The organism is Mycobacterium sherrisii (genome assembly GCF_002102355.1).
Classification (GTDB): Bacteria; Actinomycetota; Actinomycetes; order Mycobacteriales; family Mycobacteriaceae; genus Mycobacterium; species Mycobacterium sherrisii.
This window is the reverse complement of record NZ_LQPT01000104.1, coordinates 1-114423: the sequence shown is the minus strand read 5'-3', so window position 1 is coordinate 114423 and position 114423 is coordinate 1. Positions and strand designations below refer to the sequence as shown.

Here is a 114423-nt window from a genome sequence, read left to right as displayed (position 1 = left end):
CGCCGGATTTAATCAAACGCTGTATGGTAACCTATCGAGACATTCGCTGTAGATCGGAGCGCCCGTAATGACCACCCCCGCGAAGGTCAGGGTCAAGTACCGCCGTATGCCGTATCTTGTGGTTTCCCAAGAGCATTCGGTGCGTAAGGACGTATACGGATCGATCGAGGACAACGTCGTCCGGCAGGCCCAACTGTTGCGTGGGGACGACGACTCCGACACGGTGATCATCGCGATGCATCCCATCGGGTCGCCGGCCTACTTACCGCTGTTCTCCGAACTGGCCCGCACGGGCCTGCACGTGATTGGGTGCGGAAATCGCTACACGACAGGCGATTCGGCTCTGCAGATGGAAAATGTGTTACTGGACCTAGGCGCATGTGTACGCGACGCCCGTGAGCGGTTGGGATACCGCAACGTCGTCCTTGCGGGTTGGAGCGGCGGTGGTTCACCGATGATGGGCTATCAAGCTGAGGCCGAGCAACCGACGATCACGCTGACAGCCGCCGGCGAGCCCACCCCGCTGAGCGAGACCGCGCTGCCGCCCGCCGACGCGGTCATGCTGCTGGCCGCACCGCGAAGCCGTCACCGGCTACTCACCGATTTCCTCGACGCATCGATCACCAACGAGCTTGAGCCCGAACGCGGTCGCGATGCCGACTTCGATCTGTACCGTCCCGACAACGCCAATCAGCCGCCGTACTCCGCAGAGTTCCTCAGCGCCTACCGAGCACGCCAGCGCGCGCGCAGCCGTAAGATCACCGAGTTCGCGCAGAACCGCCTTGCCGACCTTCGCGCCGCGGGGCGCCCCCACGACGAGCACGCCTTCGTCGTGTACGGCACTATGGCCGACCCGCGCTGGTTGGATCCCACTATCGAACCCAACGGGCGCACTCCGCGGTGGAGCTATCTCGGCGACCCCTCAGTCGCCAACACCAGCCCGGGCGCGTTGATGCGCTTCACCACGACGCGAAGCTGGCTATCGCAGTGGAGCTTGGATACCGCTCAGATCGACGCCGCCGATGCCGCCCCACGGGTCTCCAAACCCGTTCTCATCCTGGTGAACGGACGCGACGATGCCGTTCCGACCAGCCACCAACAGCAGGTATTCGACGCGATCGAACACGACGACAAGGAACTCATCGAGTTGCCCGACGCCAACCACTACTTCAGTGGACAAGGACAGAAGTCACATCTTGCGGTTGCCGCGGGCTTGGTCCACGACTGGCTGATCCGCCACGCCTTGATCAAGCCCTGATCGATACCCGCAAAGCCGCCCTGCGAGCGCGAGAGTGGCTATGTCCCTGCCGATTTCGATCGACGGCCACGCCACAGATCGATGAACCTGAGAGGACCGCGATGCGAGACGCGGTGATCGTCGAGGCGGTGCGCACGCCGATCGGCAAGCGCAACGGAGCACTTGCCGGGGTGCACCCCGCGGACCTGTCGGCCGTCGTACTCAATGCCCTCGTCGAACGCACCGGCATCGACCCGGCCCTGATCGACGACGTCGTATGGGGCTGCGTCAGCCAAATCGGTGAGCAGACCTTCGACATCGCCCGCACCGCGGTGCTCAGCGCAGGCTGGCCCGAATCCGTGCCCGGCACCACCGTGGACCGTCAATGCGGATCATCGCAGCAGGCATTACATTTCGCCGCCGCATCGATAATCGCCGGGCATTACGACATTGCCGTGGCCGGCGGCGTGGAATCGATGTCACGAGTGCCCATGGGATCGGCCAGCGGCAACGGACAATCCCCGTTCGGAGCCGGCTACAACGAACGATATGGTCCCGATGCACCCAGTCAGGGCTTGGGCGCCGAGGAAATCGCACGATCCTGGGGAATCAGCCGGCGCGACGCCGATGCCCTCGCCCTGCACTCACACGAAATGGCAGCCGCTGCAGCCGACAGCGGCCGCTTCGAAGCACAGATCGTCACCGTGCGCACGCCCGACGGCGCCGCGGTGGCGGCTGACGAAGGCATCCGTCGAGGCGGTACGCTGGACTCGTTGGCAGTGCTCAAACCAGCGTTTCGTCCCGACGGGATCGTGACCGCGGCCAACAGCTCTCAGGTCAGCGACGGCGCCGCTGCGCTGCTGATCACCACCAGTGAACGTGCCCAACGAATGGGCCTCACACCCCTGGCACGGTTGCACACCGCGGTCGTCGTCGGCTCCGACCCCGAAATCATGCTGACCGGCCCCATCCCCGCCACCCAGAAGGTGTTGGCCCGCAGCGGTATCGACCTCGACGACATCGGAGCCTTTGAGGTAAACGAGGCGTTTGCTACGGTTGCACTGGCCTGGCTTGCCGACATCGATGCCGACCCCAATCGGCTCAACCCGCTCGGCGGGGCGATCGCCTTGGGCCATCCGCTGGGAGGGTCAGGCGCCCGGATCATGACCACCCTCGTCCATCACATGCACGACAACGGGATTCGGTACGGTCTCCAAACGATGTGCGAGGGCGGCGGCCAAGCGAACGCGACCATCGTGGAACTAATTCCGTAATGCCGAGCAGCGGAACAGTGCTGATGGAACCGGAATTCGGCTGATGCGATGCCGGGGAAGCGTCGCCGTGGTCACTGGGGGAGCGTCTGGGCTGGGGCGGGCGACCGCGCAGCGACTGGTCGCCGATGGTGCGCTGGTTGTATTGCTGGACCTGCCTGGGCCCCCCGGCTTTTCGGTCGCCGCCGATCTCGGAGAACGTTGCACATACGTGGCGGCCGATGTTACCGCCGTTGATCAGGTCGACGCTGCCCTGGATGTCGCGACTGGTCTGGGCCCGCTACGCATCCTGGTCAACTGCGCGGGCGTCGGAGACCCCACCAAGGTCCTCGGCCGCACCGGGCCACACCCGCTCGAGGAATTCGAGCGCGTCGTGCGGATCAATCTGCTGGGTACCTTCAACGCCATCCGCCTCGCCGCCGTCCGCATGTCCTGCAACGAGCCGATCGACGGCGACCGGGGCGTGGTCGTCAACACGGCGTCGGTGGCCGCCTTCGACGGCCAGATCGGCCAAGCCGCCTATTCTGCATCCAAATCCGCCATCGTCGGCATGACGCTTCCCATCGCACGGGAATTGGCGGCCCATTACATCCGCGTAGTCACCATCGCACCCGGAATGTTCGAGACACCGCTGTTGCTGGGTTTGCCCCGGCCCGCGCAAGAGTCGTTAGCACAGCAGGTGCCCCACCCCTCGCGGATGGGACGGCCCGCCGAGTTCGCGTCGCTGGTCGCACACATCGTCGACAATCCCATGTTGAATGGCGAAACCATCCGCTTGGACGGCGCGATCCGGATGGCGCCACGCTGACCACTGTGCTCGACACCGCGGCGCCTCGGCTGCCAGTTCGGATGCCTATGTTCTGTTGCTCAGAATCTTTCGGATGTATCAGCAAGGCCAGAGCGGATCATTCGGGCAGCAAGTAGGCCGGGTTGTCGACATAGAACTTGCGCAAGATGTCCTCGCCGAGCGGAGCCAAGTTCTCGAAGAACCGGCGCTTGGACTCCTTGCCACCCTCCACGTGAGGAAAGTCCGTGGAGAACGAGTACACGTCCGAGAGCTGCGGATAGCGCTCGAAGTAGGACCGTACATCTTCGAAGGGAAACGGTCCGATCCGAACATTTCGGTTGATGTATTCCGACGGCTTCATGGTCAGGACACCGCTGAACCGCTTGTGAAACTGCTTTTCCCATAGGTCCAGTCGCTCGGCGAGCGGTCCGATCCACTGAGCGGTGATCTCCAACGACCCGAACCGTAGCCTGGGGTGGCGTTCGAACACACCACCCAAAACCAAGACGGTGATGAAATTCTCATGGGTGAAGTTCATCGTCGCGCCGAAGTAGGGCTCGACGGGGAACTCCAGCGAGGCGAAATCGGCTCGCTTGAACTGGGGCACCCGCGACGACCACGTCGATGACGCCAGGAAGGGAAATTCGGTTCCGATGTGCAATGTCACTGCGACGTCGGCGTCGGCCAGCATCTTCCACCACGGATCCAAACGCTCGTCGGCCGGCGACATTCCCGCGGGTGGCTCCCCGCCGGGAATCATCAGAGCCCGGGTGCCGCCGTCGATGAGCCGTTGCGTGTCGGCCATCATCTGCTCCAGCGATTCGGTCAGAATCAATCCGACGGGACGCACCCGGTTGCTGTCTACTTCACTGATGGTTCGCAAAACCCAGTCGTTGTGCCCGGCGATCACGTCGCGGCCCAGCTGGATACGGTCGACGTTCTCTGGGTTGTAACCGAACCATTTGTGCGCCATTGGGTTGCACGCCAGCATAACTCCGATCAATGCGAAGTTCGGATAGACCAGCTGGCGCGAAATCCCCATCGCGTCAAGGACGTCCACGCGTCGCGACATCTTGATCGCCGACGGGGCCGACGGTCCCTTGATGCTCCACACCGTGTTCGGATCGATCTCATCGTCGTCGGCGCCGAGATCGTCTCGGCGCATTGAGTTCTCACCTAGGTTATCCACCATCGCCGTGTTGGTCGCCAGCTCAGTGAACGTCACCGCCGCGTCCCCGAAAGCCTCCGGCCACATATGCAGCGGGATCATTTCGTGCGAGTCGATGTCGATTACGGGACCGATCTTGCTCATCAGGTCCGCACCCTGCTCTGTCGCTTGCGTCGTGGTCGATGCCGTCATGCGGCCCTCCTTGGTAACCGGGCGTGATCCTCTGGATATTACCTTACACTGTTAGATTAATGGCTGGTCAAGACCGCCGTGTGATGCCGTATCAATTCTTCGGACCCCTAGCGACCGAGACGCGACGCGATTCGTCGGGCGACGCCTCCGATAGTTGCCTAACCCGTCACCGCCGGCTGAGATTCTATGAAAGATGCTCTGGTAACGAGATTTCCGCGTTTGGTGACCGTGAAGCTTGCCGTTCGCCAATGGCTGCGTCGACGCCGGGCTCCCCTCCGCCCCGATACCCGAGCAAGCCAGGCCGTCCAATTCGAGCGTGGGTCGCACGATAACACAACGATGCTTGGCGCGTTGCCGCAGCCGGTCCATCGCGTCAAGTCGTTTACCTGATCGTTGAACTCAGATCGCCCGACATAGCGGCGAGTTGCGGTGCCCAGGTCGACCAGCCGTGATCGCCGGAGGCCGGAAAGTCGAAGTGGCCGTTGGTCCCCCCGACGCCGCGATACTGGGTATAGAACGTGCGGTTGGTGCCCTGGGCGATGTCGGGGTAACCGATCATCGCCGCAGGGTCTGATGCGGTAAGTGTGCCCGGGCTGAATACCCACAACCGAGTGCCATTGTCGACGAGCAGTTGTGCGTGCGCGTTAGGTGAGTGCCACTTCCACCGACCAAGCTGTGGAAGCCCCCACATGTTGCGAGTGTCGACGCCGCCGTACTTCTGTAGTCCCGCAGTGATCGCACCGTCGACGCCGGTCCGTTCCGGAGCAACGAAGCCCGACATCGACCCGGCGTAGCGGAAGCGGTCTGGGTGGAAGGCCGCCAAGGCCAAAGCGGCATAGCCGCCCTGCGCCGCGCCGACCACTGCATGGCCGCCCGGGGCGAGGCCCTTATTGATGGCCAGCCAGGTCGGCAACTCGGTGGACAAGAATGTGTCCCACTGACGGCCGTTGTCTTGCTCCCAGTCGGTGTACATGCTGTAGGCACCACCAGCGGGCACGGCGACCGAAATGCCCTTGCCTGCAAGCGCGTCCACCGCGTGTCCGACGGTCATCCAGTTGCTGACATCGGGCGCCGCATCGAATGCGTCTAGGAGGTAGACCGCGTGCGGCCCGCCGGCGATAAAGGCGACGGGGATGTCACGACCCATCGCTGCCGACGGCACCTGCAGATATTCGACGACCGCGGCCCTGGCATGCACTGCGGTCCACAAGCACAACCCCAGAAGGGCTACCAAAGCGGCGCGTAGCACGCAGATGCTCAGTCTCATGTTCTAGCCTTCACGATGGTTCGCAATCCACGCGGGCCCCTGGGATGGCGTGCATACCCGTCTTCAGTTCGGTACGTATGCGGGCGGCGGATACACGCCGCGTAGTAACCACGCGATTGCCGCCAGGCCGTATTCGAGTTCGTCGCTGGCGTCATAGTCTGGGCTAGGATCCATGGCGACCTCCTTTCATCATCCGGTATAGGTGAAATGCTCAGCAGAGCAATTGCTTTCGTTGAATAGCCGTTGCCGCTAATTGGGCTTACCGTAGACGGCGACGACGACGGTGCGGTTGAAACTGTTCTCCGACCAGACCCCCACCTGGGTATTGGCGCAGTTCTGCATGATGGCGAGCGAGGCCGGGTCGTAGTACCACTGGCGAATCAGCTCGAGGCTGCTGATTGCGACGGCGGGATTGATCGCAACCGTTTCCGCGACGGTGCCGGTGAAGCCGGCCTTCTTCGCGCGGTCTTCGACAGTGGATCCGTCCGAACCAATGTCGCCGTCGAGGGCGGGGTTGTTCAGGACATCGTCGGTGTGCCACTGGGCCGCTAGCCGCAGCTGCGGGTTCACCTTGACGTCGGCCGTGCATCCGGCCTGATGCCGAACGGTATAGATGTTGGCGTACACACTCGAATTCAGCCGCGCGTTGTCAGCCGACGCAGCCGGCACCGCCGTAATCGTTGCGGTCATGGACGCGACCACCGTCACCCCCGCTCGGGCAGATCGGCGAGCGCTCATCGAACGATGCGCTCCCACAAGGTGATTCATAGCGCCTCCCGCGGTATGTGGTCAACACCAATGCGACTGGGCGCGGCGGTCGGTCGGTAGTGCGCCGCCGAGTTTCGTAGTTGCCAGATTTGTGCGGGACACAACTCACCGACCGCTTGGGAGATCAGGTAGGAGGCCTGGAACTCATCGGAAGTGTTGAAATCGGTTTTCACGTCCTGCATCACGTCGGCGTAGGCGTTTCCGCCGCTAACCTTGTCGCAGATGCCACGTCCGTAGGCGATTGCCGCATCGGCGTTGGCGAAGTTGTAACCCGGCCTGACAGTCACGTTGAACAAGTAGGCCACCGCGTCGGCGCGGGCACGCGCGCCGCCCGGCCGCATCGCCACACCGAACAGCGCGGCAATTGCCAGCACTGTAAGGGCTAGGGACCGCGTTTGGCTCATCACATCTCCTTTGACTGCGGTCAGACCGGATCGAATCCCGAAATCAGCCATTTGTTGTTGATCTTGTCGAGGGTGACTCGCACGCTTGATGCGGTGTCCGAGGGTGATCCATTGCCGATCGTGGTGGTTTGGTCAACGAAGACGAGGACGACTGCGTGACTGGCGGTCGCGGAAACCAGTGCCGCCGCTGGCACCTTGGCGATTGCGGTGATCAATTTCTGTTGGGCACCGGGGATTACGACCTGCTCGGTCAGCGACGTGTAGGAATCGCGGAACGTGCCGGTTAGCCTCTCCCGGGCCGCGGTCAAATCGTTTTCCACGGTGTCGGGTCGGTATCCGAGCAGCGCGACGGTGCCATCCCTGGCGGATTGAACGGCGGCGATGCCGGCCAGCTGGGCCTCGCGTACCGACACAACTCGCCATCTGGCGTATGCCGCACCCGCCGCCAGCAACAGCACGATTGCGGGCAGCAGACCGAACACGACAAGCCGGGTCCGGGTCAAACGTCGCCTTGGCTCGGCGACGGCTCGCTCGGTGCGGGTCGCGGCGACGTCATCGGCCTGCACGGAAGCATCGGCCGCCGAGGGCTGCTCGGAGTCATCCGCCGCGAGGCAGTTGTCGTTCTTGGTATCGACGGTCATCTCGGCTGCTCTCATCGCAATCCTCATGGCACGAAGACGACGTCGGACACTTTGGCGCTGCCGCCGACCTGCTGGACGTGCAGCCGCATGCGCCATAGGCGTGGTTGTTGGTCGGGTGGCGCGCCGGGAGTTGTCGTCTTCACCGACACCGCCACCAATACCTGCGCCGTCTCGTCGGTCATCGACTCGACGCCGGCCTCAGTGACAGTTCCCTCCGACGATGCCTGGGTCTGTTTGACGAGGCCGACGAACGGCTGGGAGCGCTTCTGGAAGTCGTCGTGGAACACCCCCGTCGATGAATCCAAAATCCGTTGCACGTCGGCGTCGATTTCGGCGGCTTTGATGGTGGTCAGGTTGAGCGCGCCTTGTCGGGCCACGCTCAGGAACAAGGCACGCCGTTCGAGTTGATGGTCTGTCTTGACCGCCTGGGTAATCAGCCACGCCCCCAGCCCGCCCGTCGCCGCGATCATTACGACACCAACTGTCGCGGCCAACCGCATGACGTTGCGCGGCCGTTTTGCGGATCGGCCGTCCTCGAGGTCGTCGGCACTGACCGCGTCGTCGCTGGAGTCGCTGACCTGCTCGGCGTCACCGTCATCATCTCGACCCGAGGCTCGGTCGCGATCTCGATCACCGTCCTCGGCAAGGGCGGTGCCGGCGGCGGTCGTCGCGACATTCAGTTGCCGGTTGGCGGCATCAGCATTTTCTGCCATGTCCTGTCCTTCGGGGCCGTTCGAGCGAGGTCGGTCTGGGTGTAGGTATGTCCGTCGGGTCCGATGTAAGAACCCGTCTCCGGGTCGTAGAACGCCGCGGCGATCGGCGGCGGGGATGCAGGCGGCGCCGCGGCGGGCGTGGGCTGTGGCCCTGCGGCAGTAGGGGGTGCCAGCTGGGGCACGTCCTGGCCGGACAGTGTCGCGTTCGGATCGCCCTTCCAGTTGTTACCGTCGTTGAGGGGCACGTACTCCTCGTCGCTCTCACACATCTTGACCGTGGGCGCACGTTTGCCCGGTCGGGTCAAGCACGGATAGTTACGCGCGCCGCGGACGCCGGTGAACGGAGCATCCTGCGGAATCCGGCAGTACAGGTCCCCATCCGGGCGTGCGGGGGCGTCCTGGAGGCTGGGCGGCCGGATCTGGGTTGCCGGCAGGAAGCCTGTCGTGCAGGGCGGCGGCGCGTTCAGATTGAGATTGAAGTCCAGTAACGCGCCCTTGTACGGCGTATTGACGTCGTGCGTCATCACCGATCCGCCCTGCAGGCTGGCTACCCCCTGGGGCAACAGGACCAGAATCTGTTCGATCGCAGGCTGATAAGTGAGAGCGACGCCGCCGATGCTGACCAGGTTGGCCAGCAGCACGGGCAACGTCGGCCGGATCCGGTCGATGAGTTGGCGACTCTGTTCGGCCGCATCGGCGCCGTTTGGAAGGAATTGGGCCAACGCGTCGTCATGGGTCTTGAGCGAGCCGCTGATGCTCGCCAGATGGGCTGCCCACGCCCGGATCGCGTCCGGGGTCTGTGCCTGGGAGTCCAAGATCGGCCCGACGTGATCGATCGCGCCGAGGATCGAGTCCAAGTTGGCTCGCGAATCGATCGACAACGTCGTGGTTGCCTTGACCAGCCGTGAAATGTCGGGGCCCAAACCACCGACGGCGGTATAGCTTTCGTCGATCATCGTCTTCAGGTTGTCCCGCGGAATCGCTTGCAAGCCACGGTTGGCCGCGTCGAGGAGCCCGTTGATATCGGGCGGTACGGTGGTCCGGCTCTCGGGAATGACGTCGCCGTCTCGCAACGGGCGTGACGTGCCGTTGCGCGGCACGAGTGCGATGTACTGTTCACCGATCGCGGACTGGCTGTGCACTTGCGCCTCTAGGTCAGACGGGATCTTGATATCGGAGTTCAGCGACAGGATGGCGTGCACCTCGTCCCCGACGATCCGCACGTCCCGGATGCGGCCCACTTCAGTGCCGCGATAGGTGACGTTGCCGGCCTTGTAAAGGCCGCCGGCACGCGGAAGCTCAACGGTCACGGTGTACCGGTCGACACCGAATAACAGTGTGGGCAGCTTGATGTAGCCAAACACCATGATCGCGCCCGCCACCAGGGAGATCGCGGCGAATAGCGCCAGTTGGATCCTGATCCGCCGAGTGAGGTGCACGTCAGGGCCCCTGATCGACTTTGTACGGCGCGATCAGAGGGTTGCCGGCAGTGTAGGGGCTGGGCAGCTGACCGATCGTACGGCCCCATTGCATCTCGAGCTCGGTCAGATTGCCCTCGAACCGCGTCCCCGTGAACATCGCCGCGTCGATCCGACTCAGCGTTAGGTCGAAAATCCCGGTGAGGTTGACATAGTCGCCACGCACCCAGTTCTCAATGGTTTCCTTGGGGAACGGAAAGGTTGCCAGTTCACTCAGTGATCGGGTCAGCGCCGGGCCGGCGTCGGCCAGTGACTTGATGACCGGGGCGACGTCGTTAAATTCTTTGACGAGATCGGCTTTCGTCTTGGCTACGGAGTCGGCGGTCACCGCGCTGAACTTGCCGAACTGGTCGAAGGCGTCCGCGAGGTGGTCGCGGTCCTCGCTGAGCACCTTGAGCGCATCAGGGATGGTTTGCAGGGCCTTGTCAATCACGGGCCGCTGATCGGCGAATTGGCCCACCAGCTTGTTCAGGCTGTCGGTGGCGGCGATGATGACGGCCTTTTGGTCGTTGAGATGACCGATGAACTCGTCGATCTGCTCCAGAAAGCTGCGCAGATCCTGCTCACGTCCCCTGAAGGCAGTGCTGAACGCCGTAGTGATGTCTTGGACTTGGCCCAGTCCACCCCCGTTGAACAGCATCGATACCGCCGAGAGGGTCTGTTCGGTGGACGGATAGTCCGATCCGTTGCGCAACGGGATCAACGAGCCATCGTGGAGTTTGCCCTGTGGGGCAACAGTGGTCGGTCGCGCCAATTCGACGTGGAGCGTGCCTAACAAGCTGGTCTGACCCACCTTCGCGGTGGCATTGGCCGGCAGGTCGACGTCTCCGTTGAGCGTCATGGTGATCAACGCGTGCCACCCTCGGCGTTCGATCTTGCTGACGTTGCCGACCGTGACGTCTCCGACACGAACCCGGGAATTCTGTTGCAGGTTGGTGACTTCGGGCAATTCCGCCTGCACTCGATACGCACCGGGACCGTGTCCCTCGGTGCCGGGCAACGGCAGCGAATTCACGCCGCGCCAGCCGCACCCGGAGATTGCGGTGAGAAGCGCCAGCAACGCACTCCCGGCGGCGAAGCCGCGCCCGAGTCGCCCCATCATGATCCGCCTCCCCGGGGCACCATCAGCGCGGGCAGGCCGCCCGCTGGGTCAATTGAGGCGGCCCCGGGTTGCGCTGCTGGAGCCGATCCGGCTTCGGCGGCCAACGGGGCGCCTGGCAGGGCAGCAGGCTCGTGCGGCGGCGGGGCACCGGGTGGCGGCGGCATCTCGCCTTGCGGTGGCGCGGGCCGATAGTCGGGACGCATCCAATCCTCGCTGTAGGTAATTTCATTAGGTCGCGCCATCGGTCCGACGAAGGGGTTGATGCCGATGGGCGGAAAGTTCAGCTGTCGGTTCTTGATGATCGGCGCCAGGTACTGCACGCAGAGTTTGGCCGACTGTTCGGCGTTGAGTCGCGAGGCCGCCTGAATTGCACCGCACAAGAACGAGATTGGGTTGGAGAAGTTGTTCACGGCGAGGATGCCGGTGGCGGCCGCGTTCCCCGGCTCAAAGATGTTGACGAAGTTTTGGAAGGCGTTCGGCGCGACGTGCAACGTTTGTTTGACGTCGTCGAGGCTGTCGTAGACGGCCTTGGTGATCGAGGCGAGTTTGTCCGACGTCGTGCCCAGTGCGTCGCGATTGTCGGCAACAAACTTCTTCACATCGATTGCGGCGCTGTTGATGTCGTTGACCGCACGACCTACTTCGTCGGGGCTGTGCGACAGCGACGACGTGACCGCCGCCAGGTTGCGATTGAGCTGAGCCATCAGGTCGGTGCTCGATTGCAAGGCGGCCGCCAGGATCGACAGGTTCTTGATCGTGGCGAAGATGTCGGTGCTGTGGTCGCCGAGCACGGAGAACGCTTGCGACAGTTTGATGATCGTGTCGCGGATGTTGGCACCTTGGCCACGCAGGTTGGCCGCCGTGGTGTTGATGAACGCGCCGAGCGGGCTGACGCCACCGTGTTCGGTGGGTTGCAAGGTCTCAGTCAGTGTCTGGAGTTGCTTGCGGAAGTCGTCCCATTCCACGGGGACCGCCGTATGGTCCTTGGGAATTACCGCGTCGGCGCCCAGGACGGGTCCACCGGTGTAGGCCGGGGTGAGCTGGATGGCCCGCGATGTGACCAGTTGAGGCGAGATAATCACTGCCTTCACGTCGGCGGGGATCTTGTATTTCTCGTCGACCCAGAAGGTGATCTTCGCGCGGTCGGGTTCGGGTTCGATCGAGTCGATCTTGCCGACAGGCACACCGAGGACACGGATCTCGTCGCCACGGAAGATGCCGTTGCTGTTGTCGAAATACGCGACGATGTGGTGGCGGCCAATCATTGCGGTCGCCCGCACTGCCACGATGCCGCCACCGATCAGGCACAGCGCCAGCACCGTGGCGAGGCCGATCCGCGCGGTGCGGCTTCGCATCACTGTCCCCTGTCAGTTGGGGCTGGGCAGGGAGGGCACAGCGCCGGGACTGGTGGCGCGCTGGCCGGCGCGGGTAGCGCCGGCGGCCCGGGCGGCGGCCCGCCAGGAGGTGGCGCGGGAAGGGGTTCCCGGTACGGGTACCGCGGATCGCCCGGATTGCCGGTGATGGCGTCAGGCAGGAAGAGATGGGGGTCTCCGCCCTGACCGGTCCGGGGCATCGGCAACGGTAACGCCGGGGTGGCGGGCTGACCGATTTGCGGATCGAACCGCTGCGAGGGCAGCAGCACGTTCGGGTCTAACCCCAGGTCGGAAAATGCTGCGTCGACGAAAGGTTGGATGAACTGTCCGGGTAGCAGGTTGGCGAGGATGGCTTTGAAGTACGGGCCGGACGCTACCGACTCGCCGAGCGACATGGCGTAAGAGTTGAGCAGTTTGATGGACTTCTGGATCTTTTCCTTGTGATTGTCCAGAATGGTCAGCACGCCGTTGAGCTTCTCGAGTGACGGCCTGAGCGTCTCGCGGTTATCCGCGATCAGCCCCGATACCTGCTTCGACAGTGCAGAGATGTTGCCCGACAGGTGATCCAATGCCGCGCTCTGAGTCTGCAGCTGCGCCAACAACGCGTTGGTTTCGGTGATCAGTCTGACCACCTCGTCGCTGCGCTTCGCCAACACGCCGGTGGCTTTGCTGGCATTCTGCAGCAGACCGCGCAACTGCGCGTCGCGTTCGTCGATGGTCTGCGAGAAGCGGGCTGCCCCCTGCACCGCCTTTTGGAGATCCGGTGCGGTGTTCTGAAAGGTCTGCGCCAGCGTCGACAAGGAATCGTTCAGCTGGTTGGTGTTCAGCCCGCTGACGGTGGTAGCCAAGTCGCCTAGCGCGTCAGGCAACTGGTACGCCGATGTCGTGCGTTCGATCGGGATAGCCGCCGAGAGGTCTCCACCACCGCGCGGTGTGATCTCGAGGATCTTGGCTCCGAGCAGGCTTTTCGTTTTCACCGCCGCCTCGGCACGGTCCCCCAATGACACGTCCTTGTCGACCTTGAAGGTGATGCGGACTCGTGCGCCATCGAGGTCGATGCCGTCCACCGCACCGACCCGCAGTCCTGCGACCTGCACTGCGGCACCGGTTTTCAGACCGCCGGCTTCGGCGAAGTACGCCGAGTATTCTCGGTCGCTGTTGAAGAACGGCAGTTCCTTATACTGCAATGCCCCTGCGGTGATGGCGGCTGTTAGCCCGACGCCGATCATGCCGATGACGGCTGGGTTGCGTTCTGAGAATCGCTTCATTTGGGCGCGCACCGCCCGCTGTCTTGTCCGGCCAACTTGATGTACACCGGTTGACCACCCTTGCCATTGACTTTGATCAAGAGGTCGCAGATGTAGTAAGCGAAGTAGTCGCCGTACAGTCCCTGCCGCCCGACCCGCTGATAGGCATCGGGCAGTGTGTCTAGCAGATGGTCCATGTACTCGTGGTCGGCGACGACGATGCTGTTGGCTCGATCTGATTGATCGACAATGTTCTTCAGCGGGCCGCGGGATTGGCTGAGCAGATCGGCGACAGATCCGGACACCGCGTTGGTGTACGCCACTGAATTGCTGATATCAACTTTGCGCCCGGCGAGAACGTGGACGAGTTCAGACAGCGAGTCGACGGCCTTGGCGAATTGATCGCTTTGTCGGCCAAGCGATTCGAGTAGCGAATTCAGATTGCCGATGACTTGGCCGATGAGCGCGTCGCGGTTCGCGAGGGTGTTTGTCAAGGCGGCTGTCTGCGACAAGAATGAGCTGATCGTGGCGCCTTGGCCCTGAAACGCGTCGATCAGTTGTTTTGACAGGGCGTTGACCTGGTCGGGATCGAGTGCCCGAAACAGCGGGCGGAACCCACCGATGAGTGCGTCGAGGTCCAGCGCGGGTTGAGTGCGATCGACGGGGATGGTTTGACCTGGATTAAGGCGCTTAATGCCGCCTGCGCCCTCGAGCAGCGCCATGAAGCGGCCACCAATGGGGTTGTCGTAGCGGATCGCCGCGCGGGTGCCCTCGGTCAGCAGGACGGTGTCGTCCGCGGAGAATTCGACCACTGCCCGGTGCTCGCGGTTGAGTCGAATACCTTTCACCTTGCCAACCTCGACGCCGGCGATGCGCACGAAGTCACCCGCTTGCAAACCGCTGATGTTGGTGAATTCCGCCCGGTATGTCATTTCTTTTTGAAACCGGAACTGGGCGAACAGTGTCAACAAGGCGAAAGTGCCCAGCACACAGACCATCACAAACAGGCCCAGGCGCCAGATCACGCTCCCCAACTTGTCTCTCAACGCGTCGTTCCTCTGTCGATGGTGGTGATGGTCACGGTCCGGGCGGTGCTTCTACTGCAGGTGACGACGGGGCGTCCGGCCCGGGGTCGATCGGGGCCTGCGGGGCAGGACCGGGTGACACCTGCGGCAGCGGTTGGGATGGGGGCCCGGTCCCTGTTCCGTAAGGCGGTGGCGGGTTCAACACTCCGGGGACCGGCGGTGGGGGTGCGCCTGGCGGCGGTGGCGCCCATAACGGTGTCCCATCGGCTCCGAACAACGGCGCTCCGTAGGGGGGCGCACCAGGGTAGGGCACAGGTCCAATTGCGGGCGCGCTGTTGCCGCCCACCCGCGGCGGTTGGGGAACACCCCGGGTAGTGGGAAGCCAATTGATGTAGAAGGGGTGGCCTGTGCCGGGGTTGGGGCGGATGTCGAGACCGGTTCCCCATCCGGTGTTGGTCACCAGTTGCCGTACTGGGAACTGTTTCGCGGCATCGGGCAGCGATCCGCAACCTGGCTTTCCCCCCGGCCCACCCTTGGCCGCCACGATGGGCAGGTTTTGCGGGAATTTGTAAGGGTCTTTGCCGAACAACAATGCGGCGTCGGCGATTTCGGATCTTCCGTTGCCGCCGAAGGCGGTATAGCCGCCGTTGTCGAGGAAGTACTTCGAGCCCACGAGCAAGCAGGTGTATTCGGGGTTGTACTTCAGCAGCAGACTGGTCGTCGGGCTTAGCAGGTTGACCGTGTTCACGAGGTTGCCCTCGTTCGGGGCGATCACGTCAACTGCGTCTCGGGAGAATCCGATGACGTTGAGCAGCAACGCATCCAACGCTTTCGACTCATTGGTGATCGTGGTGCTTGTGGTGCTCGCGCCGTCCAATGTGGACATGATGTCCTTGGCCGCCGCGGCATAGGCGTCGCTGAACCCCTGCAGCGATCCGAAGTTGGCAGCGACGGTGTCCATACGCGGATTGACCGCCAGCAGAACCTGATTGGCGTCGGTGGTCGCCTGGCCAATTCGCCCGCCCTGGCCACGCACACCATCCGCGATGGCGCCGAGGACCGCGTTGAGCTTTGACGGGTCGATCTGATGTAGTACCCCGACCAGACTTTCGAATACGGTGTTCACCTCGGTACTTACGTTCCGCGACTGCAGGACCGCGCCGGCTACAAGATGTTTGGAACTGGGGTGACTGGGGGGGATCAGCTCCACGTATTTGGCGCCAAACGCAGTCGTGGCCCGAATCTCTGCCTCAACGTTGGCCGGGATGTGGCTGGCCTGATCGGGATCGATGTCCAGCTGCAGGCGTACCGGCTGTCGACCTCCTTCGATCCTCGACACGCGTCCTACTGCAACGCCGAGCATCTTGACCTTCGCGCCGGCCTCCATCACGAGCCCCGCCCGGCCGGAGGCGAGCGTGACGGGAACGAAACTGCGAAACGTTCCAGCGAACAACGCCGCGCTGAGCACAACAGAGCAAACGAGGACCGCGATTAGCACCAGCGTCCACCAGCCGGGGTGGAAGCGACGCGCTTTTTGCGAGGATTCCATCACGTTATCCCGACAGGTTGAAGTTGCCGGATTGGCCGTAGATGGCCAGGGAGACCAAGAGCACAGCCAGCGCCGAGGCCACTAGGGACGTACGCACAGCCCGCCCGACCGCCTCACCGACACCGGCGGGGCCGCCGGATGCCGTGAAGCCGTAATAGGTGTGGACCAGCATGATGACGATCGCCATCGTCACGGCCAACAAGAACGACCAGATGAGGTCGGTCGGGCTCAAGAAGGTGTTGAAGTAATGGTCGTAGACGCCGGTCGACTGACCGTAGACATAAGTGGTGCCAAATCGTGCCGCCAAGAAGGACATCAGCACGGCGACGCAGTAGAGCGGAATCACCACGATGATCCCGGAGATCACTCTCGTAGACGCCAGGTAGGCAACCGAACGTATGCCCATCACCTCCAAGGCATCGATTTCTTCATTGATGCGCATCGCGCCCAGCTGCGCTGTCGCGCCGGCGCCGATTGTCGCCGCCAGCCCGATCCCGGCGGTCAGTGGCGCGATCAGTCGCACGTTGAAGTAGGCCGATGCGAAGCCGGTGAGAGCTTCAGTCCCAACCTGGGAGAACTGGTTGTAGCCTTGGACCGCCACGAGTGCACCGGTCGTGAGCGTCAAGAAGCCGACAATGACGACGGTGCCGCCGATGACGGCCAAAGCGCCTGAACCCAAACCCATCTGGGCGATGAGACGGAGCAACTCGGTCTGGTAACGCCGAAATACATCACCGATGGAGATCAGCGTCTGCCCGTAGAACTGGGTCTGCTCGCCCAGCCGAACCCAGCCATCGGACCAACGGCGCAGCCTGCGGTGAACTCGCGCGAATTGTGCGCTAGCAACCCCTACGCTCATAGCGTGGCCTCTACCCCCACCGTGCTTGCCAGAATGTTGATCGCGAACAGCGCCACAAAGGTGAACACGACCGTCTCGTTCACCGCGTTGCCGACCCCGGCGGGTCCCCCACCGACCGAAATTCCCTTGTAGCAAGCGATCAACCCGGCCGCCAAGCCGAAGAGCCCAGCCTTGATCAGCGCAATCACGACGTCGGCTAGGTGAGTGATGATTGTCATCCCGCCCGCGAATGCACCCGGCGTCACGTGCTGGACGAACACAGAGAAGAAAAAGCCACCGATGATGCCCACCAGGATGACGACCGAGGACAGCAACACAGCAACGAATGTGGCGGCAAGAACCCGTGGCACTACCAATGCCTGGATTGGGTCGATGCCCATCACGCGCAACGCGTCCAACTCTTCTCGGATGGTGCGCGCACCCAAGTCCGCGCACATCGCCGTCGCACCGGCCCCCGCGATGACGAGCACGGTAACGATTGGGCCTAACTGCGTTACCGTGCCGTACGCAGCGCCGGTTCCGGAGTAGTCGGCGGCGCCGAACTCGATCAGCAGGATGTTGAAGGTAAATACCAACAACACCGTGAATGGCAGCGCCAACATCAGTGTGGGCAGCAGTGACACACGCGCGACGAACCAGGACTGCGTCAGGAACTCCCGCCAAGCGAACGGCTTCTGCGGTATCAGCACGAATGTGTCCAGAGCCATCGCGAAGAACCCACCGATTCCGCGGAACGGTCGGGCGACAACATGCGGAACAATCATTGCGTGCTTTCTTGTCGGACAAGCCTCAAGCTCCGGTGCGCAACCAGTTGCCAGCAACTGTGCAGGGTGCGTTTTGAAGCCTTAACCTAACTAGATTTGGTTTAACGTGGCCAATCTAACAGTTACAGGTTTGGATGCCAAGGTTTTGCCGAAACTCGATGCGACGGCTGGGCCTGAGCGCACCAAGAAGACGCGGCACTATGCGCGCGCAGCCATCATATTTCCATTTCAAAAGGCATTTTTTAGAACGATCATGGTCGATGTGCGCGTGTGCCGCACACTCACCACCGCGGCCAAGCCGTGGGCCCACGAGTGTTCTATTTCTTGCGGCGGTAGGCGCGCAGATGGCTTCTTGGACGCTCAATAACCTAACAGCCGGGCACGCAGCGTCGGCTTACCGATCGCACATTTCGTTGGTCCTGATCGTCACCGTCACCGTCTGCGTCTGCCGACCCCGGAGCCGCGCGCGCCGCGCCCCGTAGTCAATAGCAAGCTTCGTGACCGCCGCTCGCCTAAAAATGGTGTCGACAGGACTGATCTTTCTCGCCACGGTGCGCTCGTCTGTCAAGCTGGCACCACCACGGCGGCTCGTGGGGCTAACGCCACTCGGCCGGCGTAACGTCCGCCGCGATGATGGTGTGGGGCTAGCCCTATTCCCGGTGCGGACGCGCTGACCGAGCATGGTCAGATGGGCGCGACTGTCGTGATCATTGACGATGACGAGCGTTTCCGGGCACTGATCCGAAACCTGTTGAATCGTCGGGGATTCAGCGTCGTCGCGGCGACAGCGGACGGCACTTCCGGGGTGGCGGCCGTCGACCGGTACCACCCCGACTGCGCACTCATCGATGTCCACCTGCCAGATGCGGACGGCTACGAGCTCGCTGCCAGGCTGCGCCACCGCCACCCAGAGCTGGCGGTGCTCGTGGTCTCAACCGACACCGATGCTGCCGATGTACCCGGCGTGCGCTTCGTGGCCAAGGACCGCATAGCCGACGCTGACCTCGGTGCGCTGTTCACGGACCGATAACCGAATGGCAGGTGGGGGTTAGCTTTTCAGGTAGGCGAGGACCGCTAGCACTCGGCGGTGTTGAGTGGTGCCGGCGTGCTGGAGACCCAACTTGGCGAAGATGTTGGTGATGTGGCGCTCGACTGCGGCGACGGTGACGACGAGGTCCTCGGCGATCCCCGTGTTCGAGCGGCCCTGAGCCATCAGGGTCAGCACGTCGCGTTCCCGCGGGGTAAGCGACTCCAATTCAGTTCCGCGCCCGCGCCGACGCACCAGTCGTGTGATGACATCCGGGTCCAACACCGCTTCTCCCGCGGCGACCCTGCGCACCGCGTCGTTGACGACGTCCGTATCCGCGATCTTCTCTTTGAGGAGATAGCCGACGCCCTCGGGACGGTCACCTACCAGGCTCAGTGCGTAGTCGTCTTCGAGATATTGGGACAGCACGATCACGCCGATACCCGGGTAGGACTTACGGATGGCGACTGCTGCCTGCAGACCGTCCTCGGCGCGGTGAGGCGGCATCTCGATGTCGGCGATGACGACGTCGGGCCGAAGTGTGGCCACCTTCTCGAGCAGCTCGTCGGCGTCAGCCGCTGCTGCCACAACGCTCATGCCGCCGCGCTCGAGAATTCGGGTGACACCTTCGCGAATGATCGGATTATCGTCCGCGACAACGAGGTTGATCATGAGCCTGAGCTGATTCGACCGGTTCGACTATCGAGCGCATGGATGGCACCGCCCGGCTCCAACCGCCACGGAAGCACTACGTGGATCGTTGTGCCGCCGGCGCTAGGCGATTCGATCCGGAGGGTGCCGCCCAGGGCGCCGACACGGTCCGCCATGGCTACCAACCCGAAACCGGGGCTCCGGGTGGCGTTACCGACGCCGTCATCCGAGATGGTCAGGTGCAGTGACTCTGTGTCACCAGCAATATGGATCGACGCGGATGTCGCGCGAGCGTGTTTGACCACGTTAGTCAACGCTTCGGCGACGATGAAGTACGCGCTCACTTCGATTTGCGGTGCCGGTCGGTCGGCGATTTCGGCCGATACGCGGGTAACGACAGGGGTGCGTGCGGCGAGGGCCCGAATGGCTGGAACGAGCCCTCGGGTGGTCAGGATCGACGGGTGGATGCCCGCGGCGAGCTCGCGCAGATCGTTGATGGCCGCCTTCGCCTCCAGCACGGCCGTCTCCAACAGTTGCGCACCGACGTCTTCGGCGGGCGGTAAATACTCGCGCGTCAACTGAAGCTGAATGAGTAGATTGATCAATCGTTGCTGGGCGCCGTCATGCAGGTCTCGGGCGATCTGCTGACGCGCAACCGTGGTCGCCTCCAACATTCGGCGTTGGGCGGCAAGCGATTCCGCGGCGCGAATTTCCGCGGCGTCGCGGGCGCGGTTGGCTTCTTCGGCAGCATGTCGTTCCGTCAGGTCAGTGAAGGTGAAGACCGCACCTAATCGGCCGGCGATCTCGATAGGTGCGCACCGCCACGTCGTCGGGAACATCGACCCGTCGGCGCGGATGAACCATTCGTAGCAGCCGTGCGCCGGCTCTCCTTGGTGTGCGGCGGCCAACAGTGGACATTCGGTCGCCGGATAGGCCGTCCCGTCGGGACGGCTATGGTGCCACGTCTGGTGGCTGAGTCGACCCTGCATTTCGTGGGCGTCCTGGTATCCGAAGCCATGGGCCGCAGCGGGATTGGCGAACAGAACTCTGCCAGCGTCGTCGACCACGAATACCGGTTGAGGGGCGACAGCAAGGACGTGTTCGACCACCAGCGAGGATGGCTCACCGGAGCGCCAGGAGCAATTTTCGACAACCATGCCGGGATCCTTCTCTTAGGCGCGCCAGCCTACACTTCCCCGGCCAAACACGAGGGCGTGCGCCTCACTGCTCCGAGGTCAGTCGGTCGCCGCCGCGTCACTCGACGCATCCTGTATCGCGCACCGCCGCAGCCCGTTACAGAGTCCAAGGATATCGAGGTCCAAGGATATCGAGAGATGGCAGCTAGGTCGGGGTGGGATGCTGAAACGCCTGCCAGAGCCCGAAGGAGTCCTCGAGAAAGCTGTAGGAGTCGAGCTTGCCGTCACGGACGCTGCACACGGCGGCGAAGTCGCTGGTGAATTCGTTTCCGGTGTCGATGATTCGGTGACTGAAGTGCCCGATGACCACGACCTCGTGGCCGCTCTCGAAGATCCGGTGGATGCGGAAGCTGAGCGGCCGGAAATGCTTGGGGAACAGGGCGAGCCACTCTCGGACCTGCGCCTTGCCGCGGCGCGCGCCAGTGGTGGGGACGTCCGGTGCGCCTTGCACGTGCCAGCTGACGTCGTCGGTCAGGCACTGCAGCGTCTTGTCGACGTCGTGGCTGAAGAAGACGTCGAGATAGTGCTGGACGACCTGTCCGGCAGTGGGTCCCGACGGAGTGGTGGTCATACGGTTTCCTTATCGTCAGCGCAGCGTTGCGGGCTGGAAACGGTGATGTACTCCCCTGTCACCCAAGGGCTTTCGTCGCGGCGACGTAGACAGCGGCCGCGGTGATGTCGCTCGCGCACACCCAGTCGCCCCGACGGCGTTTCGGCGGTGACGGCCCGTTCTGAACCCGTCAGTGAGGAAGCCGCCGGCCTCGACGTCTTCGGTGTCGAAAACCGCCTCATGCGGGCGTCTTCTCGTCCCGTGCGTACCGCGCGGTCAGCGCACGCCGTGGTCGGCGTAGCGTCCACCGACCACGAGGTCGCTCAGCGGCTGCAGCTGGGCAAGCGCGTCCTCATCGAGGTCGATGTCCAGGGCGGCGACGTTCTGTTCGAGCCGATTGGCGTGCCGGGTGCCTGGGATCGGCACGACGGGAACCCCCAGTCGGGGGGCCTGGGCGTAGACCCAGGCCAGGGCGACCTGAGCGGGCAGCACACCGAGCCGCTCTGCCACGTGGCGCACGGTATCGGCGATCACCTGGTTTTGCTTGGCCGCATCACCGGTGAATCGGGGGTTGCGGGCGCGGAAGTCGGTGGGATCCAGCGCCGTGGCCTGGACCGCTCCAGTCAGAAAGCCCCGTCCCAAAGGTGAATACGGCACGAGGCCGACCCCGAGTTCGGCCATGACCGGGGTCACCTGCTCGACTTCGCGGGTCCACAGCGAGTATTCGCTTTGCACGGCGGCGATCGGATACACGGCGTGGGCGCGCTGCAGCAGCTCGGCGCTGACTTCGCTGAGGCCCAGGAATCGCACCTTACCTTCGGCGACCAGTTCACCCATGGCACCGACGGTGTCCTCGATCTCGGCGTTTTGCGGGGGCCGGTGCAGGTAGTACAAGTCGATGTGGTCGATTCCGAGGCGAAGCAGCGAGGACTCGCAGGACCGTTTCACATACGGCGGATCGCCGCGGTAGACCCGCCGGTCGTCACCGCTGCTGCGGTCGATCCCGAATTTGGTGGCGATTTGGACACTGTCGCGTCGACCGGCGACGCCGCGCCCCACCAACACCTCGTTGTGGCCGGAGCCGTATTGATCGGCGGTGTCAAACAGCGTTACGCCCAACTCGATGGCCCGATGGATGGTCGCGATGTTGGTGTCCCAGTCCGAGGCTCCGTAGTACTCGCTCATTCCCATGCAACCCAAGCCCTGCGCGGAGACGTCGAGTCCGCTGAGATCAGTTCGCTTCATGCCGGTTCCTCTCATGGAATGGGTTGAAGGGGAGAGCTTGAGGTCACCTGTGAACGGATGCGTGGGTTGCACGGTGATTCGAATCGGAGTTTCGCCGACGCATGCTCCTGGGCGACGGGGCCACGCAGCAGCCCGGTCCCACCAGTCGAGCCGCTTGCTGTGGATGGAATCCCCGTCGATCCACGGTGCAATCTTCTACCACCGCGCACGGCACCGGAATAGGGCTAACCCCACAACCACCAAGTGACATCGTCGGCCGGCACTCGGCGTTCCGCAACACCGCGTGGCGTGAATCCAGCCAGCCTGGATGACGAGCTACCGCCGCGGCCCTTACCGCGCCATGTTGGCGAAGCGCGACAGGTGCAGCTGGTGAGCGACGGTCACGGTCTTGGTCGGGCCATTGCGGTGCTTGGCCAAGATGAAGTCGGCCTCTCCCCCACGCGGGTCGTCGCGCTCGAAGGCGTCCGGCCGGTTCAACAGGATCACCATGTCCGCGTCCTGCTCCAGCGACCCCGACTCACGTAGATCGGACAGCATCGGCTTCTTGTCGGTCCGCTGTTCCGGACCGCGGTTCAGCTGGCTGATCGCCACCACCGGAACTTCGATCTCCTTGGCTAAAAGCTTGAGATGCCTTGAAAATTCGGACACCTCGACCTGCCGCGACTCGTGCTTTTTGCCCGAAGTCATCAGCTGCAGATAGTCGACCACGATCAACTTGAGATCGGCCTTCTGCTTGAGCCGGCGCGCCTTGGCGCGGATCTCCATCATGGTCAGGTTCGGTGAATCGTCGATGTACAGCGGCGCTTCGCTGATCTCGCTCATCCGCCGCGCCAGCCGAGTCCAGTCGTCGTCGGTCATGCGCCCCGACCGCATATCGGCCAGCTTGATCTTGGCCTCCGCCGACAGCAGCCGCATCACGATCTCGGACTTACTCATTTCCAGCGAGAAGATGACGCTGGCCATCCGGTGCTTGATTGAGCAGGACCGCATGAAATCCAGTCCGAGGGTCGAGTTGTGGGTCGGAATCATGGCGTTGCTCGCCAGATACAGGTGGCTGTCGTTGTCCACTTCGACGCACCGCACCGGCACGGTCGCGATCGGACGGACATCCACGATAAAGCGCGAGCCGGACCGCTCGGTGGTGTCGGTGGCCCGACGCTCCTTGTGCGCGAGAGCCTTTCGGTGCAATCCGAATACCGAGTCGTCGGTGCAGAAGGTCAGTGTGTGGACAATGCTCGACGACTGCGCGCGCCCGCGGCCGCGCGTGGTCGACGTTCGGCAGCGATAGCCAAGGCTGACGATCAGCTCAGCGACATCGCGGGCGAGCCGTTGGTCGGTGACGGCCAATTGGACGGCCCCGCCCCCCGTCACCGCTCCGTCGCTGTCGAGCAATCCGGCGAGCAGGGCGCGCCGCTGGGTTTGCGAGGCACGCAGATACTCAATCGGAACATGCTTGTTGTCAAGCACTCCGAGGGTGCGCAGCCGCGCCTGCAGCGTCCCCACGTCGACGCCTTCCGCCTCGATCCGCATCACGATTTCCGGGTCGGCCGTGGCGATTTGGGCTGCGGTGCTGGTGCCGCCGCCAAGCCAGGCGCCCAGAGTGTATGCGGGGACAGATAATTCGCGATCCGGAAGCTCCAGCGGGCGCGTGTTGACCACACTGTGGTGGCCCTTCGTGCCACGACGCAGACTTCCGGCGATCTCTGCCGTGGTCCGCACCGCCGCGAACGTGCGTGGGTGCTGAAAGCGGCGGTTGTCGAGCGCCCCTTGGGCGGCTTTCCGGGATGCGCGCGTTTCGGTCAACCACTGATGCGCTGCGTCGGCGACGATCACGGTCCCGTCGGAAAATTCCACTTCGTAGCACGGCCGCCCCAGCATCACCTCGGTGGCGGCCACCACCCGCGTGGGCTTGCCATCGGCGCCGAGCAACTCGTCACCGACCGCGACCTCGCCCATCGTCGTCCACCCGGTCGGGGTGGGCAACGGTGTATCCAACGCGAGCGCTTTGCCCACTCCAGGACGGGCCGCGACGATGATCATCTGCCCCGGATGCAAGCCGTTGGTGACCTCGTCGAGTTCGGTGAAACCGGTGGGCACACCCCGGGCGATCCCCCCGCTCGAGGCGATGGCGTCGATCTCGTCCATCGTCGGCTGCAGCAGGTCCTCCAGCGGAACGAAGTCCTCCGACGTGCGGCGCTCCGCGACGTCATAGATCTCGGCCTGCGCCCGGTCCACGATCTCGGCGACGTCGGCACCCTCGGCGCCGGCATAGCCGTACTGCACCACCCGGGTACCGGCCTCCACGAGGCGCCGCAGCAGCGCCTTCTCGGCCACGATCCCGGCATAGTAACCGGCGTTGGCGGCCGTCGGCACCGTCGAGATCAGCGTGTGCAGATACGGCGCGCCCCCGACCCGACGCAGCAGCCCGCGACGGTCCAATTCGGCGGCCACCGTGACCGCGTCGGCGGGTTCCCCCCGCCCGTACAGGTCCAGGATCGCGTCGTAGACGTTCTGGTGCGCCGGGCGGTAGAAGTCCCCGGGCCGCAACCTCTCCAAGACGTCGGCGATGGCGTCCTTGCTCAACAGCATCCCGCCCAGCACCGACTGCTCCGCGGCGAGATCTTGGGGCGGTTGACGGCTGAATTCCTCGTTGGGCGGTGAGGCGTCCATGCCGGGCGCCCGGTCATCCAAGACCGCCACGGGCTCGACCTCCCTCTGCAGCATGCATACGAACATACATTCGATAGACGACATTCGCAGCGTAGGTCAGGCCCTCGCACACCCCGAAGACAAGCACCCGTAAGCCTCGCGCCGGGAAGACCGTAAACGTTGCTGACCGGTGGGTGAAAGAGCCCTTGTTCATAAGGCTGTGCATCGCGTGTGCATATCCTTCGACACCCGTGTTGAGTGGGTTGTGGAGAACCTGTGGATCAAATCGCAGCGGTGCAACATCTCCGCAGATACGCGCAGTACACCACCGCACATTTGGTGTGGAGAACAATCTCCTCGGCGTGTCGTCGCAGGTTACTGCGCCGGGCGTGTTGGCTTTCAGCCAGATTTTCGCCACGTTACGGCGTGGTTAAGAAGCCTCGCCGACAACAGCGCCGAAAGAGTTCGCCAGCCCGGGGCCGGTTGAAGACATTTCGCGGGCGCCCGGGAAACAATTAACAGGCACGACAAATATCCGGCGGCCGCCGATTTACGGCAGCCGCCGGATGTCAGAAAAGGGCGCGGAGTTAGTTATCCGCGACGACGTTGAGGACGACCTCGACGTTGATTTCGGGGTGCAGGCGCACCTCGACCGGGTGGTTGCCCACAGCCTTGATGTGCGCCTTGGGCAACCGAATGATGCGCTTGTCGAGATTCGGGCCGCCCGCCTTCTTGATGGCCGCAGCGACATCGCCGGCGGTCACCGAACCGAACAGCTTCCCGGAATCGGCCGCCGTCTTCACCGGCAGCGAAACCGGGCCCAGCGCCTCGATCGCGGACTTGATCTCATTGGCGTGCCCCAGGTCGCGCACGGCCTTGCTCTCGCGGGCTCGACGAATGTCGTCGGCCTGCTTCTGAGCGCCGCGCGACGCGACGATCGCCAGGCCACGCGGCAGCAGGAAGTTACGGCCGTACCCGTCCTTGACCTCGACAGTCTCGCCGACGGTGCCGAGATGGTCGACGTCGGCCGTCAGAATCAGCTTCATCGTTTTCGTACTTTCGGTTTGGACGTCGGCGCTCAGCGGGCCGACGAAGTGAAGGGCAGCAGGGCCACCTCGCGGGCGTTCTTCACGGCAAGGGCGATGTCGCGCTGGTGCTGCACGCAGTTACCGGTGACCCGACGTGCCCGGATCTTGCCGCGCTCGCTGATGTAGGTGCGCAGCAGGGTGGTGTCCTTGTAATCGATCGTTTGAGCCTTTTTGGCGCAGAAGACGCATTTCCGCGTCTTGATCGGCTTTTCCGGAGCCGGGCGCCGTTTCGTGGACTTGGCCATGTGTTTCTTTCTTTCCGTTTGCTAATCGTCTTGTGTGATTTGCGGGTTCTGGGTCAGAACGGCGGTTCGTCGTCGCTGCCGGCGAACGAGCCCGACGCGGGGGCACTGCCCCACGGGTCGTCGGCCGGGGCGCCGCCGGACTGCGGGGGCGCCTGCCGGGAACCGCCGCCGCTGCCGAAACCGCCTCCGCCGCCGCCGCTGCGGCTCGCCTTGTTGACCTTGGCGGTGGCGTACCGAAGGGACGGCCCGATCTCGTCGACCTCGACCTCGACAACCGTGCGCTTCTCGCCCTCGCGGGTCTCGAACGAACGCTGCTTAAGCCGGCCGGTGACGATCACCCGGGATCCCCTGGTGAGGCTTTCCGCGACGTTCTCGGCCGCCTCACGCCAGATGTTGCATCGCAAGAACAATGCCTCGCCGTCTTTCCACTCTCCACTTTGGCGGTCGTACATCCGCGGGGTCGACGCCACGGTGAAATTCGCGACGGCGGCGCCCGACGGCGTGAACCGCAGTTCGGGGTCGGCGGTCAGGTTTCCAACAACGGTGATAGTGGTGTCACCAGCCACTGTGTCCTCCTGGTTCCGTCCTGGCTCTCGCCTGGAGACGGGAAACGGTCATAAGCATGTCCTCGCTGAGCCTACGCACAGGCGCCGACGACGGGGAGCGGCTCGCTACCAGATTTAGTGCTTGTCGGTGCGCATGACCTTGGTGCGCAACACCGACTCGTTGAGGCTGAGCTGGCGGTCGAGCTCGGACACGGTGGCCGGCTCCGCCTTGAGGTCGACGACCACGTAGATGCCTTCGGCGTGTTTGGCGATCTCGTAGGCCAACCGCCGCTTGCCCCAGATGTCTACCTTGTCGACGGTTCCGCCGTCTTTGCGCACGACGTTGAGGAACGTCTCCAGCGACGGAGCAACGGTGCGCTCGTCGAGTGTGGGGTCAAGAATGACCATGATTTCGTATGGACGCATGGAAACCTCACCACCTCCTCTGGTCTCAAGCGGCCACGGGCGTTCCGTGGCAGGAGGGTCGCCTGCGTCGGCAACCGGCCCAGGCTACAGCATCGTCGCTGAGCTGCGAAATCGCGCCTGTCGTGGGCTTCAGCGCCGGGCCAACCGGTCGTGCGCGTCGAGCAACCGGTCCACGCTGAGCTGTGGGCCGTGTGGGTCCTTGGCGTTGTCGTCCCAGCGTCGCACCATGACCGCCTCGGCCGCGCCGGGCTGAGCGCTGAAGCGGGCGGCCTCGGCCTTGCTCATGGGACCGCCCTGCCGTTGCAGCGAGGCGATCGAGGCGGGACTGAGGTGGTCGCGGTAGTCCTTGTCAGTGGCGACGAGGTACCGCTTGGCCGGCACGTGTTGGGCGATGACCCAGGCGGCACGCGCGCCGAAGTGCATGCGGGCGAACTCGGCGCCGGACAATTCGTGGGGCAGGTCCGGCCACTGCGCGGCGACCGGCTTCGCCCGGCCGATGTCGTGCAGCGTGGCCGCCAGCAACAGCTCGTCGTCCACCCCGAATTGTTGGGCCTGCCAACCGGTTTGCAGTGCGTGCGCCCGCTGGTCGACGACCTCGCCGCCGTATGGCAGACCGGCCAGGCCGTCGATCAGCGCGGCCAACGTTTCGCGGCTGAGGGTCACGGTGCCTCCTTACTGTGCTGGGCGTCGCGCAGCGTGCCGGCCAACTCTTCGGCCAGCTCGGCCGTCGCTGCCACTACTCCCGACCAGCGGCGGCTCAGGTCGTGGTCGATCTCGAACGGCCGGCCCTGCACGTCCAGTACGGCGCCACCCGCGGCGGGCAGCATCACCAGGGCGGCCGCCAGGTCCATGATGCGGTGGGTGTCGGAGCCGGCATCGGCGAACGCATCGGTGGAGCCCTCCGCGACCAGCGCCGCCTCGAGGCAGCTGGTCGACAGGATCCGCACCCGGGCCGCCCGTTTGGCCACGCGCCACCACGCGGCGTGGTCGTCACCATGCGGTCGCAGCAGGCTGACCGCCGCGCCGTCGAGCTCTCGGCGACCGCTGGTGCGGTACGGCACCGGCTCGCCCGCGACCGCATGCCAACACCTGCCGGTGTCGTACCAACACGTCAACGCCTCGGTCGCGCGGCCGTCGACGGCCACCACTCCGGCGAATGCCGACAACGGAACACCGGCCGCAGCGTTGGCGGTGCCGTCGACCGGGTCGACCACCAAGGTGAGGGCCGACCCGTTGTCGATCACGCCGATTTCCTCGCTGATCAGGTTGACCCGGTGCCGATTCACCACCTCCGCGACCGCGGTGTCGACAAGGATGTCCAGGCGCATCGTCGGGGTGCCGTCGGCGCCCATCTGGACTTTCTCGGCCAGGGCCGCGCGGTCGTAGCGGGCGCGGGCGGCACCGAAGGCCGCCGCGGCTGCCCGAGCCGCGTCGGCGAGCGCCGGGTGCGTGCCGGCCGGTAGCTGCGGCTCGGGCACCCGCCACTCGATGCGGGTCATCGACCGCTCACCAACACCGACCGCACCACCGGCCAGCGGCCGGCGGCCAGCAGCACCAGGTCCGCACGCAAGCCGGGCTGCAGCCGCCCGCGGTCGGTCAGCCCCGCGACCTCCGCCGGCCCGGACGTCACCAGCGCGATGGCCGCGGCCGGGCCGATGATGCCGTCGTTGACCAGCGTGAACGCCGCGGCTAGCAGGGTCGACGGCAGGTAGTCCGACGCCATCGCGGTCACCAGGCCACGGGCGACCAGCTCGCGCCCGGACGCGTTGCCGTTGTGCGACGTCCCGCGCAGCACATTCGGCGCGCCCATCACCACCGGCAGCCCACGGTCACGCGCCGCCCGCGCCGCCTCGGCCGTGGTCGGGAATTCGGCCACCGCGCCACCGCGGGTCACCAACTCGTCGACCTCGGCCGCCGAGGTCAGATCGTGCCCGAGCAACCGGATGCGGCCCGGCCGGGCCTGCTCGGTCAGCCACGCCATCGCCTCCTCGCGGATGCCGAGCCGGCCGCTGCGTTCGGCGATGAGGTTGTCGACGTGGCGGGCCGCTTGCTCGGCGCTCATGCCGCGCGAGCCCATCATGTAGCGCTCGTAATAGGCGCGTTCGGCGTACTGGCCCTGCCCGGGTGTGTGGTCTTCGTGTGAGACGAGCGGGATGCCTGCATGACCATCGAGCCGGTCTTGAAGGGCCGCAAGGCCTTCCGGGCTGCGGACATCGAGGCGGTACAGGATCCGGTGATCCACCAGGCCGTCCGGTCGGGCCTCGATGGTGTCGCAGAACAAGTTGGCGTCCTCGATGGTGCGCGGTGTGCCGCGGCCCATGCTCTGTTCGAACGCGGCGCCGTGGAACACCGTCGTCAGGCCGCTCGCCCGCAACTTGCCCTCGAAGGACAGCAGCGCGAACTCCATCGGCAGCTCCGCGCCCGGGCGCGGCAGCCGCTCCTTTTCCAGCCCGTCGCTGTGTGTGTCGACCAGACCCGGAATACACACCAGCCCTTGACCGTCCACGTCGGCGGACAGTCCCGGCGGATGCGCCTCGACGGCCGCGATGACGCCGTCGCGGATGGCCACCACCGCGTCGTCGATCACACCGTCGGGCAGCACGGCGCGGACGTGGCCGAGCACGTAGTCCGCCGGCGGGGCCGCCAGCGGCCAGTGCGCTACCGTGCGTTCGAAGATCTCGGTCGTCATGCCGCTCCCTCGAGGATTTCGGTGGGTGCACCGTCTTTGACGACGCGCCCGTCGCCCATCAGCACCACCCGAGATGCCAGACGCCGGATGGCGTCCAGATCGTGAAACACCGCAAGCACCGCGACATTTCGCGCCGTCAACGTCGCGATCAGTTCCAGCGCCGCTTCCCGGTTGGCCGGATCCAGTGCCGACACCGGCTCGTCGAGCAACAGCAGCCGCGGCGGGCGTACCGTTCCGGCCGCCAAGTTCACCCGCTGACGCTCCCCCCCGGAGAGCACCGAGCAGTCCACGTCCCACAACACCTCGTCGAGGTTGAGTCGTCGCAGGGCCTCGGCCGCCGCCTCGCGCGCCTCGGCGCGATCGATGCCGCGACGCCGGGCGGTGGCCGCCACGAAATCCAGTGGGCTGGTGCGCGGTGGGGCGTTCAGAAACTGTGACACATAACCGAATTCGCGTCCGCGCAGCCCGGCCATCGCCCGGTCCGACAAGTCGGTCAGCTCGATCTGCTCACCGGAGGCGGTATACAGCGTCACCGAGCCAGAGTCCGGTAGATAGGTGCGGTGGATGCAGCGCAGCAGCGAGGATTTGCCGGCCCCGCTCGGCCCGGCCAGCGCGACATGTTCGCCGGCCCGCACCGAGAGGTCGACGCCGTGCAGTGAATGCACGACCCGGCCGTCAATGGTGTGCAAGGTAAACGATTTACGCAACGCGCGCACGGTCAGCACCGGTAGCACGGGATCACCTCCTGGCCGCGGCGACCAGCCGCTGGGTGTAGGGCTGATGCGGGTCGCAGAACAACTGATCGGTCAGTCCGCGTTCGATCACCCGGCCCAACTGCATGACGACGGCGCGGTCGGTGAGCGCCTCGATCACCGAAAAGTCATGGCTGACAACGACGGCGGCGATATCGCGTTCCAGGAGCAGCCCGCGCAGCAGGTCGAGAACACCCGCGGCCACCGACGCGTCCAGGCCGGTGGTCGGCTCGTCCAGCAGCAGCACCGGCGGTTCGGTCGCCAGCGCCTTGGCGATCTGCACCCGTTGGCGCATGCCGCCGGAGAACGTTCCCACCGGATCGTCCATCCGCGCCAGTGGAACCTCCACGCGTTCAAGCAGTTCCGCGGCGCGATCCCGGATGTCGCGGTAGCTTCGCCAGCCGGCCGCGGTGAGCCGTTCGGCGATATTGCCGCCCGCGCTGATGCGCAGATCGAGGCCGTCGGCGGGGTTCTGGTACACCGCGGCCATCGTGTCGACACGCAGCCGGCGCCGCTGCGCGTCGGTCAGCGTGAACAGATCCGTGTTCCCGTCGTCGACGGTGGCGACATGCACCGCACCGGTTGTCGCCCGCTCGTCGCCGATGATGCACGACAGCACGGTGGACTTGCCCGAGCCGGATTCCCCGATCATGCCCAGTGCCTCACCGGGAGCCACATCGAACGACACATCCCACGCCGCGACGACCGCGCCCGTGGCCGGGCTGATCGCGGTCCCGTGGTCGGGCCCGGTACCGTCGACCGCGTAGATGCCGCCAGCCCCGTGCACCTTGCCAATCGAGTCCGCCCGAAGCATCCACTCGGACGAGATGGGCCGAGCCGCTTTGTGCGACAACGTTTTTGGTCGACGTGGCGTGGTTGTGATGCCGCCGGCCCGATTGTGCGGGTCGGGCAGCAGATGAAGCGGGGCGCGCGCGCGATGCGACGCGCGGTCGGCGTCACCGGCACGGACCCGCGCACACCATTCGGTGTCGCTGCACACGAAGCCGCCACCGGGCCCGGCCTCGACGAGAAAGACGTCGTCGCTGCCGCACAGCCGGCAGGCCGCGCCGGTAGCGTACTCCACCTCGAACGGCACGTCGTCGAATGTCAGTGGTGTCACGTCGGTGTGCGGCGGTACGGCGTAGATCCGTTTTTCCCGGCCGGCGCCGAACAGGTTGATGTGCTCGCACCGGTGCAGCCGCGGCACGTCCCAGCGCGGGATCGGGGTGGTCGCCATGACGTAGCGGCCGGCGACCAGCACCGGATACCCGGTGGTGCGGGTGATCATGCCGTTGCGGACGATGTCCTCATACAGGCCGACCCACATTGTCGCGTAATCGTTTTCGGCGTGCATCCGTGCGCATTCGGCGACGGATTTCTGCACCTTACGCAGCGGTTCGGGCACCGGCACCTGATAGACCAGCAGGTTGCCCTCCCCCAACGCCTCCTCCGGAACGCGGTGGCGGGTCTGCACCACCGTCGACTCGCGGGTGTCGGCGGACTCCGAACATCCCGTGCTGGCCGCGATCAACCGGCGCAGGTTCGAGGCGTTGACACCGCCGTCGTCACCCTGGTCGATCACCTTCACGGTGTCGTCGGCGCCGATCACCGACAGGGTCACCTGCAGGCCCCCCGAACCCCAGCCCCGGGCCACCGGCATTTCGCGCGACCCGAACGGCACCTGGTAGCCCGGCACACACACGGCGGTCAGTGCGGCGCGCCGGATTTCGCGCTTGCCGCTCTCGTCGAGAATTCCCGACGGCGCGTCGTCGTGGGTCAGTTCGGCGAGGAGCTCGCCCGTCGTGGTCATTCGCAATCCCTTCCAACGGGCTCGGGAATACGCGCACCGCGCACCGCACCCGCCGCTTGCAGCGCCTGCTTGCGTTCCACCATGGAGCGAAACGTCACGTAGTGCGGGAGCTTGAGGTGGTCCAGGAATCCGCCGGAGTCCAGGCCGTCGGTGGTGAGCAGCAACAGCTGTTCCAGCGGTCCGGACCGGCCGAACCGGCGATTGGCGATGTCGAGGTTCGCCATCGCGATCGCCTTGCGTTCGTTGTGCGCGAAGCACATTCCGTAACCGACGTCGAAGCGGCTGCGGTCCTCGTCGGCGCCATCGAGATCCTCGATGGCCTCGGCCTCGGTGACGCGGAACTCCCCGATGCGCACCGGCTCGCCGGTGTGCGGGTGCTTGACCTCCAGCGGCAGCCGCCCGTGCCGGACCTCGCCGAGGGTGACCTCGTGGATGTCGCCGTCCGGGCCGAGGATCGACCGATACCACAGGCTCACCAGGGCGCCGGTCTCCGCGCGTGCCATCGCGGCCAGCACCGCCGAACGCGGCGCCGGCGGCCGCGGCGGAACCCGGGTGATGTCAAAGGGTTCCGGGTCCTCGCCGGTGCGGTGGTCGACCACCAGTCCGGCCTCGCGCAGCAGGTCGAGGAATCGCCGCGGGCTGCGCTGCTCGGCGGTGCGTGGCCGCGTCGCCGGCTCGGGCGACGAATCCGTCGGCCCCGCGGGTGCGGTGCCCGACTTGTCCAACAGCCTGCGGGTGTAGTCGGTGGTCCGGCCCAGCAGCTGCGGTCCGTCCGGCTCACGGAACGCCGGCACGATCCGGCGCATGATCGTGATGCGGTCCGGGTCGATGGGTTCACTGACGGCCAGCCGCGGCAATGTGGAGCGATGCGCGCGCAACAGGTGCGCGGCCTCCAGCGGGTCGCCCTCGGCCTGACGCAGCGCGGCGGCGGCCGCGGTCTCGTCGTAAAGCCCCGCCTCCCCCATCACCCGGTCGACGGCCAGCCGGAATCGCGCCACGATCTGCTCGGTGCCCACCCATGGCGCCGGGGCGAAATCGCGTGCGCGGCAAACTAATTCCTCTGCGGCGAGGATGGCCTCCAGGCCACCGCGGGCGCCCGAATACCCCATCAGTTCTCCTCGGTGATCGTGGTGGTGCGCGGCAGACCGACCACGCGCCCGTCGTCGGTCACCAGCAGGATGTCGATGCCGGCCGGATACGCCGCGACCGCGTCGGCCCGGGCGGCGACGAATCCGTCGGGCAGGCCCCGGGGAGCGAGGCGGGCAGCGTCGCGAATACCCGGCCCCGACAGCGTCCACCGGCGCGGGCCGCCCTGCACATCGGGCACGCCGAGGGCCACCAGGGCGCCGTCCTCCGGCGCGTAAGCGGAGCCGCGGGCAAATCCACGCAGCTCCGCCACGTCGATCGGGCGCACCGCGCACACCAGGCGCGCCATCTCGGCGGGCCAGGTGGGTGCGGACGTGGCGGTGCCGACGGCTTCGGCCCACCGCTCACCCTCGCGCTCGAGCACGCACACGCCGGTGCTCAAGTCCGCCAGGGCGACAACCGGGACGACGGCGGGCGCCAGCATGCTCAGCGGTTCGCGGGGCAGCGGCATCGGAATGCCGGGGCGGGCCAGCGCCTCCAACATCGCCCGGAAGACCTGTTGGGACTGCGCGGCAGGCAGCGTCGTCACGGTCTGCGCGGTCACGCCAACTCCTCGAATTCGACGATGGTGGGGGCGAGTTCGGTCCACTCCCGCTCCTCGCGCTCGGCCTTGCGGGCGGCGACGGCGTGGCACAGCCGGTCGACCTCGGCGGCGTGGGCGCGGTGTGCCTGGACCTCGGCGTCCAGCACCGCGGCCGCCAGGACGGCCGCGCGGTCGTCACCCAGCCGCATCGCCCAGCCGCGGTGTCCGGCCAACTCGACCTCGGCGCGGCAGGCCAGCACGTCACCGAGCAGAAACCGTTCCTGCGCGACCGGCTCACGAACCTGCGCGGACACGACGCCGACCTCGGGGGCAACGAGGACGCGCACCTCGACCCCGTCGGCCAGGCACGCGTCGGCCAGCGCGCGCAATTCGTCGGCCTCGGCCAAGGCCAGCAACTCGCTGCGGCGGGCGCGGCCCAGCGGTTCAGTCATGCTGGTCCGCTTCCGCGGAGACGCCGGCGACGGCGCAGTCTTCGAGCTCGACCACCACGCGCACCGCGTCGGCCCGGGTCCAGGCGCTGCTGCCCAGCAGCACGTCACCGGTTTCGGCGTCCCGGCTGATGCTGTCGATACGCCACACCGGGTCGCTGGCCTCGATGCCGAGACTCTGCAGCACCTCCCGGGGCGGAATGTCCAGGCTGGCCCGACACCACGCCCGGACCGGGCGGACACCGCCGAGCTGGCGCAGCACCAGATTCACCGATTCGACGCTTTGCAGGGCGATGTCCAGGTTGGGCACGGCGTCAACGGGGACCAGCTCGCGGGTGACCGAGGCCAGCAGGTCGTCGATGTAAAAGTGCCGCACGATCAAGTACGTCGCGGCACCCACCGGCCAGCCCAGCTGCTCGGCATCCTCGGCGGCCAGCTCGATGCGTTCGACCCCCTTGGTCTGGGAGCGCGGCACGGCACCGCTGGCCAACACCGTGGCATGCCAGGACGGCGGCCGGGACCGCGAGATCACGTAGTCGATGCGCCGGTTGACGAAGGTGCCCGCCCCCTGGATGCGGCGTACCAGCAGCCTGCGCTCCAGTTCCTGCAGGGCCGAGCGCGCCGCGGCGCGACCGACATTGAAACGGCTGGCCAGCTCCGGCTCGCTGGCCACCCGGGTGCCCGGTTCGCACTGGGCCAGCTCGCTCGCCAACTGATCGGCGATGTCCAGATATCGCGCTGATGTCACGCCACCACGGTGCTGGGGCGGGTTGTCCGAACAACTTCGCGACGGCCAACGACGGCGCGACCGTAGGTGAACATCTGGAATAGTTGTCACCCGACCGCTCAACTCAATTCGTGGCGCAGCCACACCGCCAGCGCCTCCACCGCCAGTACGGTGACGAACACCATCAGCAAAATCGTTGTCACCAAGCCGAATTCAAGGATCTGGGCACCACTGAGCAGGTCGAAGCCGATACCACCCGCCCCGACGATGCCGAGCAGCGTCGCCGAGCGAACGTTGACGTCGAGCTGGTACAGCACATGGCCGATGAAGCTGGGCGCGGCCTGCGGCAGCGTTGCGGCGAAGAACACCTGCCACGGCCCGGCACCGGTGGCGCGGATCGCCTGCTCGGGACCGGGATCGACTTCCTCCAGCGAATCGGCGACCAGCTTGCCCAGCAATCCGACGGCGCCCACGCTCAGTGCCAGCGTGCCGGCAACCGCACCGAGCCCGGTGATTACCACGAACACCACGGCCAGGACCAACTCCGGGATGCCGCGGATCACCACCACAAAGATGCGAACCGCTTGGGCGACATGAGGACTCGGCGCGACGTTGCGGGCGGCCAGGCAACCGACGGGCAGCGCCAGCACGGCGCCGATCAAGGTGGCGCCCAGCGCGATTTTGACGGTCAGCCACAAGTCGGCACAGAGTTGACCGAACATGCCCGCGGTGCTCGGCGGCCAGAACAGTCCGGCGTTCTTCAGCATTCCGCGCAGCGAATCAAGGAAGTGGATGGGGTTTAGATCGGCGCCCCACGCCGACACCAGCACCACCAACACGGTCAACACGAAATACCCCGCGCGGCGCACCCGCGACGCCGTCCACGGCGGGTTGACCTGGTCACCGGTATGCAGCGGGGCGCTGGTCCCGGCGGGCCCGTCGGTGTGACGCAGCAACGCCCGCCGGATCGCTCCGGACAGCAGCTCGACCAGGATGCACAGCGCTAAAACCACTGCGGCCAAAGCCATTCCGCGGCGGTAGTCCAACTGCTTGAACGCCGTGGCGATCGCATAGCCCAGCCCGTTGACGCCGACGAAGCCGAGCAGCACCGAGATCCGTAGATTGATGTCGAGGCGATGCAGTGCGGTTGCCACGAACGCCGGCAACACCTGCGGCAGCACGCCGGAGGTCAGCGCCTGCCCCGGCTGCGCGCCGATCGCGCGCATCGCCGCCCGGGGGCCCTCATCGACGTGTTCGATCGCGTCACCGTAGAGCTTGGCGACCATGCCCACCGAGTGCACTCCCATGGCCAACACGCCGGTCATCGCGCCGAGGCCGAAAATCCGGAAGAACACGATGGCCAACACCACGTCGGGCACGGCTCGCACCATCACGATCACCGTGCGCGCCGCGAACCGGGACCGGGGGCCGGGGCTGGTGTTGGCTGCGGCGAGGATCGCCAGGGGGATACTGATGGCCACCGACAACACCGTCGCGCAAATCACGATCGCCAGCGTCTGCCCGCACAGTGTCAGCAACTCCGCGGCGGGCGGAAAGTCCAGCGGCAACATGCGCCCGGCGAAATCCAGCGCGTTGTTGGCGCCGTCGGTGAACGTCGCGATGTTGATCCGCAGGTCGGTGACGGCCCAGCAACCCGCCAGCACCAGCGCACCCACCACTAGCCAGGCCGCGGTACTGCCCACCCGCGGTGCCGCCAGCGTGCGCGGCTGCAACGCTCGCCGACGGGGGACGGTCGCGGTGGTCACGCAGGGGTGCCGGCGGCCAGCAGCGGTCCCGCCTCCACGCTGGCGTACAACGACATCGCGTCGTCGTGGTCGAGCCCCGCCATCGGTCGATCGAGTACCACCTGCCCGGCGCGCAGCCCGATCACCCGGTCGCCCCAACTCAGGGCCAGCCCGACCTGGTGCAGGCTGCACAGCACGGTCAGTCGCTGCTCGGTGCTGATCTCCCGGATCAACTGCATCACCTGGGCGGCGGACTCGGGGTCGAGCGATGCCACGGGCTCATCGGCGAGCAGAATCTCCGGGCGCTGCATGAGCGCCCGGGCCACCGCCACCCGCTGCTGCTGACCGCCGGAAAGGGTGTCAGCCCGTTGAAAGGCGCGCTCCCGCAAGCCAACCCGCTCCAGGTGCGCCAGTGCTTCGCGCCGCACCTCACGGGGGTAGCTGAACAGTCCCAGCCGTGGCCAGCGCAGTCGGCCCAGCGCGCCGGTGCACACGTTCTCCAGCACGCTGAGTCGGCCGACCAAGTGAAAGTTCTGGAATACGAACCCGATTCGGCGTCGCAGGCGGCGCAGCTCGGCGCTGGTGGCGGCGCCCACGTCCGTCCCCAGCACGGTGACCGTGCCGGAGGTCGGTGCTTGCAGGCCGTCGACGTGGTGCAACAGGGTGGATTTGCCGGAGCCGGACAGTCCGAGCAGGACCGCGATCTCACCGGGTGCCACGGAGAACGAAATGTCGTCCAACGCGCGGATCTGGGGTCCGAAAGTCTTGGTGACGCCCCGGAATTGGACGGCCACCGCACCGGTCACGACTGCCCCGCGCACTGCTTGGCGTGGGTGGTGCGGCACACGTTGCGCACCCCGTCGTAGAACGCGTTGTCCACCGTGGCATAACCCCAGCCGTTGATTTCGCCCAGGTGGGCACAGGCCGGGGTGCAGATGCCATTGGCATTCATGTAATCGATGTTGGCGTTTGGGAACGCCGCGATGATCTTGGCCTTCAGATCGGGCGCGAGGTCGTCGCTGATGCCGATCGGCGATCCGGGGATCAGATCCGACTTCCACACCACCGACAGCTGGCCCGGCTTCAGCTGGCCGCGCGCCGGCAGCGTCGTGTCGATCATGCTTTCCTGCGCGAAACCGGCGTCACACTGCCCGTTGAGGACCGACAGCGCCGACGCGTCATGACCGCCGGCGATCACCTGCGTGACGTCCTTGACCGGGTCGATGCCCGCGTTGATCAGGCCCGCCGACGGATACAGGTAGCCCGAGGTCGAGTTCTCGTCGACGAAGCAGATCTTTTTGCCCCGGAAGTCGGCCAGGCTGTTGATCCCCGACCCGGGCCGGGTGATGCCGTACGAGTGGTAGCCGGGCGGCGTACCCTTAGCGACCGTCTCGGCGGCGATCGGGGTGACCTTCACCCCGCTGTGTTGCGCGGTCACCAGTGAGAACGGGCCGTACTGGACGAAGTCGGCCTTGCCGGCACGCTGCGCCTCGATGGCCGACGAGTAGCTGGTGGCGCTCTGGAACCGGATCGGCTTGCCAGTTGCCCGCTGCAGCAACGTCAACAGCGGCTGGTAGGCCTGCTGCAGGCTCTGCGCATTCTCCGACGGAACCGCGGCGAATACCAGCTCGTCGGGGTTGCGGCCGCCGCCGGATCCGCTGCCTTGCCGGCCGGCGTTGGCGCTTTGGCCGCACGCGGTCAGCAACACCACCGTCAGCACCACCAGCGCGGCCAAGCCGAACGGGCGTCGGGGGCGAGTCAACATGCGGGATCTCCTTATTGAGCAAGCGAGCACGGCAGACGACCGAATAGTTCTGGGGGCCGGTGCAGTCGAGGGGACGAAACGGTTACCGGAGCGCGAATTTCGGTTGTGGAATAGCTCCATTCGACCGCACGAGTGCGCGGCCACGGCGCGGTTAGGGGCTAGCGGACCGATCAGTGCCGTTGCCGCCGGTATTGCGCGGCCCTGGCCTTGGTCGCCTCGTCGGCCTTGGCGAGTGCACCGGAGTCGAACGGCGGCTGCGGGTCGTATTCGATGAGCAGCTGCGCTGCCTGCGCGGCCACGCGGTCGAAGAGAAGTTCGGTCAGGCGCAAGGCCATGTCGATACCGCTGGACACCCCCGCCGCGGTGATGATCCGTTCGGGCAGATGCTCGACGACCCGGTCCGGCACATACTGCGCACCCAATTCGTTGAGCAAATCCGCCGCCCCCCAGTGCGTCGTCGCGGTGAGCCCGTCGAGCAAACCGGCGCCGGCCAGCAGCAGCGCGCCGGTACACACCGACGTGGTGAACGTGGTCGTCCGGTGCACCGCCTGCAGCCAGGCGCGGATCGGTTCGTCGTGAATCAGCGTGCGGGTCCCGATGCCGCCGGGCACCACCAGCACGTCGGGCGCGTCGGCCTCGTCGAAAGTGGCATCGCAGCACACGCCCAGCAGCCCGTTCTCGGTACGCACCTCACCGCGAGCGTGACCGACGAACTTCACGTCGATGGACGGGATGCGTTGCAACACTTCGTAAGGCCCGACGGCATCGAGTGCGGTGAAGCGAGGGAACAGCGGAATGGCGACCAGCATCATGCCTGCCGTTGACCGGTTGTCGGCTCGGGCTCGCGCCCGGCGTCGAGGGGAGTTTCGGTGACGGACGGCCGCCGCGGCCGGGCCGGGCGCAACCGGTGCGGCAGCCAGCGCGGCGGGGCGTCGGGAGCGCGGTCGAACGGACCGCCCGACGGATCGTCGACCCGGCCGCCCCAGCGCACCAGATCCTCGGCGGGCCGGTAGATCTGGCGAATCACCAAGGCGCACAGCGCCACGACCGCAATATCACGCAGCAACACCGTGGTGGTGAAGAACTGCTCCGGCAGCGAACGGTTCGGGTTGCCGTACAGAAAATACATCCGCGGCACCCAGACCACCGCGTCGATGGTCATCCACGCCAACAACACCCGCCGATGCGGCAGCGCCAGCACCGCCAGCGGCACCAGCCACAGCGAGAACTGCGGGCTCCACACCTTGTTGGTCAGCAAGAAGGCGGCCACGACCAGAAACAGCAGCGCGGCGACCCGCGGCCGTCGAGGCGCGGTGAGCCCGATGTAAGCGATTGCTGCACAACAGGTTAGGAACAACACCGCGACGACACCGTTGAGCACCGCGGGTGGCTCCCAGAATCCTAACTTCGGGTCGAACCCCCGCCAGCCGGTGAACGACTTCACCACGTTGTAGATGGAGTCCATGTCGTCGCCGCGGCGGGCGTTGAGCCGGAAAAACTCCGACCAGCCCCGCGGATACAGCAACAGCACAGGCAGATTCACCACGGCCCAGGTCAGCACGGTGGCCACCGCCGTGCGTGCCAGCGCGCGCACGCGCCCCGTGCGCAGAGCCAACACCAGCATCGGGCCCAAAAACAGCAGCGGGTACAGTTTGGCGGCCGCGCCCAGCCCGATCAGCACACCGGCCAGCACGGGCTTACGCCGGGCCCAGGCCAGCAGCCCGGCCATCGCGAAACCCGTTGCCAGCGCATCGAAATTGGTGAAGATCTGAAAGATCAGCAGCGGCGAGGCGGCCACCAGCGCCGCGTCCCAGATGCGCCGGCCGGACAACCCGGCCGTGGCCCACACCGTCGCCAGCCAGGCCAGCGCCAGCCCGACGGCCGCGACGTCGAAGAACACCACCACCTCGGCCACCACCGGCAGCGGCGCCAGCTTGCTCAGCGCCGTGTAGGTCTTGGCCAGGGTCATCGACACGTACTGGTAGACCCCGGTCAGGACCGGATATTCCATGTAGCGCACCGCGGGCTTGCCGTCGTAGCGGATCTGCGGCGCCCCGCTCGGATCGGTTTCGATCCAGCTGGATTTGTAGGGAAACTTGCCTTGATTCAACAACTCCGCGCTATACAGCGGCACCGTGTCCGAGTAGCACAACTCGTAGTACGCGCGCTGGTTGTCCCAGTTGGCGACCCGCTGGTCGCCCGGCCCGGTTCCGGTGCTCTGCAGGCAGGCCGCCTTCGTCGACCAGCCCAACCCCAGGAACACCAGCGCGATGATGAACATCACCCGCAGCGGGGTCATCAGCCGGGCCCGGCCGATCAACGCGTGCCGTCCCACCGGTCCGCCGATCACGTCGGCGAAAGCGGCCCCCAAAGTGTCTGTGCGGCTTGGGCAGTCGCGGTTGTCGGCGCTGCGCAGATCCTGCGCCAGCGGCCGCGGCGAAATGGTGGCGCTCTCCCGCTGAGCGCCGGTCACGGGGGCGGTTGCCCGAACGGCGGCGCGGGCGGCGCCGGCGGCTGTGGTCCGAACGGACCCGGGGGCGCACCGGGCGGCGGGGGCGGCGCCGCGGTGATCGTGGTCGGCGGCCCGACCGGGATCGTGATGCCCGGGGCGACCTCGATCGTGGGTTGGATGACGGTCTCGGCCGGCGGGGGCGGCGGCGGAGGCGGTGCGGGCACACCGGCGTAGCCGCCGATCTCGGTCGGTTTGGGGAAGCTCTCGTTGGGCGTGCCTTTCAGCGCGCCGTCCATGGTTGCCTTCCAGATGTCCGACGGCAGTCCCGAACCGTAAACCTCTGCGCCCGAAGCGGTTACCAGCGGAACGTTGTCTTGCACGGTTCCCACCCAGACCGCCGTGGACAGTGACGGGGTGTACCCGACCATCCAGGCGTCCTTGTTGGCCTGGGTGTCGCCCAGTTGCACCGTGCCGGTCTTGGCCGCCGACGGCCGGCCACCCGAGAGCGCATGGCCGCGCGAGTAGGCGGCGATCGGGGCCATGGCCGCGGTGGTGTTGTCGGCGACCGCCTTGTCTATGCGTTGCTCGACGCCCTTGTCGGAATCTCCGGCGTCGAAAAGCACCTGGCCATCGGCGTTGACGACCTTTTGCACCAGGTGCGGCGGGTGATACACGCCGGAGGCGGCCAGTGTGGCGTACGCCGAGGCCATGTCGATGGGCCGGGTTTGATACTGGCCCAACACGATTCCGTTGTTGGGCGGGCCGCCCTTGCCGTCCTCGGACAGTGTGTGCGCGACACCGGGGAAGCTTTTGGCCACGCCGGCCTGATGGGCGGCGTCGGCGACGGCCTGGGGTCCGTTCTTGAGTTTGAGCATCAGCCGGTAGTAGGCCGTGTTCAGCGACATCTTGAGCGCTTCGGCGATGTTGCAGGTGCCGCAGTTTTCCCCGTCGACGTTCGTGATCTTGATGCCGTCGACCGTCAGCGGCGAGCTGTCGACTTGGTATCCCAATCCGATGCCCTGCTGCAGCGCGGCCACCAACGCGAACACCTTGAACGACGACCCGGTCTGTAGCCCGGCTTGTGCGAAGTCGTAGCCGTTGGCGTCGGGTCCGCCGTAGTAGGCGCGGACGGCGCCGGTGCGCGGATCGATCGACACCACGGCCGAACGCATGTCGGGGTCTTGGCCGTCGAGGTATTTCGCGACCGCCTTCTCGGCGGCCTGCTGCGCCTTCGGATCGATCGTGGTGGTGACCTGCAGGCCTTGCGTGTTCAGGGTCTGCTCGTCGATGTTGAACAGCTCCATCAACTCTTTGGTGACCTGACGTTCGATCAGGCCGTTGGGGCCGGTGGTCTGGTTTTGCGCGCGGGCCAGGTCGGGCGGCACGGTCTGCGGAAATGTCTGCCCGGCACGGTCATTCGCCGACAGCGCCTTGGTTTCCACCATGCCGTCGAGGACCCAGTTCCACCGCGCCTCGGCGCCCTTGGGGTCGATTGCCGGGTCCAGCGAGGAGGGTCGGCGGATCAGCGCCGCCAACAGCGCGCCCTCGGAAACGGTCAACTGATCGACGGGTTTGTCGAAGTAGGCCTTCGCTGCGGCCGAGATCCCGTAGGCGCCGCGGCCGAAGTAAATGATGTTCAGATAGGCCTGCAGCACATCGTCTTTGGACCACTCCCCCGACATCTTCGTGGCGATCACCAGTTCCTTCGCCTTGCGCATCAGGCCGGCGAATCCATGCTGCGCCGAGCCGACCAACGCGTTCTTGACGTATTGCTGGGTGATCGTCGACCCGCCTTGCAGGTCGCCGTTGCCGAACAGGTTGTTCTCCACCGCCCGGGCGAAGCCGGTGAAGTCGAAGCCCGGGTTCGAGTAGAAGTTGCGGTCTTCGGCCGCGATCACCGCCTGCCGCACGTGCACAGGCACTTGGCTGATGTTGACGTCGATCCGATTGCCCTCGGGCGGAACGATTTTCGCGATCTCCGAGCCGTCGCTGGCAAGGATCGTCGATACCTGGTTGGTGCGGATGTTGCCCGGCTTGGGGATGTCGACGATGAAATACGCCATCGTGAAGGTGACGATCGGCAGCAGCACCAGCACCGCCCCGGTCAGGTAGGCGGCCCGGCGCACCCAGCGCCAGTTGATCTGCTCGACCCAGCTCCAGTCCAGCCCCGAGCCGGGGCCGTTGGGGCGATCCGGACCGCCCGCTCCGCCGGGGCGCCGAGGGGGTGGCGGTGGCGGCGGGACTTCCGGCGGGCGCGGCGGCGGGCCGCTGGAGCGCCGGGGTGGCGTCGCCGCCCGGCCGTCGAGTGCGGCTTTCACCTCGTCGAGGGCGTCGCGCGGACCAGGCTTCGCCGGCGGACCGGCCAGCGCCGCCCGCACCTCCGCGATCGGATCGGAGCGCCGCGGCGACCGGTCGTCGACGACCGGCGGCAGAATCGTCGTCATCCGGTCGTCGGGCGCGACCTTGCGACGGTGACCGGCGTCGCCGTGCCGACCCGGGCGATCGCCAGCGTCCGGACCGTCGGGAGTGCCGTTTTCGCCGATCCGCTCAGCCAGACCGTCGACCCCGCTCGGGTCATCGGGCGACTGATCGTGGCGCCCTTCGTTATTCAATGGCCGTGCGGGCGCCGTTGCGTGCCGTCCGAGAGGACCGGGTTCCCTTCGGGGAGGGTGCCGGACGCTCCGCGCCGAGCACGTACGACTTGACTAGGTGATTCCAGCTGCATGTCCGGCACACCTCGACGACGTGCACCGAGAACTCGTCGAACTTGCTCGCCAACATGACCAGTTCTTCGGCCGTGCGGGCCGAACCGGATACCGCGCCGAGGTGATCGCCGAACACCCAGGACACCAGCGTGAGCTGTTCCTTCCGGCAGATCGGGCACATGGTCTGGCTGGTTTTGCCGTGAAACTTGGCGGCGCGCAGCAAATACGGGTTGGCGTCACAAACCTCGGACACACCCGTGCGCCCGGAGTACACCTCGGCCAGCAGTGAGCGCCGCCGAAGCGCGTAGTCCACCACCTGTCGCTGCAATCGCACGTTGACCAGAGTACGTCGCCGTCGGCACCGGCGATACGCAACCAACACCGTCCGTGCCGCTGCGCCGCGCGAACACGCGGTGACTTCTACGATCATCCCCATGGCGAAATGGCTGGGCGCACCACTCGGCGGCGGTGTGACGACCGCGACCCGCCCCAAGGACACCGACCGGCAGGAGACGTGCACGCTGCTCGACAACGCCCTGGCCGACGGCGAGCTGTCCGGCGAGGAACATCGCGAGCGCGTGCGCAGGGCCACCAACGCGGTGACGCTCGGGGACCTCAAACAGCTCGTGTCCGATCTGCAGGGCAACCACACGCCGTCGCGGCTGCGCACGAGCAAAGTCGGGCCGCGGGTCGGCGGGCGGGGAATCGCGATCGCCGCGCTGGTGGTCTCGGTGCTCTTCGGCGTGGGGCTGGGTTGGGGCTTGTACGGGAACACCAGCTCGCCGCTGGACTTCACCAGCGATCCCGGCGCCAAACCCGACGGAGTCGCGCCCGTGATACTGACGCCGCCCAAGCAACTGCACTCGCTCGGCGGTCTCACCGGGCTGCTGGAACAGGCCCGCAAGAAATTCGGCGACACCAACGGCTATCGGCTGCTCGTCTACCCCACCTACGCCAGCTTCTACCGGCCCGACCCGAGCGACGACCGCCGGGTCCTGGACTACGACTACCGCGGCGGTTGGGACGACCCGACCACCTCCGCCAAGTCGGACGCCAAGGCCGTCCCGGCCGACCTGGGCAAGTTCGACGTCAAGGCGGCGGTCGGCATCCTGCGCGGGGCTCCCGAGACGCTGGGCATCAAGGCCTCCGACGTCAAATCCACCTACCTGATCGTCGAGCCGGCCAAGGATCCGACCGCGCCGGGAACGCTGACCCTGTCGGTCTACGTATCCAGCGCGACTTCGCCGGCGACGGCACGGTCAAGCGGGTGAATTACCCCTCTAACTGAGCCGTTCGGCTACACGGGCGTGGAGTGCACGGCGGTCGCACGCGGCTGACCAACTGCATGCCGACACCGGCTAGTGTTGTGACAAATATATCGACCCGATACGATGCTGCGAGGCGTCGGTCCGTCGTAACGAGTCGTGCAGAGGAGGTGATTCGGTGCTGGAACTCGCCATCCTCGGCCTGCTGATCGAATCGCCAATGCACGGCTACGAGTTGCGCAAGCGGCTGACCGGCCTTCTCGGCGCGTTCCGTGCGTTTTCTTACGGTTCGCTCTATCCGGCGCTGCGGCGCATGCAGGCGGATGGGTTGATTGCCGAGAACGCCGCGCCGGCCGGTACCCCGGTTCGGCGTGCCCGTCGGGTCTACGAGCTGACCGAGAAGGGTCGGCAGCGTTTCGGCGAGCTGGTGGCCGACACCGGTCCGCACAACTACACCGACGACGGTTTCGGGGTGCATCTGGCGTTCTTCAACCGGACTCCGGCGGAGGCGCGGATGCGGATTCTGGAGGGCCGCCGCCGGCAGGTCGAGGAGCGCCGGGAAGGTCTGCGTGAAGCCGTCGCGCGGGCCAGCAGCTCACTTGACCGCTACACACGTCAGCTTCATCAACTCGGGCTCGAGTCCAGCGAGCGCGAAGTGAAGTGGCTCAACGAGCTCATCGCCGCCGAACGGGCAGCACCCGGGCTCACCGAGCAGACATAAATCCCTCGCACCACCCAAGAAACCCCCAAGCCCAACAGACACAACCAGCAGACACCCAACAGACATAGGAATCAGGTAAGGAGAACGCCCTATGACTCAGCACAACGCTTCGCAGGCGTCGACGGAGGTACGGGTCGCCATTGTCGGCGTCGGTAACTGCGCGTCGTCGCTGGTCCAGGGCGTCCAGTACTACTACGACGCCGACGAGAACAGCACCGTGCCCGGTCTGATGCACGTGAAGTTCGGCCGCTATCACGTCCGCGACGTCAAGTTCGTCGCCGCGTTCGACGTGGACGCCAAGAAGGTCGGCTTCGACCTGTCCGAGGCCATCTTCGCGTCGGAGAACAACACGATCAAGATCGCCGACGTGCCGCCGACGAACGTGACGGTGCAGCGCGGCCCGACCCTCGATGGCATCGGCAAGTACTACGCCGACACCATCGAGGTGTCCGACGCCGACGCCGTCGACGTCGTCCAGGTTCTCAAGGACAACCGGGTCGACGTGCTGGTGTCTTACCTGCCGGTGGGTTCCGAGGAGGCCGACAAGTTCTACGCCCAGTGCGCCATCGACGCGAACGTCGCGTTCGTCAACGCGCTGCCGGTGTTCATCGCCTCCGACCCGGTGTGGGCCAAGAAGTTCACCGACGCCGGCGTGCCGATCGTGGGCGACGACATCAAGAGCCAGGTCGGCGCCACGATCACCCACCGGGTGATGGCCAAGCTGTTCGAGGACCGCGGCGTGCAGCTGGACCGCACCATGCAGCTCAACGTTGGCGGCAACATGGACTTCCTCAACATGCTCGAGCGTGAGCGGCTGGAGTCCAAGAAGATCTCCAAGACCCAGGCCGTCACCAGCAATGTCCAGCGCGAGTTCAAGACCAAGGACGTGCACATCGGCCCGTCCGACCACGTGGGCTGGCTCGACGACCGCAAGTGGGCCTACGTGCGGCTGGAGGGTCGCGCGTTCGGTGACGTGCCGCTGAACCTCGAGTACAAGCTCGAGGTGTGGGACTCGCCGAACTCGGCCGGCGTCATCATCGACGCGGTGCGGGCGGCGAAGATCGCCAAGGACCGCGGCATCGGCGGCCCGGTGGTGCCGGCCTCGGCGTACCTGATGAAGAGCCCCCCGCAGCAGTTGCCCGACGACATCGCGCGCACCCAGCTCGAAGAGTTCATCATCGGGGGTTAGTCCCTTCTCTTACCGCCGAGTGTGCGGCCCTGGGACGATTCGGGAGCTGTCCCAATACCTGCCCTACCCTGGGCCCACGCTCGGCGCGGGCGTTACCACTCGCCGGACACCGCCACCGTGACCGAGGAGTAGCGCGGCGGCGGCATGTGGGAGCGATTCCGCGGCATTCGCCGTCGTTATGTCCTCTAATGTCAAAGACCGTGACCGAACTACCCGAAGACGACCTGACCGGACTGTCTGAGTTTTCGCTGCTGTCCGAAAACGCGGAGCAGGCCGGCGTCGTGGGTCCGTTGCCCGAGGTCACCCGGGTGGCCACCGAAACGGCGAACGGCCGCGTCAGCGCCCTGCGCTGGGGCACGCAGTCGCCCCGGGTCGTGTTCCTGCACGGCGGCGGCCAAAACGCGCACACCTGGGACACCGTCGTCGTCGGGCTCGGTCAACCGGCCCTGGCGGTCGACCTTCCCGGGCACGGCCACTCCGGCTGGCGCGCGGACGGCGACTACTCGCCACGGAACAACGCCGAGGCGGTGGCGCCGGTATTGCGCGAGCTGGCGCCGGACGCCGAGCTGATCGTCGGCATGTCACTGGGCGGGCTGACCGGGATCCGGGTGGGCGCGATCGCCCCCGAGCTGGTGCGTGAACTCGTGCTCGTCGACGTCACCCCGTCGGCGCTGCACCGCTACGCCGAGCTGACCACCGAGCAGCAGGGCACGGTGGCGTTGGTTCAGGGCGAACGCGAATTTCCCAGCTTCCAGGCCATGCTCGAGTTGACCGTCGCGGCCGCACCGCACCGCGAGGTCAAGGCGCTGCGCCGCGGGGTGTTCCATAACTCCCGCCGGCTCGACAACGGCAACTGGGCCTGGCGTTACGACGCCATCCGCGTCGTCCCCGACTTCGACGATCTGTGGAACGACGTCGACGCGCTGACCGCCCCAGTCACCCTGGTCCGCGGCGGTTGGTCGCCGTTTGTGACCGACCAGGATGCCGACGAACTCGCCAGCCGCGCAACATATTTCCGGCAGACGCATGTCGTCGAGAACTCCGGGCACTCCGTCCAAAGCGACCAGCCGCGAGCGTTGATCGACTTGTTGCGCGGGATACTCGCTGCGCGCTGAACGGCACGGCTCCTACGGTGGAAGCCATGACTTCTGCTGATCGTCCCGTCCGCATCGGTGTGCAACTACAGCCCCAGCACGCCCCCCAATACGGGCACATCCGCGACGCCGTGCGCCGCTGCGAGGACCTGGGGGTCGACATCGCCTTCACCTGGGATCACTTTTTCCCGCTCTACGGCGATCCCGACGGCGCCCATTTCGAGTGCTGGACCGTGCTGGCGGCATGGGCCGAGCAGACATCGCGCATCGAATTCGGTGCGTTGGTGACGTGCAACTCCTACCGCAACCCGGAGTTGTTGGCCGACATGGCGCGCACCGTCGACCACATTTCCGACGGCCGGTTGATACTCGGCATCGGGGCGGGCTGGAAACAACGGGACTACGACGAGTACGGCTACCAGTTCGGCACGGCGGGGAGCCGGCTCGACGATCTGGCGGCCGCGTTCCCGCGGCTCACCTCGCGGCTGGCGAAACTGAATCCCCCGCCCACCCGCGACATCCCGATCCTCATCGGCGGCAAGGGTCCCCGCAAGACGCTGCGGCTGGTCGCCGAGTACGGCGACATCTGGCACGGCTTCACCACCGTCGACACCTACCCGCAAGCGGCCGCCGTACTGGACGAGCATTGCGCCGCCGTCGGCCGCGACCCGTCGACGATCGAAAGGTCGGCCGGTGTCCAGGACAACGCCGGCGGTGACGGACTGATCGCCGACGCCGAGGGGCTGACCGCGCTGGGCGTGACGTTGCTGACCGTCGGCGTCAACGGTCCCGATTACGACCTGACCGCAGCCGAGGCATTGTGCCGCTGGCGCGACGCACGTTGAACTCGGTTTGCCGGCAATTCATCGGCGAAATACCTTAACCAAGGCGCGAAGTCATGAGAAACTTTCCTGCGCTGAGTGCTGCAGCGGGGCCCGGACCGACGTGAAAGAGACTCATGCCGAAGAAATATGGGGTCAAAGAAAAGGACCAGGTGGTTAACCACGTCCTGAACATGGTGCTGACCGGGAAGTTGCGCAGCGGTGACCGGGTGGACCGCAATGAGATCGCCGGCGGCCTGGGCGTCAGCCGTGTCCCGATCCAGGAGGCCCTGGTCCAGCTCGAGCACGACGGTGTCGTGTCGACCCGCTACCACCGGGGCGCATTCGTCGAACGGTTCGACGAGGCCACCGTCCTCGAGCATCACGAACTCGACGGCATGCTGAACGGCATTGCGTCGGCGCGCGCCGCGACCAGCCCGACCCCGCGGATCCTCGGCCAGCTCGACACCCTGATGCGCGCGATGCACGCCGCCAAAGACGCCCGCGCGTTAGGCGAGCTCACTGTGGAATACCGGCACACCGTCAACGACGAGTACGCGGGACCACGGCTGCGCGCAACGATTCGTGCCTCGCAGAACCTCATCCCCCGCGCGTTCTGGATGACCTATCAGAACAATCGAGACGACATGTTGCCGTACTACGAAAAAGAAACCGCCGCGATCCACCATCGCGATCCCGACGCGGCGCGCTCGGCATGCGTCGGGCGTTCCTACCTGATGGCCCAGACGATGCTCGCCGAGCTGTTCCGGCGCAGGGTTTTTGCCGCGCCCGACGACCCCCGCCCGGTTGCCGCCGCCCCACTGCACGTGCTCGCGGCATCCGAGGCCGTCCACGCCGAACCGTCGTTGGCACTCTGAATTCGGCGCTCGCCGCGCCGACCCGCCGCGCGATCTATACGGTTGCGGGTGATGATTCCGTGCGAAAGCCGGCGCGCAACGCTGTTCGGCCTGGCCGCGACAATCCTGATCGTCTGCGGCTTGGTGATGGCCGGACCCGCGCTCGCCGACAGAAACCAATGCGCGCCAGGCGGGTCCGACAGCGCCACCGCGTTGCCGAAGGGTTTGGCGACGCTCAACGACCTCGGTCGCGACGACGATCACACCACCTTGACCACCGAGCCGCTCAGTGCGGTCAACGTCGACGCATTGGGTCTGGGCACCCCCGGCGTGCTCAGTGTCGGCACCCTGTCGGATGCGCCGCCGTCCATCTGCGTCGACGCCACCGGCACCTACAGCGGCTTCGATAATCAGTTGCTGCGTGCGATGGCGAAAAAGCTAGGCCTGCAGATCCGTTTCGCCAGCACCGATTTTTCCGCGCTGCTGGCCGAGGTGGCGTCGCACCGCTTCGACGTCGGTTCGGCGTCGGTCAAAGCCACCGCCGCTCGGCGTCACACCGTCGGGTTCACCAACGGCTACGACTTCGGCTACTACGCGCTGATCGTGCCGCCCGGATCGCCGATCGACGACTTCGACGATCTGACCGCCGGGCAGCGGATCGGTGTCGTACAGGGCACCGTCGAGGAGGCCTACGTCGTCGACACCCTGCACCTGCAGCCGGTGAAGTATCCGGGATTCGCCACCGTGTACGCCAGCCTCAAGATGCACCAGCTCGACGCCTGGGTGGCCCCGGCGGCACTGGCCGCCAACCTGATGCGGCCGGGTGACCCCGCCATGGTGGTCGCAAACGCGTTCACCCCCGGCGACTTCGTCGCGTATGCCGTCGCCAACGACAACCCGGCACTGATCGCCGCCCTGAACTCCGCGCTGGACGCGGTGATCGCGGACGGCACCTGGTCGCAGCTGTACTCCCAGTGGGTACCCCGCCCGCTGCCACCCGGGTGGAAACCCGGATCAAAGACCGCACCCACTCCGCACCTGCCGGACTTCGCCGCGATCGCGGCCAACAAGCATCACCAGCAGAGCGGCCCGGTCGCGCCGAAATCGGCGCTGGCACAATTGCGTTCCCAATTCTTGGATTGGGAGCTCTACAAGGAGGCCATCCCGGCGCTACTCACCACCGGCCTGCCCAACACCTTGACCCTGACCGTCAGCGCCAGCGTTATCGGTCTGGTCTTGGGCATGGTGCTGGCGATGGCCGGGTTGTCGCACTCGCGCTGGATACGCTGGCCCGCGCGGATCTACACCGACATCTTTCGTGGGCTGCCCGAGGTGGTGATCATCCTGATCATCGGGATGGGCGTCGGCCCGCTGGTGGGTGGCTTGACCGGCAACAATCCCTACCCGCTGGGCATCGCCGCGCTGGGATTGATGGCCGCCGCCTACATCGGCGAGATTCTGCGATCGGGGATCCAAAGTATCGATGCCGGCCAACTGGAAGCATCTCGCGCGTTGGGCTTCAGCTACCCGGCCGCGATGCGTTTGGTGGTGGTGCCGCAAGGCATCCGCCGGGTCCTGCCGGCGCTGGTAAATCAATTCATCGCGTTGCTGAAAGGTTCCGCGCTGGTGTACTTCCTAGGTCTGGTTGCCCGGCAGCGGGAGCTGTTCCAGGTGGGGCGCGACCTCAACGCGCAGACCGGCAACCTCTCACCGTTGGTGGCCGCGGGTCTGTGTTATCTGTTGCTGACGATCCCGTTGACGCATTTGGTGAACTACATCGACACCCGGTTGCGCCGCGGCAGTCCCGCCAAGGATGCCGAGGACCCCGCCACCATGGTCACCTCGACACTCGGACAGGCGATGGCATGACCGTCGCGAGCACATCGGTTTCCTTGGAAGCCAAGGATGTTCACAAGAAGCTCGGCGGCGCACAGGTGTTGCGAGGCGTGAGTTTCGAGGCGCCCGCGGGGACCACGGTGGCCGTCATCGGTCCGTCCGGTTCCGGGAAATCGACATTGCTGCGGGCGCTGAATCGTTTGCACGAACCCGACAGTGGCGACGTCCTGCTCGATGGCAGATCCGTGCTGCGTGACGATCCCGACGAGCTGCGGCAGCGCATCGGGATGGTCTTCCAGAACTATTACCTGTTCCCCCATCTGAGCATCCTGAAAAACGTTGCGCTGGCGCCACGGAAGTTGCGCGGCTTGTCCGCTGACGCCGCCCGTGACCTCGCGCTGATGCAGCTGGACCGAGTTGGCCTGAAGCACAAGGCTAGTGCCCGCCCCAGTATGTTGTCCGGCGGACAACAACAACGCGTTGCCATCGCCCGTGCGCTGGCCATGGCGCCCCAGGTGATGTTCTTCGACGAGGCCACTTCGGCCTTGGACCCGGAGATGGTCAAGGGGGCCTTGCAACTCATCGCCGATCTCGGCGCCGCCGGAATGACGATGATCGTGGTGACCCACGAAATGGGCTTCGCCAGGTCTGCATCCGACACCGTGGTGTTCATGGATCACGGCAAAGTCGTGGAATCCGGGCCGCCGGAGCAGATCTTCGAGGCCGCGGAAACCGAGCGGTTACAGCGCTTCCTCTCGCAAGTGCTTTGATGAGCTAAAAATAGTTGTCGTAGCTATCTCGTCCGGCACCCATATCGGGTTAGACTGCCGACTTATGGCGGACAGCGAAGCCACCACTGCCGAAGTGACGGAGCTTGCGGAGGGATTACACCGCGCGCTGTCCAAACTGTTTTCGATACTGCGGCGGGGCGACCCGAGCGGCGTCGTGGCGGGCGAATTGACGTTGGCGCAGCTGTCGATTCTCGTCACTCTGCTCGATCAGGGTCCCATCCGGATGACGGACCTGGCGGCCCACGAACGGGTGCGCACCCCCACCACCACCGTGGCGATCCGGCGGCTGGAAAAGATCGGTTTGGTGAAACGTTCGCGCGATCCGTCCGACCTGCGTGCGGTATTGGTCGACATCACCCCGCGGGGCCGGGCGGTGCACGCCGAATCGCTGGCCAACCGGCACGCCGCGCTGGCCGCCTTGCTGAGCCAACTCACCGAGGACGAGCTGAACACTTTGACCGCCGCGCTGGCACCGCTGGAACGCCTGGCCTCCGGCGAACCGACATCGGGTCCCGCCGGAGGGGAATCCCCGGCGCGCAGACAGGCGTGAAAGTACCTGCTCCACAGTAGTTTTCAGGGACGTGGCGGCCGGCCGTAAACTGGCCGCATGCCAACCGCACTCATCACCGGCGCCGGGGGCGGCATCGGTTCCGCGATCGCTACCGCGCTGGCGCCCACCCATACGCTGCTGCTGGCCGGCCGGCCCTCCGAACGGCTCGATGCCGTCGCCCAGCGACTCGGCGCCACCACGTTCCCGTTGGATCTGACCGATGTCGCCGAGATCGAGTCGGCATGCGAGGTGGTGGACGAACTCGACGTCCTGGTGCATAACGCGGGAACCTCGATCCCGGCTAGGGTTGCCGAGTCGGACATCGACCAGTGGCGGGCCACGTTCGAGGTGAATGTGTTTGGAGTAGTGGAACTTACGCTGCAGTTACTGCCGGCCCTGCGCAACGCCCGGGGGCGGGTGGTGTTCATCAACTCCGGGGCGGGGCGGGCCGTGCTGTCGGGTATGGCGTCCTACTCGGCCAGCAAGTTCGCGCTGCGCGCGTTCGCCGATTCGCTGCGCGCCGACGAACCGGACCTGCGGGTGACCACCATATTTCCCGGTCGCACCGACACCGACATGCAGCGCGGCCTGATCGCCTACGAGGGCCGGGAGTACGACGCCAGCAAGTTCCTGCGGCCCGAAACCGTCGCCGCGGCAGTCGCGCACGCGGTGGCCACCCCGCGCGACGGGCACCTGCACGAGGTCGTGCTGCGCCAAGGCGGCTAGACCACCAGGTTGACCAGTCGGCCGGCGACCACGATCACCTTGCGCGGCGTGGCACCGGCCAAGAACGCCTGCACCTTCCCGTCGGCCAGCGCCGCGCCTTTGAGCGCGTCCTCGTCGGCATCGGCGGGGACCACCACGCGTCCGCGCACTTTGCCGTTGACCTGCACCGGGTACTCTACGGTGTCCTCGACGAGGTAGCTGGGATCCGCTTGCGGGAAGGGTCCGTGCGCCAGCGAAGTCGCGTGCCCCAGCCGCGCCCACAGCTCCTCGGCGAGGTGCGGCGCCAGCGGGGCCAGCATCAGCACCAGCGGTTCGACGGCCGCTCGGGGCACCGCGTCGCGATGCGTCTTGGTCAAGTGGTTGGTGTATTCGATCAGCTTTGCCGCCGCGGTGTTATTTCTAAGGGCCGCGTAGTCTTCCGTGACCCCTGCGACGGTGCGGTGCAGCATGCGCAGGGTATCGGTGTCGAGCGGCTCATGCGTGTCGACAACCCGGGTGTCGCCGGTGCTCTCGTCGATGACGAGCCGCCACACCCGCTGTAGGAAGCGGTGCGCGCCAACCACATCCTTGGTGGCCCACGGGCGCGACGCTTCCAGGGGTCCCATGGACATCTCGTACACGCGCAGCGTGTCGGCGCCGTAGGCGTCACAGATCTCGTCGGGGGAGATCGAATTCTTCAGGCTCTTACCGATTTTGCCGAATTCCTGGAAGACCTCGATCTCGCCGTCGGGTCCGGGGTAGACGAAGCCGCCGTCGCGCTCGATCACCTCGGCGGCCGGAACGTAGGACCCGCGTGCGTCGGTGTAGGCGAACGCCTGGATGTAGCCCTGGTTGACCAGCCGCCGGAACGGTTCCCGGGAGCTGACGTGCCCCAAGTCGTACAGAACCTTGTGCCAGAACCGCACGTAGAGCAGGTGCAGCACCGCGTGTTCGGCGCCGCCGACGTACAGGTCGACTCCGCCGGGGTCCTGCGGCCCGTACTCGGCCGGTCGCGGGCCCATCCAGTAGGCCTCGTTTTCCTTGGCGCAGAAGCGTTCCGAGTTGTGCGGGTCGGTGTAGCGCAGCTCGTACCAGGAGCTGGCTGCCCACTGCGGCATCACGTTGGTGTCGCGGCTGTAGGGCTGCAGGCCGTCACCCAGATCCAACTCGACATGCACCCACTCGGTCGCTTTGGCCAGCGGCGGTGACGGCTCGCTGTCGGCGTCGTCCGGATCGAACAACACCGGCGAATAGTCGGCCACGTCGGGCAACTCGACCGGCAACGCCGACTCGTCCAACGCGTGCGGGCGTCCGTCGCTGTCGTACACAATCGGAAACGGCTCGCCCCAATAGCGCTGCCGCGCGAAAAGCCAGTCCCGCAGCCGGTATTCGATGCGAGCCCAGCCACGGCCCTCGGACTCCAGCCGCGCAGTGATCGTCTGTTTGGCCGTCGCCACGTCCAGGCCGTCGAGGTAGCCGGAGTTGACCAACACACCGTCACCGGCATAGGCCGCTTCCGAAATGTCGCCGCCGGCAATCACTTCCACGATCGGCAAGTGCAGCGCGGTGGCGAAGTCCCAGTCGCGCTGGTCGTGGCCGGGCACCGCCATGATGGCCCCGGTGCCGTACCCCACCAGCACGTAGTCGGCAATGAAAATTGGTACTGGTTTGCCGTTAGCCGGGTTGACGGCGTAGCTGCCGAGGAATACGCCGGTCTTCTCCTTGTTCTCCTGGCGTTCCAGATCGGACTTGGCCACGATCGCGCGCCGGTACGCCGCGACGGCCTCCCCCGGCGTGGCGGCGCCGTACGTCCAGCGGGGGTCGGCACCGTCCGGCCACGCGGCGGTGACCAGTTCGTCGACCAAGTCATGCTCGGGGGCCAGCACCAGATAAGTGGCCCCGAACAAGGTGTCCGGGCGCGTGGTGAACACCTCGATGTCAACGGCGGAGCCGGCCCGCTCGCCGTTCGACGGGGTCGCCGAAAACAGCGCCGCGGCACCGGTGGAACGACCGATCCAGTTGCGCTGCATCGTCTTGATCTTCTCGGGCCAGTCCAGCACCTCGATGTCGTCGAGCAGCCGATCGGCATAGGCGGTGATGCGCATCATCCACTGCCGCAACCGTTTTCGGAACACCGGGAAGTTGCCGCGGTCGCTGCGCCCGTCGGAGGTGACCTCCTCGTTGGCCAGCACCGTACCCAGCCCGGGGCACCAGTTCACCATCGAGTCGGCCCGGTAGACCAGCCGGTGGCTGTCAATGATGTCGGCCCGCTCCCCCGCCGTCAGCTCCTGCCACGACCGCCCGTCGTCCAGAGTGCGTGCACCGGAATCGAATTCGCTGATCAAGTCCGCGATAGGGCGGGCCTTATTGGCCGCGGTGTCAAACCACGCGTTGTAGATCTGCAGGAAGATCCATTGCGTCCACTTGTAGAAGTCGACGTCGGTGGTCGAAAAGCTGCGTCGGGTGTCATGTCCAAGACCCAGTCGGCCCAGTTGTCGCCGGAAATTGACGATGTTGGCTTCGGTGCGGGTGCGCGGGTGGGTACCCGTTTGGACGGCGTACTGCTCGGCCGGCAGGCCGAACGCGTCGAACCCCAGGGCGTGCAGCACGTTACGGCCAGACATCCGGTAATAGCGCGCGTAGACATCGGTGGCGATGTAGCCCAGCGGATGCCCGACGTGCAGCCCGTCGCCCGACGGGTACGGGAACATGTCCTGCACGAACAGTTTGTCGTCGGGGATCGGGGAACCGTCCGTCGGCGCCAGCGTGCCGACGGGGTTGGGCACGTTGAAGATGCCCAACCTTGCCCAGTTGTGCTGCCACGTCTGCTCAATACGGCCGGCCAACGACGCGGTGTACCGGAATGGCGGCGCGTCGGTCTCCGCCGGAGCACCCGCGGGGCCGCTCCTAGACGAGTCGGTCGGCGATTGAGTCACGTGCACAGCGTATAAGGGCCGCCGCGGCGGCCCCGCCGGCCACAGGTTGGTAAAGGTTGCATTGCATGCCGGTCAGAGGTTCATCCCAGCTGTGTTTCGGCCCTGTCCAGGGCCTTTGACCCCTGGTTACAGTCGGCCTCTAGATGACGGATGCTGGGCGACCAGCCATTCAGAAGGACCGACAGAGATGCCTCAGATCGCCGCCCCGTGGGGCGTTATCGCAGGCGGGTTCGCCGCCGGTGTGATCGGGTTCGCCCTCTTCTCGGGCGGTACGGCTTCGGCCGATCCTGTGGCTCCCGTACCGCCGGGCCCCATCGTCCCGGTGCCGGCGAATCAGTACATCCCGGCCGCCCCCGGGGCGGCCAGCAGCAACCGGTTCGTCCCCACCCCGCCGTCGGCGAATCCGTTCGCGCCGCCGAGCCTGGCCTCCGCGCCGGCCGCACCGAACACCGCGCCCGCCGCCACGCCTAACGCCGCCCCGGTGGCGCCGGTGCAGACGGTGACTCCCGCCGCCACCGGGACCCTGCGCGAATACTTCCAGTCCAAGGGCGTCAAGCTCGAACCACAGAAGCCGCAGGGGTTCAAGGCCCTCGACATCACGCTGCCGGTGCCCCCGCGCTGGACCACGGTGCCCGATCCCAACGTGCCGGACGCTTTCGCGGTGATAGCCGACCGCCAGGGCAGCAGCGTGTACAGCTCCAACGCGCAGGTAGTGGTGTACAAGCTCGTCGGCAACTTCGACCCCCGGGAAGCGATTTCGCACGGCTACGTCGACAGCCAGAAACTGCTGGCCTGGCAGTCCACCAACGCCTCGATGGCCGACTTCGACGGGTTCCCGTCGTCGGTGATCGAAGGCACCTACCGCGAAGGCGACATGACGTTGAACACCTCGCGGCGGCACATCATCGCGAAATCGGGTAACGAGAACTACCTGGTGTCACTGTCGGTGACGACCGACCGTGCGGTGGCGATCGGTGACGCCCCGGCCACCGACGCCATCATCAACGGGTTCCGGGTGAGCGCGCCGGGCACCACCCCCGTTGGCCAGGCCCCGGCACCGGCTGCGCAACCGCCCGCGACGGCCCCGGTTGCGCAGGCACCGGCCGCCACCCCGGTTGGCCAGACACCGGCCCCGGTGGCTGCGGCGCAGGTACCCGTCGCACCCGTCGGGGCGCCCGCCCGACTTCCCGCACCGGCGGCGATACCCAACCAGGCCCCGCACCCCATGCCCAACCTGCTGTCCCTGGTGCCCGGCCTGCCGCCGTTGCCGAACTTCAGTAATCTCGGCGCCCGCTGATTCGCGCCTGATCGCAGGCGCCCCAGGCGCTGTGGAACCCGGCGCGCGAACCGACGGTCGGGATCGTATTGTGAGGCCATGTTGATCGCTGGGGTGGTGTGCATGTGTGCGGCGGTGGTCTCGGCGGGCTTCGGGACGTGGTCGTTGTCTCACCCTCACCCCGTCGAACACTCCGCCGGAGCGGACGCCACGCAACTGGCGCTGAGGGCGATGGCCCCGACGCAATTGGCCGTCGCGGTAATGCTGGCCGCCGGCGGTGTGGTGGTGCTGGCCGCGTCCCCGCACACCGCCCTGGTGGTGCTGATCGTCTGCGTCACCGGGGCGCTGGGCACCCTGGCCGCCGGCTCCTGGCAGAGCGCGCGATTTGCGCTGCGCCGGGAAGCCGCCTCGCCACCCAGCTGTGCCGGCGCGTGCGGCGTCTGCGCGCAGTCCTGCCACTAACCGCGGCCCGCCGACGTGCGGCAACCCCGCTGATGCGCGCTCGCCTGTCGCCCCTGCTGGCACCACTCCTGGATCCCCTGCTGATCGGTCTCGCGGTCACCGTGGTGCTCGCCGCCTTCCTGCCCGCGCGCGGGGCCGCCGGGCATGCCGCGTCGATCGCCGCGGACGTCGCGATCGCGCTGTTGTTCTTCCTCTACGGGCTCCGGTTGTCGCCGCAACAGGCCTGGCACGGCGTCCGGCAATGGCGACTGCACTTGCTGGTGCTGGCCGCCACCTTCGCGCTGTTTCCGCTGCTGGGGCTGGTGGCCCGGGCATTGGTCCCGTCGGTGCTGACCGCTGACCTCTACCGCGGCGTGTTGTTTCTGTGCCTGGTTCCGTCGACCTTGCAGTCGTCGGTGGCGTTCACGTCGATCGCGCGCGGCCACGTGTCGGCCGCCATCGTCAGCGCTTCGTTGTCCAACCTGCTCGGCATCGTCCTGACGCCAGTGCTGGTGGTGCTGGTGATGAACACCAATGGCGCGATCCGGGTGGACGGTGGCGCGCTCCGCGACATCGTGTGCCAACTGCTGGTGCCCTTCGCCGCCGGCCAATTGGCGCGACCGTGGGTCGGGGGAGTGCTTGTCCGCTACGGCGCGGCGGTCAAAGTCGCCGACCGGGCGTCGATCCTGCTCGTCGTGTACGCAGCGTTCTCGATGGGTGTGGTGGAGGGTGTGTGGAGCAGTGTCAATGCGTGGCAGTTGGTGTCGGTCTGCGTCGTCACGCTGGTGCTGCTGGCGGCGGTGCTGGGCGCCACCGCGGCGCTCGGCCGGCTGACCCGACTGAACCGCGCCGATGCGGTCGTACTGCTGTTCTGCGGATCGAAGAAGAGCCTGGCCTCCGGGCTGCCGATCGCGCTGGTGTTCTTTCCCGCTGCAACCGTCGGCCTGATCATGTTGCCGCTGATGATCTATCACCAGGTCCAGCTGGTGGTGTGCGCGGTGATCGCCAGCAGGCTGGGCCGCAAGGCCGACGAACAGGCGGCGATGGGAGAGAAGGCTAGTTCCGGCTGACGTCGATCGGATGGGTGGCCAGCAGCGACAGCGGCAGCGGCTGCCGACGCAGTACCTGTCCCCACAGATCCTCTTTGGTTCCGACGAGAACGTCAGATGGCAACGCGGACAACACAATCCAGTCGTCGCGTTCGATTTCGCCCTCGAGTTGGCCGATGGTCCAGCCCGAGTACCCCGCGTAAATTCGCACGCCTTCGACCAGCGGTGCGATCACGTCGGGGTCGGCGTCGAGATCGACCATCACGATCCGGCCGGCCACGTGCCGCAACCCCGGTACCCCCTGCGGGTCGGCGCCGATCCGCAACGCCGCCAGACACAGCGCCGCGTCCCGCTTGACCGGCCCGCCGATGAACATCGTCTTCGGCTTGGCGGCCAGCTTCGCCCACTGCGGCAAGACGTTGTAGACCGCGGTCTCGCTGGACCGGTTGAGCACCACGCCTAGGGTGCCGCCATCGTTGTGCTCGACGATGTAGATGACGCTGCGCCGGAACGTCGGTTCAAGCAGATCGGTATTGGCAAGCAGCAACGTACCCGCACGCACCCGCTGGGCAGCGGGTGCGATGAAGTCTTCGGGATCCTCCGGCTGAGCCATCCGTCCATCATCGCACTCCCGTAGCATCGTTCGGCACAAACAATCGCAGCCCTTAAAGATTTGTACTGTTATTGCAGCGCCCTCGAGCGCGACGGTCCTTGCCCTGCCCCCACGTGGAAGTCGGTCCTGTGTTCCAAACCCGGATGCCCGCGCGCGCACCCGCCGAACTGTGGCAATCCGTGCGCGCTCTGCCGGACTTGCGCCGGGTCATTGCGGTGCGCATGGCGAGCCAGTTCGGCGACGGGCTCTTCCAGGCAACGGTCGCCGGTGCGCTGTTGTTCAATCCGGACCGGGCGGCCGACCCGTTGTCAATCGCGTTTGCCTTCGCGGTGCTGTTTTTGCCCTATTCGCTGCTAGGGCCGTTCGCCGGCGCATTAATGGACCGCTGGGACCGTCGGCTGGTGCTGGTCGGTGCGAACGTGTGCCGGCTGGTGGTGATCGTGGCGATCGGGACGATCCTGGCGGTCCACGCCGGCGAAATGGCGCTGCTCCTGGGCGCGTTGCTGGCCAACGGATTTTCGCGATTCGTCGCCTCGGGCCTGTCGGCCTCGCTGCCGCACGTGGTGCCTCGCGACCAGGTCGTGACGATGAACTCGCTGGCCACCGCCGCCGGGGCGATCGCGGCGTTCTTCGGGGCGAACTTCATGCTGATCCCACGCTGGTTGGTCGGCGCCAGCGACCGGGGTGCGTCGGTGATCATCTTCATGACCCTCCTTCCGGTGTCCGTCGCGTTGCTGCTGTCGCTGCGCTTTGTGCCGCGAGTCCTCGGGCCGGACGACACCCTGCGGGCGATCCACGGGTCCGTCGTCTACGCGGTAGTCACCGGATGGGTGCACGGCGCCCGTACGGTGGCGTCGACGCCGACGGTCGCCGCCGCGCTGTCCGCGCTGGCGTCGCACCGGATGGTGGTGGGCATCAATTCGCTGGTGATCCTGTTGCTGGCCCATCACACGCAGAACCCGGCGGTCGGCGGCCTGGGGATTGCGCTGGTGTTCTTCGCCGCCTCCGGGCTCGGGTCCTTTGTGGCCACCCTGCTGACACCGCCGACGGTGCGCCGCTGGGGCCGTTACGCCGCGGCGAACGGCGCCCTGGTCGCGGCCGCGCTGATCGAGGTGTCGGGGGCGGGGTTGGTCCTGCCGATCATGGTGGCGTGCAGCTTCTTCCTCGGCATCACCGGCCAGATGATCAAGCTGTGCGCCGACTCGGCAATGCAGATCGACGTCGACGACGCGCTGCGCGGCCACGTGTTCGCGGTGCAGGACGCGCTGTTCTGGGTGTCGTTCATCGTCTCGATTACGGTGGCGGCGCTGTTGATCCCGCCCGACGGCCGGGCGCCGACGTTCGTCATGTTCGGCGCGGCGGTGTACTTGGCGGGTCTGGTCGTGCACGTGGTCGTCGGCCGACGAGGTCAGCCGACGGGGTAGAGGAGGTCATCGTGGCGGATCCCGGGCCGATAGTGGCTGACCTGCGTGCCGAGAGCGACGAGCTAGACGCCTTGGTCGCGCCGCTGGACACCGGGCGCTGGGCGGAGCCGACGCCGGCGCCGGGCTGGACGATCGCACATCAGATCGCGCACCTGTGGTGGACCGACCGGGTTGCCCTGCTCTCGGTGACCGACGAAGCGGCCTTCGGCGAGGTGCTGGCGGACGCCACGCAGGATCCGCTGGGATTCGTCGACGCGGGCGCCGAGGAGTTGGCGGCCACACCGCCGGCCGAGGTGCTGCGCGAGTGGCGGACCACCCGGGCGCGGCTGCACGACGCGCTGCTCACCGTGCCGGCCGGCCGGAAGTTGCCGTGGTTCGGGCCGCCGATGAGTGCGCCGTCCATGGCGACAGCGCGGCTGATGGAGACCTGGGCGCACGGGTTGGACGTCGCCGACGCCCTGGGCGTGCCGCGGCCGGCCACGGACCGGTTGCAATCGATTGCTCACCTCGGGGTCCGCACCCGTGATTACGCATTCGTGATCAACGAGCTGACGCCGCCGGCCGAACCGTTTCGGGTGGAACTACGCGCCCCGGGCGGTGACACCTGGTGCTGGGGACCGCCGGATGCGGCCCAGCGTGTCACCGGGGCGGCGGAGGACTTCTGTTTTCTGATCACCCAACGCCGTCCGCGGCGATCCCTTGACGTCACCGCGGCGGGACCGGACGCGCAGCGTTGGCTGGAAATCGCCCAGGCCTTCGCCGGTCCACCCGGCCCCGGCCGCTAGACCTGCTGGTCGTTCGGCTCGCCACCCACGACCACGCGGGCTTTCGCGACGTCCTTGTCGTTGGCTTGGCCCTCCTTGCCGTGGCCCAGCATGCCCGCCGGCGACATCGGCATGGGCGAGCCGCCCATGCCCGTAGTGGTCGGGGAGGCGGGGCCGCGCAACTCGGCGGCGTTGAGCACCCCAGCGCGCAGGCTGGTCGGACGGCCACCCGTCTCGGGCTCGAAACTGCTTGTCGGGCGGGTGTAGCTGGTCAGGCCGGCGCCCGGGAAGCCGCCTCCTCCGAGACCGCCGGCCCCGGAGGCACCGCCGCCGCCCAGCGGCCCGGTCGCCCCCGCCAGGATGGGCTCGGCGGCGCCGGCCGCCGCATTGGCACCACCGGCCGACGAGAAGGCGCCCGTCATCGACGACAGCAACCCTTGCGGCATGCTGCCCAGCCCCTGCAGCGCGTCCATCGGCGCCTTGACTGCCTGCTGCAGCGGTTCGGTCACCCCGGAGATCATCTGCAGCGGTTGCTGCATCAGCGAGCTGAGCTGGCCGCCGCCCTCGGCGGGCGCCGCGGCGGCCTGGCCCGCGCCCTGCGTCGCTTGGCCGGACACCTGCGCGGCGCCGTTCATGCCGCTTTGCGCGGCGGCCTGGGCGACGGTCGCCGCAGCGGCCGCCGGTGCGGCGGGGGAGGCGCCCATCGGCGCAACGGGTGGCGGTACGGCCAATGCGGCGACCAGCGCGGCCAGCGCGCCGGAGTAGGTCCAGCCGATGCTGGAATTGTGCGGCCAGTGCTCGCCGAAATACTCGGTGTCCCGCTCGACGATGCCGGGGGTGTTCTGTCCGAAGAAGTTGGTGGCGTTCAGAACCGTCCACTCATCCCGGTTGGTCTGCGACACCAGCGACGGGATGACCGACGACCGCGCGATCATAAAAGCTTCCACGGCGGCCGTTGTAATGCCGATCTTTTCCGCGGTCCAACCCACCAACGTCTGCAATCCGGCGTTCAGCCCGGTCGAGGTCACCACGGAGGCGACCGCACCCACACCCTGCCACTGCGCCGCCGTCATCAACGTGTTGACCGCCGACATGCCGGTCGCGACTTCCTTGTTCGCGGTCTCGGTGACCCAGACCGCGTTGTTGGCCAGCACCGACGCCGGGCTACCCGCCTCGAAGATCGCCGCGACGATCTCGGGCGGGCCAGCCCACCGGGGATCGGGCATCGGCGGTTAGAGCGCGCTCGCGGCCGCGCTCGCCGCGTCGGCGGCGACGTTGGTGGCCGACGCGAGGCCCTGAGCGCCCGCGAACGCGGACCGCTGCCCGGCGTGCTCGGAGGCGGTCGCCAGATAGGCGGCGCCCGTGGCGTTGAGCGCGGCGGCGAATTCGGCGGAATCGGCGTCCGGCGCCATCGGCAGCACGCCGGTGAGCGCCGCCGAGCCGGCCGCGGTGGTGGCCGCCATCTCCTCACTGATCGCGCCCTCGGTCACCGACGACAAGTCAACGGCGCCCGGCACCATTTCGAACAGCCCAGTCATTTCGTCCTCCGTATTTCTAAAAGCCCGGCTTCATCCGTCGGGGAATACCCCCTCGGCTGACTCCCCACCAGGCCAGTTCGGTCCGCGAAGCGCCGCGGAATGGCCCGATTCTATGGTGACCGGTCGCGGGTGTCGATTCACCTTTTCTGACAAACCCGCCGACACCGGCTGCCCGACCTATTCCGGTACTCCTACCAGCACTCCCTCGATCGCCCCGTCGCTGGTGACGAGCAAACCGCGACCGGGTGGCAGTTGCTGGGCGCTCACCCGGCCGAACACTTTCACCATCGCCGGGTCGTTGTCCATGAATAGGGTGGGTGCGCGCGAACTCGTCATTTTCTGCAGGAATGGATTGGTCACCGAGACGCCCGCCCAGTTTCCGGGTAGCCGGGACGCGATCACGTGCAGCCCGATTTCGCGGCTGCGTTCGATCAATCCCCACAATGGTGCGCTCGCCGCGTTCTTGCCGATCGCGCCGTGCGGCCGCAGCTCCTGCTCGTCGTCGATCAGCAGGAAATGGTGCGGGCCCTCCCAGGTGCTACGGCTGAGCAACTCCTCCTGACTGAGCCCGGAGGGGGGAAGACGGTCGCGCATCGTGGCGGCGAGCTCTTCGATCACCGCGTCGATGTCGTCGGCGGTGTAGGCGTATGCCCGCACATGCGGCCCCCTGACCTTTCCGATCAGCGATGTCTTGGGGTCGATGATGGTGATCTGTGCCTGCTCTGGACTGAACCGGCTCATCACCGCCTGCCCAAACGCGGCCAGTGTCGTGGTTTTGCCGCACAACTGCCGGCCCAGGACCAACATGCTCGACACCGTTCGGCTTGGCAAATACGTTGGCTGCAGCGCGCTTTCGCCGATGGCGAAGGGGATGTTGAACGGATCGGCGGCCACCTCGGTCTGCGCGAAGGCCTCGATGATCTGGGTGAGCTGAATGCGTTCGGGCAGCCGAGCCAGCTTCTCCAGCCGGCCGACGCCGGTCAGCTCGGCAATGACGGCGCCGAGCTGACGCGTCGGGATCCGCTCGCCGGTGGCCGCCGTGATCTCCGGAACGCCGATGAGCAGCTCGTGACCGTCCCGGGTCACGCCGAACCCGGGGCGATCCAGCGTGTTGCGCGCCGCCTTCCGGCGCTCCAGCCCTTCGCCCATCTGCGTTTCGTCCGGATTGCTCAGCCGCAGTTGGATGCGGGCGTTGGACACGTTGACCAGGGCCTGTTTCTGCCCGACCAGCCACGCGGTCGCAGTTGTCGCGACGTGCACCCCGTAGGACAGGCCCTGGCGGGCAATCGAGACCAACCGATCGCCCATCGCGGCGTCCTTGTCGTACAGGTCGCTGAAGTTGTCGACGACGAGGAAGACGTCGCCGAACTTGTCGGCCGGGTCGGTGCCGCCTTCCCGCTCGGTTCCGAACCGCCGTTCCCGGAATTCGGAGATGTCGATCTGGTACTGCTTAAACGCGGCCTCCCGGGCCAGGATCAAGCCCTCGATCGACGCGACGGTCCGCGAGACGCCCTCGTTGTCGGTCTGGCTGACCACCGACGCCACATGCGGCAGGTCTTCGACCGGGTACAGCGAGGCGCCGATGCAAAAGAACGTCACCCGCTCCGGCCGGTACATCAATGCCGCCGAGGTGATCAACGACATCAGCGTGGTGGACTTGCCGCGCTGGGCGGTGGCCACCACCATGATGTTGTCCATCTCCGCGTCGATGGCATGCACGCGCTGCGCGTGCTCTTCGGGGATGTCGACGACGCCGACCGGCAACACCAGGCCGGGGTTCTGTCCGTAGTCGACGTACCACGGCTTGCCCCGCCAACTCGCCACCAATACATCGATCGGCTCGCTGTCTTCCAAAGGCGGAAGCCAGATTTGGTGCGGGGGGCGCGCGCTGTGGGTGATCAGCGACTCGCGGATGACGTCGACCAGCTTCTTCTTGCGGAACCCGTCGGCGTGGAACAGGAACTCGTCGGGTTCATCGGGTTCGTCGGCGACGGACAGCGCCTGGCTGTCGGCCTCGCTGAGCGGCTGGTAGGCCCAGGTCAGCGCCCGGGGTTGGGAAAAGCTGACGTCGACGGTCTTGTTCACGTTGACGACCCGCTTGGGCACCACGAACGGGGCGGACACGTAGAAGCAGCGGAACTGCTCGAGGTCGCGCGGCCCCACCTTGAGCAGCGCGTAGCCGTTTTCCTTCGACGGCAGATGCAGCGCCGCGTCGCTGCCGATCACGTCGCGGGAGTCCTCGGCCGTCTCGGCACGCAGGGCGACCCGAAATGCGATGTTGCTCTTGACCTTACTGAGCGAAGACAGATCGAGGCGCTGTCCGCCGAGGGTAAAGAAGACGTTGCAGCCGCGGCCTTCCTGACCGATGTGGATGACCAGGTCGATCCACTCCGGGTGGTGGATGAACAGTTCGAGGTATTCGTCGATGATCACCAGCAGGATCGGCACGGGCTCCAAATCCCGCCCGGCAAGCCGCATCTCCTCGTACTCGTTGGCGTCGCGCGCGCCGGCTTCGTTGAAAAGTCGGTAGCGCCGGGCGATCTCGCCGTTGACGGCCTTGCGCATGCGCTCGGCGAGGTGCCGATCGTCCTTGCCCAGGTTGGACAGCGAACCCGCGACGTGCGGGAACCCCTGCAGGTCTTGGGCTGCCGATTCGAACTTCATGTCGACGAAGATCACGATGAACGTCTCGGGGGAATGGGTCAACGCGATCCCGGTGCACAGCGACAGGAAGTATTCGGACTTTCCGGACCCAGACGTCCCGATCACCACCGAGTGAAATCCGAACCCACCAAAGTCCTTGGCGCGCAGGATAATATGTTGTAAATCGCCACCCTGCTTGACGCCCACGGGCACCATCGCCCATTTATGGTCGCCACGGCCGCGGCTCTCGCCCCAGAGCCTGTCCACGTCCAGTTCACGCGGATCGCTGATGCCCAACGCGCGCAACAGTTCACCGCCCTGACTGTCGGTCTCCGAGAGCTCACCGGCGCTCATCGGCGACCAGCGGGCCAATGCTCGCGCGTAGCGATTGGCCGTGCTCTCGGCGAGCATGTCCGCGACGGCATAGAACGCACCGCGGTGGTTCAGCCGACCCTCGCGCAACTGGAAACGCTCCGCGTCGTCGCTGAATCCGATGCCCAACCCCGCGCGGGTCGCCAACCGCAGCACGGTGATTCCGGCCATTCCCTTCTGCCCGGTCACTCCCTCCCACTGCTCGGGGGTGCCGACGTTGTCGTCCACGATCACCCAATGCGGGCCCAACGCCGTGCCGGTGCTCGATTCGATCGGCGACGGCATCGACGTGGGGCTCATTCCCACCGGCGGTGTCCACGGGCCACGGCCCTTGCGGTGCAGCTCGGCGTCGAGCGCCTCCTCCAGTTCGGTGGGCGAGGTGAACACCAACCGGCGTAGCCCGCAGGCGTCGAACATCTCGTCGTGCTGGTTGTGCGGCAACCAGACCAGCCACGACCACAGCTCCGGATGGCGAGTGACCACCATGACTTTGACGTCGCTGGGGCTGTGGTAAACCGCCAGCGAGCACAGGATCGATCGGGCCAGGCTGTGCAGTTCGGCGGGATCGTCGCCGATGAAGCTGAACCCGGGCTCCGACCTCAGGCTCAAGACCTTGCCGATTCCGCGGATCTTGCTCTGTTCGAGGATGAAATCCCTTAGCGCACCGCCGGTTACGGGTTCGAGCTCCTCGCCTATCGGGACGTCGGGCCACTGCAGGGACACGGCCGATTCGCTGGCCTGCTGGATCCCGATTCCCAGGCGCACCTCCAGGAAATCGGGATCGGCGGGTCGGCGCTCCCACATCCGCGGACCGCCGATGACGGTGTCCAGCTGCTGCGGATCACCATGCACGAACAGCTGGCTGTGGCGCTGACGCTGAGCGGCCCGTTGAACTTCGTCGCGGTCCTCGTCGAGCTGGCGCAGATAACTGCGCCGCTGCTTTTCCTGCTCGCCCCAGCTGATCCGGCGGCCGCGGCCGAGCCGTCCGCTGAACATCAGCGTGCCGAATCCGACCAAGCCGATCATCGGGAAGAACCCCGACTGCATGGACCGGATCCCCGAGGCGTACATCACGACCAGGGTGCCGATGATGCCGACAAGCAGCGCCGGTACCGCGATCATCAGCAGGATGTTGCGGGGTTCGCGCTCGGGCAACGCCAACGGTGCGGCGACGGCGATTCGCACCGGCGGTACATTGGGCGCCGGCTGGCGGGCGCCTCGGACGAAACCTCGTTTGGACATCGGTGTTTAGCCCCCGCCTGTCAATTCGTTGAGATCGGGAATCGGTGCCACGGCGCCGCCTGCGACGACGGCGTCGCGTGACACCAGGGCCGCATCGCGGCCGATCGCCGGGCCAGGCGCGAAGGTGCGCACGATCGGCCAGGGTGCTTGCACGGCAAGCTTGGGGTCCAGCCCCAGCGCCTGCAAGGTCGCGTGATCGGATTGGATTCCATACCGCACACCTTGCGGTGAGATCCAGTACAAGCTTTCCCGGCTGTCCGCGGTGGCGACACCGCTGGTCGTCGTGACGAAGTTCGCGGCGCCGGGCAGTATCAATGCCTGTTGCGCTTCAACGGAATTGGCGTCGCGGTCGTCGCGAACCAGATGCACCACCCGCGGATCCATCCCGATCGCAACCGGCAGTCCGCGTCCGGTCAGGACGGCGATCCGGGCCTGCGGGTCGCCGCTCTGCTTCGCCCATCCCACGCAGGTCACCGGATTCGCGTTGGTGTCAACGAATTCCAGCTTTTCCGACGGGTAGTAGTCGACGTCGAGGACGTCGACTACCGGGATCTGGATCAGCTTGTCGGGGGCGACGAGGGTGGGTGTCGCCGCGCCTTCGGAATCGGCGGTCCGCAGTAGGTCGGCGACGAAGCTGGTGATCTTTTGCACGCCGTCGGGCAACAGAACGTAGAACCCGTTGACGGTGCCGTTGGCGTCCCGAGTTTCCAGGACCCTGCCCACGATCGAGCCGGGCAGCCATCGCGACGGTGTTCCACGGCCCGGAATGGTCGGCAGCACAAGGGGTTCCGTCGAGGGCATCGCATCGAAAAGCGCGTTGGAGATTTCGATCGGGTACGTCGCTCCGGGATCGAGCCCCAGGTTGAACGTCACCGACCGGTCCGCAGGATCGATGCGGGACCGTTGGTTGTGCCAGACCACATAGGTCGCGCCCTTGTGGGTGGTCAGGATTGCCTGCCTTGGGCTCATCGGCTGCGAACGACCGAGCGGGGCGAGTTGGCCGGCGATCGCCGTGACCACCGGCGCGGTCCCGCTGCCCCGGGTGGCGGCGGTGTCGCACACCGACCATGCCGACTCGGCACTTGCGGTGACGGGCAGGCTGTCCGGGGCGCCGGGAATGCCGATCGTCGGACCGGTCGGATATTTCGCAATTTCGCCGGCCCGCACCCAGGTAGGGCTGCCCGCACTGCCGACCGCCAGGCGTGCCGAGGTCAGGTTGAGCGCGGGGTAGAGCCGACCGTTGAGCATCGCGTAGATCGCACCGGTATCGCGGTCACCAATGATCGATGACTGGCCGATCAGCCCGGAGGGCTTCATGATATGCAGCAGGGCCATCCACCCGACGCCGATGACCACGAGCACAATCGACAGCGCCACCGCCGCTTGCTGTTTGCGGTCGTCGTGCTTCATCCGCACCGAGAACCGAGTGATCGCGGCCCGCAATCGCCGGTTGTAGAACAGGTGCCCCGAATTCTGATCCCGATTGGACAGATTGAGCGGCACGGTTCTTCTCCTTTCGGCGGTCGCCCCAATGTTGCTGCATCGACGCCGGCGTCAGTGCAGCTCGCCGCCGTACCTCGCCCGATTGTCGGCTTCTGCCTCTTCGCGCAGTGCGGCGATGGCCAGGTTCAGTCGGTCGGCCAGCTCCGAATGGGCGTAGCCCGTCATCACGCCGGGATGCAGCGTCAGCTCGACCAGCTTGCCGTCGGAGTTTGCCACGGCGCGAATATCCCCCAAGTCCACGCTGTAGGTGACCGTCTCGGCCTGGGCGACCAGGGCTTCCCACTTGTCGGCCGCCTCGCTCAGTTCACGTAATACCGCCTCGACGAGGTCTCGGTCTTTCAGGCCGCTCCGTTCGCTGCGACCGCCCGACCCCGACACCATGTCAGTATCATCGACCCCTCCAACCAGCGTCAATTCACAGTTTGCCGCCGAGGCGTCAGCTGCCGGCGGTCCAACGGCTGGCTGGCGGCTCGTCGAGTTTCTGGAACCACGCCAAGTGATAGTTCGCCGATACCGCGTCACCGGAGACGCTGGCATCGGTGACCGCCAGCAGTAGGCAATTCAGCAAGAGTGCCGAGTCGACATCCGGGTACTGGCTGAACAGCTGGTAGCGGGCGGTGTCGAGGTGGACCCGCAACAGCTCGGCTTCCTCTTCGACGACGCCGGTTCCCGCGCTGGCCGCCTTGGCCAAGGTGTGGACCAACCGCGGTAGTCCGTCGCGCCAGTGCGTGAGTCGGCTCAGCTCCCAGCCCAGATCTTGCACTGCGGGAAGTTCGCGGGCCGCCCCCGACCGGGGTGTCGGGCCGAAGTCGCCCGGCCGGCCGACCGGGTCGCCGGGGGTATACGTCGCGGCCAGGCGGGCAGCCCCGAGTAGCGCGTGCGCCCTGCCCGCGCGCCGGCCGGGCGCTAATAGCCGCACGCCCTCCGGTAGCTCGACGCCCGGCGGGATCCAGCCGTGCGCCACGTCGGTGACCACCAGTGTGGTGCCGTCCGCGAGGTCTCCGACGGCCCAGTTCAGTTGCGGTTCTTGGCGAACCAGGAATGCCAGCAGGCGCTGCAGCCGCTCGGTTTCGGTTTCGGTGTCCGCCTGGGTGGGCGCGGCCTCGGGTTGCGGTTCGGGTTCCTGGTCCGCCTCGGGTTCGGGCTCGGGCTGCGGTTCGCTGACGGCCGGTACCTCGGCGGGCACGTCGACCACCGGCTCAACGGCGGTCACCGGCTCGGGTTCCGGCGGCGGCTCGGCCGGGCTGCTGACCGCCTTGGTTTCGGCCAGCGACGGGGCGCGATGCCTTCCCGCCGCGGAGTCGTGCTTGTCATCGCCGCCGGACGTTGCGGTGACCGATTTTTCGACGGTCGTCGACTCGTCGGGCGCGGGTTGCGCGGTGCCGATCACCTCGGTTTGATCATCGGCCGGCTCGGCGACTTCGGGCTGCGTCGTCGCCGGGATGACCTGCGTCGTGTCGAGCGCCCGGTCGGGGACCGAACGGTGGGCGGGAGGAACCACGGGGATGATCTGCGTTTTGTCCAGATCCGCTGCGCCCGCCCGGCTCTCGACCGGCACGCTGTGACGGCGCGCGCGCAGCTGTGTCTTCATCAGGTCCAGCTGGCGCATCGTCGATTCGACTCGGCGGACGGCGCGGGCACGCGCGTCCTCGACGATGCGGGCCTCGGCCGCCTTGCGGCCCTGCTCGCTGAGTCCGGCGCGCTTGACCATCCCCAGCTGCTTGTTCGCGCTGCTGACGATTCGCTGCAGATCCTTTTCGAGATACTCTGCGAGCGGGGCGGTTTCGTCGGTCACCATCGCCAACTCGGCCGGCCAGAGCCCGCCGATCACCCACGGAGTGCAATCGGTAGGAGAGCTGAAGGCCGGAATCGACAATGATTCCCGGGTAGCTCTCCGGAGGCGCTGGCGCGCCGTCATTCGACCGAAGATCGCCACCCGGCCAGACTACCGACCGTTCGGCAAACTGCTTGAGCGAAGGTGAATTGTGCGGCACCGATGCGCTGGGTAGCGTGAGCTCATGGCCGACTCCGCGCTACAGCAACAACTCGACGAAGTGCGCGCCCTGCTCGGCCGGGCCCGAGAGTTGTTCGGCGCCAACCCGATCGAGCCACCAAGCGACATCGCGCCGGATCCCGATGCCGCCAAGCCCTGGCTGATCTAGTCCGTACTGTCGCGGCGGCGCAACTTGTGCGCCAGCAGTTTCTCGATGGCCGCATCGAGATCGTGCGGTGTCGGGACCTCCGCCGACGGTGTGTGTCCGGCCGCGACGATCTCCTGACGAACTTCCAGCAGCGCCTTGAGCCACGACACGTCCGCGGTCAACAGGATGGCCCGGGCGAGGGTCGCGGCGTCGGTATCCATCGCCTCCTCGCTCAGCGCGACGCTGTGCATGTACCCGCCGCGGCAGGAGCGGACCAGGATGTGGCCACTCGGGTGAACGGTGTCGAAGGCGGGATTGGCGTCTGTCATCGACCGCCGTCGACGACCCGGCCGAGCGCGCCGGCCGCATCTTGCTCGTGCTGATCCCACGTCGTGGCCGACACGGTCAGTTTGTGCGCCATGTCAGCGTGTTCGTCGGCCTGCTGCTCGTAGCACTGGCGGCGCAGCTCGAGCAGTTCGCGCCCCGCCTCGCGGAGTTCACCGAAAATCGGGCCGAGCGAATCGAGGCTCTCCTGGATCGCCGCGTGCGTGGACGGAATAGTCCGCAAGTACTCCGAGGTCTCCTGGTGATGGGTCGCGGCTTCGCGTAACTGGGCCGGCGCCACCTGGATTCGATCTGCCATCGGGTGTCTCCTGTTCCTGCGCCGCCGGCCGGGCCGGCGAGTTCACTTTTCTCGCGGGGTCGGCGTCGCCGCCGGCCTGGTTGGTGTCGGTGCCTCGGTTGTGGCCGGGGCGGTGGCGGTGGACGGCACCGGCGGATGCTCCCAGCCTAGAAAGCTGGGCCCACTTACGGTGGCAATGTGCTGAATCTGGCCGTCGAGCAGTGCCTTGCTATGGCCGAGGCCCAGGGCATGGCGGTCGGTGAAGATGCCGATGTCACCGGGCACGACCTGTAGCGGTTCGATCGGATCGGCGACCGCGGTGCCCGGCGCCGGAATGGTGATGCCCTGCTGGTGAAACGCATCCGGAATGGATGCGCCCCCGACCGCAGCCTGAATGACGGCCGCCAATTGCGGGCTGGCCGCCGTCACGGTCTCGCCATTGGGCAGCGTCACCGAGGTGGGGCCCGACGACGAAGATTCGGCGCCCGACGCGTCGTCCGACACGTCCTGTCCGTGTTCGTCGTCGCGTTCGTCGGGACGATCCGAGTCGGGGTCGAGCGGATCCTCGCCCAGGCTGTCCTCGGCCAGGTCCTCGAGAGCCGGATCGGCCGCGGTGCCTTCCTGGCGCTCCGACGGGGTGAACCCGCTCGGCGCGCCCCAGCCGCCCATCGATCCCGGTGCCGGCCCCAGCCCGACGTTGGGGATGCTCGGCAACGCCGGGGGCGGCGCGGCCGCCGGGGCAGCCTCGGCCGGACCGGCAACCGGACCGCCGGCGGGCACCCCTGGATCGTCGAGAAGCAGCGAATCCAGCAGCGGATCCCAGTCGGTCCCGGCGTTTGGGCCGGGCGACGGTTGACCAGGGTTCGGTGTCGGTGCGGCCGTCGCGGGGGCCGGTGCCGCCCCGGACGCCCCGGAGGCGCCCCCGTCCCCGGTCGATACGCCGTACAGCGATGTCCACGCGGCCATCAGCGCCGACTTCGACGTGTCATCCAGGCTGGCGTTCATGACCACCGCACGGATGTCTCGCAGCTTGCCGATGAGGAAGCGCTGAAAGTCTCGCGCCCCTGCCGGCGTATCCAGGTCCGAACGCATCCGCACCGCGAGTTCGGTCTCGCGTTGCAGCGCGGCTAGGGCGTCTGCCCCGTCGATAGTTTTCAAGTGCGCGTTCATGATGGCCGAGATGACTTGCAGATCCAACTGTGCGCTGGCCGAATTCTGGTGTGCCAGAGCGGCTTCGGCGTTCGCGATGGCCTCTGCGGCGGCGCCCTGAGAACGATCCGTGGGGCCCTGGGCCGGCTCGGGCCGTGGTGCGCCGACGGGCGCAGAGCCAGGATTGAAGACCTCGGGATGTTGCTGACGGATTTTGGTCATGATCGTCTCGAGCTGGTCCGGCCGGGTGGCCGGCGTGATCACCGCCGCCAGCTCCGCCGGTGTCAGGCCGGCTTGCCACGCATTGGGATCGCCGGTGCGGTCACGCACCGCGCGCACCGTGGCCAGCATCTCGTCATAGGTGGACATCGGCTAGGCCAACTGCGCTGCGCCCCAGCGCGGGCGGTGTCGCGACCCCTCCATGCCGGGTGACAGTAGTGAGAGCCGTTGGCCTCGACAATTCACCGCGGCGCGGCTGTGGAGGAATGGCCACGGCTACCCCGCGGGGGTGTCGTAGGTTCCCCGCAGGCGTTCCAGCACAGCAGCTTTCGCCCGGTCCAGCTCGCGCGCGTCCGCCACCACCGCGGCGATCTCGCGTTGTTTGGCCACCAGGAACCTCTGAAACTCCCGCGCGCCCAGCGGAGTGTCCACGGCCAAGCCGGCGTAAATCGGCACGGCATGCTCGATTTCCTCGGCGATCGCATCCAAGCGCTCGATGTTTTCCCGGCTCGCGGCGTGCGCGGCGGCCAGCACGTCCAGCAGCGTTCGGTCGGCATCGGCGAGCGAATCGTGCCGAGTCGCCAGGGCCGACTGCTGCGCCCGGATGGCCGCTAGTGAAGGTCCGGCTTGTTCGGCCATGCGTTCAACCTAACTTCGTAGCGACTACTCATATCGGCCGGCGTATCGCGATGTTGCTGCCCAGCTGGCTGATTCGCACCGACGCACCCGGATAGGGCGCCTCGACAACAAGATTGTTGCCGATCGCCAGCTGCACGTGGCCCGCGTGGGGAAAGACCAGATCGCCGGGTCTGACGTGCGACCGGGGCACCGGCAGCCCGTCGTTGATCTGCTGATAGGTGGTGCGGTCCAAGTGAATGCCGGCCTGCGCATACGCCCACTGCACCAGGCCGGAGCAGTCGAAGCGGTCCGGACCGGTGGCACCCCAGACGTAGGGGCGGCCGAGCCGCGACAACGCCGCGCGCACCGCGATGCCGGCGCGTGAACTAGGCGATGGCAGCCGCAGCCCGGCCGGCACCGTACCGCGGGGGTGCCGCATTCGGTAGCGCAGTGCCCGCAACGCGGCCGCCCGCCGTCGCGCGCGCAGGCGGGCCGTCAACACGTGGGCTCGTTGCGCGCGCAGCCGCGCGACCCGGCGACGCATCGCCTCGCGCTGGGCCATCGGCGCGTCCGGGGTCACCGCGGCGTCGGCGCGTGCCTCGTCGAGGACGGTCCTGGTCAGCTCACGGGCGTGCGCCCGATCGCGGTGGGCGGCCGCGATGACGGCCGCGGCCGTGTCATCCGTGCGGGCCGCCGCGAGCAGCGCCTCGTGGCTTCGCCTTGCCCGCACCTGGTAAGCACGTTGTCCCACCATGGGATTCGGTGTGGCGGCGGGGCCGGGGGCGACGCCCATCGGTGCCGGTCGGCTGTCGCCGGTGAACAGCGCATGAGCGCGCCGCAGCGCCTCGACATCGGTCTCGGTCATTCGTCCCCCTCGCCGCTGACCTGATCGGTGGTGCCGTGGTTCGACTCCACCGCTTTTGTGAACGCACGCACGCGGGGGAGGACCCCCGCGGGGATCACGCCCCGGTTCCGGATGTCCCACATGTCGTCGTTGCTGACCCCGAGCAGCGCGGCGATGATCGTTTCTGGCAACGACGACTGCGCGCACGCCCGGTCGAATCGGGCGCTGACGCTGTCCGGCATCCGTTTCAGCAGTGCGCCGCGCGTGTCCTCGAGAGCGCGCAGGTGTTGCATGAGCCGATCCGTGGAGTCCGCGCCCGCGTTGACCGCTACCCGCCAGGAGCTGGCGGCGAGCATCTCGGCCTTCACGCACTGCGCGATCACAGAGAGAATATACGTCTCATATTCGTTTGATGTCGTCGCCGGCAGTCGTTCGATGACGGATTTGAGAGCATCGAGCTGCGCTTCGGCGTAGCCTTCCAGCACTTCGGTGTCGCTGTGACGGTCGACGACGACCGCCCCGGCGCGGGCCGGGGCCGTCTGCTGCGGCGGCTGCGCGGCCAGCAATCGGGCCAGCTCGGCGTCCGGATCGGCGGCCACCAGCAGTCGAGAATACGTGCCCGGCGGCAGGCCTAGTCCGTTTTCGACCTTTTGAACTGTGCTTTTGTGGGGCTTGCGGGCACCGCGCTCGAGGTAGCTCAGGCCCATGATGCTGACGCCGGTGGCGGCGGCGAGGTCGGCCAGGGACCAATCGCGGGACTCCCGCAATGCACGGATCGCCGCGCCTGCCGACTCACGGCTCACCGCGGGCTCCGCCCATAGGCCGGATATTACACAGGCCGGGGCCTATCGCTATGGATATACGTTTTTATCTCGTTTCGCTTGCACAGCCGCGGCTTGTGTGTATACGCTTTCGCCTACGTTTCATTCCAGACAAGGAGATCGCCATGGGACATCCCTGCGCAGCCGATCCGGAATTGTGGTTCGGCTATCCCGATGACGACAGTGGGGACGGCGCGGCCAAGGCCCGTGCGTACGAACGATCGGCCACCGAGGCGCGGCTGCAGTGTCTGCGCCGTTGCCCGCTGGCCCAGCAGCGCCGGTGCGCGCAATACGCGATCGCGCATCGCGAGGAATACGGCGTGTGGGCCGGCGTCAAGCTGCCCGGCGGGCAGTACCGCAAGCGGGACCAGCTGGCCCGGGCGCACGAGGTCTTGCGCCGCATCGCCGCCGGCGAGATCAGCCCGCGGCAGCTGCCCGAAAACGCCGCCTTGCTCGCACGTAGCGAGCACCAGCCCATCCCGCGGCCCGCGGTCGTGTTGCATCTGCCGACCGCGCAGGTGGGCCCGCGCACGGCAGCCTAGAGGAGACAGGCGTGAACGTTTGTTCACCCAATGGACCGGGTAGTCGAACGCGGCGGGACACCAGACCGTCGACCCGAAGGCCCAGCCATGACGTTCAGCCTCACCCCCACCGCAGCACAGCACGACCTTTCCCGGCGGACCCACGAGTTCGCCGAATCGGTCATCCGTCCGGTCGCACTCGACTACGACCAACGACAGGAATTTCCCTGGCCGGTGCTCGAGGAGGCGGCTCAACGCGGCTTCTACAGTCCGCTGTTCTACCGCGATCTGATCGGCGATCCGTCCGGCCTGTCGTTGCCGATCTTCATGGAGGAGTTGTTCTGGGGGTGCGCCGGTATCGGTTTGGCGATCGTGATGCCGGCGCTGGCGCTCTCGGCGATCGGCCAAGCCGCCTCCCCGGAGCAGATGCTGCAGTGGGCTCCCGAATGTTTCGGTACCCCAGGAGATCTCAAGCTCGCCGCGCTGGCCATCTCCGAACCGGAAGGCGGCAGCGACGTCCGCAATCTGCGCACCCGGGCGCGTCGCGACGGTGACGACTGGATCATCGACGGCCACAAGATGTGGATCGGCAACGGGGGCATCGCCAACGTGCACGTGGTCAATGCCGTCGTCGACGAGGAACTCGGCCACCGTGGACAAGCGCTGTTCGTGGTTCCGGGTGGCACCCCCGGGCTGGAGCTGGTGCGCAAACTGGACAAGCTGGGCTGTCGCGCATCCCATACCGCCGAGCTGCGTTTCGACGGCGTTCGAGTTTCCGGAGCCAACCTGCTTGGCGGACAAGAAAAACTCGAGCACAAACTGGCCAAGGCACGCGAGCTCGTCGCGGGCGGACAGCGCTCGGGCTCGGCAACGCTGGGCACCTTCGAGCAGACCCGCCCGATGGTGGCTGCCCAGGCGATCGGCATCGCCCGCGCCGCGCTGGAATACGCAACGGCGTACGCGACCGAGCGTGAGGCATTCGGCGGGCCCATCATCGACAACCAGGGCATCGCGTTCCCGCTGGCCGATCTGGCAACGCAGATCGACGCGGCCCGGCTGTTGACCTGGCGCGCGTCGTGGATGGCCGCCAACAACGTCGCGTTCGAACGCGGCGAAGGCTCGATGGCCAAGCTCGCCGCTAGTGAGGTGGCGATCAAAGCCACCGAACGGGCCGTCCAGACGATGGGCGGCTGGGGCTACATCACCGATCATCCGGTCGAGAAGTGGTATCGAGATGCCAAGCTGTACACCATTTTTGAGGGCACCAGCGAAATCCAGCGGATGGTCATCGCCAATGCGTTGGGCGCATCGGTGGGCACCCCGCCGTTGCACGTCGTGCTCGAGCCTTCCGGCGGGCCGCTGAACCGGATCTTCGGGCGGGGCACGCCCCTGCGTTCACGCGCCGCCGATACCGCGTTGTCGATGAAGGATCGGCTGCCCGAACCGATCATGCGGGCCGCGATGAAGGTGCTGCGGCCGCCCGGCAGGTAGCCCGGCCCGGGTACGGTCGCCGTATCACGCCCGCAACGAAGGGTGCACGGTGAGCAATCTCGAAACCGCCCCGCCCGAAGTCGCGTGCGGCACCTCCCGCACGACGGACACGGAGGTGCTGCGCCCGCGAGAGGTGCCGCTGGGCGGGCCGCGGGCGATCCGAGTGCAGCGCACCTTGCCGCAGCGACAGCGATCGCTCATCGGGGCGTGGTGCTTCATCGACCACTACGGGCCGACCAGCGCGCGCATGGACGTTCCGCCCCACCCGCACACGGGACTACAAACGGTCAGTTGGCTGTTCAGTGGGGAAGTGGAGCACCGAGACAGTGCAGGAGTGCGCGCTTTCGTCCGGCCCGGCGAACTGAACTTGATGACCGCCGGCGCCGGCATCTGCCATTCCGAGGTGTCGGTCGAATCGGATGCCCTGCTACACGGAGTGCAACTGTGGGTCGCGCTGCCCGACGCCGACCGCGACACCGGACGGGACTTCGCGCACCATGTGCCCGACCCGGTTGCGCTGCCGGGGGCGGTGGCGCGGGTGTTTCTCGGCGAGCTGGCCGGCAGCCGTTCCCCGGTGCCCACCTTCAGCCCGCTGCTGGGCGCCCAGCTCGATCTCGACGGCAAGGCCGAACTGCAGCTGGACCTCGACCCCACGTTCGAGCACGGCGTCCTGTGCGACGTCGGCAGTGTGCAGATGAGCGCCGTCCACCTGGCCGCCGGTGAGCTTGGCTACCAGGCGCCCGGCAGCCCCGTCCTGCGGCTGCGTAATTTTGGGGAGCAGCCGGCGCGGGTAGTGCTGTTGGGTGGCGCCCCGTCCGTCGAAGAGCTACTGGTGTGGTGGAACTTCGTCGGGCGCGATCACGAAGAGATCGTTCGCTATCGCCGACTGTGGGAGGACGCCGACGCACGCTTCGGTGCCGTCGCGGGTTATCGGGGTTCGGTCGCGAGGCTGCCCGCCCCGCCGCTGCCGACCACCCGGCTGCGGCCCCGGCCATTACCGCGCGCAACGAGAGAGAGGGACACAAATTACAACCGATAAGACCGGCGCAGAAACCACGGTCACCGAGGGACACCGGACGTACACCATCGCCGTCGACGGCAAGACGGTCGGCCGCGCCGACTACGCGGACCGCGATAACCAGCGTGTTTTCTATCACACGGTGGTCGACCCCGAGTACGGCGGGCGAGGCCTGGCGACCATCCTCGTCGAGGCGGCGCTCAACGGCGCCCGCGACGCCGGCAAGCGGATCGTGCCGGTGTGCTCGATGGTGGGCACGGTCCTGAAGAAGCATCCGGAGTTTGACGAGCTCACCGACCCGGTGACCGCCGAGGTACAGGGCTGGGTGCAGACCCAACCCAGCAACTAGCGGGGCCGATAGACCGCGTTCGCCGGGCGGTGCAAGTCGGGTCCGCGGCGCCGCCGCACCGCGAACTTTCAGGCCCGCCCGGCGCGCCAACGTTGAAGTGTTCCGCACGGAGAGTTGCGCCGCATGGCTTAACCTGTCCTACCAGGACAGCTGGGTAACTGGGTGCTGACGGCAACACGGTTCCCGGGCTTCCGGGCGGAGGTTGTTGTCGCAATGCGACGACTAAAGATTTTCATAAGCAAAACCGGGGGCACGGGGTACTCAGCGCGGGCGGTACTTTCGTTCGTTTGCCGTACACCTAGCCGTCGGCGGGGCGGCGACTTTTGTCGGAGGGAACATGATGGACTTCGCCTCATTGCCGCCGGAGATAAATTCCGCGCGCATCTATGCCGGGCCTGGTTCCGCGCCGATGCTGGCCGCCGCGTCGGCATGGGAAGCCGTGGCGGCCGAGCTGCACTCGACGGCGATCGCCTATCAATCAGCCATCAACGAGCTGACCTCCGGTCCCTGGCTCGGCCCCGCCGCGACCACCATGGCCGCCGCGGCCGCCCAATACATGTCCTGGGTGACGGCCGCGGCCGCGCAGGCCGAGCAGACCGCCAGCCAAGCGATGCTGGCAGCCGCCGCCTACGAGGCCGCATTCGCCGAAACCGTGCCGCCGCCGGTCGTCGCGGCCAACCGCGCGCTGCTGGCCACGCTGGTGGCGACCAACTTTTTCGGCCAGAACACCGCGGCGATCGCGGCGACCGAGGCGCAGTACGGCGAGATGTGGGCCCAGGACACCGGTGCCATGCAGACCTATGCGGCAACCGCGGCGTCGGCCAGCCGGTTGCAACCCTTCCAATCCCCGCCGTCGAACACCAGCAGCGACGGGGCCGCCGGCCAAGCTTCGGCGGTCCGCGCCGCCGTCAACACCGCGGCCGGTGATGCCCGGGGCGTCGTGGGGTCGACGCCCCAGACCTTCGTCGCAGGCCAGGAAGTGGCCGACTTGGGCGCAACCGACCTGGCCTTCCCGGGGTTGGGCGGGCGGGATGCGCTCGGCCTAGCGGCGGACCTGAGCGCGGTGTTCCTCGACCCCGAATTCGGGGCGGCAAGCCTGGCCGCCGACACCTCGTTGGGGACTACGGCTCTGCCCTACGACGTCGGCGGTTACTACACCGGTGTGCACACCGATGACATCGTCAGCGGCTGGGCCGGCGTGCAGGCGTGGCCGGGCAACGCGTCGGTCCCGCCGACATCATTTCCGGTGCTCACCAACCCAACCGAAACGGTTACCGGTGGCTTCAATCAAGCGAGCTCAGTCGGCCGGTTGTCGGTGCCGCCGGGATGGGCGGCCGCGGCACCGGAGTTGCGTGCGCTGACGACCGCGCTGCCGGCCGCCACCGTGGGGGCCGCCGCGCAAGCCACCGGCTCCAGCGCGGGCAGCCTGTTCAGCCAGCTGGCGTTGGCGGGCATGGCCGGACGGGCGATGGCCGGCGCCACCGGGAGCGGCGGCGCGGGAGCCAAGGAGCGCATCGGGGTGCCCGGCCGTAAACCCAAAGACGCGAAATCACCGGAGGTAAGCGAGGTGCTGCCGGCTCCGCTCGGCGGGCCGATCACCAGCATTGCCGCCGAGCTTCGGGAGTTGGCCTCGCTGCGGGATGCGGGCATTCTCACCCAAGACGAGTTCGTCGAGCAGAAGCAGCGCCTGCTGCCACGCGATCCGTAGGCCTGCGCTAGACCAAATGTGCGCTGGCGTCCTGCAATTCGTCGTGACGCAACGACATCGGGGTGACGGCTGGGAGATCACCGCCCTCGATCACCGCCCGGGTGATCGGCGTCAACGCCTGGAACAGGACCTCCACCTCGTCGTCGCTGAGCGCCTCGAGCGCCGACAGGGCCAGCGCATCGGTGCTCAATTCGACCTGTTGTTTCAGCTGCCGGCCCGCCGCGGTGAGCGATCCGTCTTCGTCGAGCACACCCCGCTTCCCCAGCCGGCGCTCGTGGTTGCTCCATTCCTCGTCATCGTAATCCCGTGTGCGAGCGATATATTCGCGTGGAACGCGATTCGCTGCGGCGTGCAACACGTTGCACTCCCGGCCGGAGATGCCGGCCGCGGTCAGAACCGCCACGTGGGCGTCGCCGCGTTGCTCACGTAGCAGCGTGGTGGCATGCCAAAGCGCCGCGAGTGGACCGTCCGGCCACGGCAGCGCGCGGTTGGCGGCGAACAGCGGGCGCCCGTCGGCGGGGGCCCAGCGCGCGGTTTTCGTCGCTAATTCCGCTGCGATGCATACGTTTTCGTCCTCTGTGAGGCCATACCGGCGCAACGCGGCAACGGCCGAATCCAGGCGGGCGCGCAGCGCGTCCTGCGGACCGGCGATCTGCCATGCCGCCGGCAGCGCCTTGGCCACCCGCTGGGGAGCGAAGTTGTAGAAGACGGCGGTGACGACTTCGGGGGCGACCTGGCCCAGCGGGGCGGAACGGGCGGCGAAGTAGCCCATCCAGAAGCCCCGGTAACCCAGCGCGTCGAATGCCGCGCGGGCCTCCGGCGCGAAATACGTCACGGCATGCACCGGCTCGAATCGATCGAAGAAGCGTCGCGCCAGTTCCGGTTGTCTGCGCACGCTTGCAGTTAAGCATTGCGGACCTGCGCGGCCCATCCCGAGGGCTGTGTCTCGTTTCTAGAGAATTCGGACGTCTCACGACTTGCCTGGAGCAAATCCGTGAGCGCGCAGAACACAGGACGAGCTGACTATCTGGTCCCGTAGATCATCTGGCATGTCGCCGGGATGTTATGTCCGTCACCGAACCTGGATTCGTACTGCCCCAGTAGTTCGTGCAGGGTCGACCGGATGCGGGTCACAGTCAGTTCGTCGAGGTCGGCGAGACTGCCGCTCCATATCGACCAGGCCAGTTCCCAGCTGGAGTCGAAGTCAGGGTAGTGGACGACCCAGTCAAAGGTGTCCACAACGACGTCGCTCATACCCGCGGCGCGCAGCCAACCCTCGCGGACGCCCGGTGCCGCCATCTGCTGGAACCACGTGAATAGATCAGGTAGCAGATCAGCCGCAACGTGCGTGGTGATGGCGCGATGCGAAAGTGTCAGCAAGGGATGGTCCTCGGCCCGCGCCCAGACGGCGAGGGCGAATCGGCCTCCCGGCTCGAGGATGCGGGCCATCTCGCGCGCGGTCGTCGCCGGGTTGCCGAGCAGCAGCGCGCCCATCCGAGAGATGACCGCGTCGACGGTACCGTCGTCAATTGGGAGACGATCCATCGATCCGGTGACGAATGTCGTTCTGTCGGTGAGGTCTTGCTCTTGGGCGTGTTGTCGGGCTGCCGCGATGAGGGCTCGCGATAAGTCGATTCCGGTTAGATGCCAGTCGTGATGGGTCTTGACCAGGCTCAGTCCAGGTTCACCGACACCACAGCCTAGGTCGACGACGTTCGGCTGCGACCCGAGATCGTCTCCAAGGGCTGAGACAATCGCGCCGGTGCACGCGTCGAGTAACAGCAGGCACCGCTCGCAATCGTCAACGGTTTCGAATCCGGGCTGATCACTGTCGTACTCCGTTGTGGTCATTCTCAGTAGAACGTCGGCTGCTGCCTTTAACTTCGGCTGACGCCTTTGTACTACCGCGCCGTCTCTAACTTGCGCGAAGGCATCAGACGGGCTCTCGACTAAAGACCTCGAACTTGCGGCCGCCACCTGAACGCGACCTCGCACTGACGGGTACCAAACCCGCCAAACTCACCCTCGAACAACAGCAAGAACTCCGTCGTCTGGCCGAGACCGGAGAACCCGTTCACGAACTCGCCAAAGCGTTCGGCATCAGCCGAGCGACGGCATACCGATACCTCGCCGCACCCGTGAACAACCCAGTGTTGGAGTCGAGGCAGCCGTGAATCTGACCGAGCTGGGCGCGGCCCGTGGTCGCAGTTCGAACCACCGCTCATGGTGGGCGAAGGGGTGTGTGAGCTCACGACACAAGTGGCAGATGAGTCGCGTCATGGGTTACACCCGCCACTGTCGTGCTCACAGGCACACAGCTCGTCGCCGACGGCCTTGACGCCGGCCCGGTCACCCTGCAAGGACACCTGGGCCACCACGGCCTGGTCACCCGGCAGCCACGCAAACCACCGCGCAGCTCCTATCACCGCTTCGCCGCCGAACAACCCAACCCAAAGTTGGCACACTGGACACTGGCCGGTGGCCAGGGGATCTGTCACCCATGAACCGACTCATCACAATGGTGGGCGAAGGGGGACTTGAACCCCCACGTCCCGAAGGACACTGGCACCTGAAGCCAGCGCGTCTGCCATTCCGCCACTCGCCCGGGGAAACAACCGAAGGACCATATCACTGTAATAGTGCTTGGCCCTAACCGCTCCCGCGGGCCGCCCCGATCTGCACCGACCTGCCAGCTGCACGCGACCCAAGACCAGTGCGGGGATGCGATTCTCAGAGTTCTCACGGTGACGCGGCGCGGCGGTGTCCCGATACCATGCATGAGTGATGCGATACGCGGGTAAGCCGTTTGCCTCCCGCCGGCGAGACACCGCGACAAGTGCGGGCGAGCGCTGAAGGATGGGTAGCCAAAAGGGGCTCGCCGCGCGGATCGAACGCAAGCTCGAGTCAACGGTCGGCGATGCATTCGCCCGGATGCTCGGGGGATCGATCGTCCCTCAGGAGATTGAGGCCCTACTGCGCCGGGAAGCCGAAGACGGTGTCCGGCCGCTGCACGGAAACCGCCTTTTGGCGCCCAACGAATACGTCATTACCCTCGGTGTGCACGACTTCGAGCGGATGGCCGCCGACCCGGATCTCACGTCGGGCGCTTTCGCTAGATGCCTGGCCGACTATCTCCATGAACAGGGGTGGGAAACGTATGGTGATGTCGTCGTTCGGTTCGAGCAGCTACCGAACCTGCATACCGGCCAGTTCCGCGCCCGCGGTGCTGTCAACCCCGACGTCGAGCCCCGCCCGACGGGCAACGACCCCGTCCGGCCACAATCAAATCAGGCGTTCAGCGCAGAACCAGGAGTACCACCGATGACTGACAACTCGAGCTACCGCGGCGGTCAGGGGCAGGGGCGTCCCGGCGACGAGTACTACGCGCGTCCGCAAGACGACCAACGCGGCGGCCAAGACCCGCAGGCCGGACCCGACCAGCGCGGCGGGTACCCGCAGGAGCAGGGCGGCTACCCACCCCCGGGCGGCTACCAGCCTCCGCGCTACCCCGACCAGGGCCAGGGCGGCTATCAGGACCAGCGCGGTGGCTATCCCGAGCAGGGCGGATACCAAGAGCAGCGGGGCGGCTACCCCCCGCAGGGCGGCTACCCGGGCCCGGCCGGCTACCCGGACCAAGGGCGGGGCTACCCGGACCAGGGACAGGGCGGTTACCCGCCCCCCTACGAACCGTCGTATGAGCAGCGGCCTCCCGCCGGTGGGTATGGCGGACCCGGCTATGACCAAGGCGCCCAGGGTTACGACCAGGGCGGGCAGGCATACGACCAGAGCTACCGGCCCGGCGGCGGCTATCCCCCGCCTCCCGCCGGGCAGCCGGGCTACGGCGGCTACGGCGGCGACTACGGGCGCGGCCCGGCCCGTCCCGAGGAAACCGGTTACGCGGCCCCGCCCCCGCCCGAGCAGCGCCCGTCCTATCCGGAGCAGGGCGGCTACGACCAGGGCTACCAACAAGGTGCCCCGAGTTACGGCCAGCAGGAGTACGCCGGCGGCGATTACACCCAGTACGCGGAGAACATTCCGGCCGGCGGTTACGGTCCGCAGGGCGGGGGCTATCCGGAGACGGCCCACCGTGATTACGAATACGGCCAGGCACCCGAGTACGGCCAGCCCGCCGATTACGGCCAGCAGGCCGGAGGGTATGGCGGTTACGGTCAAGGCGGTTACGGAGGGGCCGGGGCGGCGGTGACGCTGCAACTCGACGACGGCAGCGGCCGCACCTACCAGCTGCGCGAAGGTTCGAACATCGTCGGTCGCGGCCAGGACGCCCAGTTCCGGCTGCCCGACACCGGTGTGTCGCGCCGGCACCTGGAGATCCGGTGGGATGGGCAGGTCGCGCTGCTGTCCGATCTCAACTCCACCAACGGAACGACCGTCAACAACGCGCCGGTACAGGAGTGGCAGCTGGCCGACGGTGACGTGATCCGGTTGGGCCACTCGGAGATCATCGTCCGGATCCACTGAACGCACCGCGCTCAAGCTGCCGTGCTTCTCCCCGCGTCGAACGCCCTCCAAGTATCGTGACGTTGCTTGGTTTCACGAGGTGCGGCGCCAGGACGGAAAGGACGCCAGATGCAGGGACTAGTACTGCAGCTGACGCGTGCCGGATTTTTAATGCTGTTGTGGGTATTTATTTGGTCCGTTCTTCGGATTTTGAAGACTGATATCTACGCACCAACGGGTGCGGTCATGGTTCGTCGTGGCTTGGCATTGCGCGGCAGCCTGCTGCCGTCTCGCCAACGCCGCCATGCCGCCCGCTATTTGGTGGTGACCGAGGGAGCGTTGGCAGGTGCGCGCATCACGCTCAGCGGGCAACCGGTGTTGATTGGTCGCGCCGACGACTCGACGCTGGTGTTGACCGATGATTACGCCTCGACGCGGCACGCCCGGCTGTCGCAGCGCGGCTCGGAGTGGTACGTCGAGGATCTAGGATCGACCAACGGCACTTACCTTGACAGGGCGAAGGTGACGACTGCGGCACGAGTTCCCATCGGAACGCCGATCCGAATCGGCAAGACGGCGATTGAGTTGCGCCCGTGACCCGCGCACACGACAACCAGACCGGCTCGGCACCCGGGGTCGAGGAGTTGCGCCCGTGACGCTGGTCCTGCGATATGCCGCCCGCAGCGATCGCGGACTGGTACGCGCCAACAACGAAGACTCGGTTTATGCCGGTGCTCGGCTGCTGGCGCTGGCCGACGGCATGGGCGGCCACGCGGCCGGCGAGGTGGCTTCGCAGCTGGTGATCGCCGCGTTGGCCCATCTTGACGACGACGAACCCGGTGGCGATCTGCTCGCCAAGCTGGATGCGGCGGTGCGCGCCGGCAATGCGGCGATCGCGGCGCAAGTCGAGATGGAGCCCGAGCTCGAGGGAATGGGCACGACCCTGACCGCAATCCTGTTCGCAGGCAACCGTCTTGGACTGGTGCACATCGGCGATTCACGCGGCTACCTGCTCCGCGACGGCGAGCTTGTGCAAATCACCAAGGACGACACCTTTGTTCAGACGCTGGTCGACGAGGGGCGGATTACCCGGGAAGAGGCGCACAGCCATCCGCAGCGATCGCTGATCATGCGGGCGCTGACCGGTCATGAGGTCGAACCCACGCTGACCATGCGCGAGGCCCGCGCCGGCGACCGCTACCTGCTCTGCTCGGACGGGCTGTCCGATCCGGTCAGCGACGAGACCATCTACGAAGCTCTGCAGATCCCCGACGTTGCCGAAAGTGCTTACCGTCTCATCGAATTGGCGCTGCGCGGCGGCGGGCCCGACAACGTGACCGTCGTCGTCGCCGACGTCGTGGACTACGACTACGGACAAACCCAGCCGATCCTGGCCGGCGCCGTGTCCGGCGAGGAAGACCAGCTAACGCTGCCCAACACCTCGGCGGGCCGAGCCTCTGCCATCGGCGCTCGTAAGCCCGCCGCCAAACCCGTTGCGGCACAAGAAGAAACCGCCCCCAACCCGCGGTGGGCATGGCGGCGGACGTTCATCGTCGTCACGTTGGTGGTACTGCTCGCGCTCGCCGGCCTGGCCATCGGGCGGGCGATCATCCGGAGCAACTACTACGTCGCCGAGTACAACGGCATGGTCTCGATTATGCGCGGCATTCAGGGGTCGCTGCTGGGCATGTCTCTGCACGAGCCGCATTTGGCGGGTTGTCTCAACGCGCGCAACGACTTATCGATCATCAGCTACCCCCAGTCCAGCGGTCAGCTCGACTGCCGGCTGTTGCAACTACAGGATCTGCGGCCCGCCGCCCGCGCCCAGGTGCTGGCCGGGCTTCCGGCCGGAACCTTGGCTCAGGCCGAATCGCAACTCAAAGAGCTCGCGGCCAACAACCTGCTGCCGCCCTGTCCGCCGCCGCGGGCCACGTCGCCGCCGACCCCGGCGACCAGCGGGACAACACCGCCGAGCGCTACCGCGCCCCCCACTCCTCCCAGCAGTACGGCCCAGAGCACCACTCCCGTAAGCACTTCCCCTGCGGCGCCCGCGCCCTCGTCGCCTCCGACCACCACGGTGACCGCCCTCCCGCCAATCCCACCTCAGCCGGGCATCGACTGCCGGGCGGCTGCATGACCACACAGGTCCAACCGCCGGTCGCGGTGACCCCGCCGCTGCCTACTCGCCGCAACTCCGAACTGATGTTGTTGTGCTTCGCCGCACTGATCACCGTGGCCGCGCTGCTCATCGTCGAGGCCAACCAGGGACGGGGGCTGCGCCTGGATCTGGTCGGCTACGGGTTGATCTTCTTGGCAGTATTCGGTAGCGCACACCTGGCCGTGCGGCGCTTCGCGCCCTACACCGATCCGCTACTGCTGCCAATTGTGGCGCTGCTCAACGGACTTGGCCTGGTCATGATCCACCGGCTCGACCTCGTCGGCAGCGAGCTCAGCGGACGTCATCACCCCAGTGCGACCCAGCAGCTGCTGTGGACGTTGGTCAGCGTCGCCGCGTTCACATGCGTGGTCACGTTCCTCAAAGACCACCGGCAGCTGGCCCGCTACGGCTACATCTTCGGACTCACCGGTCTGGTGTTCCTGGCCATCCCGGCGATCCTGCCGGCGTCGCTGTCCGAGCAGAACGGCGCCAAGATCTGGATTCGGTTGCCGGGCTTCTCTATTCAGCCCGCCGAGTTTTCCAAGATTCTGCTGCTGATCTTCTTCTCTGCGGTCCTGGTCGCCAAGCGCGGTCTTTTCACCAGTGTGGGCAAGCATCTGATGGGGATGACGCTGCCGCGCCCACGCGATCTCGCGCCCCTGTTGGCGGCCTGGGTGATCTCGATCGGCGTCATGGTCTTCGAAAAGGATTTGGGCACTTCGCTATTGCTGTACGCGTCGTTCCTCGTCGTGGTGTACCTTGCCACCCAACGCTTCAGCTGGGTGGTCATCGGTCTCACCCTGTTCGCCGCGGGAAGCGTTGTCGCGTATTTCATTTTCGTGCACGTGCGAGTTCGGGTGCAGATGTGGTGGGACCCGTTCTCCGACCCCGACGGCAACGGCTACCAAAGCGTGCAGTCGCTGTTCAGCTTCGCCACGGGTGGCATTTTCGGCACCGGGCTGGGCAACGGCCAGCCCGACACGGTGCCGGCGGCGGCCACCGACTTCATCATCGCGGCGTTCGGCGAGGAGCTCGGCCTGGTCGGGCTGGCAAGCATCTTGATGCTCTACACCATCGTCATCGTCCGCGGCCTGCGCACCGCGATCGCTACCCGCGACAGCTTCGGTAAGCTACTGGCCGCCGGGCTCGCCTCGACGCTGGCCATCCAACTGTTCATCGTGGTCGGCGGTGTCACTCAACTCATTCCGCTGACGGGCCTTACCACCCCGTGGATGTCCTACGGCGGATCGTCGCTGCTGGCCAACTATGTGCTGCTGGGCATTCTGGCGCGCATCTCGCACAGCGCGCGCCGGCCGTTGCGCACCCCCAAACGGGACACCGCCCCGATCGCGGCCGCCGGCACCGAGGTAATCGAGCGGGTATGAACGCCTCCCTGCGACGAATCTCGGTAACCGTGATGGCGTTGATCGTGTTGCTACTCCTCAACGCCACGATGACGCAGGTCTTTGCGGCCGACGGTCTGCGCGCCGACCCGCGCAATCAGCGGGTGCTGCTCGACGAGTACTCGCGTCAACGCGGTCAGATCATTGCGGGTGGCCAGCTGCTGGCCTACTCCGTCGCCACCGATAGCCACTTCCGCTTCCTGCGGGTGTACCCGAACCCGGCGGTGTACGCCCCGGTGACCGGCTTCTACTCGCTGCGGTATTCCAGCTCCGGACTGGAGCGGGCCGAGGACTCGCTGCTCAACGGTTCCGACGTGCGGCTGTTCGGCCGCCGGCTGGCCGACTTCTTCACTGGCCGCGATCCTCGCGGCGGCAACGTCGACACCACCATCAACCCCCGCGTGCAGCAGGCCGGCTGGGACGCGATGCAGCAGGGGTGCGGCGGGCCGCCGTGCAAGGGAGCCGTCGTCGCCCTGGAACCGTCCACCGGCAAAATCCTTGCCATGGTGTCGTCGCCGTCCTATGACCCCAACCTGCTGGCGTCCCACGATCCCGAGGTGCAGGCGCAGGCATGGCAGCGGTTGCGCGACGATCCGGACAACCCGCTGGTCAACCGGGCGATCTCGGAGACTTACCCGCCCGGTTCCACGTTCAAGGTGATCACGACCGCCGCGGCGCTGCAGAGCGGGGCCACCGAGAACGAGCAGCTGACGGCGGCACCGACGATCCCGCTGCCCAACAGCACCGCCACCCTGGAGAACTACGGCGGCACCCCGTGCGGCGACCAGCCGACGGTGACGCTCAGCGAGGCCTTCGCCAGGTCCTGCAACACCGCCTTCGTGCAGCTGGGCATCCTCACCGGGGCCGAGGCGCTGCGCAGTATGGCGCACTCGTTCGGCCTGGACAGCACGCCGAGCGTGATTCCGCTGCAGGTCTCGGAGTCGACGGTTGGGATCATCGCCGATGCGGCGGCCCTCGGGATGTCTAGCATCGGGCAGAAGGACGTGGCGCTCACCCCGCTGCAGAACGCGCAGATCGCCGCGACCATCGCGAACAACGGCGTGACGATGCAGCCGTACCTGGTCGAGAGCCTCAAGGGACCGGACTTGGCCAACATCAGCACGACGGCGCCATATCAGCAGCGTCGCGCGGTAACGCCGCAGATCGCCGCTAAGCTGACAGAGCTCATGGTCGGAGCCGAGAAGGACGCACAGCAGAAAGGGGCCATTCCCGGCGTGCAGATTGCATCCAAGACCGGTACCGCAGAGCATGGCACCGACCCGCGCAACACTCCGCCGCACGCGTGGTACATCGCGTTTGCGCCCGCGCAGGCGCCGAAGGTTGCGGTGGCCGTGCTCGTGGAGAACGGTGCCGACCGCCTGTCGGCCACCGGCGGCGCCTTGGCCGCTCCGATTGGACGTGCCGTCATCCAGGCCGCATTGCAGGGGGGCCCATGAGCCCGCGCAGGCGAACGCGCGTGAGGATCGCAGCGCGGAACGCGCGAGGACCGCAGCGTGCGGGAGGCAAGCCATGAGCCCCCGGGTCGGGGTGACGCTGTCGGGCAGGTACCGGCTGCAACGCCTGATCGCCACCGGCGGCATGGGCCAGGTCTGGGAAGCCGTGGACAGCCGACTGGGCCGGCGGGTCGCCGTCAAGGTGCTGAAGGGCGAGTTCTCCCAAGACCCCGAGTTCATCGAGCGCTTCCGCGCCGAGGCGCGAACCACCGCGATGCTCAACCACCCCGGGATCGCCGCGGTCCACGACTACGGCGAGAGCCAAATGGACGGCGAGGGGCGCACCGCCTACCTGGTGATGGAGTTGGTCAACGGGGAGCCGCTCAACTCGGTGCTCAAACGCACCGGACGGCTGTCGCTGCGCCATGCCCTGGACATGCTCGAGCAGACCGGCCGCGCGCTGCAGGTCGCGCACGCCGCCGGGCTGGTGCACCGCGACGTCAAACCGGGCAACATCCTGATCACCCCGACGGGGCAGGTCAAGATCACCGACTTCGGCATCGCCAAGGCAGTCGACGCCGCACCGGTGACCCAGACCGGCATGGTGATGGGCACCGCCCAGTACATCGCCCCCGAACAGGCGCTGGGTCACGACGCCACCCCCGCCAGCGACGTTTACTCGCTGGGAGTCGTTGGCTACGAAGTGGTTTCGGGCAAGCGGCCGTTTACTGGCGACGGCGCCCTGACGGTCGCGATGAAGCACATAAAGGAACCGCCGCCGCCGCTGCCGCCCGAGCTGCCGCCCAATGTGCGGGAACTGATCGAGATCACGCTGGTCAAGAATCCGGGGATGCGTTACCGCAGCGGGGGACCGTTCGCCGATGCGGTGGCCGCGGTGCGTGCGGGCCGTCGACCGCCGCGGCCCAGTCAAACCCCACCCCCGGGCCGGGCCTCGCCGGCCGCCATCCCGTCGAGCCCGGCGACCAGAGCCGCCGCCGCGGCCGGCACCCGCAGCGCCGCCCCGCGCCGCGCCCGTCCGTCCGCGACCGGTCACCGGCCGCCGCCGGCGCGACGCACGTTCTCCTCGGGGCAACGCGCCCTGCTGTGGGCCGCGGGGGTGCTTGGGGCGCTGGCCATCATCATCGCGGTGCTCATCGTCATCAACTCCCGCGCCGACACCCAGCAGCAACAGCCGCCGCCCCCGACGGTCACCGATACCGGGATCCCGCCGACGACGGCGCCGCCGCCCCCAACCAAGACACCCACGGGTTCGGGCCCGATTCTGCGCCCGGATTGGACGCGGGGCCCGGCGGTGAGCAATTCTGGATTCCGGAGCAGGCCAACCGGACTGAGCTGGGCTAGCCCCCCGATGCCCAACCTGTCTCTGGCCCGATACGAGACACCGCAATGACGACCCCGCAGCACCTGTCCGACCGTTACGAATTAGGGGACATCCTCGGTTTCGGCGGAATGTCCGAGGTTCACTTGGCCCGTGACGTCCGTCTGCATCGTGACGTCGCGGTCAAGGTGCTGCGCGCCGATCTGGCTCGCGACCCCAGCTTCTACTTGCGGTTCCGCCGCGAGGCGCAGAACGCCGCGGCGCTGAACCACCCGGCGATCGTCGCGGTGTACGACACCGGGGAGGCCGAAACCCCGGCGGGGCCGCTGCCCTACATCGTCATGGAATACGTCGACGGGGTGACGCTGCGCGACATCGTGCACAACGACGGTCCGCTGCCGCCGCGGCGCGCGATCGAGATCATCGCCGACGCCTGCCAGGCCCTGAACTTCAGTCACCAGAACGGCATCATCCACCGCGACGTCAAGCCGGCGAACATCATGATCAGCACCACGAATGCGGTCAAGGTGATGGACTTCGGTATCGCGCGCGCGATCGCCGACAGCGGCAACAGCGTCACCCAGACCGCGGCGGTAATCGGTACGGCTCAATACCTTTCGCCGGAGCAGGCTCGCGGCGACTCCGTGGACGCCCGCTCCGACGTCTACTCGCTTGGTTGCGTGCTTTACGAAATCCTGACGGGTGAGCCACCTTTCACCGGCGACTCGCCGGTTTCGGTTGCCTACCAACATGTTCGGGAAGATCCGGTGCCGCCATCGAAACGGCACGCCGGCATCTCCGCCGACCTCGACGCCGTCGTACTCAAGGCACTGGCCAAAAACCCGGACAACCGTTATCAGACCGCCGCGGAGATGCGCGCCGATCTGGTCCGGGTGCACAACGGCGAACCCCCCGAGGCGCCCAAGGTTCTCACCGACGCCGAGCGCACCTCACTGCTGGCCTCGAGCACGCACGGCCCACGCACCGACCCGCTGCCGCGGCAGCGGCTGACCGACGTGGACCCCGACCGCATGGGTGGTCCCGTCGGTCGCTGGGTCGTCGCGGTCGCGGTGCTGGCGGTGCTGACGATCGTCGTCGTCATCGCGTTCAACACATTTGGCGGCTCGACACGCGACGTCGCGGTGCCCGACGTGCGAGGCCAGGTGTCCGCCGATGCCATTGCGGCGCTGCAGAATCGGGGCTTCAAGACCCGCACGTTGCAGAAGCCCGATTCGTCGATCCCCCCTGACCATGTGATCAGCACCGACCCCGGCGCCAACGCGTCGGTAGCCGCGGGCGACGAGATCACGATCAACGTCTCCACCGGACCCGAGCAACGCGAAGTACCCGACGTGTCCTCGCTGACCTACTCCGACGCGGTGAGCAAGCTCAAAGCCGCCGGGTTCAGCAAATTCAAGCAGGCGAATTCGCCGTCCACGCCGGAGCTGCTGGGCAAGGTGATCGGCACCAACCCACCGGCCAATCAGACGTCGGCCATCACCAACGTCGTCACGGTCATCGTCGGTTCCGGGCCTGAGACCAAGCAGGTTCCCGACGTCGCCGGGCAGACCGTCGACGTCGCCCAGAAGAACCTCACGGTTTACGGTTTCACCAAGATCACCCAGGCGCAGGTGGACAGCACCCGTCCCGCCGGCGAGATCGTCGGCACCAATCCGCCCAAGGGGCAGACCGTTCCGGTGGACTCGATCATCGAGCTGCAGGTGTCCAAGGGCAACCAGTTCACCATGCCGGATCTGACGGGCATGTTCTGGACCGACGCCGAGCCGCGGCTACGCGCGCTGGGTTGGACGGGTGTGCTCGACAAGGGCCCCGACGTAGACGCCGGCGGTTCCCAATCGCACCGAGTCGTCTACCAGAACCCGCCGGCCGGTTCCGGGGTGAACCGGGACGGCATCATCACGCTGAAGTTCGGTCAGTAGCGCCCGGCTCGGGGAAATACGGCCGCACCGCGGAGCGGACCTCGTTCTCCAGCCGGCGGATCAGGGTGTCGTCGCGCGACCATCCGCAATAAGTGAGCCAGTTGGCCAGCATCCGGTGCCCACCCTCGGTGAGGATCGATTCGGGATGGAACTGAACGCCGTGGATCGGCAACTCGGTGTGCTGCACGGCCATGATGACCCCACTGCGGGTCTGGGCGGTCACCTGCAATTCCGCGGGCAACGACTCGGGCAGGATGGTCAGCGAGTGGTACCTCGTCGCCGTGAAAGGATCCGGAAGTCCTTGCAGCACACCAGTGTTGGAGTGTTGCACGCTGCTGGTCTTGCCGTGTAACAGCTCGGGCGCGCGGTCGACGGTGGCGCCGAACGCCACGCCGATGGCCTGGTGGCCGAGGCAGACTCCGAGCAGCGGGGTGGCCGCCGTGGCGCACGCGCGAACCAGGTCGATGGATGCGCCGGCACGCTCCGGGGTGCCGGGTCCGGGGCTCAGTAGCACGCCGTCGAATTCCGTGGCGATCGCGACGTGACCGTCCGGCGGTGCCGCCAGCCGGGTGTCGTCGTTGCGCCACACGTCGGCCTCGACTCCGAGTTGCCCCAGGTATTGCACGAGGTTGAACACGAAGCTGTCGTAGTTGTCGACAACGAGGATCCGCATCGTGTCAGGTTACCGTTCGGCCGCGGGCCGGCTACTTTCCAGTGGCCGTCAGTAGCCGATCGGGGCGTTCGGCTCGGCGTAGTGCGTGCGCGCCGGCTCGGTGTGACCGACGATTTGCACGTCCGGTTTGATCTCCTCGTGGTAGCCGAGCCCGAATCGCACGACGTACTGCTTGTAGAGGATCACCAGCGGCGCCGCGGCCAGCGCGGCCTGCATCGCCGCAGCGTTGCCGATGGCGGTGATGGTGTAGGGCGGGCTGTAGGTACGGCCGTTGAGCAGCAGCGTGTTGCCCACGCAGCGCGGCACCGAGGTCGGGATGATCCGCTGGTCCTGCATTTGGATTGCCTCGGCCCCGGCGCTCCACAGGGCGTTGAGCACTGCCACGATGTCCTGCTGGTGCACGACCAGGTCGTCGGGGGAGGCGTCGCGCGGGAAGCGGCCGTTGGCGTCACGCTGGGCGTCATCGAGGGTGACCGTCAGCCCCGGCCCGTGGACCGGGGTCATGTCAGCTTCGGCGGCCAGTTCGGCGGAACGTCGCAACATGGCCGCCAGCGCCGCGTCGGACGACTTCAAATGCGTCGAATCGATCTTGCCGGCCAGCTCATCGCGTTCGGCCTTGAGCCGATCCACCGACGCCTGCGTCTCGCGCACCAAATCCACCAGCCGGGGGGCGTCGCTGCGCCGGATCTCGGCCCCGCCGGCCACGCCATGGGTGGCGGCGATGAGCAGGCCGGCCAGCAAGCAGACCAGGGGCACACCGAAGCTCCACGGGGAGCGGCGGATCTGTTTCATGGCGTCTCCGATGTCCTGGCCGGGCCGCCAGGTGCGTTAATCTCGTAGCCAAGTCTTGCGTGTAGCTACAACCGCTATCGTTGCACCCCGTCCCGTTCACCGTGATCCCGAGGTAGTCATGCCGAAGTCCAAGGTCCGCAAGAAGAACGACTTCACCGTCAGCGCGGTCAGCCGGACCCCGGTGAAGGTGAAGGTCGGACCGTCCAGCGTGTGGTTCGTTGCGCTGTTCGTCGGTCTCATGCTGATCGGACTGGTCTGGCTGATGGTGTTTCAGTTAGCAGCGGTCGGCAGTCAGGCACCGACCGCCCTGCATTGGATGGCCGAACTTGGTCCCTGGAACTACGCAATCGCGTTCGCTTTCATGATCACCGGTTTGTTGCTCACGATGCGCTGGCACTGATCAAGATCGGCCATGGAATGAATTTATTTAGGGGTGCATCGGCGCCTGAGCCAGCAACCTTGTGAGTACCCAATCACACGCGTGTGATTTATCCCCACTGTTGATAGCTGCTGTGGATAACCGCATCGGTGGTGGTTAGAGGGGTTAACGAGGGCATGCAGCAAACAAGTTGGGAGCCGCGCGCCGCAGGAATCGCTGGTTGTGGCCTCGCCGGGATTCTCATGGCTATCGCTAGTGTGACCGCAGTCACAGACCCGCCCGGGCGCGTTCTCGCGGGGGTTGCCGGGGTGGGCCTGCTCGTGTTTGCGGGCGGCACATGGCGCGCCCGGCCGAAGCTGGCAATTACCCCGGCCGGCTTGACGATCCGCGGGTGGTTCCGGACGCAGGTTTTGCAGCAATCCGCCATCGAGATCATCCGGATCACGGAGTTTCGTCGGTTCGGCCGAAAGGTCCGTTTCCTCGAAATCGAAACGGCCGACGACGGGCTTTCGCTGTTCTCTCGCTGGGACCTCGGCACCGACCCGCTGGACGTGCTCGACGCCCTCACCGCGGCCGGATACGCAGGCCGCAACGGCGCCGAACCGGCCTAGGAGATGGTGATCGACTCGATGACGACCGGCTCGGTCGGGCGGTCGTTGCCGTCGGTGGCCGTCGTGGAGATCGCCTCGACGACCTTCTGCGACTCCGGATCGGTGACCTCGCCGAAGATCGTGTGCCGACGGTTCAGGTGCGGGGTCTTGCCGACCGTGATGAAGAACTGCGAGCCGTTGGTGCCCGGGCCGGCGTTGGCCATCGCCAACAGGTAGGGCTTGTCGAATTGCAGCTCGGGATGGAACTCGTCGGCGAACTGGTACCCCGGGCCGCCGCGGCCCGTACCGGTCGGGTCGCCGCCCTGGATCATGAAGCCCTGGATGACGCGGTGGAAAACCGCGCCATCGTAGAACGGCCCGGACGGGCCGCCCGATGCGTTCTGCGTCGAGTACTCCTTGGTGCCCTGTGCCAGGCCGACGAAGTTGGCGACCGTCTTGGGCGCGTGGTTTCCGAACAGGGCGATCTTGATGTCGCCGCGGTTGGTGTGCAGTGTGGCAGTGGCAGTCTGATGCGGGCTGTTGGTCACGACACCAGAGTCTGCCATTAGCCGCCCGCGCGCCCGCACCCGGTGCCACCCGATGGGCTCGGCGCCGAAATTGCCGGTGTCGAACCGCAATAGGCCCGCGAGCCCGGCGTTGGTGGCAGTCTGTAGGTTCCACGAGCGGCACAGAAAGGCGGCAGATGAACGCGACTGCGCAATCCCGGCTCACCCCGAGGCAGCGACTATCTCGGGGCCTGACTTACTCGGCGCTGGGTCCCGTGGACGTCACCCGCGGCCTCGTCGGGCTCGGCGTCGACTCCGCGCAATCAACCGCGTCGCAGTTGCGCCGCCGCTACCGGCAGGGTCGGCTCGCCCGGGATATCGCCGCGGCTCAGGAAACGCTCGCTCAGGAACTCGCCGCTGCGCAGGACGTCGTCGCGAACCTCCCGCAGGCGCTGCAGAGCGCGCGTAAATCCCGGCGCCGCCGAGGCAAGCGGCCCCTGCTGATCGTGGGCGCCGCCGTGGTGGTGCTGGCCGGTGGTGCCGCCGCGTTCAGCATCGTCCGGCGCTCGGTCAATCGAGGCACGCCCGAACCGTCGCCTCGGCCGCCCAGCGTGGACGTGCAGCCACGTCCTTGAGCCAGCCGATTGTCCTTGTGCCCGTTGGCTACCCGCGCCACCCAACGGTCTAGTCGATTTTCGCCCGCGGATCCCGCGCAGGCCGTAATCTCACAACCCGCAAGGAAAGGTTGTGTGACACATGAAGATTCGCCACGTGGTGGTTGTGCTGGCCGCGATCGGCGCCGTGCTCGGAATCGGTCTGACGGGCGCGCCCGCGGCACACGCGGACCCGGCATACGGCGATTGCAAGGCGGCCGCGCAAGACGGGCGCTACAACATCCCGCGTGGTGATCCCGCCTATCAGCAGAAGCTAGATCGCGATAACGACGGCATCGCCTGCGAATCGCACTGAGCGACTCCGGGTTTAGTCGTCGATGTGGTTCGGCGGCTGGCCAAGCGGCACTGGCTGCGCCGGATCAATCGGGTAGCAATCGGGCGGCGGGGTGATGTCTTCGATCACTCCCTTGCCGCCGTAGACCGGGTAGCTGGGACTTTGGTGACACCGCTCCCAGGTCCCGTCCGGCCCAATCGGTTTGTCGCAGTACCACTCGCCCGGTAGCAGGGCGGCCTGGCAGCCCGCCGAGGCTTTCGGTGCTGTTTCCAACCCGCCGATCGTCAATGCTGCCCCTAACGAAGCGGCGGCGGCGACCCACGCCAGTTTCATCATGTCCCGCAGGATACAACCCCCGATGTCGCAGCGCGCGGTATGTGACTCGCGAATTTGCTGCGCGCCGCCCGAGCATCACCCGAAGTCGATTGTCGGCTTGTGGAGCCTAGGGTGTGCGACTGACGGTCATCAATTACGGCCGGGGTCTGGGTTTTCTGGCGTAGTCGTTCGTAGGCCACAACGCGGGTCGGCCAGAGTCCGGCCATAACGGGGGCAGCCACGACCCCCAACTACCAACCAGAACGGCGTCCGATTGGTTGACTTCACTCAAGACAACGCCTCCGGGCCCAACCCGCCGCCTTTTGCGCCGTGGGATACCCCCGATGGGGCGCCGCCCCCACCGACCCAGCCCGGAGTCATTCCCCAGCTAGAACAGAGCATGACCGCGCCCCCGGCGCCTAAGCCTGGTCCGCCCGCATCGCCGCTGCCGAGCCCCCCGACAACTCCGCTGCCGAACCCAGCGGCAGTTGGTCCGGTCGCCGCTTGCGCCCGCCAAACCTCCATGCCGCCCATACCACGCGACGAAAGCCATCCTGGAACCCCTGGTCGGCATGGTCGGGATCTTGACCGCAGTTCCTGAGAATCTGACCCTCGCGGGGATTCCCGTCGCGCTCGGTCAAATCGCTGCCGGTACGGTAGCGGTCGCTGACGGCCTGGACGCCGCGGACAAATGCCTGCCTTGATGCGGTCAACAGCACACACTGGGATGTAACACCGACCGCAAGCTATCGGGTCGGACGTCGAGGCGGTCGGGGTTGCCATCAATGCGCTATTAACTCGTAATTGTGGTCGAAATGTGGTCACCAAGGCCGCTTTGGTAACAGACCTGCTGAAGAACAACACCGTTTGAACTGCGCTAATGAGCTGTGGAGCCTAGGGGAATCGTTATCTGCAGCTGATCGACCGATGAGTTCGACGTCCGCGACGGGCCTGACAATCTGCGAGCGCGGCCGTCACGTTCGGGTTATCTATAGGACTTCTTTGACGGGTGCCAAAGCATGCGTCGAATCTCACGTGGTGACCGGTACGCTCGCTCCGGTGAGCGATCTGCTTCCTAACCTCGATGCGCTGCTAAAGCAGCTATCCGGCGATGCCGCCGGACAGCGCGACGCCCGCGCGCTCGCTGAGGCCGTCGCTCAGGCCGGGAGCGAAGAGGACGTCGACACAGCGCTCGACGCCGTTATCGCCAAATGGCGGCAGTCGTCGTGACCACTGTGAACCGTCCGCGGTTGATGTCGTTGGAAATCCGCGGCTTCCGAGCGTTCGGTAACGAAGCGCGTGTCCTCCAACTCGACGCGCCGCTGGTTGTGGTGCACGCTGGGAACAGTCAGGGTAAGACCAGTCTCGCGGAGGGGATCGAGTTCCTACTCAGCGGCCGCAGCAGCCGCCGGGATCTGCTCGGCGGCGCCAAGGCCGAGTACAACGACAGCCTGCGCAACGCGCACTTACCGCCGACAGATACTGATGTCTACGTCGAAGCGGTGCTGCGCGGCCACGACGGCGTCGCCCACCAAATCCGCCGTGAACTGCTGTGCGACTTCGGACAAGGCACCGAATGCGAGAGCCGTCTGCTGCTCGACGGCGTCGAGGTCACCGATCTCGAGCAGGTCGGCCTGACCCTAGCTGATCCGCCGGTGCGCGCGCCCGTGCTTCTGCAACACACCTTGCGCCACGTGCTGTCCACCGAGCCCAAGCAACGCGTCGGCTATTTCAAAGCCTTGTTGTCGCTAACCGACCTCGACCAATTTCGTGAGCGGGTCAGAGCAGCGCGTGGACGCGTGGAGTCCGAGCAGCCAGGCGCCGCGCTGAAGCTGGTGGAGGCGCTTTCTGCTACGCCCGCCACCTCGGCCGGCGTAGCGATCACTGCACTCACGAAGAAGCCCCTCGGTGCAGACGCCGTCCGCACGGCGGTCGACGAGGCGTTGCTCGAGGCCGGCGCGGCGATCCTCGCCGACCGCGACGGCGACGGCGCAACCCCTACCTTTGACACGGTCGACGACCTCCACACCGCAATCACCGCCGCCCTGAACGCCCAACGCGAACAAGCATTCCCACTCTCGGCGTTCACAACCGGGACACCACCCGCTGCCACTGCGACCACTCCCGACCTCGTCGCCTACGGCCGGGCCCTGGCCGAATCCGACCAGCACGCGGCCCGACTCACACCCGTGCTGGAAGCCGTGCTCGGCGTCGATGAGTACGCGACGCTCGAGCATCCGACGCAGTGCCCCGTCTGCGGCACCGACGACGCACTGACGCCCGAACGGGTCGCCCTGCTGCGCGACCATGTGCGCCGCACCGAGGTCCTCGGTGACGCGGCTAGAGCCGTCACCCGCACCTTGAACGACGCACGCCACAGCCTCGACCAGTTCGCAACTGCCGCAGCCCAAACCGTGCCCCCTGCCGCCAATTGGACCGACGATCAACTGGTTCGGGCCACCGACGCTCTCCGTGACCTCCGCGTCGAGACCATCCTTGTCACCAACGCGCGAGCTCAAGCCAGCCGTGTCGCAGCGACCGCCAGCAGCCTCACTTCGGCGATCACCCTCGCGCGCCGCGGCGTCGAACAGGCCGGCGACGCTGTCGCCAGCCGCCAGGCCGTGCCGAGCGGACTAGACGCTCACTATCGCGAGATCAACACCGCTGCCCAGAACCTCATAGCAACCGCCGAGGAGTACAGCCGCCACGCTGAGGCACTGCGGATCGCAGTCGAGGCCGCGGCGCGGGACCGCATCACTATCAGTGGGCTCAGCGAGATCGCCGAATTGCTTTCACGGCGCGCCGACTTGGTCACCGACGTCGTCGCAGAGGCGGTGCGACGGCGCACGATCAAACGTCTCAACGCTGCCGAGAAGGCGTTGCGCGAAGCCGCTGGAACGGTGTTAGACGCGCGCTTCGCCCAGATGAGCGACACGATCACCAAGTGGTGGGGCACGATCCGACCTGAGGAACTTGTCGGATTCGGCGGCATCAAACGTCGCGCCGGCGGCGCGCTGTTCGTTAACCTCATCGCCGCGCTACGCGCCGATCCCGTCAGCGAGCCCGTCGAGCGGGAAGCCCTCGGCGTCTACAGCGACTCACAGCTCAACGCTTTGGGCCTGTCAATCTTTCTGGCCCGCACAGAACTGTTGGGCGCGCCGGTCGTCGTGCTCGACGACCCCATACCCGGCAGCGACGCCGACCATCGCCTCACCTTCGTTCAAAACACTCTGGGCCAGTTGCTCAACGCGGACACCCAGGTCATCATGACCACGTTCGACAGCAAGCTTGCCGAGTGGGCACAGACCAACCATGGCGGAAGCGACTACATCGCGTACAACCTGGATCTGATCGACATCATCGCGGGTACTGAACCGACACAGACTTCGGACGTCTTCGGACAGCTGATGCTCGAGGCCGAAGAGAGCCTGTATGCCCCTACGGCGAAGGGCCGACGAGCCGCATGTAACACAATGCGGTCGGCCGCTGAGCGGCTCGCCAAGCAAATCGTGGCCACAGGCCTCACCGATTCCGGGACGCCGACCACAATCGATGACGTCGAGGCGAAAGCATCCACGCTCGGCGATCTGATTCCGCTGGTGTTCCCGTTTGTCGTCGATGGCAATGCGGAGAAGGGCCAATGGAAGACCTTCCCCAAGGTACTCAATCCGGGCAGCCACGACGACGACGTCCCTTCCACCACCGACCTTAAAGTGGTGCGCGGCAATCTCCTTAAGATCTCGAAGGATCACCATAGACACTGGCCCGGCGGCCTCGTGCGGTAAGTCGGCCCGCCGACGCCGCTCCCCAAGGTGTCGGTGGTCGTCTCTACGTTTCAGTCATGACCGATTTATCTCCAGGCGCGCGCCGGGTGACGCTCACAGCGCGCGTGCGGCCCGTGACGGTACACGGGTCGCGGTCGTGGACGCTCGTTGATGAGCGCGGCCTACCGCTCCTCGAAGTGGAGCAGTTTCTCAACTGGTTGCGCGCGGTCGATCGGTCCAGCAATACGGTCCGCTCCTACGCACTGCACTTGGCGTTGTTCTACAGATGGTTGCGCGCACGCGGAATCGGATGGGAGTGCGTAACTTTCGATAACCTCTGCGACTTCGTCGGCGCGCTGTCTGCCGGTCTTCCACCGTTGCCCGTGCGGGGTGGGGGATCCCGTTCTACCGGGACCGTCAAGGCGGTAAACGCTGCGGTGCGCGAGTTCTACGAGTTCCATCGCATTGAGGGACGCGGACCGAAGGAGCTGGTTCTCACACGTAACCCGGCTCGTGCGCCACAGTCGTCGCGTAGCTTCTTGGCACACGTAGAGAAGAAGCGCCCACAGAAACAGTCACGGCTGGCACGCCGGGGTAAACCGTCGGAAGAGACGGTGTCGGTTATCGATTTCGAGACGGATTTCGCCAAGCTTCAAAACGTCGCCACATCGGCTCGGGATCGGTTGTTACTGTCCGCCCTTTACGACGTCGGCCTTCGCGTCGGTCAGGCGCTGGGGCTGCGCCACGCGGACCTCGACCCGATGCGGCGCCTCGTGCGGGTGCGACGTCGCACCGACAACGCGAATGGCGTCCTGTCCAAGCAGCGCCGTGAATTCTCGGTGGACGCGCCGCAGCGGTTCTTCGACCTCTACGCGCACTATCTGCTAGGCGAACTGCGTGAGCTCGACACCGACTACGTGTTCGTCAACCTCTCCCGCCAACCCGTTGGAAAACCCTTGTCGTATAGCAACGCCCACCAGTTGGTGGCTCGCCTCGGTTCTGCTGCCGGCATCGACGACCTGCATCCCCACGTTCTTCGGCATACCCACGCTACGGCGCTCGCACGCGCGGGCTGGACAGCGCCGGAGATCGCCGCGCGGCTGGGCCAATCCCACGCCAGCAGCGCCGATGTCTACATTCATTTGGCCGCCGATCACCTCGGGGACCGGCTCCGCGCCACCGAACACCTAGTCTGGCGTCCCGCAGAGAATGCGTCTCGCTGATGGTGGCGGGCCAGCACGACAGGTTCGACAGATGGGACAACGTCGAACTCGCCGGCCAGCCAGTATCTTTCGTCAGCGTTGCGCGGACCGGGCGCGTCTCCACGAGCTTTCTTTACCAGCACCCCAAGCTTCGTGAAGAGATCGCGCGCCGTCGCGGCCATTCACGACGCGCGCCCCGGCCCGCCCCCGAGAAGGCGTCGGCGGATTCGCTGCGCACCAAGCTGCGCATCGCGATGGACCGCTGCGCTGCCCTCACGGCTGAGGTCGCCGAGCTGCGCGCCGAGAACGAAACGCTGCGAAGCGCGCTAATCAGCCCGCGCACATAGGGCCCGTGCCAGCGTCACGCCAGCTCGGTCACTGTTTCGCGGGTTGTTCCTGCTCGCGGAGATGTGGCACCGTTCTGGACCCAAATCCGTTACCTGTCCTCCCAAACGACCTCCGTTGCCATATGCTCCCGAAGCACCGAACGGACCCTCGTGGCCTCGCCAATCTGCTCGACGGCGTATCGGTACACGCCGTCTTGAACCTCTATCCAGCCAGCGACGGTGTCCGCACCGGTGAGTACTCGCGTCATCGCGCGGCTCCCGAGCTCAGGCAGCACGATGCGAGCGTCGGGTTCGAACCGGTCGGTGAACGGATCTGCGACGCCTTCGAATTCGCGTCGCTGGGCATCGCTCAGGGACTCCAATGCGGCGAACCACACGCGCTTCGGCTCAGAAGCCATCGGCTCGTTGCATTCAAAAAGAAAATGTCCGCGGGCATTCTTCACGATCACTCGCTCAAGCCGGGGTGCCTCATATTCCCAAGACACGAGCGCGCGACCGGATGGCGCGGGGTTGACGCGCCGCGCCGACGCAATGCGCTCGCGAAGTCCGGGGCTTTCCGCAAGCATCTGGGCGATCCTCCGGTCCGGCTGATCGTCCACTTCGGCTGTCCCACTCATAATGCAGCCAAGCAGCGCGACGAAGTACTGCTCGTCCTTGGATAATCCTTTGTTGCACGCCAGGCACACTTCCACAACCGGGAGATGCGCCGGATATGGCTTGTCGAGGAACGCGCGCGTTGGTATATGGTCTCGCGTGCTGCCAGAATCCAGCAATTCACCGCAGTGCACGCACCAGGCCTTCTGCCGTTCGTCGCCGAATTCCGCGATGTGCTCCATTCGGGGATCGTACGTGTTCGGTGCGGCAGTAGCGGCTCGTCCGGCCACTCCCCGGCGTATTGTCAATCCGTTGAGGCGCGAGCTCGGTATGTGGCCTCGACGCGCGACGCGACTAGCTCCGGAGGCTCGTGCTCCCAGACGCGGATGCTGATCCATCCCGCGGCCGCCAAGATCTCGTCGTTATGCGCGTCTCGCTGGCGGGTTCGGTCGAGCTTTGGCCCCCAATACCACTGGTTTACCCGAGGTGGTGCGGAGTGATCGGGGCATGCGTGCCAAAAGCATCCGTCGACGAACACCGCGATCTTCGCGCGAGTGAAGACGACGTCGGGGCGGACCTTGCCGCCGGGAAGGTCCAGCCGTAAGTCCTTGCGGAAGCGTAGGCCACGTTGATGGAGTAACGACCTGAGCCGCCTTTCAGGCATCGTGTCCGCCCGTTTGCTCCCTTTCATTGATGCGCTACGAGCCAAAGACGACGCCCTTGGATATGCCGGCGCAGCCTCAGGCATCATCGTCGCCTCTCATTAGCCGCTCGACCTTCTGAGCAAGTGGCGGTACAGCCATCAAGCTGAGGTTGAGCCCGCCCACCTGGGTGCTGCTTCGCACGGGTACTAGTTCGGACGGGCCGACCACGACGGCCTCCGTGCGCGCGAATCGCGTCGACAATTGCATTGCATAGAAGTACGCCTGGCTCATGCCGCTGGCCACGTAGCCGGGGTCTGCACTCTCGGCAGGAAACTTACACTCGATGATGAGTGCTCGATCGAACGGCCGGGTGAGGAGAATGTCCGGTCGGAGGTGGCGGGCAGCGAACTTGTCTCCAGATAGGCGAGTGAGCGATTCCGCCAGCTGGCGGTGGTGATCGTGGGCCTGGTATCGCTGCCAGCAGCGTTCTGCCTCGCACCAGAGATCCCAGGTCCCGCCGCGGGTGTCGCGGATTTCATAGGAGGGGCCCTCTGACATGTGGCCGATTGGCCGCGTGCTCGTGACTTTGCCGCCGGCTGATTCAGCGGCAGCGATGACGGCGCCGACCACGGCGAGCTGAAACAACCTGTCTGGGAACCCATCTGGCCGCAGTAACCGGCGAGCCAACTGCGAAACTCCATCACGGCGATGGATGGATGCCAGCACCGTTGCGGTGTCTGCGACAACGTTCCATGGCCAGCCCATCCCGCGAACTGCGGCGAGTTCGTCTCGTCCGGGAATGTTGGCGGATTCGCCTTGAATGAACTCCGCGAGCGGCATTGCGGCCTGGAACCTTTCGGCCCCCGCGGTGCCTACGAGCTCGGTAAGGGGCGCGTTCGGCGTGAGCAGCTGGCGTGCTTCCTCAACGGCATCGTGCAATGCTGACATAGTCCAGCCCAAGACTTCTAGCGGCATCTGGTCGGATGCCCGGTGGCGACGCTTGATGGAGAATCGCCTCGGCGGCCAACTGTCGGTTCTCGTGCGCTTCCAATCGATGCGCGGCTCCGGGCGAGGGGACCAGTACCGCTGTCGGGTACTTAGGATAGGCAGCTGATCCTGCCATGCGCGTTCTGACTGAGGCCATCTCGATAGCAGCGGAGCGCACTCAAGCAAGAGGATGCGCATCGCGCGCCTTTCGATATCTCGTGGCGTCCAACGCCTTTCGATGGGATCGCCGAGGGCCGCGAGGGCTTGAAAGAGGCTACCGATGCCCGCCCAGTCGGCCAGGATGCGGTCCAATCCAGCCTCCGGTACGGCGAGCGCAGTCATGCTAGGCCCGCATCGTCGCCAGGTGCTCGACAATCCAGGACCACGAGCCTGGCGCTAGTGCCTTGCTGCCCACCATCCGGTCACCAAGTTCATCGAGCAGTTCGGGCTCGAACTTCGCGATGATGCTGCCGACTGACGCGATGTAGGCCTCGGCCAAGAGCTCCTCCAGCAACTCGGCCTGCACTCCCGCTTGTTGGCTGCCCGAATCGTCAGAGTCCGTCCCGGAGTCTCCCGCAGAATCCGCCCCGGCTTCTCCCGCAGAAATGGATGCTTCCAACTCCGCCATCCACAGCCCGCGCTCCACGTACGCGGGGATATCGATGAACATGCCTGGGCCGAGTGCTGCACCGACAACGTCCAGGTGCGCGGCATACAGTCCCGTCACTCGACCAGCCAGTTCGAGTGGGCCGCCTTCACCCTGGACATAACTTGAGATCAACTTCCCGAAGTCCTCGCGTGACGCCGGCGGTATCGGCACGTGCTTGAATCGTCGGCTGAGAGCTTGCCCCATCCTGAACACTCGCTGGGCATCGACCGCGTTGTAGGTCCCCAGCAACCGCCAGTCCAGCCCTGTACGGTATTCCCGCTCCGGGGGCACACTGCCGTCAGCAACAGCCGAGTTTGGGCCGTCGCCCCACTCGAGATACGCCGGTCGCGCCGCGCTGCCGGCCTCCTTCCAAGTGCCGATCCTTACCCGCTGACCGGACAGCCATGTGAGCGCCCCGCCGAGGACGCGGTCCATGTCAGCGCGGTTGGCTTCGTCGAGCACGAGCCAAAAATCGTTCCTGATCGCTTGCAACAAGAAGCCTTCGACGCTCTGGATTTCCCCGGCATCGATGGTCTCGCCGAGTACTAGGGTGTCAAAAGCCCATTCTTCCTCCGGCGTCACCCAACTCGCGACGATGCGGTCAATACTGAATCCATAGCGCGTCGGCTCGCGATCGAATTCCTCAATAACCTGGCGGAGAATCTCGGTCTTGCCGGTGCCGGGAGGGCCGACGAGCAGCACAGCCCGGGACGTGGCGATGGCAAGTCGCACCATGCGTTCCACGCGCGGAGACAACTGCACCGCGGCGGGCTGCCTGAGGCGGCGTTGCGCAGTGGCTCGAGCCATGAAGTACCGGTCGAACTCGGCCTGACCTCTGAACGCGGCGGCTCGCATGCTCTCGAAGGTCTGCAAATCGGCAAATGGATTCGAGTTCACGACTCGACCTCGCCAAGGGCCGCTGCCATTGCACGTAGCGCGGTGATGTGCTGGTTGCCCTCGGCGACAAATGTTTCCCGCGGCAGGCCGATGACGGCGAAGAAGCTCGCAAGGTCTTTCTTTACAGTCGTGTTGCGCGCGACCTTAAGCTGAGCCCCCTCCGGACGGAAGGAGGAAATGTCGAGGCCTCCTACCTGATGGATCGGCTGTGGCATCAGGCCGCGCCCGTCCCAGTGCTCTACGGTAGCCGCTGGATAAGCTTCGAGCCGTTGTTGCTCCGGCGATCCCTTGAGAACGTGGAACGCCGCGTGGTGGATTAGCGCCGAAGCCCTGCCGATTTCATTCTGACTTTGGTTGCCTTGGTAGTGACTTGCGAGTCCGGCAGCAATGGTGTTCAGGTTGGGGAAGCCCACGAACCGAATGCGCCAACCTCGATTCGCCCGTGCGGCAGCCGGGAAGAGCTTGGCCGGCCAGATGTTGATGAAGTTGAATTGAATCGGCCGAATAGCCGCCGCGTACTGGTCACCGTCAATTCCCTGGGCAGTCAGCCAGGCACGGAAATCGCTCGGTATCTCACGCTCGTAGAGATTGCGCAGCGCTCCGTGGCCGAACAAGTTGCTGTCGTGATCCATCCCCCAATCACCCGCGGGAAACTCCGCGGCAAGCAGCTGCAGCGCTGTGGGCGCGAGGTCGTCAGCCTCTTCCTTGGTCCCGGCTAAGAGGAACGCTGCGATCTGGTCCAGGCCAGACTCGCTGAGCGTGGCCAGTAGTGGTGCTGCTGCCGTCTCCGGCATCTCTGTTTGTGTGGTCTCACTTGCCATTGAGTACTTGCTTGATCGCCATCCCGATTGCCTGTGCGAAATGCGGTGGCACCGCGTTTCCGACCTGCGAGCAACGCGCGACATCGAACCTGCGGCGCGGGCCGTTGATAGTGTATCGGCCCTTGAAGTGGAAGTTGTCAGGAAACGACTGCAAACGCGCCATCTCGCGCACAGTCACGTTCCGCGGCTCTGCATAGTGGATGAACTCATCCGGGTGCGTGGTGATTGTTGACACCGGCGTATCGGGGGCTATCAGGACCTTCTTGTCCTTCTTGGTGCCGTTGGCGAGGAGGAACTCCTTACGCAGGCGGCCCTTGGGCTGGGTAGCATGCGCAAGCGCGTAGAGCGCCTGGATGCGTTCTCCGTGCTCGGAGAATCGGTGCGAGTCGGGAATCGAGCCTGCTCTCGCGCCTACCCTCATCAGCCGCGCGTAGGAGCTCGTTGCCTTGCGGTAACGGGTGGATTCGAATTTCACGGAGTCTGGGCACGTGACTCGCACCCCGGGATTCGAAAGGTCATCGATCGCTTCGCGGGCCGTGACGGTGCGTTTCGGTAGTCCCAGAATTGTGTACAACTCGTCTGGCGATTCAGCAAGGGCATCAAAGAACGCGCCTGGTGCCACCCCGAGGTCATTACGAATGCCGATGATGATTGTTCGGCGGCGAGCTTGCGGCACAGCGAAGTTGCGCGCATCAACGACGCCGTAGTCTGCCGCGTAACCGAGCTGGCTCAGTGCTTCTACGACTTGATCAGCGACTGATGGTTCGGTGGCGTCGGCTCCAGGGCGGGCCCGGAATGCGCGGGTGATGCCCTCGACATTCTCGACGAGTGCCACGTCCGGCCTGACCATGTCGATAACGTCAAGTTGGTGATGGACCAACTGGTTTCGTTCGTCACGCCCATTGCGGGCCCCACCGACCGAGAACCCTTGGCACGGCGGTCCGCCCGCCACAAGCTGGATCGAACCTCGCAGCGCCGTTAGGCCCTCACGAACTGTGCGGTCCGCTAGCGCGGCGACAATGTCCGACGGCTGCTTTGGCAACCAGTCTGGCCATTTGCTGTATGCGCGATAGGGGCTGCCATCCGCGACCAGGTTGGTATAGAACGTCTCAAACGCCATCGGGTCGCGCTCCATGGCGAGCACCCCATCCCACCCAGCCTTGTGCAGGCCGAGGGAGAGCCCACCACAACCAGCAAACAGATCGATGCTACGAAACGTCGGCATGGCCAGCCTTGGGCGGCGACATGCCAGCATCGCTGGCGACCCACTCACGCATTCAGGGAACCTCCTGCGGACCAGCTTGGGATCGTGCCCCTGACCAGCGAATTTCATGGATGAAATTCGATGATGAATATACCATTAGTAAGTGTTCTAACGGTAAATTTAGGATCTTCGATGGGAAGATCCGATGCCGCACCGACTCCGGCAGCACAAGCCACGCCGACCAGCAAAACGCCTCCGAGACCGCGACAATGACGGCTACTTCTTCCCTCGCGAGGTGGCACACCTCCTCGGCATTGAAGACATCGACTACCACCAGCTCCGGCGCCTGTTTCGCTTGGTGAGAGAGCAGTCTGGAACGGGGCTCAACTCCGGTTGGTCGCGCTACACGCTGACGGATATCGCGGCAGTCAAGGTTGTGATCGAACTTTGCGGCGGACCAGAGGCGCTCCAACCTGGCCGCCGACTCCGTATCGACTGCGTTGCGAAAGCGTGCACGGCACTGCGAGAACAGGGCATCGAGAACCCGCTCCTGGATGTCCAGCTCGAACGGCAAGGTGACCGGATTTTTGCGAACCTCAGCGGAACACTGTTCGATCCTCTGACCGGTCAAACTGCGCTCCGCGCAATGCTTCCCAATGTGCTGCGCGTCGCTAGCTCCGTCGAGACAGAACTACCAACGCGCCTACGTCAAGAAAGCCGGCGCACTCCGCGGCGTACAACCAGCCATCGGAGCGCAGGGCAGATACCACTTGAGCCTGGTGGCGAGGGATCAGATGCCGACGGCTAAGCGACCCCTGGAAGCCAGTCGCCTCCGATGGCCCCGAGCCTCTGCGTTCCCAAACGAGTGGAGTCACGGGGAATCGAACCCCGATCTGAGCCTTGCAAAGGCCCCGTTCTACCGTTGAACTATGACCCCGTCGTGGACATGACCACGACAGCATAGCTGCAGGTCAGGCCCTACTCTCTCTCCCTCTCCTCCAGATAAGGCGCGAACCCCTGACACCCGCCTTGCAAAGGCGGTGCTCTACCAACTGAGCTAAGGCCCCTGTTGACCGCCGGATGTGCCGGGCGGATCAATGGGTGCGGGATCAACTGTTGCCACGTGCCAGATCTCAACCCCGCGGCGTGACCAGACGATCGCCGCCAACGCAATCAGCGCCAACGGCAATGCAAGTCTCACACAACGTCTCGACGGGCACATGGTTGTGGGCCTAGGAGGACTCGAACCTCCGACCTCTTCGTTATCAGCGAAGCGCTCTAACCGCCTGAGCTATAGGCCCGTACACGCGTACGGCCGAGCGACGAGATTACCGCACTGGCCGCCCCGCCCCAAAACCCCTGACTAATCCCGATCCGCCAGCGTCACTTCGATGCCCCCGATCAGGTCAGTCGTCAGGTTGTAGACAAACGCGCCGATGGTTGCCATCGCCGTGAGTAGGACGATGTTGACCAATCCGATCAGCACGGCACCGCCGAAGATCGTGCCGCTGGAGACCAGTTCGCCGCTGCTACCGCTGGTGTTGTTCAGCAGGTCGCCGACGTTGCTGTTGAGTTTGGCCCACACCCCCATGCCGCCCAACACCAGGTAGAGGAATGCCACGGCGATCATCCAGACGAAGAACAGCGCCACCGAGAGCATCAACGACACCTTCAGCGTGCTCCACGGGTCGATCCGGCGCACCTGCATGCTGGCCCGGACGGGGCCGCCACGGCGTCGCGAGACCTGAACCAGGTTGTCGCGGCCTTCCCGGGATTCCCCGGTCGTCGACCGGCCGCCGGACTGCGGCGCCTCCGTCCCGCGGTCGGGGGCGGACTTGCGCTGCGTCCCGCGCGGCAATCCACCGGAAAGGTCCGGCAACTCGCTGGCGTAGGCCTCGTGCGGGGGTCCCTCACCGCGCGGCGCGTCGGGATTCTTCGACTGGCCCGCCCCGGGCGCGTTGCCGCCCGAAACGAACCGGTTCAGCCGGGCGTCCACACCCGACGGCGGCCCTTGCGGTCGGGCCTCGGACGACGGTTCCCCCGGCCGGTTGGCCGGGTTGGCGGCTCGGGCGGCGCCCCGCTGCCACGGCGGCGTATCGGAGCCGTCGGGCCCGCGGCGGCCTTGGGGAGGCGCGCCGCGCTGATGCACCCCGGCCCGCTCGGCCGCAACATCGCCGTTCGGGCTGTCGCCCTTCTTGGGGGCGCCCGGCTCGCTCGGTGAGGTCACCGGAGACTCCTTACCTTTGCTGCCCAGGCCGCCCGGTCGGTGGCACTCGCATAGTCCTGGTCGCGCTGAGTCTAATCCCCACGCCCGGTGGCACTCCGCTGGTAGGCGTCTGCTGGGTGCGGACGCCTAACGCGCTAGCTTCCGGACTCGTCGGTGGCGTCGGTTTCCTCGACGTCGTCCTCGGCGCTTCCTTCGGCGTTACGTGCGATGGCGAGCAGCGTGTCGCCCTCACCCAGGTTCATCAGCCGGACACCCTTGGTCTGTCGACCGGCCTTGCGGACCTGACGCGCGGCGGTGCGGATGACGCCGCCGCCCGAGGTGATCGCGTACAGCTCGCTGTCGTCGTCGACGATCAACGCGCCCACCAGCCTGCCACGCCGACGGTCGTACTGAACGGTGAGGACGCCCTTGCCACCGCGGCCCTGAACCGGATACTCCTCGATCGCGGTCCGCTTGGCGTACCCGCCCGCCGTGGCCACCAGCAGGTAGGTGCCCTCCTGGACCACGTTGAGCGATAACAACCGGTCGTCGGTGTTGAAGCGCATGCCCTGCACGCCGGAGGTGGCGCGGCCCATGGGCCGCAGGGCCTCATCGGTCGCCGAGAAGCGGATCGATTGTCCGTTGGCCGAGACCAGCAGCAGGTCCTCCTCGGCCGAGCACAATACGGCCCCCACCAATTCGTCGTTGTCGCGCAGATTGATCGCGACGATGCCGCCGGAGCGGTTGGAATCGAAGTCGGTCAGCTTGGACTTTTTGACCAACCCGTTCTTGGTGGCCAGCACCAGGTATGGCGCGTCCTCGTAGCTGCGGATCTGGATGACCTGCGCGATGCGTTCCTCGGGCTGGAATGCCAAGAGATTGGCGACGTGCTGGCCACGCGCCGTCCGGGATGCCTCGGGCAGTTCGTAGGCCTTGGCTCGGTAGACCCGGCCCTGGGTGGTGAAGAACAGGATCCAGTCGTGCGTCGAGGACACGAAGAAGTGCGCGACGATGTCGTCCTGCTTGAGCCCGGCGCCTTGTACCCCCTTACCGCCGCGCTTCTGGCTGCGGTACAGGTCGGTCTTGGTGCGTTTGGCGTACCCGGTCTCGGTGATCGTGACGACCACGTCCTCCCGGGCGATCAGATCCTCGTCGTTGACGTCACCGTCGGCCGCGATGATCCGGGTGCGCCGCTCGTCGCCGTGCTTCTCCACGATCTCGCCGAGCTCGTCGCGCACGATCCCACGCTGCCGCTCGGGCTTGGCCAGGATGTCTTCCAGGTCGGCGATCTCGGCTTCAATCTTGGCCAGGTCGTCGACGATGCGCTGGCGCTCCAGGGCGGCGAGCCGGCGCAGCTGCATGTCCAGGATCGCCTGGGCCTGGATCTCGTCGATGTCGAGCAGCTCGATCAGGCCGGCGCGGGCGATGTCGACGGTTTCGGACGCTCGGATCAAGGCGATGACCTCGTCGAGCGCGTCGAGCGCCTTGACCAGACCGCGCAGAATGTGGGCCCGCTCGTTGGCTTTTCGCAACCGGTAGGTGGTTCGGCGAACGATCACGTCGAGCTGGTGTTCGACGTACAGGCGGATCATCTGGTCCAGCCGCAATGTGCGGGGCACCCCGTCGACGATGGCCAGCATGTTGGCGCCGAAGCTGGTCTGCAGTTGGGTGTGCTTGTAGAGGTTGTTCAGCACCACCTTGGCGACGGCGTCGCGCTTGAGTTCGATGACAATGCGCAGACCCACCCGGTCACTGGACTGGTCTTCGATATTGGAGATGCCCGCGAGCTTACCGTCGCGGACCTGCTCGGCGATCGAGGTGATGAAGTTGTCGTGGTTGACCTGATAGGGCAGCTCAGTGATCACCAAAGATGTTCTGCCCCTAAGTTCTTCGACCTCCACGACGCCGCGCATCCGGATGGAGCCACGGCCGGTCTTGTAGGCGTCGGCGATGCCTTGCGAGCCGACGATTAACCCCGACGTCGGGAAGTCGGGTCCTTTCACCCGCTCCATGACCGCGGCCAACGTCGCCTCTTCGTCGGCGTCGTAGTTGTCCAGCGCCCAGAAGACAGCCTCGGCGAGTTCACCGAGGTTGTGCGGCGGGATGTTGGTGGCCATGCCGACGGCGATGCCGCCCGATCCGTTGGCCAGCAGGTTGGGGAACCGGCTGGGCAGCACGGTCGGCTCTTGTACCCGGCCGTCATAGTTGGGAATGAAATCGACTGTCTCCTCGTCGATTTCACGCAGCATCTCCATGGCCAACGGCGTCAGCCGCGCCTCGGTGTACCGCATGGCGGCTGGCGGGTCGTTACCTGGGGAGCCGAAGTTGCCCTGGCCGTCGACCAGGGGATAGCGCAGCGACCAGGGCTGCGCCATACGCACCAGGGTGTCGTAGATCGACGCGTCGCCGTGCGGGTGGTAGTTACCCATCGTCTCGGCGACCGACCGGGCCGACTTCGCGTGGCTGCGGTCCGGGCGGAACCCGGAGTCGTACATCGCGTAGAGCACCCGGCGGTGCACCGGCTTGAGCCCGTCGCGGACCTCCGGCAACGCGCGGCCCACGATCACGCTCATCGCGTAATCGATGTAGCTGCGCTGCATCTCCTGCTGAATGTCAACGGGCTCGATCCGGTCGACGGAGTCGTCGCCTGGTGGCAGCGTCGTGTCAGTCATGTAGTCCTCTTTTTAGAAGTCGCACAACGGGTTACACGTCTTAGACGTTTTTAGACATCGAGGAAGCGGACGTCTTTGGCGTTGCGGGTGATGAAGCTGCGGCGGGCGTCGACGTCTTCG

The 114423-nt window shown here is 66.3% G+C and carries 109 protein-coding genes, 3 tRNA genes and 3 pseudogenes; 42 read left to right on the top strand and 73 right to left on the bottom strand.

Annotated elements, in window-relative coordinates:
* Positions 1-67: 67 nt before the first annotated feature.
* From AWC25_RS22645 to AWC25_RS22635, 3 genes are all read left to right on the top strand, one after another.
* Positions 68-1258, top strand: coding sequence for an alpha/beta hydrolase family protein (locus AWC25_RS22645; protein ID WP_069401977.1), 1191 nt, complete (start codon positions 68-70; stop codon positions 1256-1258).
* A gap of 101 nt (positions 1259-1359) precedes the next feature.
* On the top strand, positions 1360-2511 hold the full coding sequence (locus AWC25_RS22640; protein ID WP_069401976.1) for a thiolase family protein: 1152 nt from the start codon (positions 1360-1362) through the stop codon (positions 2509-2511).
* Between the two features lie 43 nt (positions 2512-2554).
* The gene (locus AWC25_RS22635; protein WP_085167725.1) at positions 2555-3316 is read left to right on the top strand and encodes a 3-hydroxyacyl-CoA dehydrogenase; all 762 of its coding nucleotides are present in this window, start codon (positions 2555-2557) and stop codon (positions 3314-3316) included.
* Between the two features lie 97 nt (positions 3317-3413).
* Here the strand turns inward: AWC25_RS22635 and AWC25_RS22630 are convergent, their stop codons facing one another.
* The 15 genes and pseudogenes from AWC25_RS22630 to AWC25_RS22565 all read right to left on the bottom strand — a co-directional run bounded on the left by AWC25_RS22630 (position 3414) and on the right by AWC25_RS22565 (position 17845).
* Positions 3414-4655, bottom strand: coding sequence for an amidohydrolase family protein (locus AWC25_RS22630; RefSeq protein WP_069401974.1), 1242 nt, complete (start codon positions 4653-4655; stop codon positions 3414-3416).
* Between the two features lie 382 nt (positions 4656-5037).
* Entirely contained in the window at positions 5038-5922 is an 885-nt protein-coding gene (locus AWC25_RS22625) for an alpha/beta hydrolase-fold protein (protein WP_085167723.1), read from the bottom strand.
* 63 nt (positions 5923-5985) lie between these two features.
* A pseudogene (locus AWC25_RS27905) lies at positions 5986-6102 on the bottom strand (CAP domain-containing protein); the annotation flags it as partial.
* A gap of 69 nt (positions 6103-6171) precedes the next feature.
* Positions 6172-6660: a CAP domain-containing protein gene (locus tag AWC25_RS22620; RefSeq protein ID WP_069401145.1), complete on the bottom strand. Its 489-nt coding sequence runs from the start codon at positions 6658-6660 to the stop codon at positions 6172-6174.
* Between the two features lie 26 nt (positions 6661-6686).
* The gene (locus tag AWC25_RS22615; protein WP_069401144.1) at positions 6687-7094 is read right to left on the bottom strand and encodes a DUF732 domain-containing protein; all 408 of its coding nucleotides are present in this window, start codon (positions 7092-7094) and stop codon (positions 6687-6689) included.
* A 20-nt stretch (positions 7095-7114) separates the two neighbouring features.
* Positions 7115-7750 (bottom strand): hypothetical protein, encoded by a 636-nt coding sequence (locus AWC25_RS22610; protein WP_232327108.1) that lies wholly within the window; start codon positions 7748-7750, stop codon positions 7115-7117.
* A gap of 8 nt (positions 7751-7758) precedes the next feature.
* Positions 7759-8448: a hypothetical protein gene (locus AWC25_RS22605; protein ID WP_069401157.1), complete on the bottom strand. Its 690-nt coding sequence runs from the start codon at positions 8446-8448 to the stop codon at positions 7759-7761.
* Positions 8412-9887 carry an MCE family protein gene (locus tag AWC25_RS22600; protein WP_085167721.1) on the bottom strand — a complete coding sequence of 492 codons (1476 nt, stop codon included), beginning with the start codon at positions 9885-9887 and terminating at the stop codon, positions 8412-8414. Before AWC25_RS22600 ends, AWC25_RS22605 begins: the two co-directional genes overlap by 37 nt.
* A 1-nt stretch (position 9888) precedes the next feature.
* Positions 9889-11025, bottom strand: a complete 1137-nt coding sequence (locus tag AWC25_RS22595; RefSeq protein ID WP_085167719.1) for a virulence factor Mce family protein — start codon at positions 11023-11025, stop codon at positions 9889-9891.
* Complete coding sequence (locus AWC25_RS22590) at positions 11025-12383, bottom strand: MCE family protein (protein WP_069401141.1); 1359 nt, start codon at positions 12381-12383, stop codon at positions 11025-11027. Before AWC25_RS22590 ends, AWC25_RS22595 begins: the two co-directional genes overlap by 1 nt.
* Positions 12383-13669 carry an MCE family protein gene (locus tag AWC25_RS22585; RefSeq protein ID WP_085167717.1) on the bottom strand — a complete coding sequence of 429 codons (1287 nt, stop codon included), beginning with the start codon at positions 13667-13669 and terminating at the stop codon, positions 12383-12385. Before AWC25_RS22585 ends, AWC25_RS22590 begins: the two co-directional genes overlap by 1 nt.
* Positions 13666-14694 carry an MCE family protein gene (locus AWC25_RS22580; RefSeq protein ID WP_084229397.1) on the bottom strand — a complete coding sequence of 343 codons (1029 nt, stop codon included), beginning with the start codon at positions 14692-14694 and terminating at the stop codon, positions 13666-13668. The genes AWC25_RS22585 and AWC25_RS22580 overlap by 4 nt, the downstream gene beginning before the upstream one ends.
* A 31-nt stretch (positions 14695-14725) precedes the next feature.
* Positions 14726-16222: an MCE family protein gene (locus AWC25_RS22575; protein WP_069401155.1), complete on the bottom strand. Its 1497-nt coding sequence runs from the start codon at positions 16220-16222 to the stop codon at positions 14726-14728.
* Between the two features lie 4 nt (positions 16223-16226).
* Positions 16227-17081: an ABC transporter permease gene (locus tag AWC25_RS22570; RefSeq protein WP_085167715.1), complete on the bottom strand. Its 855-nt coding sequence runs from the start codon at positions 17079-17081 to the stop codon at positions 16227-16229.
* The gene (locus AWC25_RS22565) at positions 17078-17845 is read right to left on the bottom strand and encodes an MlaE family ABC transporter permease (protein WP_069401138.1); all 768 of its coding nucleotides are present in this window, start codon (positions 17843-17845) and stop codon (positions 17078-17080) included. The genes AWC25_RS22570 and AWC25_RS22565 overlap by 4 nt, the downstream gene beginning before the upstream one ends.
* 688 nt (positions 17846-18533) lie before the next feature.
* Here AWC25_RS22565 and AWC25_RS22560 point away from each other — a divergent pair.
* Entirely contained in the window at positions 18534-18875 is a 342-nt protein-coding gene (locus tag AWC25_RS22560; protein WP_085167713.1) for a response regulator transcription factor, read from the top strand.
* An 18-nt stretch (positions 18876-18893) separates the two neighbouring features.
* Here AWC25_RS22560 and AWC25_RS22555 read toward each other — a convergent pair whose 3' ends face one another.
* From AWC25_RS22555 to AWC25_RS22430, 25 genes are all read right to left on the bottom strand, one after another.
* Positions 18894-19544, bottom strand: a complete 651-nt coding sequence (locus AWC25_RS22555; protein WP_069401137.1) for a response regulator transcription factor — start codon at positions 19542-19544, stop codon at positions 18894-18896.
* The gene (locus AWC25_RS22550) at positions 19541-20632 is read right to left on the bottom strand and encodes a PAS domain-containing sensor histidine kinase (RefSeq protein WP_244899582.1); all 1092 of its coding nucleotides are present in this window, start codon (positions 20630-20632) and stop codon (positions 19541-19543) included. The genes AWC25_RS22555 and AWC25_RS22550 overlap by 4 nt, the downstream gene beginning before the upstream one ends.
* A gap of 232 nt (positions 20633-20864) precedes the next feature.
* Complete coding sequence (locus AWC25_RS22545) at positions 20865-21290, bottom strand: nuclear transport factor 2 family protein (protein ID WP_069401135.1); 426 nt, start codon at positions 21288-21290, stop codon at positions 20865-20867.
* A 255-nt stretch (positions 21291-21545) separates the two neighbouring features.
* Entirely contained in the window at positions 21546-22514 is a 969-nt protein-coding gene (locus tag AWC25_RS22540) for an aldo/keto reductase (protein ID WP_069401134.1), read from the bottom strand.
* A 330-nt stretch (positions 22515-22844) separates the two neighbouring features.
* Positions 22845-25214 (bottom strand): replicative DNA helicase, encoded by a 2370-nt coding sequence (dnaB, locus tag AWC25_RS22535; protein WP_085167711.1) that lies wholly within the window; start codon positions 25212-25214, stop codon positions 22845-22847.
* Between the two features lie 536 nt (positions 25215-25750).
* Positions 25751-26209: a 50S ribosomal protein L9 gene (gene rplI / locus AWC25_RS22525; protein ID WP_069401063.1), complete on the bottom strand. Its 459-nt coding sequence runs from the start codon at positions 26207-26209 to the stop codon at positions 25751-25753.
* A 32-nt stretch (positions 26210-26241) separates the two neighbouring features.
* Positions 26242-26496, bottom strand: coding sequence for a 30S ribosomal protein S18 (gene rpsR / locus AWC25_RS22520; RefSeq protein WP_085167709.1), 255 nt, complete (start codon positions 26494-26496; stop codon positions 26242-26244).
* A gap of 53 nt (positions 26497-26549) precedes the next feature.
* On the bottom strand, positions 26550-27062 hold the full coding sequence (locus AWC25_RS22515) for a single-stranded DNA-binding protein (protein WP_085167707.1): 513 nt from the start codon (positions 27060-27062) through the stop codon (positions 26550-26552).
* Between the two features lie 114 nt (positions 27063-27176).
* Positions 27177-27467 (bottom strand): 30S ribosomal protein S6, encoded by a 291-nt coding sequence (rpsF, locus tag AWC25_RS22510; protein WP_044509152.1) that lies wholly within the window; start codon positions 27465-27467, stop codon positions 27177-27179.
* A gap of 129 nt (positions 27468-27596) precedes the next feature.
* Complete coding sequence (locus AWC25_RS22505; RefSeq protein ID WP_085167705.1) at positions 27597-28130, bottom strand: HD domain-containing protein; 534 nt, start codon at positions 28128-28130, stop codon at positions 27597-27599.
* Positions 28127-28966 carry an inositol monophosphatase family protein gene (locus AWC25_RS22500; protein WP_069401059.1) on the bottom strand — a complete coding sequence of 280 codons (840 nt, stop codon included), beginning with the start codon at positions 28964-28966 and terminating at the stop codon, positions 28127-28129. Before AWC25_RS22500 ends, AWC25_RS22505 begins: the two co-directional genes overlap by 4 nt.
* A complete protein-coding gene (locus AWC25_RS22495; RefSeq protein ID WP_069401058.1) occupies positions 28963-30156 on the bottom strand; it encodes an alpha-D-ribose 1-methylphosphonate 5-triphosphate diphosphatase in 1194 nt (397 codons plus the stop codon). The genes AWC25_RS22500 and AWC25_RS22495 overlap by 4 nt, the downstream gene beginning before the upstream one ends.
* Complete coding sequence (locus AWC25_RS22490) at positions 30153-30890, bottom strand: ATP-binding cassette domain-containing protein (protein WP_085167703.1); 738 nt, start codon at positions 30888-30890, stop codon at positions 30153-30155. The genes AWC25_RS22495 and AWC25_RS22490 overlap by 4 nt, the downstream gene beginning before the upstream one ends.
* Before the next feature lie 4 nt (positions 30891-30894).
* Positions 30895-32718 carry an alpha-D-ribose 1-methylphosphonate 5-phosphate C-P-lyase PhnJ gene (locus tag AWC25_RS22485; RefSeq protein WP_085167701.1) on the bottom strand — a complete coding sequence of 608 codons (1824 nt, stop codon included), beginning with the start codon at positions 32716-32718 and terminating at the stop codon, positions 30895-30897.
* The gene (locus AWC25_RS22480) at positions 32715-33827 is read right to left on the bottom strand and encodes a carbon-phosphorus lyase complex subunit PhnI (protein ID WP_085167699.1); all 1113 of its coding nucleotides are present in this window, start codon (positions 33825-33827) and stop codon (positions 32715-32717) included. Before AWC25_RS22480 ends, AWC25_RS22485 begins: the two co-directional genes overlap by 4 nt.
* Entirely contained in the window at positions 33827-34408 is a 582-nt protein-coding gene (gene phnH / locus AWC25_RS22475; RefSeq protein WP_085167697.1) for a phosphonate C-P lyase system protein PhnH, read from the bottom strand. Before phnH ends, AWC25_RS22480 begins: the two co-directional genes overlap by 1 nt.
* The gene (locus AWC25_RS22470; protein ID WP_069401053.1) at positions 34405-34839 is read right to left on the bottom strand and encodes a phosphonate C-P lyase system protein PhnG; all 435 of its coding nucleotides are present in this window, start codon (positions 34837-34839) and stop codon (positions 34405-34407) included. Before AWC25_RS22470 ends, phnH begins: the two co-directional genes overlap by 4 nt.
* Entirely contained in the window at positions 34832-35584 is a 753-nt protein-coding gene (locus tag AWC25_RS22465; RefSeq protein ID WP_069401052.1) for a GntR family transcriptional regulator, read from the bottom strand. The genes AWC25_RS22470 and AWC25_RS22465 overlap by 8 nt, the downstream gene beginning before the upstream one ends.
* 98 nt (positions 35585-35682) lie before the next feature.
* Positions 35683-37329 carry a phosphonate ABC transporter, permease protein PhnE gene (phnE, locus tag AWC25_RS22460; protein WP_085167695.1) on the bottom strand — a complete coding sequence of 549 codons (1647 nt, stop codon included), beginning with the start codon at positions 37327-37329 and terminating at the stop codon, positions 35683-35685.
* Positions 37326-38114 carry a phosphonate ABC transporter ATP-binding protein gene (phnC, locus tag AWC25_RS22455; protein ID WP_069401078.1) on the bottom strand — a complete coding sequence of 263 codons (789 nt, stop codon included), beginning with the start codon at positions 38112-38114 and terminating at the stop codon, positions 37326-37328. Before phnC ends, phnE begins: the two co-directional genes overlap by 4 nt.
* Complete coding sequence (locus AWC25_RS22450; RefSeq protein WP_069401050.1) at positions 38111-39073, bottom strand: phosphate/phosphite/phosphonate ABC transporter substrate-binding protein; 963 nt, start codon at positions 39071-39073, stop codon at positions 38111-38113. The genes phnC and AWC25_RS22450 overlap by 4 nt, the downstream gene beginning before the upstream one ends.
* A 170-nt stretch (positions 39074-39243) precedes the next feature.
* Positions 39244-39885: a DJ-1/PfpI family protein gene (locus tag AWC25_RS22445; protein WP_211281067.1), complete on the bottom strand. Its 642-nt coding sequence runs from the start codon at positions 39883-39885 to the stop codon at positions 39244-39246.
* Complete coding sequence (locus AWC25_RS22440; protein WP_085167693.1) at positions 39882-41546, bottom strand: glycosyltransferase family 87 protein; 1665 nt, start codon at positions 41544-41546, stop codon at positions 39882-39884. The genes AWC25_RS22445 and AWC25_RS22440 overlap by 4 nt, the downstream gene beginning before the upstream one ends.
* On the bottom strand, positions 41543-44137 hold the full coding sequence (locus AWC25_RS22435; protein ID WP_069401048.1) for a transglycosylase domain-containing protein: 2595 nt from the start codon (positions 44135-44137) through the stop codon (positions 41543-41545). Before AWC25_RS22435 ends, AWC25_RS22440 begins: the two co-directional genes overlap by 4 nt.
* Complete coding sequence (locus AWC25_RS22430; protein WP_044509143.1) at positions 44130-44564, bottom strand: DUF5318 domain-containing protein; 435 nt, start codon at positions 44562-44564, stop codon at positions 44130-44132. Before AWC25_RS22430 ends, AWC25_RS22435 begins: the two co-directional genes overlap by 8 nt.
* 100 nt (positions 44565-44664) lie before the next feature.
* Between AWC25_RS22430 and AWC25_RS22425 the strand changes: the two are divergent.
* The 10 genes and pseudogenes from AWC25_RS22425 (at position 44665) to AWC25_RS22380 (ending at position 54080) form a co-directional block, all read left to right on the top strand.
* Positions 44665-45518 (top strand): annotated as a pseudogene (locus AWC25_RS22425) (DUF1707 SHOCT-like domain-containing protein).
* A 155-nt stretch (positions 45519-45673) separates the two neighbouring features.
* Positions 45674-46216: a PadR family transcriptional regulator gene (locus AWC25_RS22420; RefSeq protein ID WP_069401047.1), complete on the top strand. Its 543-nt coding sequence runs from the start codon at positions 45674-45676 to the stop codon at positions 46214-46216.
* Positions 46217-46307: 91 nt separating this feature from the next.
* Positions 46308-47405 carry an inositol-3-phosphate synthase gene (locus AWC25_RS22415; protein ID WP_069401046.1) on the top strand — a complete coding sequence of 366 codons (1098 nt, stop codon included), beginning with the start codon at positions 46308-46310 and terminating at the stop codon, positions 47403-47405.
* Positions 47406-47593: 188 nt separating this feature from the next.
* Positions 47594-48520, top strand: a complete 927-nt coding sequence (locus AWC25_RS22410) for an alpha/beta fold hydrolase (protein WP_142278999.1) — start codon at positions 47594-47596, stop codon at positions 48518-48520.
* Between the two features lie 26 nt (positions 48521-48546).
* The gene (locus AWC25_RS22405; protein WP_069401045.1) at positions 48547-49344 is read left to right on the top strand and encodes an LLM class F420-dependent oxidoreductase; all 798 of its coding nucleotides are present in this window, start codon (positions 48547-48549) and stop codon (positions 49342-49344) included.
* Between the two features lie 113 nt (positions 49345-49457).
* Positions 49458-50198, top strand: a complete 741-nt coding sequence (locus AWC25_RS22400; RefSeq protein WP_085167691.1) for a GntR family transcriptional regulator — start codon at positions 49458-49460, stop codon at positions 50196-50198.
* A 51-nt stretch (positions 50199-50249) separates the two neighbouring features.
* A complete protein-coding gene (locus AWC25_RS22395; protein WP_069401043.1) occupies positions 50250-52046 on the top strand; it encodes an ABC transporter substrate-binding protein/permease in 1797 nt (598 codons plus the stop codon).
* Complete coding sequence (locus tag AWC25_RS22390) at positions 52043-52783, top strand: amino acid ABC transporter ATP-binding protein (protein ID WP_069401042.1); 741 nt, start codon at positions 52043-52045, stop codon at positions 52781-52783. The genes AWC25_RS22395 and AWC25_RS22390 overlap by 4 nt, the downstream gene beginning before the upstream one ends.
* Before the next feature lie 64 nt (positions 52784-52847).
* Positions 52848-53354 carry a MarR family winged helix-turn-helix transcriptional regulator gene (locus AWC25_RS22385; RefSeq protein ID WP_069401041.1) on the top strand — a complete coding sequence of 169 codons (507 nt, stop codon included), beginning with the start codon at positions 52848-52850 and terminating at the stop codon, positions 53352-53354.
* A 57-nt stretch (positions 53355-53411) separates the two neighbouring features.
* Positions 53412-54080 (top strand): SDR family oxidoreductase, encoded by a 669-nt coding sequence (locus AWC25_RS22380; protein WP_069401040.1) that lies wholly within the window; start codon positions 53412-53414, stop codon positions 54078-54080.
* Here AWC25_RS22380 and leuS read toward each other — a convergent pair.
* Complete coding sequence (gene leuS, locus AWC25_RS22375) at positions 54077-56995, bottom strand: leucine--tRNA ligase (RefSeq protein ID WP_069401075.1); 2919 nt, start codon at positions 56993-56995, stop codon at positions 54077-54079. The genes AWC25_RS22380 and leuS overlap by 4 nt on opposite strands.
* 187 nt (positions 56996-57182) lie before the next feature.
* On the opposite strand from leuS, the gene AWC25_RS22370 reads away from it, so the two are divergent.
* The 3 genes from AWC25_RS22370 to AWC25_RS22360 all read left to right on the top strand — a co-directional run bounded on the left by AWC25_RS22370 (position 57183) and on the right by AWC25_RS22360 (position 59782).
* A complete protein-coding gene (locus tag AWC25_RS22370) occupies positions 57183-58292 on the top strand; it encodes an LpqN/LpqT family lipoprotein (protein WP_085167689.1) in 1110 nt (369 codons plus the stop codon).
* Positions 58293-58370: 78 nt separating this feature from the next.
* On the top strand, positions 58371-58733 hold the full coding sequence (locus tag AWC25_RS22365) for a hypothetical protein (protein ID WP_085167687.1): 363 nt from the start codon (positions 58371-58373) through the stop codon (positions 58731-58733).
* A gap of 32 nt (positions 58734-58765) precedes the next feature.
* Entirely contained in the window at positions 58766-59782 is a 1017-nt protein-coding gene (locus tag AWC25_RS22360; protein WP_085167685.1) for a bile acid:sodium symporter family protein, read from the top strand.
* On the opposite strand, the gene AWC25_RS22355 is transcribed toward AWC25_RS22360, so the two are convergent.
* Complete coding sequence (locus tag AWC25_RS22355) at positions 59769-60374, bottom strand: YqgE/AlgH family protein (protein WP_044509128.1); 606 nt, start codon at positions 60372-60374, stop codon at positions 59769-59771. The genes AWC25_RS22360 and AWC25_RS22355 overlap by 14 nt on opposite strands.
* 143 nt (positions 60375-60517) lie before the next feature.
* On the opposite strand from AWC25_RS22355, the gene AWC25_RS22350 reads away from it, so the two are divergent.
* Positions 60518-61798: an MFS transporter gene (locus tag AWC25_RS22350; RefSeq protein WP_085167683.1), complete on the top strand. Its 1281-nt coding sequence runs from the start codon at positions 60518-60520 to the stop codon at positions 61796-61798.
* A gap of 11 nt (positions 61799-61809) precedes the next feature.
* On the top strand, positions 61810-62583 hold the full coding sequence (locus tag AWC25_RS22345) for a TIGR03084 family metal-binding protein (protein ID WP_069401035.1): 774 nt from the start codon (positions 61810-61812) through the stop codon (positions 62581-62583).
* Here AWC25_RS22345 and AWC25_RS22340 read toward each other — a convergent pair.
* The 6 genes from AWC25_RS22340 to AWC25_RS22315 all read right to left on the bottom strand — a co-directional run bounded on the left by AWC25_RS22340 (position 62580) and on the right by AWC25_RS22315 (position 71691).
* Positions 62580-63788, bottom strand: coding sequence for a PPE domain-containing protein (locus AWC25_RS22340; protein ID WP_085167681.1), 1209 nt, complete (start codon positions 63786-63788; stop codon positions 62580-62582). The two genes, AWC25_RS22345 and AWC25_RS22340, sit on opposite strands and share 4 nt — an antisense overlap.
* Before the next feature lie 6 nt (positions 63789-63794).
* Positions 63795-64100: a PE family protein gene (locus AWC25_RS22335; RefSeq protein WP_244899581.1), complete on the bottom strand. Its 306-nt coding sequence runs from the start codon at positions 64098-64100 to the stop codon at positions 63795-63797.
* Between the two features lie 177 nt (positions 64101-64277).
* Positions 64278-68357, bottom strand: a complete 4080-nt coding sequence (eccCa, locus tag AWC25_RS22330) for a type VII secretion protein EccCa (protein WP_085167679.1) — start codon at positions 68355-68357, stop codon at positions 64278-64280.
* Between the two features lie 6 nt (positions 68358-68363).
* On the bottom strand, positions 68364-69860 hold the full coding sequence (gene eccB / locus AWC25_RS22325) for a type VII secretion protein EccB (RefSeq protein WP_069401032.1): 1497 nt from the start codon (positions 69858-69860) through the stop codon (positions 68364-68366).
* Positions 69861-69911: 51 nt separating this feature from the next.
* Positions 69912-70241, bottom strand: a complete 330-nt coding sequence (locus tag AWC25_RS22320) for a DUF2710 family protein (protein WP_069401031.1) — start codon at positions 70239-70241, stop codon at positions 69912-69914.
* A gap of 55 nt (positions 70242-70296) precedes the next feature.
* Positions 70297-71691 (bottom strand): DUF5631 domain-containing protein, encoded by a 1395-nt coding sequence (locus AWC25_RS22315; protein WP_308204773.1) that lies wholly within the window; start codon positions 71689-71691, stop codon positions 70297-70299.
* 187 nt (positions 71692-71878) lie between these two features.
* Here AWC25_RS22315 and AWC25_RS27045 point away from each other — a divergent pair, with 187 nt between their 5' ends.
* Complete coding sequence (locus tag AWC25_RS27045) at positions 71879-72022, top strand: hypothetical protein (RefSeq protein ID WP_169717156.1); 144 nt, start codon at positions 71879-71881, stop codon at positions 72020-72022.
* Here the strand turns inward: AWC25_RS27045 and AWC25_RS22310 are convergent.
* From AWC25_RS22310 to AWC25_RS22285, 6 genes are all read right to left on the bottom strand, one after another.
* On the bottom strand, positions 72019-72330 hold the full coding sequence (locus AWC25_RS22310) for a DUF2694 family protein (protein WP_069401029.1): 312 nt from the start codon (positions 72328-72330) through the stop codon (positions 72019-72021). The genes AWC25_RS27045 and AWC25_RS22310 overlap by 4 nt on opposite strands.
* Positions 72327-72644 carry an ESX-1 secretion-associated protein gene (locus AWC25_RS22305; protein WP_069401028.1) on the bottom strand — a complete coding sequence of 106 codons (318 nt, stop codon included), beginning with the start codon at positions 72642-72644 and terminating at the stop codon, positions 72327-72329. Before AWC25_RS22305 ends, AWC25_RS22310 begins: the two co-directional genes overlap by 4 nt.
* 42 nt (positions 72645-72686) lie before the next feature.
* On the bottom strand, positions 72687-74141 hold the full coding sequence (locus AWC25_RS22300; protein WP_069401027.1) for a DUF4226 domain-containing protein: 1455 nt from the start codon (positions 74139-74141) through the stop codon (positions 72687-72689).
* A 126-nt stretch (positions 74142-74267) separates the two neighbouring features.
* Entirely contained in the window at positions 74268-74630 is a 363-nt protein-coding gene (locus AWC25_RS22295) for a DUF4226 domain-containing protein (RefSeq protein WP_069401026.1), read from the bottom strand.
* 28 nt (positions 74631-74658) lie between these two features.
* Positions 74659-75474: a C40 family peptidase gene (locus tag AWC25_RS22290; protein ID WP_069401025.1), complete on the bottom strand. Its 816-nt coding sequence runs from the start codon at positions 75472-75474 to the stop codon at positions 74659-74661.
* The gene (locus AWC25_RS22285; RefSeq protein ID WP_085167675.1) at positions 75471-76256 is read right to left on the bottom strand and encodes a helix-turn-helix domain-containing protein; all 786 of its coding nucleotides are present in this window, start codon (positions 76254-76256) and stop codon (positions 75471-75473) included. The genes AWC25_RS22290 and AWC25_RS22285 overlap by 4 nt, the downstream gene beginning before the upstream one ends.
* A gap of 143 nt (positions 76257-76399) precedes the next feature.
* Here AWC25_RS22285 and AWC25_RS22280 point away from each other — a divergent pair, with 143 nt between their 5' ends.
* The 5 genes from AWC25_RS22280 (at position 76400) to AWC25_RS22260 (ending at position 81361) form a co-directional block, all read left to right on the top strand.
* Positions 76400-76816: a WhiB family transcriptional regulator gene (locus AWC25_RS22280; RefSeq protein ID WP_085167673.1), complete on the top strand. Its 417-nt coding sequence runs from the start codon at positions 76400-76402 to the stop codon at positions 76814-76816.
* An 87-nt stretch (positions 76817-76903) separates the two neighbouring features.
* Positions 76904-78286 carry an acyl-CoA dehydrogenase family protein gene (locus AWC25_RS22275; protein ID WP_069401022.1) on the top strand — a complete coding sequence of 461 codons (1383 nt, stop codon included), beginning with the start codon at positions 76904-76906 and terminating at the stop codon, positions 78284-78286.
* Positions 78287-78335: 49 nt separating this feature from the next.
* Positions 78336-79325, top strand: a complete 990-nt coding sequence (locus AWC25_RS22270; protein WP_069401021.1) for a pirin family protein — start codon at positions 78336-78338, stop codon at positions 79323-79325.
* A complete protein-coding gene (locus AWC25_RS22265; RefSeq protein WP_069401073.1) occupies positions 79312-79653 on the top strand; it encodes a GNAT family N-acetyltransferase in 342 nt (113 codons plus the stop codon). The genes AWC25_RS22270 and AWC25_RS22265 overlap by 14 nt, the downstream gene beginning before the upstream one ends.
* A gap of 340 nt (positions 79654-79993) precedes the next feature.
* Positions 79994-81361: a PPE family protein, SVP subgroup gene (locus AWC25_RS22260; protein ID WP_085167744.1), complete on the top strand. Its 1368-nt coding sequence runs from the start codon at positions 79994-79996 to the stop codon at positions 81359-81361.
* A 7-nt stretch (positions 81362-81368) separates the two neighbouring features.
* Here AWC25_RS22260 and AWC25_RS22255 read toward each other — a convergent pair whose 3' ends face one another.
* Positions 81369-82256: an SCO6745 family protein gene (locus AWC25_RS22255; protein ID WP_085167672.1), complete on the bottom strand. Its 888-nt coding sequence runs from the start codon at positions 82254-82256 to the stop codon at positions 81369-81371.
* Positions 82257-82384: 128 nt separating this feature from the next.
* Positions 82385-83212: a class I SAM-dependent methyltransferase gene (locus AWC25_RS22250; protein ID WP_085167670.1), complete on the bottom strand. Its 828-nt coding sequence runs from the start codon at positions 83210-83212 to the stop codon at positions 82385-82387.
* A gap of 143 nt (positions 83213-83355) precedes the next feature.
* On the opposite strand from AWC25_RS22250, the pseudogene AWC25_RS22245 reads away from it, so the two are divergent.
* Both AWC25_RS22245 and AWC25_RS22240 read left to right on the top strand, forming a co-directional pair.
* Positions 83356-83535: pseudogene (locus tag AWC25_RS22245) on the top strand (helix-turn-helix domain-containing protein); the annotation flags it as partial.
* A 126-nt stretch (positions 83536-83661) separates the two neighbouring features.
* Positions 83662-83865, top strand: a complete 204-nt coding sequence (locus tag AWC25_RS22240; protein WP_084229386.1) for a hypothetical protein — start codon at positions 83662-83664, stop codon at positions 83863-83865.
* Positions 83866-83880: 15 nt separating this feature from the next.
* Here the strand turns inward: AWC25_RS22240 and AWC25_RS22235 are convergent.
* Positions 83881-83966, bottom strand: a tRNA-Leu gene (locus AWC25_RS22235).
* Positions 83967-84217: 251 nt separating this feature from the next.
* Between AWC25_RS22235 and AWC25_RS22230 the strand changes: the two genes are divergently transcribed.
* The 7 genes from AWC25_RS22230 (at position 84218) to pknB (ending at position 94113) form a co-directional block, all read left to right on the top strand.
* Complete coding sequence (locus tag AWC25_RS22230) at positions 84218-85840, top strand: FHA domain-containing protein (protein ID WP_085167668.1); 1623 nt, start codon at positions 84218-84220, stop codon at positions 85838-85840.
* Between the two features lie 108 nt (positions 85841-85948).
* Positions 85949-86416 carry an FHA domain-containing protein FhaB/FipA gene (locus AWC25_RS22225; protein ID WP_061557684.1) on the top strand — a complete coding sequence of 156 codons (468 nt, stop codon included), beginning with the start codon at positions 85949-85951 and terminating at the stop codon, positions 86414-86416.
* Positions 86417-86471: 55 nt separating this feature from the next.
* Positions 86472-87956, top strand: coding sequence for a PP2C family protein-serine/threonine phosphatase (locus tag AWC25_RS22220; RefSeq protein WP_085167666.1), 1485 nt, complete (start codon positions 86472-86474; stop codon positions 87954-87956).
* On the top strand, positions 87953-89362 hold the full coding sequence (locus AWC25_RS22215; protein WP_085167664.1) for an FtsW/RodA/SpoVE family cell cycle protein: 1410 nt from the start codon (positions 87953-87955) through the stop codon (positions 89360-89362). The genes AWC25_RS22220 and AWC25_RS22215 overlap by 4 nt, the downstream gene beginning before the upstream one ends.
* Positions 89359-90837 carry a D,D-transpeptidase PbpA gene (gene pbpA, locus AWC25_RS22210; RefSeq protein WP_069401014.1) on the top strand — a complete coding sequence of 493 codons (1479 nt, stop codon included), beginning with the start codon at positions 89359-89361 and terminating at the stop codon, positions 90835-90837. Before AWC25_RS22215 ends, pbpA begins: the two co-directional genes overlap by 4 nt.
* A gap of 73 nt (positions 90838-90910) precedes the next feature.
* Complete coding sequence (locus AWC25_RS22205; protein ID WP_069401013.1) at positions 90911-92245, top strand: serine/threonine-protein kinase; 1335 nt, start codon at positions 90911-90913, stop codon at positions 92243-92245.
* On the top strand, positions 92242-94113 hold the full coding sequence (gene pknB, locus AWC25_RS22200; RefSeq protein ID WP_069401012.1) for a Stk1 family PASTA domain-containing Ser/Thr kinase: 1872 nt from the start codon (positions 92242-92244) through the stop codon (positions 94111-94113). The genes AWC25_RS22205 and pknB overlap by 4 nt, the downstream gene beginning before the upstream one ends.
* On the opposite strand, the gene AWC25_RS22195 is transcribed toward pknB, so the two are convergent.
* A complete protein-coding gene (locus tag AWC25_RS22195; RefSeq protein ID WP_069401011.1) occupies positions 94091-94786 on the bottom strand; it encodes an aminodeoxychorismate/anthranilate synthase component II in 696 nt (231 codons plus the stop codon). The two genes, pknB and AWC25_RS22195, sit on opposite strands and share 23 nt — an antisense overlap.
* 48 nt (positions 94787-94834) lie before the next feature.
* Complete coding sequence (locus AWC25_RS22190) at positions 94835-95578, bottom strand: DUF881 domain-containing protein (protein ID WP_069401010.1); 744 nt, start codon at positions 95576-95578, stop codon at positions 94835-94837.
* A 118-nt stretch (positions 95579-95696) separates the two neighbouring features.
* Between AWC25_RS22190 and crgA the strand changes: the two genes are divergently transcribed.
* Both crgA and AWC25_RS22180 read left to right on the top strand, forming a co-directional pair.
* Positions 95697-95978: a cell division protein CrgA gene (gene crgA / locus AWC25_RS22185; protein WP_069401009.1), complete on the top strand. Its 282-nt coding sequence runs from the start codon at positions 95697-95699 to the stop codon at positions 95976-95978.
* A 155-nt stretch (positions 95979-96133) separates the two neighbouring features.
* Positions 96134-96568 (top strand): PH domain-containing protein, encoded by a 435-nt coding sequence (locus AWC25_RS22180; RefSeq protein WP_085167662.1) that lies wholly within the window; start codon positions 96134-96136, stop codon positions 96566-96568.
* Here AWC25_RS22180 and AWC25_RS22175 read toward each other — a convergent pair.
* The gene (locus tag AWC25_RS22175; protein WP_069401071.1) at positions 96565-97113 is read right to left on the bottom strand and encodes a peptidylprolyl isomerase; all 549 of its coding nucleotides are present in this window, start codon (positions 97111-97113) and stop codon (positions 96565-96567) included. The two genes, AWC25_RS22180 and AWC25_RS22175, sit on opposite strands and share 4 nt — an antisense overlap.
* Before the next feature lie 137 nt (positions 97114-97250).
* Here AWC25_RS22175 and cwsA point away from each other — a divergent pair, with 137 nt between their 5' ends.
* Both cwsA and AWC25_RS22165 read left to right on the top strand, forming a co-directional pair.
* Positions 97251-97688 (top strand): cell wall synthesis protein CwsA, encoded by a 438-nt coding sequence (gene cwsA, locus AWC25_RS22170; protein WP_085167660.1) that lies wholly within the window; start codon positions 97251-97253, stop codon positions 97686-97688.
* A 121-nt stretch (positions 97689-97809) separates the two neighbouring features.
* Positions 97810-98022, top strand: coding sequence for an excalibur calcium-binding domain-containing protein (locus tag AWC25_RS22165; RefSeq protein WP_069401006.1), 213 nt, complete (start codon positions 97810-97812; stop codon positions 98020-98022).
* A gap of 12 nt (positions 98023-98034) precedes the next feature.
* Here AWC25_RS22165 and AWC25_RS22160 read toward each other — a convergent pair whose 3' ends face one another.
* Positions 98035-98337, bottom strand: a complete 303-nt coding sequence (locus AWC25_RS22160; protein ID WP_069401005.1) for a CDGP domain-containing protein — start codon at positions 98335-98337, stop codon at positions 98035-98037.
* Between the two features lie 1038 nt (positions 98338-99375).
* On the opposite strand from AWC25_RS22160, the gene AWC25_RS26915 reads away from it, so the two are divergent.
* Genes AWC25_RS26915 through AWC25_RS22135 form a run of 4 tightly spaced genes read left to right on the top strand, consistent with a single transcriptional unit; the run spans position 99376 to position 103629 of the window.
* Positions 99376-99546 (top strand): hypothetical protein, encoded by a 171-nt coding sequence (locus AWC25_RS26915; RefSeq protein WP_155722938.1) that lies wholly within the window; start codon positions 99376-99378, stop codon positions 99544-99546.
* Positions 99528-102101, top strand: coding sequence for an AAA family ATPase (locus AWC25_RS22145; protein ID WP_085167656.1), 2574 nt, complete (start codon positions 99528-99530; stop codon positions 102099-102101). Before AWC25_RS26915 ends, AWC25_RS22145 begins: the two co-directional genes overlap by 19 nt.
* A gap of 56 nt (positions 102102-102157) precedes the next feature.
* A complete protein-coding gene (locus AWC25_RS22140) occupies positions 102158-103303 on the top strand; it encodes a tyrosine-type recombinase/integrase (RefSeq protein ID WP_085167655.1) in 1146 nt (381 codons plus the stop codon).
* Positions 103303-103629 (top strand): DUF6262 family protein, encoded by a 327-nt coding sequence (locus tag AWC25_RS22135; RefSeq protein WP_085167653.1) that lies wholly within the window; start codon positions 103303-103305, stop codon positions 103627-103629. The genes AWC25_RS22140 and AWC25_RS22135 overlap by 1 nt, the downstream gene beginning before the upstream one ends.
* 89 nt (positions 103630-103718) lie before the next feature.
* Here AWC25_RS22135 and AWC25_RS22130 read toward each other — a convergent pair whose 3' ends face one another.
* The 12 genes from AWC25_RS22130 to AWC25_RS27900 all read right to left on the bottom strand — a co-directional run.
* Positions 103719-104465: a hypothetical protein gene (locus AWC25_RS22130; RefSeq protein ID WP_085167652.1), complete on the bottom strand. Its 747-nt coding sequence runs from the start codon at positions 104463-104465 to the stop codon at positions 103719-103721.
* A 62-nt stretch (positions 104466-104527) separates the two neighbouring features.
* Entirely contained in the window at positions 104528-104971 is a 444-nt protein-coding gene (locus AWC25_RS22125) for a very short patch repair endonuclease (protein WP_085167742.1), read from the bottom strand.
* Entirely contained in the window at positions 104964-105815 is an 852-nt protein-coding gene (locus tag AWC25_RS22120) for a hypothetical protein (RefSeq protein ID WP_142278997.1), read from the bottom strand. Before AWC25_RS22120 ends, AWC25_RS22125 begins: the two co-directional genes overlap by 8 nt.
* A 382-nt stretch (positions 105816-106197) precedes the next feature.
* On the bottom strand, positions 106198-107400 hold the full coding sequence (locus tag AWC25_RS22115; RefSeq protein ID WP_142278996.1) for an AAA family ATPase: 1203 nt from the start codon (positions 107398-107400) through the stop codon (positions 106198-106200).
* Positions 107397-108221 (bottom strand): hypothetical protein, encoded by an 825-nt coding sequence (locus AWC25_RS22110; protein WP_085167646.1) that lies wholly within the window; start codon positions 108219-108221, stop codon positions 107397-107399. The genes AWC25_RS22115 and AWC25_RS22110 overlap by 4 nt, the downstream gene beginning before the upstream one ends.
* A complete protein-coding gene (locus AWC25_RS22105) occupies positions 108211-109446 on the bottom strand; it encodes a DNA cytosine methyltransferase (RefSeq protein WP_142278995.1) in 1236 nt (411 codons plus the stop codon). The genes AWC25_RS22110 and AWC25_RS22105 overlap by 11 nt, the downstream gene beginning before the upstream one ends.
* 52 nt (positions 109447-109498) lie before the next feature.
* On the bottom strand, positions 109499-110056 hold the full coding sequence (locus tag AWC25_RS26685; protein ID WP_142278994.1) for a hypothetical protein: 558 nt from the start codon (positions 110054-110056) through the stop codon (positions 109499-109501).
* Between the two features lie 235 nt (positions 110057-110291).
* Positions 110292-110362: transfer RNA gene (locus tag AWC25_RS22100), tRNA-Ala, on the bottom strand.
* A 290-nt stretch (positions 110363-110652) separates the two neighbouring features.
* A tRNA-Ile gene (locus tag AWC25_RS22090) sits at positions 110653-110726 on the bottom strand.
* Positions 110727-110788: 62 nt separating this feature from the next.
* Positions 110789-111652: a DUF3566 domain-containing protein gene (locus AWC25_RS22085; protein ID WP_069403108.1), complete on the bottom strand. Its 864-nt coding sequence runs from the start codon at positions 111650-111652 to the stop codon at positions 110789-110791.
* Positions 111653-111786: 134 nt separating this feature from the next.
* Positions 111787-114303, bottom strand: coding sequence for a DNA gyrase subunit A (gene gyrA / locus AWC25_RS22080; protein ID WP_069403109.1), 2517 nt, complete (start codon positions 114301-114303; stop codon positions 111787-111789).
* Positions 114304-114353: 50 nt separating this feature from the next.
* Positions 114354-114423 (bottom strand): hypothetical protein (locus tag AWC25_RS27900; RefSeq protein WP_425320235.1); only part of this gene is annotated, 70 nt, incomplete at its 5' end.

Coding starts and splice junctions, on each gene's coding strand:
- AWC25_RS22645 (WP_069401977.1), top strand. CDS start 68: ATGACCACCCCCGCGAAGGTCAGGGTCAAGTACCGCCGTATGCCGTAT.
- AWC25_RS22640 (WP_069401976.1), top strand. CDS start 1,360: ATGCGAGACGCGGTGATCGTCGAGGCGGTGCGCACGCCGATCGGCAAG.
- AWC25_RS22635 (WP_085167725.1), top strand. CDS start 2,555: ATGCGATGCCGGGGAAGCGTCGCCGTGGTCACTGGGGGAGCGTCTGGG.
- AWC25_RS22630 (WP_069401974.1), bottom strand. CDS start 4,655: ATGACGGCATCGACCACGACGCAAGCGACAGAGCAGGGTGCGGACCTG.
- AWC25_RS22625 (WP_085167723.1), bottom strand. CDS start 5,922: ATGAGACTGAGCATCTGCGTGCTACGCGCCGCTTTGGTAGCCCTTCTG.
- AWC25_RS22620 (WP_069401145.1), bottom strand. CDS start 6,660: ATGAGCGCTCGCCGATCTGCCCGAGCGGGGGTGACGGTGGTCGCGTCC.
- AWC25_RS22615 (WP_069401144.1), bottom strand. CDS start 7,094: ATGAGCCAAACGCGGTCCCTAGCCCTTACAGTGCTGGCAATTGCCGCG.
- AWC25_RS22610 (WP_232327108.1), bottom strand. CDS start 7,750: ATGAGAGCAGCCGAGATGACCGTCGATACCAAGAACGACAACTGCCTC.
- AWC25_RS22605 (WP_069401157.1), bottom strand. CDS start 8,448: ATGGCAGAAAATGCTGATGCCGCCAACCGGCAACTGAATGTCGCGACG.
- AWC25_RS22595 (WP_085167719.1), bottom strand. CDS start 11,025: ATGGGGCGACTCGGGCGCGGCTTCGCCGCCGGGAGTGCGTTGCTGGCG.
- AWC25_RS22590 (WP_069401141.1), bottom strand. CDS start 12,383: ATGCGAAGCCGCACCGCGCGGATCGGCCTCGCCACGGTGCTGGCGCTG.
- AWC25_RS22585 (WP_085167717.1), bottom strand. CDS start 13,669: ATGAAGCGATTCTCAGAACGCAACCCAGCCGTCATCGGCATGATCGGC.
- AWC25_RS22575 (WP_069401155.1), bottom strand. CDS start 16,222: ATGGAATCCTCGCAAAAAGCGCGTCGCTTCCACCCCGGCTGGTGGACG.
- AWC25_RS22570 (WP_085167715.1), bottom strand. CDS start 17,081: ATGAGCGTAGGGGTTGCTAGCGCACAATTCGCGCGAGTTCACCGCAGG.
- AWC25_RS22565 (WP_069401138.1), bottom strand. CDS start 17,845: ATGATTGTTCCGCATGTTGTCGCCCGACCGTTCCGCGGAATCGGTGGG.
- AWC25_RS22560 (WP_085167713.1), top strand. CDS start 18,534: ATGGGCGCGACTGTCGTGATCATTGACGATGACGAGCGTTTCCGGGCA.
- AWC25_RS22555 (WP_069401137.1), bottom strand. CDS start 19,544: ATGATCAACCTCGTTGTCGCGGACGATAATCCGATCATTCGCGAAGGT.
- AWC25_RS22545 (WP_069401135.1), bottom strand. CDS start 21,290: ATGACCACCACTCCGTCGGGACCCACTGCCGGACAGGTCGTCCAGCAC.
- AWC25_RS22540 (WP_069401134.1), bottom strand. CDS start 22,514: ATGAAGCGAACTGATCTCAGCGGACTCGACGTCTCCGCGCAGGGCTTG.
- rplI (WP_069401063.1), bottom strand. CDS start 26,209: ATGAAGCTGATTCTGACGGCCGACGTCGACCATCTCGGCACCGTCGGC.
- rpsR (WP_085167709.1), bottom strand. CDS start 26,496: ATGGCCAAGTCCACGAAACGGCGCCCGGCTCCGGAAAAGCCGATCAAG.
- rpsF (WP_044509152.1), bottom strand. CDS start 27,467: ATGCGTCCATACGAAATCATGGTCATTCTTGACCCCACACTCGACGAG.
- AWC25_RS22500 (WP_069401059.1), bottom strand. CDS start 28,966: ATGACCCGCATCGAGTGGCGGGTGCCCGAGCCGCAGCTACCGGCCGGC.
- AWC25_RS22495 (WP_069401058.1), bottom strand. CDS start 30,156: ATGACGACCGAGATCTTCGAACGCACGGTAGCGCACTGGCCGCTGGCG.
- AWC25_RS22485 (WP_085167701.1), bottom strand. CDS start 32,718: ATGACCACGACGGGCGAGCTCCTCGCCGAACTGACCCACGACGACGCG.
- AWC25_RS22480 (WP_085167699.1), bottom strand. CDS start 33,827: ATGGGGTATTCGGGCGCCCGCGGTGGCCTGGAGGCCATCCTCGCCGCA.
- AWC25_RS22470 (WP_069401053.1), bottom strand. CDS start 34,839: ATGACTGAACCGCTGGGCCGCGCCCGCCGCAGCGAGTTGCTGGCCTTG.
- AWC25_RS22450 (WP_069401050.1), bottom strand. CDS start 39,073: ATGTTGACTCGCCCCCGACGCCCGTTCGGCTTGGCCGCGCTGGTGGTG.
- AWC25_RS22445 (WP_211281067.1), bottom strand. CDS start 39,885: ATGATGCTGGTCGCCATTCCGCTGTTCCCTCGCTTCACCGCACTCGAT.
- AWC25_RS22415 (WP_069401046.1), top strand. CDS start 46,308: ATGACTCAGCACAACGCTTCGCAGGCGTCGACGGAGGTACGGGTCGCC.
- AWC25_RS22410 (WP_142278999.1), top strand. CDS start 47,594: ATGTCAAAGACCGTGACCGAACTACCCGAAGACGACCTGACCGGACTG.
- AWC25_RS22405 (WP_069401045.1), top strand. CDS start 48,547: ATGACTTCTGCTGATCGTCCCGTCCGCATCGGTGTGCAACTACAGCCC.
- AWC25_RS22400 (WP_085167691.1), top strand. CDS start 49,458: ATGCCGAAGAAATATGGGGTCAAAGAAAAGGACCAGGTGGTTAACCAC.
- AWC25_RS22395 (WP_069401043.1), top strand. CDS start 50,250: ATGATTCCGTGCGAAAGCCGGCGCGCAACGCTGTTCGGCCTGGCCGCG.
- AWC25_RS22390 (WP_069401042.1), top strand. CDS start 52,043: ATGACCGTCGCGAGCACATCGGTTTCCTTGGAAGCCAAGGATGTTCAC.
- AWC25_RS22385 (WP_069401041.1), top strand. CDS start 52,848: ATGGCGGACAGCGAAGCCACCACTGCCGAAGTGACGGAGCTTGCGGAG.
- AWC25_RS22380 (WP_069401040.1), top strand. CDS start 53,412: ATGCCAACCGCACTCATCACCGGCGCCGGGGGCGGCATCGGTTCCGCG.
- AWC25_RS22370 (WP_085167689.1), top strand. CDS start 57,183: ATGCCTCAGATCGCCGCCCCGTGGGGCGTTATCGCAGGCGGGTTCGCC.
- AWC25_RS22365 (WP_085167687.1), top strand. CDS start 58,371: ATGTTGATCGCTGGGGTGGTGTGCATGTGTGCGGCGGTGGTCTCGGCG.
- AWC25_RS22360 (WP_085167685.1), top strand. CDS start 58,766: ATGCGCGCTCGCCTGTCGCCCCTGCTGGCACCACTCCTGGATCCCCTG.
- AWC25_RS22355 (WP_044509128.1), bottom strand. CDS start 60,374: ATGGCTCAGCCGGAGGATCCCGAAGACTTCATCGCACCCGCTGCCCAG.
- AWC25_RS22350 (WP_085167683.1), top strand. CDS start 60,518: ATGCCCGCGCGCGCACCCGCCGAACTGTGGCAATCCGTGCGCGCTCTG.
- AWC25_RS22340 (WP_085167681.1), bottom strand. CDS start 63,788: ATGCCCGATCCCCGGTGGGCTGGCCCGCCCGAGATCGTCGCGGCGATC.
- AWC25_RS22335 (WP_244899581.1), bottom strand. CDS start 64,100: ATGACTGGGCTGTTCGAAATGGTGCCGGGCGCCGTTGACTTGTCGTCG.
- eccCa (WP_085167679.1), bottom strand. CDS start 68,357: ATGTCCAAACGAGGTTTCGTCCGAGGCGCCCGCCAGCCGGCGCCCAAT.
- AWC25_RS22320 (WP_069401031.1), bottom strand. CDS start 70,241: ATGGTGTCGGGGTCGGGCGGTCGCAGCGAACGGAGCGGCCTGAAAGAC.
- AWC25_RS27045 (WP_169717156.1), top strand. CDS start 71,879: ATGGCCGACTCCGCGCTACAGCAACAACTCGACGAAGTGCGCGCCCTG.
- AWC25_RS22310 (WP_069401029.1), bottom strand. CDS start 72,330: ATGACAGACGCCAATCCCGCCTTCGACACCGTTCACCCGAGTGGCCAC.
- AWC25_RS22305 (WP_069401028.1), bottom strand. CDS start 72,644: ATGGCAGATCGAATCCAGGTGGCGCCGGCCCAGTTACGCGAAGCCGCG.
- AWC25_RS22300 (WP_069401027.1), bottom strand. CDS start 74,141: ATGTCCACCTATGACGAGATGCTGGCCACGGTGCGCGCGGTGCGTGAC.
- AWC25_RS22295 (WP_069401026.1), bottom strand. CDS start 74,630: ATGGCCGAACAAGCCGGACCTTCACTAGCGGCCATCCGGGCGCAGCAG.
- AWC25_RS22290 (WP_069401025.1), bottom strand. CDS start 75,474: ATGACCGAGACCGATGTCGAGGCGCTGCGGCGCGCTCATGCGCTGTTC.
- AWC25_RS22280 (WP_085167673.1), top strand. CDS start 76,400: ATGGGACATCCCTGCGCAGCCGATCCGGAATTGTGGTTCGGCTATCCC.
- AWC25_RS22275 (WP_069401022.1), top strand. CDS start 76,904: ATGACGTTCAGCCTCACCCCCACCGCAGCACAGCACGACCTTTCCCGG.
- AWC25_RS22260 (WP_085167744.1), top strand. CDS start 79,994: ATGGACTTCGCCTCATTGCCGCCGGAGATAAATTCCGCGCGCATCTAT.
- AWC25_RS22250 (WP_085167670.1), bottom strand. CDS start 83,212: ATGACCACAACGGAGTACGACAGTGATCAGCCCGGATTCGAAACCGTT.
- AWC25_RS22230 (WP_085167668.1), top strand. CDS start 84,218: ATGGGTAGCCAAAAGGGGCTCGCCGCGCGGATCGAACGCAAGCTCGAG.
- AWC25_RS22225 (WP_061557684.1), top strand. CDS start 85,949: ATGCAGGGACTAGTACTGCAGCTGACGCGTGCCGGATTTTTAATGCTG.
- AWC25_RS22215 (WP_085167664.1), top strand. CDS start 87,953: ATGACCACACAGGTCCAACCGCCGGTCGCGGTGACCCCGCCGCTGCCT.
- pbpA (WP_069401014.1), top strand. CDS start 89,359: ATGAACGCCTCCCTGCGACGAATCTCGGTAACCGTGATGGCGTTGATC.
- AWC25_RS22205 (WP_069401013.1), top strand. CDS start 90,911: ATGAGCCCCCGGGTCGGGGTGACGCTGTCGGGCAGGTACCGGCTGCAA.
- pknB (WP_069401012.1), top strand. CDS start 92,242: ATGACGACCCCGCAGCACCTGTCCGACCGTTACGAATTAGGGGACATC.
- AWC25_RS22195 (WP_069401011.1), bottom strand. CDS start 94,786: ATGCGGATCCTCGTTGTCGACAACTACGACAGCTTCGTGTTCAACCTC.
- AWC25_RS22190 (WP_069401010.1), bottom strand. CDS start 95,578: ATGAAACAGATCCGCCGCTCCCCGTGGAGCTTCGGTGTGCCCCTGGTC.
- crgA (WP_069401009.1), top strand. CDS start 95,697: ATGCCGAAGTCCAAGGTCCGCAAGAAGAACGACTTCACCGTCAGCGCG.
- AWC25_RS22180 (WP_085167662.1), top strand. CDS start 96,134: ATGCAGCAAACAAGTTGGGAGCCGCGCGCCGCAGGAATCGCTGGTTGT.
- AWC25_RS22175 (WP_069401071.1), bottom strand. CDS start 97,113: ATGGCAGACTCTGGTGTCGTGACCAACAGCCCGCATCAGACTGCCACT.
- cwsA (WP_085167660.1), top strand. CDS start 97,251: ATGAACGCGACTGCGCAATCCCGGCTCACCCCGAGGCAGCGACTATCT.
- AWC25_RS22165 (WP_069401006.1), top strand. CDS start 97,810: ATGAAGATTCGCCACGTGGTGGTTGTGCTGGCCGCGATCGGCGCCGTG.
- AWC25_RS22160 (WP_069401005.1), bottom strand. CDS start 98,337: ATGATGAAACTGGCGTGGGTCGCCGCCGCCGCTTCGTTAGGGGCAGCA.
- AWC25_RS22145 (WP_085167656.1), top strand. CDS start 99,528: ATGGCGGCAGTCGTCGTGACCACTGTGAACCGTCCGCGGTTGATGTCG.
- AWC25_RS22140 (WP_085167655.1), top strand. CDS start 102,158: ATGACCGATTTATCTCCAGGCGCGCGCCGGGTGACGCTCACAGCGCGC.
- AWC25_RS22135 (WP_085167653.1), top strand. CDS start 103,303: ATGGTGGCGGGCCAGCACGACAGGTTCGACAGATGGGACAACGTCGAA.
- AWC25_RS22130 (WP_085167652.1), bottom strand. CDS start 104,465: ATGGAGCACATCGCGGAATTCGGCGACGAACGGCAGAAGGCCTGGTGC.
- AWC25_RS22125 (WP_085167742.1), bottom strand. CDS start 104,971: ATGCCTGAGGCTGCGCCGGCATATCCAAGGGCGTCGTCTTTGGCTCGT.
- AWC25_RS22120 (WP_142278997.1), bottom strand. CDS start 105,815: ATGTCAGCATTGCACGATGCCGTTGAGGAAGCACGCCAGCTGCTCACG.
- AWC25_RS22110 (WP_085167646.1), bottom strand. CDS start 108,221: ATGGCAAGTGAGACCACACAAACAGAGATGCCGGAGACGGCAGCAGCA.
- AWC25_RS22105 (WP_142278995.1), bottom strand. CDS start 109,446: ATGCCGACGTTTCGTAGCATCGATCTGTTTGCTGGTTGTGGTGGGCTC.
- gyrA (WP_069403109.1), bottom strand. CDS start 114,303: ATGACTGACACGACGCTGCCACCAGGCGACGACTCCGTCGACCGGATC.